At 67.1% G+C, this 112,982-nt stretch carries 95 protein-coding genes (2 of these 95 running past the window's edge); 43 read left to right on the forward strand and 52 right to left on the reverse strand.

Going from position 1 to position 112,982, the window contains the following annotated elements; all coding sequences use genetic code 11:
- The 19 genes from arnD to argF all read right to left on the reverse strand — a co-directional run.
- Window positions 1–658: the 5' portion of a 4-deoxy-4-formamido-L-arabinose-phosphoundecaprenol deformylase gene (gene arnD, locus FHW81_RS03685; RefSeq protein WP_106120620.1), read on the reverse strand. The gene continues 230 nt to the left of window position 1, outside the view; only the first 658 of its 888 coding nucleotides appear in the window; it begins with the start codon at window positions 656–658; the stop codon falls past the left edge of the window.
- The gene (gene arnA, locus FHW81_RS03690) at window positions 655–2,643 is read right to left on the reverse strand and encodes a bifunctional UDP-4-amino-4-deoxy-L-arabinose formyltransferase/UDP-glucuronic acid oxidase ArnA (RefSeq protein WP_003112879.1); all 1,989 of its coding nucleotides are present in this window, start codon (window positions 2,641–2,643) and stop codon (window positions 655–657) included. Before arnA ends, arnD begins: the two co-directional genes overlap by 4 nt.
- Complete coding sequence (gene arnC / locus FHW81_RS03695; protein ID WP_003112880.1) at window positions 2,640–3,659, reverse strand: undecaprenyl-phosphate 4-deoxy-4-formamido-L-arabinose transferase; 1,020 nt, start codon at window positions 3,657–3,659, stop codon at window positions 2,640–2,642. The genes arnA and arnC overlap by 4 nt, the downstream gene beginning before the upstream one ends.
- Complete coding sequence (gene arnB, locus FHW81_RS03700; protein WP_003119540.1) at window positions 3,656–4,804, reverse strand: UDP-4-amino-4-deoxy-L-arabinose aminotransferase; 1,149 nt, start codon at window positions 4,802–4,804, stop codon at window positions 3,656–3,658. Before arnB ends, arnC begins: the two co-directional genes overlap by 4 nt.
- A gap of 385 nt (window positions 4,805–5,189) precedes the next feature.
- A complete protein-coding gene (locus tag FHW81_RS03705; RefSeq protein ID WP_003092113.1) occupies window positions 5,190–6,635 on the reverse strand; it encodes a mannose-1-phosphate guanylyltransferase/mannose-6-phosphate isomerase in 1,446 nt (481 codons plus the stop codon).
- A 196-nt stretch (window positions 6,636–6,831) separates the two neighbouring features.
- Complete coding sequence (gene algF / locus FHW81_RS03710; RefSeq protein ID WP_003092112.1) at window positions 6,832–7,482, reverse strand: alginate O-acetyltransferase AlgF; 651 nt, start codon at window positions 7,480–7,482, stop codon at window positions 6,832–6,834.
- Window positions 7,483–7,554: 72 nt separating this feature from the next.
- The gene (gene algJ, locus FHW81_RS03715; protein WP_003092111.1) at window positions 7,555–8,730 is read right to left on the reverse strand and encodes an alginate O-acetyltransferase; all 1,176 of its coding nucleotides are present in this window, start codon (window positions 8,728–8,730) and stop codon (window positions 7,555–7,557) included.
- Window positions 8,731–8,744: 14 nt separating this feature from the next.
- Window positions 8,745–10,307 carry an MBOAT family O-acyltransferase gene (locus tag FHW81_RS03720; protein ID WP_003159522.1) on the reverse strand — a complete coding sequence of 521 codons (1,563 nt, stop codon included), beginning with the start codon at window positions 10,305–10,307 and terminating at the stop codon, window positions 8,745–8,747.
- Window positions 10,308–10,548: 241 nt separating this feature from the next.
- Window positions 10,549–11,652, reverse strand: a complete 1,104-nt coding sequence (algL, locus tag FHW81_RS03725) for an alginate biosynthesis protein AlgL (RefSeq protein WP_003453578.1) — start codon at window positions 11,650–11,652, stop codon at window positions 10,549–10,551.
- Window positions 11,653–11,655: 3 nt separating this feature from the next.
- Window positions 11,656–13,080 (reverse strand): alginate biosynthesis protein AlgX, encoded by a 1,425-nt coding sequence (algX, locus tag FHW81_RS03730; protein WP_003092107.1) that lies wholly within the window; start codon window positions 13,078–13,080, stop codon window positions 11,656–11,658.
- A gap of 12 nt (window positions 13,081–13,092) precedes the next feature.
- Complete coding sequence (algG, locus tag FHW81_RS03735) at window positions 13,093–14,724, reverse strand: mannuronan 5-epimerase AlgG (protein ID WP_003110465.1); 1,632 nt, start codon at window positions 14,722–14,724, stop codon at window positions 13,093–13,095.
- Between the two features lie 20 nt (window positions 14,725–14,744).
- Complete coding sequence (gene algE, locus FHW81_RS03740; RefSeq protein WP_003110464.1) at window positions 14,745–16,217, reverse strand: outer membrane porin AlgE; 1,473 nt, start codon at window positions 16,215–16,217, stop codon at window positions 14,745–14,747.
- Window positions 16,214–17,641 (reverse strand): alginate biosynthesis TPR repeat lipoprotein AlgK, encoded by a 1,428-nt coding sequence (gene algK, locus FHW81_RS03745; protein ID WP_033987624.1) that lies wholly within the window; start codon window positions 17,639–17,641, stop codon window positions 16,214–16,216. The genes algE and algK overlap by 4 nt, the downstream gene beginning before the upstream one ends.
- A 13-nt stretch (window positions 17,642–17,654) precedes the next feature.
- Complete coding sequence (gene alg44 / locus FHW81_RS03750) at window positions 17,655–18,824, reverse strand: alginate biosynthesis protein Alg44 (RefSeq protein ID WP_003092101.1); 1,170 nt, start codon at window positions 18,822–18,824, stop codon at window positions 17,655–17,657.
- 82 nt (window positions 18,825–18,906) lie between these two features.
- Complete coding sequence (alg8, locus tag FHW81_RS03755; protein ID WP_003119545.1) at window positions 18,907–20,391, reverse strand: mannuronan synthase; 1,485 nt, start codon at window positions 20,389–20,391, stop codon at window positions 18,907–18,909.
- A gap of 139 nt (window positions 20,392–20,530) precedes the next feature.
- The gene (gene algD, locus FHW81_RS03760) at window positions 20,531–21,841 is read right to left on the reverse strand and encodes a GDP-mannose 6-dehydrogenase (protein ID WP_003110461.1); all 1,311 of its coding nucleotides are present in this window, start codon (window positions 21,839–21,841) and stop codon (window positions 20,531–20,533) included.
- Window positions 21,842–22,742: 901 nt separating this feature from the next.
- Window positions 22,743–23,522, reverse strand: a complete 780-nt coding sequence (gene yaaA / locus FHW81_RS03765) for a peroxide stress protein YaaA (protein ID WP_003092094.1) — start codon at window positions 23,520–23,522, stop codon at window positions 22,743–22,745.
- Between the two features lie 106 nt (window positions 23,523–23,628).
- The gene (locus FHW81_RS03770) at window positions 23,629–24,711 is read right to left on the reverse strand and encodes an ABC transporter ATP-binding protein (RefSeq protein ID WP_003092092.1); all 1,083 of its coding nucleotides are present in this window, start codon (window positions 24,709–24,711) and stop codon (window positions 23,629–23,631) included.
- A gap of 4 nt (window positions 24,712–24,715) precedes the next feature.
- Window positions 24,716–25,633: an ornithine carbamoyltransferase gene (argF, locus tag FHW81_RS03775; RefSeq protein ID WP_003092090.1), complete on the reverse strand. Its 918-nt coding sequence runs from the start codon at window positions 25,631–25,633 to the stop codon at window positions 24,716–24,718.
- A 314-nt stretch (window positions 25,634–25,947) separates the two neighbouring features.
- Between argF and FHW81_RS03780 the strand changes: the two genes are divergently transcribed.
- Window positions 25,948–26,379 (forward strand): hypothetical protein, encoded by a 432-nt coding sequence (locus tag FHW81_RS03780; RefSeq protein WP_003104261.1) that lies wholly within the window; start codon window positions 25,948–25,950, stop codon window positions 26,377–26,379.
- Between the two features lie 393 nt (window positions 26,380–26,772).
- Here the strand turns inward: FHW81_RS03780 and FHW81_RS03785 are convergent, their stop codons facing one another.
- Complete coding sequence (locus FHW81_RS03785) at window positions 26,773–29,760, reverse strand: autotransporter domain-containing protein (protein WP_003159527.1); 2,988 nt, start codon at window positions 29,758–29,760, stop codon at window positions 26,773–26,775.
- A gap of 298 nt (window positions 29,761–30,058) precedes the next feature.
- Between FHW81_RS03785 and FHW81_RS03790 the strand changes: the two genes are divergently transcribed.
- The 3 genes from FHW81_RS03790 to FHW81_RS03800 all read left to right on the forward strand — a co-directional run bounded on the left by FHW81_RS03790 (window position 30,059) and on the right by FHW81_RS03800 (window position 33,840).
- Entirely contained in the window at window positions 30,059–32,167 is a 2,109-nt protein-coding gene (locus FHW81_RS03790; RefSeq protein WP_003159528.1) for a molybdopterin oxidoreductase family protein, read from the forward strand.
- A gap of 112 nt (window positions 32,168–32,279) precedes the next feature.
- Window positions 32,280–32,606, forward strand: coding sequence for a Grx4 family monothiol glutaredoxin (grxD, locus tag FHW81_RS03795; RefSeq protein ID WP_003092082.1), 327 nt, complete (start codon window positions 32,280–32,282; stop codon window positions 32,604–32,606).
- 82 nt (window positions 32,607–32,688) lie between these two features.
- Window positions 32,689–33,840, forward strand: a complete 1,152-nt coding sequence (locus FHW81_RS03800) for an MFS transporter (protein WP_015649282.1) — start codon at window positions 32,689–32,691, stop codon at window positions 33,838–33,840.
- Between the two features lie 66 nt (window positions 33,841–33,906).
- Here FHW81_RS03800 and bfrB read toward each other — a convergent pair whose 3' ends face one another.
- Window positions 33,907–34,383, reverse strand: coding sequence for a bacterioferritin BfrB (gene bfrB / locus FHW81_RS03805; RefSeq protein ID WP_003092078.1), 477 nt, complete (start codon window positions 34,381–34,383; stop codon window positions 33,907–33,909).
- Between the two features lie 209 nt (window positions 34,384–34,592).
- Window positions 34,593–34,814: a bacterioferritin-associated ferredoxin gene (locus FHW81_RS03810; RefSeq protein WP_003092075.1), complete on the reverse strand. Its 222-nt coding sequence runs from the start codon at window positions 34,812–34,814 to the stop codon at window positions 34,593–34,595.
- 259 nt (window positions 34,815–35,073) lie between these two features.
- On the opposite strand from FHW81_RS03810, the gene FHW81_RS03815 reads away from it, so the two are divergent.
- Window positions 35,074–35,676, forward strand: coding sequence for a peroxiredoxin (locus FHW81_RS03815; protein ID WP_003092073.1), 603 nt, complete (start codon window positions 35,074–35,076; stop codon window positions 35,674–35,676).
- A gap of 178 nt (window positions 35,677–35,854) precedes the next feature.
- On the opposite strand, the gene rnt is transcribed toward FHW81_RS03815, so the two are convergent.
- Window positions 35,855–36,529, reverse strand: coding sequence for a ribonuclease T (rnt, locus tag FHW81_RS03820; RefSeq protein ID WP_003092070.1), 675 nt, complete (start codon window positions 36,527–36,529; stop codon window positions 35,855–35,857).
- On the reverse strand, window positions 36,526–37,572 hold the full coding sequence (gene pyrC, locus FHW81_RS03825) for a dihydroorotase (RefSeq protein WP_014602630.1): 1,047 nt from the start codon (window positions 37,570–37,572) through the stop codon (window positions 36,526–36,528). The genes rnt and pyrC overlap by 4 nt, the downstream gene beginning before the upstream one ends.
- Before the next feature lie 132 nt (window positions 37,573–37,704).
- Here pyrC and motY point away from each other — a divergent pair, with 132 nt between their 5' ends.
- Together motY and FHW81_RS03835 are read left to right on the forward strand one after the other, a co-directional pair.
- A complete protein-coding gene (motY, locus tag FHW81_RS03830; RefSeq protein WP_016253100.1) occupies window positions 37,705–38,670 on the forward strand; it encodes a flagellar protein MotY in 966 nt (321 codons plus the stop codon).
- A gap of 117 nt (window positions 38,671–38,787) precedes the next feature.
- Window positions 38,788–40,005 carry an argininosuccinate synthase gene (locus tag FHW81_RS03835; protein WP_003092065.1) on the forward strand — a complete coding sequence of 406 codons (1,218 nt, stop codon included), beginning with the start codon at window positions 38,788–38,790 and terminating at the stop codon, window positions 40,003–40,005.
- Between the two features lie 91 nt (window positions 40,006–40,096).
- Here the strand turns inward: FHW81_RS03835 and gloA are convergent, their stop codons facing one another.
- Window positions 40,097–40,483: a lactoylglutathione lyase gene (gloA, locus tag FHW81_RS03840; protein WP_003110007.1), complete on the reverse strand. Its 387-nt coding sequence runs from the start codon at window positions 40,481–40,483 to the stop codon at window positions 40,097–40,099.
- A gap of 376 nt (window positions 40,484–40,859) precedes the next feature.
- Between gloA and mexP the strand changes: the two genes are divergently transcribed.
- From mexP to FHW81_RS03890, 10 genes are all read left to right on the forward strand, one after another.
- Window positions 40,860–42,017, forward strand: a complete 1,158-nt coding sequence (gene mexP, locus FHW81_RS03845) for a multidrug efflux RND transporter periplasmic adaptor subunit MexP (protein WP_003117521.1) — start codon at window positions 40,860–40,862, stop codon at window positions 42,015–42,017.
- Window positions 42,014–45,175 (forward strand): multidrug efflux RND transporter permease subunit MexQ, encoded by a 3,162-nt coding sequence (mexQ, locus tag FHW81_RS03850; RefSeq protein ID WP_003453571.1) that lies wholly within the window; start codon window positions 42,014–42,016, stop codon window positions 45,173–45,175. Before mexP ends, mexQ begins: the two co-directional genes overlap by 4 nt.
- Window positions 45,172–46,647, forward strand: coding sequence for a multidrug efflux transporter outer membrane subunit OpmE (gene opmE, locus FHW81_RS03855; RefSeq protein ID WP_003162728.1), 1,476 nt, complete (start codon window positions 45,172–45,174; stop codon window positions 46,645–46,647). Before mexQ ends, opmE begins: the two co-directional genes overlap by 4 nt.
- Window positions 46,648–47,244: 597 nt before the next feature.
- A complete protein-coding gene (locus FHW81_RS03860; protein ID WP_003453567.1) occupies window positions 47,245–47,439 on the forward strand; it encodes a heavy-metal-associated domain-containing protein in 195 nt (64 codons plus the stop codon).
- A 228-nt stretch (window positions 47,440–47,667) separates the two neighbouring features.
- Complete coding sequence (locus FHW81_RS03865) at window positions 47,668–47,949, forward strand: hypothetical protein (RefSeq protein ID WP_161789441.1); 282 nt, start codon at window positions 47,668–47,670, stop codon at window positions 47,947–47,949.
- Window positions 47,840–48,877, forward strand: a complete 1,038-nt coding sequence (locus FHW81_RS03870) for an HOASN domain-containing protein (protein ID WP_003119554.1) — start codon at window positions 47,840–47,842, stop codon at window positions 48,875–48,877. Before FHW81_RS03865 ends, FHW81_RS03870 begins: the two co-directional genes overlap by 110 nt.
- 32 nt (window positions 48,878–48,909) lie before the next feature.
- A complete protein-coding gene (locus FHW81_RS03875; RefSeq protein ID WP_023090408.1) occupies window positions 48,910–49,896 on the forward strand; it encodes an HOASN domain-containing protein in 987 nt (328 codons plus the stop codon).
- Window positions 49,897–49,926: 30 nt separating this feature from the next.
- A complete protein-coding gene (gene purB / locus FHW81_RS03880; RefSeq protein WP_023091110.1) occupies window positions 49,927–51,360 on the forward strand; it encodes an adenylosuccinate lyase in 1,434 nt (477 codons plus the stop codon).
- The gene (locus FHW81_RS03885) at window positions 51,360–52,811 is read left to right on the forward strand and encodes a class-II fumarase/aspartase family protein (protein ID WP_012613756.1); all 1,452 of its coding nucleotides are present in this window, start codon (window positions 51,360–51,362) and stop codon (window positions 52,809–52,811) included. Before purB ends, FHW81_RS03885 begins: the two co-directional genes overlap by 1 nt.
- 49 nt (window positions 52,812–52,860) lie before the next feature.
- Window positions 52,861–53,934, forward strand: a complete 1,074-nt coding sequence (locus FHW81_RS03890) for a class I SAM-dependent methyltransferase (protein ID WP_003092054.1) — start codon at window positions 52,861–52,863, stop codon at window positions 53,932–53,934.
- A gap of 198 nt (window positions 53,935–54,132) precedes the next feature.
- On the opposite strand, the gene FHW81_RS03895 is transcribed toward FHW81_RS03890, so the two are convergent.
- The 12 genes from FHW81_RS03895 to metG all read right to left on the reverse strand — a co-directional run bounded on the left by FHW81_RS03895 (window position 54,133) and on the right by metG (window position 65,674).
- Window positions 54,133–54,312, reverse strand: coding sequence for a PA3496 family putative envelope integrity protein (locus FHW81_RS03895; protein WP_003092052.1), 180 nt, complete (start codon window positions 54,310–54,312; stop codon window positions 54,133–54,135).
- 108 nt (window positions 54,313–54,420) lie between these two features.
- Complete coding sequence (gene nth, locus FHW81_RS03900; RefSeq protein ID WP_003092050.1) at window positions 54,421–55,059, reverse strand: endonuclease III; 639 nt, start codon at window positions 55,057–55,059, stop codon at window positions 54,421–54,423.
- Entirely contained in the window at window positions 55,056–55,772 is a 717-nt protein-coding gene (locus FHW81_RS03905; RefSeq protein ID WP_023091111.1) for an electron transport complex subunit E, read from the reverse strand. The genes nth and FHW81_RS03905 overlap by 4 nt, the downstream gene beginning before the upstream one ends.
- Window positions 55,765–56,409 carry an electron transport complex subunit RsxG gene (rsxG, locus tag FHW81_RS03910; protein ID WP_003092047.1) on the reverse strand — a complete coding sequence of 215 codons (645 nt, stop codon included), beginning with the start codon at window positions 56,407–56,409 and terminating at the stop codon, window positions 55,765–55,767. The genes FHW81_RS03905 and rsxG overlap by 8 nt, the downstream gene beginning before the upstream one ends.
- A complete protein-coding gene (locus FHW81_RS03915; RefSeq protein WP_003092045.1) occupies window positions 56,409–57,443 on the reverse strand; it encodes an RnfABCDGE type electron transport complex subunit D in 1,035 nt (344 codons plus the stop codon). Before FHW81_RS03915 ends, rsxG begins: the two co-directional genes overlap by 1 nt.
- 2 nt (window positions 57,444–57,445) lie before the next feature.
- Window positions 57,446–59,770: an electron transport complex subunit RsxC gene (gene rsxC / locus FHW81_RS03920; RefSeq protein WP_009876886.1), complete on the reverse strand. Its 2,325-nt coding sequence runs from the start codon at window positions 59,768–59,770 to the stop codon at window positions 57,446–57,448.
- 5 nt (window positions 59,771–59,775) lie between these two features.
- Entirely contained in the window at window positions 59,776–60,342 is a 567-nt protein-coding gene (rsxB, locus tag FHW81_RS03925) for an electron transport complex subunit RsxB (protein ID WP_003103780.1), read from the reverse strand.
- The gene (rsxA, locus tag FHW81_RS03930) at window positions 60,339–60,923 is read right to left on the reverse strand and encodes an electron transport complex subunit RsxA (protein ID WP_003092041.1); all 585 of its coding nucleotides are present in this window, start codon (window positions 60,921–60,923) and stop codon (window positions 60,339–60,341) included. Before rsxA ends, rsxB begins: the two co-directional genes overlap by 4 nt.
- A 136-nt stretch (window positions 60,924–61,059) precedes the next feature.
- A complete protein-coding gene (gene tsi3, locus FHW81_RS03935; RefSeq protein WP_003103778.1) occupies window positions 61,060–61,497 on the reverse strand; it encodes a T6SS effector muramidase immunity protein Tsi3 in 438 nt (145 codons plus the stop codon).
- The gene (gene tse3 / locus FHW81_RS03940) at window positions 61,494–62,720 is read right to left on the reverse strand and encodes a type VI secretion system effector muramidase Tse3 (protein ID WP_003092026.1); all 1,227 of its coding nucleotides are present in this window, start codon (window positions 62,718–62,720) and stop codon (window positions 61,494–61,496) included. Before tse3 ends, tsi3 begins: the two co-directional genes overlap by 4 nt.
- 86 nt (window positions 62,721–62,806) lie before the next feature.
- The gene (locus FHW81_RS03945) at window positions 62,807–63,607 is read right to left on the reverse strand and encodes a DUF4349 domain-containing protein (RefSeq protein WP_003117530.1); all 801 of its coding nucleotides are present in this window, start codon (window positions 63,605–63,607) and stop codon (window positions 62,807–62,809) included.
- 33 nt (window positions 63,608–63,640) lie between these two features.
- Window positions 63,641–65,674, reverse strand: coding sequence for a methionine--tRNA ligase (metG, locus tag FHW81_RS03950; protein WP_003159539.1), 2,034 nt, complete (start codon window positions 65,672–65,674; stop codon window positions 63,641–63,643).
- Window positions 65,675–65,804: 130 nt separating this feature from the next.
- Between metG and apbC the strand changes: the two genes are divergently transcribed.
- The 9 genes from apbC to rarD all read left to right on the forward strand — a co-directional run bounded on the left by apbC (window position 65,805) and on the right by rarD (window position 74,669).
- Window positions 65,805–66,899, forward strand: coding sequence for an iron-sulfur cluster carrier protein ApbC (gene apbC, locus FHW81_RS03955; RefSeq protein ID WP_003092020.1), 1,095 nt, complete (start codon window positions 65,805–65,807; stop codon window positions 66,897–66,899).
- 100 nt (window positions 66,900–66,999) lie between these two features.
- Window positions 67,000–67,566: a dCTP deaminase gene (gene dcd, locus FHW81_RS03960; protein ID WP_003092017.1), complete on the forward strand. Its 567-nt coding sequence runs from the start codon at window positions 67,000–67,002 to the stop codon at window positions 67,564–67,566.
- A gap of 423 nt (window positions 67,567–67,989) precedes the next feature.
- Window positions 67,990–68,877, forward strand: coding sequence for a 3-(3-hydroxydecanoyloxy)decanoate synthase (rhlA, locus tag FHW81_RS03965; protein WP_060774190.1), 888 nt, complete (start codon window positions 67,990–67,992; stop codon window positions 68,875–68,877).
- Between the two features lie 65 nt (window positions 68,878–68,942).
- Entirely contained in the window at window positions 68,943–70,223 is a 1,281-nt protein-coding gene (locus tag FHW81_RS03970) for a glycosyltransferase (protein WP_003453539.1), read from the forward strand.
- Between the two features lie 124 nt (window positions 70,224–70,347).
- On the forward strand, window positions 70,348–71,073 hold the full coding sequence (gene rhlR / locus FHW81_RS03975; protein ID WP_003119559.1) for a transcriptional regulator RhlR: 726 nt from the start codon (window positions 70,348–70,350) through the stop codon (window positions 71,071–71,073).
- Window positions 71,074–71,252: 179 nt separating this feature from the next.
- Window positions 71,253–71,858 carry an acyl-homoserine-lactone synthase gene (gene rhlI, locus FHW81_RS03980; RefSeq protein WP_003111059.1) on the forward strand — a complete coding sequence of 202 codons (606 nt, stop codon included), beginning with the start codon at window positions 71,253–71,255 and terminating at the stop codon, window positions 71,856–71,858.
- A 154-nt stretch (window positions 71,859–72,012) separates the two neighbouring features.
- Window positions 72,013–72,819, forward strand: coding sequence for a cyclohexadienyl dehydratase (gene pheC, locus FHW81_RS03985; protein ID WP_015649271.1), 807 nt, complete (start codon window positions 72,013–72,015; stop codon window positions 72,817–72,819).
- A 93-nt stretch (window positions 72,820–72,912) separates the two neighbouring features.
- The gene (locus FHW81_RS03990; protein WP_003092000.1) at window positions 72,913–73,773 is read left to right on the forward strand and encodes a carboxylate/amino acid/amine transporter; all 861 of its coding nucleotides are present in this window, start codon (window positions 72,913–72,915) and stop codon (window positions 73,771–73,773) included.
- A complete protein-coding gene (gene rarD / locus FHW81_RS03995) occupies window positions 73,770–74,669 on the forward strand; it encodes an EamA family transporter RarD (protein WP_003103767.1) in 900 nt (299 codons plus the stop codon). The genes FHW81_RS03990 and rarD overlap by 4 nt, the downstream gene beginning before the upstream one ends.
- A 20-nt stretch (window positions 74,670–74,689) precedes the next feature.
- Here the strand turns inward: rarD and FHW81_RS04000 are convergent, their stop codons facing one another.
- Entirely contained in the window at window positions 74,690–75,286 is a 597-nt protein-coding gene (locus FHW81_RS04000) for a C40 family peptidase (protein ID WP_003103763.1), read from the reverse strand.
- Window positions 75,287–75,742: 456 nt separating this feature from the next.
- Between FHW81_RS04000 and FHW81_RS04005 the strand changes: the two genes are divergently transcribed.
- Window positions 75,743–77,437 carry an NAD-dependent malic enzyme gene (locus tag FHW81_RS04005; protein ID WP_003103761.1) on the forward strand — a complete coding sequence of 565 codons (1,695 nt, stop codon included), beginning with the start codon at window positions 75,743–75,745 and terminating at the stop codon, window positions 77,435–77,437.
- Window positions 77,438–77,557: 120 nt separating this feature from the next.
- Here FHW81_RS04005 and FHW81_RS04010 read toward each other — a convergent pair whose 3' ends face one another.
- The 4 genes from FHW81_RS04010 to FHW81_RS04025 form a co-directional block, all read right to left on the reverse strand.
- Window positions 77,558–78,016 (reverse strand): NUDIX hydrolase, encoded by a 459-nt coding sequence (locus tag FHW81_RS04010; protein WP_003113894.1) that lies wholly within the window; start codon window positions 78,014–78,016, stop codon window positions 77,558–77,560.
- Window positions 78,013–78,555, reverse strand: a complete 543-nt coding sequence (locus FHW81_RS04015) for a dihydrofolate reductase family protein (protein ID WP_003119560.1) — start codon at window positions 78,553–78,555, stop codon at window positions 78,013–78,015. The genes FHW81_RS04010 and FHW81_RS04015 overlap by 4 nt, the downstream gene beginning before the upstream one ends.
- Window positions 78,556–78,574: 19 nt before the next feature.
- Complete coding sequence (locus FHW81_RS04020) at window positions 78,575–79,903, reverse strand: mechanosensitive ion channel family protein (protein ID WP_003103754.1); 1,329 nt, start codon at window positions 79,901–79,903, stop codon at window positions 78,575–78,577.
- Window positions 79,904–80,070: 167 nt separating this feature from the next.
- Window positions 80,071–81,438, reverse strand: a complete 1,368-nt coding sequence (locus tag FHW81_RS04025; protein WP_003113893.1) for an MFS transporter — start codon at window positions 81,436–81,438, stop codon at window positions 80,071–80,073.
- Window positions 81,439–81,623: 185 nt separating this feature from the next.
- On the opposite strand from FHW81_RS04025, the gene FHW81_RS04030 reads away from it, so the two are divergent.
- Complete coding sequence (locus FHW81_RS04030) at window positions 81,624–82,964, forward strand: DEAD/DEAH box helicase (protein WP_003122185.1); 1,341 nt, start codon at window positions 81,624–81,626, stop codon at window positions 82,962–82,964.
- Between the two features lie 121 nt (window positions 82,965–83,085).
- Here FHW81_RS04030 and FHW81_RS04035 read toward each other — a convergent pair whose 3' ends face one another.
- The gene (locus FHW81_RS04035) at window positions 83,086–84,801 is read right to left on the reverse strand and encodes an MFS transporter (protein ID WP_003103747.1); all 1,716 of its coding nucleotides are present in this window, start codon (window positions 84,799–84,801) and stop codon (window positions 83,086–83,088) included.
- Between the two features lie 216 nt (window positions 84,802–85,017).
- Between FHW81_RS04035 and FHW81_RS04040 the strand changes: the two genes are divergently transcribed.
- The gene (locus FHW81_RS04040; RefSeq protein WP_023091114.1) at window positions 85,018–86,343 is read left to right on the forward strand and encodes a hypothetical protein; all 1,326 of its coding nucleotides are present in this window, start codon (window positions 85,018–85,020) and stop codon (window positions 86,341–86,343) included.
- 817 nt (window positions 86,344–87,160) lie between these two features.
- Here the strand turns inward: FHW81_RS04040 and FHW81_RS04045 are convergent.
- From FHW81_RS04045 to FHW81_RS04065, 5 genes are all read right to left on the reverse strand, one after another.
- Window positions 87,161–87,391, reverse strand: coding sequence for a YheU family protein (locus tag FHW81_RS04045; protein ID WP_003091959.1), 231 nt, complete (start codon window positions 87,389–87,391; stop codon window positions 87,161–87,163).
- A 51-nt stretch (window positions 87,392–87,442) separates the two neighbouring features.
- A complete protein-coding gene (locus FHW81_RS04050; RefSeq protein WP_004351210.1) occupies window positions 87,443–90,199 on the reverse strand; it encodes a hybrid sensor histidine kinase/response regulator in 2,757 nt (918 codons plus the stop codon).
- Between the two features lie 136 nt (window positions 90,200–90,335).
- The gene (locus FHW81_RS04055; RefSeq protein WP_003091951.1) at window positions 90,336–91,532 is read right to left on the reverse strand and encodes an osmoprotectant NAGGN system M42 family peptidase; all 1,197 of its coding nucleotides are present in this window, start codon (window positions 91,530–91,532) and stop codon (window positions 90,336–90,338) included.
- Window positions 91,529–93,286, reverse strand: a complete 1,758-nt coding sequence (ngg, locus tag FHW81_RS04060; protein WP_023091115.1) for an N-acetylglutaminylglutamine synthetase — start codon at window positions 93,284–93,286, stop codon at window positions 91,529–91,531. Before ngg ends, FHW81_RS04055 begins: the two co-directional genes overlap by 4 nt.
- A 40-nt stretch (window positions 93,287–93,326) precedes the next feature.
- Window positions 93,327–95,096 (reverse strand): N-acetylglutaminylglutamine amidotransferase, encoded by a 1,770-nt coding sequence (locus FHW81_RS04065; RefSeq protein ID WP_023091116.1) that lies wholly within the window; start codon window positions 95,094–95,096, stop codon window positions 93,327–93,329.
- Window positions 95,097–95,238: 142 nt separating this feature from the next.
- On the opposite strand from FHW81_RS04065, the gene FHW81_RS04070 reads away from it, so the two are divergent.
- Window positions 95,239–95,712, forward strand: coding sequence for a MarR family winged helix-turn-helix transcriptional regulator (locus FHW81_RS04070; protein WP_003091943.1), 474 nt, complete (start codon window positions 95,239–95,241; stop codon window positions 95,710–95,712).
- 154 nt (window positions 95,713–95,866) lie between these two features.
- Here FHW81_RS04070 and FHW81_RS04075 read toward each other — a convergent pair whose 3' ends face one another.
- Window positions 95,867–96,619: a sulfite exporter TauE/SafE family protein gene (locus tag FHW81_RS04075; RefSeq protein ID WP_003117537.1), complete on the reverse strand. Its 753-nt coding sequence runs from the start codon at window positions 96,617–96,619 to the stop codon at window positions 95,867–95,869.
- 100 nt (window positions 96,620–96,719) lie between these two features.
- On the reverse strand, window positions 96,720–98,684 hold the full coding sequence (gene mnmC, locus FHW81_RS04080; RefSeq protein ID WP_023085996.1) for a bifunctional tRNA (5-methylaminomethyl-2-thiouridine)(34)-methyltransferase MnmD/FAD-dependent 5-carboxymethylaminomethyl-2-thiouridine(34) oxidoreductase MnmC: 1,965 nt from the start codon (window positions 98,682–98,684) through the stop codon (window positions 96,720–96,722).
- Here mnmC and FHW81_RS04085 point away from each other — a divergent pair.
- The 4 genes from FHW81_RS04085 to FHW81_RS04100 all read left to right on the forward strand — a co-directional run bounded on the left by FHW81_RS04085 (window position 98,683) and on the right by FHW81_RS04100 (window position 102,449).
- Window positions 98,683–98,802 (forward strand): hypothetical protein, encoded by a 120-nt coding sequence (locus tag FHW81_RS04085; RefSeq protein WP_003091936.1) that lies wholly within the window; start codon window positions 98,683–98,685, stop codon window positions 98,800–98,802. The genes mnmC and FHW81_RS04085 overlap by 2 nt on opposite strands.
- A 25-nt stretch (window positions 98,803–98,827) precedes the next feature.
- On the forward strand, window positions 98,828–100,318 hold the full coding sequence (pap, locus tag FHW81_RS04090) for a polyphosphate:AMP phosphotransferase (protein ID WP_003102298.1): 1,491 nt from the start codon (window positions 98,828–98,830) through the stop codon (window positions 100,316–100,318).
- 152 nt (window positions 100,319–100,470) lie between these two features.
- On the forward strand, window positions 100,471–101,655 hold the full coding sequence (locus tag FHW81_RS04095) for a thiolase family protein (RefSeq protein WP_003102299.1): 1,185 nt from the start codon (window positions 100,471–100,473) through the stop codon (window positions 101,653–101,655).
- A gap of 128 nt (window positions 101,656–101,783) precedes the next feature.
- Window positions 101,784–102,449 (forward strand): YceH family protein, encoded by a 666-nt coding sequence (locus FHW81_RS04100; protein ID WP_003091932.1) that lies wholly within the window; start codon window positions 101,784–101,786, stop codon window positions 102,447–102,449.
- 223 nt (window positions 102,450–102,672) lie between these two features.
- On the opposite strand, the gene FHW81_RS04105 is transcribed toward FHW81_RS04100, so the two are convergent.
- Window positions 102,673–104,244: a malate:quinone oxidoreductase gene (locus FHW81_RS04105; RefSeq protein WP_003102300.1), complete on the reverse strand. Its 1,572-nt coding sequence runs from the start codon at window positions 104,242–104,244 to the stop codon at window positions 102,673–102,675.
- 202 nt (window positions 104,245–104,446) lie between these two features.
- Window positions 104,447–104,656, reverse strand: a complete 210-nt coding sequence (locus FHW81_RS04110) for a DUF6316 family protein (RefSeq protein WP_003102301.1) — start codon at window positions 104,654–104,656, stop codon at window positions 104,447–104,449.
- Window positions 104,657–104,861: 205 nt separating this feature from the next.
- On the opposite strand from FHW81_RS04110, the gene FHW81_RS04115 reads away from it, so the two are divergent.
- The 9 genes from FHW81_RS04115 to ssuB all read left to right on the forward strand — a co-directional run.
- Window positions 104,862–105,500, forward strand: a complete 639-nt coding sequence (locus tag FHW81_RS04115) for a peroxiredoxin (RefSeq protein ID WP_003114495.1) — start codon at window positions 104,862–104,864, stop codon at window positions 105,498–105,500.
- A 250-nt stretch (window positions 105,501–105,750) separates the two neighbouring features.
- Entirely contained in the window at window positions 105,751–106,752 is a 1,002-nt protein-coding gene (locus FHW81_RS04120; RefSeq protein ID WP_003117540.1) for an aliphatic sulfonate ABC transporter substrate-binding protein, read from the forward strand.
- A 3-nt stretch (window positions 106,753–106,755) separates the two neighbouring features.
- Window positions 106,756–107,580: an ABC transporter permease gene (locus FHW81_RS04125; protein WP_003102304.1), complete on the forward strand. Its 825-nt coding sequence runs from the start codon at window positions 106,756–106,758 to the stop codon at window positions 107,578–107,580.
- Window positions 107,577–108,326: an ABC transporter ATP-binding protein gene (locus tag FHW81_RS04130; protein WP_003091922.1), complete on the forward strand. Its 750-nt coding sequence runs from the start codon at window positions 107,577–107,579 to the stop codon at window positions 108,324–108,326. The genes FHW81_RS04125 and FHW81_RS04130 overlap by 4 nt, the downstream gene beginning before the upstream one ends.
- A gap of 154 nt (window positions 108,327–108,480) precedes the next feature.
- On the forward strand, window positions 108,481–109,074 hold the full coding sequence (gene ssuE, locus FHW81_RS04135) for an NADPH-dependent FMN reductase (protein ID WP_003091915.1): 594 nt from the start codon (window positions 108,481–108,483) through the stop codon (window positions 109,072–109,074).
- 118 nt (window positions 109,075–109,192) lie between these two features.
- Window positions 109,193–110,164 carry a sulfonate ABC transporter substrate-binding protein gene (locus tag FHW81_RS04140; RefSeq protein ID WP_003091913.1) on the forward strand — a complete coding sequence of 324 codons (972 nt, stop codon included), beginning with the start codon at window positions 109,193–109,195 and terminating at the stop codon, window positions 110,162–110,164.
- A 77-nt stretch (window positions 110,165–110,241) separates the two neighbouring features.
- Window positions 110,242–111,390 carry an FMNH2-dependent alkanesulfonate monooxygenase gene (gene ssuD, locus FHW81_RS04145; RefSeq protein WP_003091910.1) on the forward strand — a complete coding sequence of 383 codons (1,149 nt, stop codon included), beginning with the start codon at window positions 110,242–110,244 and terminating at the stop codon, window positions 111,388–111,390.
- Between the two features lie 20 nt (window positions 111,391–111,410).
- Entirely contained in the window at window positions 111,411–112,199 is a 789-nt protein-coding gene (gene ssuC / locus FHW81_RS04150) for an aliphatic sulfonate ABC transporter permease SsuC (RefSeq protein ID WP_003102309.1), read from the forward strand.
- Window positions 112,196–112,982, forward strand: the 5' portion of a protein-coding gene (gene ssuB, locus FHW81_RS04155; protein WP_003102311.1) for an aliphatic sulfonates ABC transporter ATP-binding protein. 38 nt of this gene lie beyond the right edge of the window; only the first 787 of its 825 coding nucleotides appear in the window; its start codon is at window positions 112,196–112,198; the stop codon falls past the right edge of the window. Before ssuC ends, ssuB begins: the two co-directional genes overlap by 4 nt.

A 112,982-nucleotide genomic window follows, 5' to 3' on the forward strand; every position in this document is an offset into this window, starting at 1 on the left:
CCAGGATGAAGTCGTTGTAGGCCTCGCGCGGCAGGCTGGGACCGACCACCTCGTCGAAGGTCGGCAGGTTCACCGGCACCTGCGGGATGCCGGGGCTGCCGTCGGCCAGGCGCGGGCGGAACGCGCCGCGTCCGCGGCAGTCGCTGTTGTAGCGGAAGCCGAAGGGCTGCTTGGCCTCGACCACCCGGCCGTCGGCGCGCCAACCGGCGGCGGCGGAACAACGCACCGGCTGGCCGAGGATGTCCGCCAGGCAATCGCTGCCGCGGCGGATCTGCTCGCCGAGCTGCTGCACGCTCCAGACGCCGGCGTGGGTCTGCCAGGCATGGTGGTCCCAGGCGTGCAGGCCGACCTCGTGGCCGGCGGCCTGGGTCCGCCGCATCAGCGGGCCGAGTTCGCGGCCGATCGGCTTGCCCGGCCAGGCGGTGCCGGCCAGCAGGATGTCCCAGCCATACAGGCTGGCGGCGCGCGAGCGGAGCATCTTCCAGAGGAACGCCGGGCGCGCCAGGCGCCAGAGGTGGCGGCCCATGTTGTCCGGGCCGACGCTGAAGAAGAAGGTCGCCTTCAGCCCGGCTTCGTCGAGCAGGTCGAGCAGCCGCGGCACCCCGTCGCGGGTGCCGCGGAAGGTGTCGACGTCGATGCGCAGGCCGGCCTGGATCACGCCTGTGCCTCGCGCTCGCGGAGCGCTTCGTGGAGGAAGAAGTCGAGGGTCTTGCCGATGGTCTCGCGCAGTTCGATGGTGGGCTGCCAGTCGAGCAGGCGCCGGGCGTTGTCGATGCTCGGCTTGCGGTGGGCCACGTCCTGGTAGCCGTCGCCGTAGAAGCTGCGGCTCTCCACCTCGCGGAAGCCGGCGAAGGGCGGGAACTGCGCGCGCAGCGGGTGGGCCTCGAACTGGCGCAGCAGTTCCTCGCCGAGCTGGCGGATGCTCGCCTCGTTGTCCGGGTTGCCGATGTTGACGATCTGCCCGTCGCAGCGGCCGTCGCGGTTGTCGATGATCCGCGCGAGGGCCTCGATGCCGTCGTCGACGTCGGTGAAGCAGCGCTTCTGCGCGCCGCCGTCGACCAGGCGGATCGGCGTGCCTTCGACCAGGTGCAGGATGAGCTGGGTGATCGCCCGCGAGCTGCCGATCCGCGCCGAATCCAGGCGGTCCAGGCGCGGGCCCATCCAGTTGAACGGACGGAACAGGGTGAAGCGCAGGCCCTGCTGGCCGTAGGCCCAGATCACCCGGTCGAGCAACTGCTTGGACACCGAGTAGATCCAGCGCTGCTTGTTGATCGGCCCGACCACCAGGTTCGAGCGGTCTTCGTCGAAGTCCGGGTCCTGGCACATGCCGTAGACCTCGGAGGTGGAAGGGAACACCACGCGTTTGCCGTATTTCACGCAGTAGCGGACGATCCGCAGGTTTTCCTCGAAGTCCAGTTCGAACACCCGCAGCGGGTTGCGCGTGTACTCGATGGGCGTGGCGATGGCCACCAGCGGCAGGATCACGTCGCATTTCTTCACATGGTATTCGAGCCACTCCGAATGGATGCCGATGTCGCCTTCGACGAAGTGGAAATGCGGGTCGGCCTTGAGCCGTTCGATGGCGTCGGAGCCGATGTCCATGCCGTGGACCTCGTAGCGACCGTCGCGCAGCAGGCGTTCGGACAGGTGGTTGCCGATGAAGCCGTTGACCCCGAGGATCAGCACCCGCGTGCGGCGCTGCGGACTGCATGCCGCGCCACGCAGGCGCGCGCCCTCGACCAGGCCCAGCTCGGTGGCCAGTTGCGTGCCGGCCAGGTACAGGCCGCGCTCGCCGCGCTGGCCGAAGCGCAGCACCAGCGAGTCCTCGCCGCAGGCGATCCGCAGCGGGTCGCAGGACAGTACGCTGCCCGGCTCGCGGCCGTGGTTGCCGGCGACCACCTCGGCGCTCCAGACGATCAGCTTCTGTTCGCCGACCTGGCAGAAGGCGCCAGGGTAGGGCTGGGTCACCGCGCGCACCAGGTCGTACAACTGCCGTGCCGGCCTGTGCCAGTCGAGCAGGCCGTCCGCCGGGGTGCGCCGGCCGAAGTGGCTGGCCTGGCTCTCGTCCTGCTCGACTTCCGGCAGCACGCCGAGGGCGAGCAGCGGCAGGCTGTCGCGCAGCAGGGCGCCGGCGGCCTTGCGCAGCTTGCCGTGCAGGCTCAGGGCGGTGTCCTCGGGGTCGATGGCGACGGCCTGCTGGGCGAGGATCGGCCCGGCGTCGGCGCGCTCGATCATGCGATGCAGGGTCACCCCGGTCTGCGTTTCGCCGTTGACCAGCACCCAGTTCGCCGGGGCGCGTCCGCGGTAGCGCGGCAGCAGCGAACCGTGCAGGTTGTAGGCGCCGCGTGCGGCGCAGGCGAGCAGCTCGGCGCCGAGCAGGCGGCGGTAGTAGAAGGAGAACAGGAAGTCCGGGCGCAGTTGGCGGATGCGCTCCAGCCACAGCGGATGGTTCACGTCCTCGGGCGCGTGCAGCGGAATGCCGCGCTCGGCGCAGAGGCGTGCGACCGAGGCGTAGAAGGTGTTTTCCCGTGGGTCGTCGGCATGGGTGAAGACGGCGGCGATCTCGTAGCCGGCATTGAGCAGGGCTTCGATACCGGTGCAACCGATGTCGTGGTAGGCGAAGACGACGGCTTTCGAGGTCATGGCGTGGAAGGCTCGCTGGATGAAGAGGTGAAACCGGCCCGCTGCAGGGCCGAGGGAAGCGCGGAGGGCGTTGCGCGGACCACGCGCTCGATGAAGAAGCGCGGCCGCGCGCGCACGTCGCTGTACATGCGCCCGAGGTACTCGCCGAGCAGGCCCATGCCGAGCAACTGCACGCCGCTGAACATGAACAGCACGGCGAACAGCACGAACAGGCCGTTGCCGGCCCAGGCGGCGCCGAAGGCCAGGCGCAGCACGAGGAGGAACAGGGCGAAGAGGAAGCCGGCCAGGGCCATGCCGCCGCCGACCAGGCTGAGCAGGCGCAGCGGCGTGGTGGTCATGCAGGTGACTAGGTCGAACATCAGGTTGAGCAGGCGCATCGCGCTGTATTTCGATTCGCCGTGGGCGCGCTCGGCGTGGGCGACGCGGATCTCGCAGGTATGCCGGGCGAAGCCGTTGGCCAGGATCGGGATGAAGGTACTGCGTTCGCGGCAGGCCAGCATCGCTTCGACGATGCTGCGCCGGTAGGCGCGCAGCATGCAGCCGTAGTCGTGCATGGCGACCCCGGTGGAGCGCTGCACCGCCAGGTTCACCAGGCGCGAAGGCCAGCGCCGCCAGGCCGAGTCCTGGCGCTCGGCGCGGATGCTGCCGACCACGTCATAGCCCTGCGCGGCGCGCTCCACCAGGCGCGGGATTTCCTCCGGCGGGTTCTGCAGGTCGGCATCGAGGGTGATCACCAGGTCGCCACGGGACTGTTCGAAGCCGGCGAGGATCGCCGCGTGCTGGCCGTAGTTGCGGTTGAGGATCACCGCCACCACGGCGCTGCCGTCGCGTTCGGCGGCGGCCTGCAAGAGTTCCGCGGAGCGGTCGCGGCTGCCGTCGTCGACCAGCACGATCTCGAAGGCGCGGCCCAGCTCCAGGCAGGCGGCCTCGGTGCGGCGCAGCAGTTCGGGCAGGCTGGCTTCCTCGTTGTAGACCGGGATCACCACCGAGACCAGGTCGATCGGATAGGGCTTCATCGACGTTTCTCCAGGATCTCCTCGATGGCGCGGGCGACGCGCTCGATGTCGTCGTCGCGCATGTCGGGGAACAGCGGGATGGAGCACAGGCGGGCCGAGTTCCACTCGCTGTTGGGCAGGCTCAGGCGCGGCTGGCGCTGGCGGTAGTAGTGGTGCAGGTGACTGGCGATGAAATGGATGCCGCTACCGATGCCGCGCGCCTTCAGGGCTTCCATGAAGGCGTCGCGGCCCAGGCCGCAGGCCTCGGCGTCGATGCGCAGGATGAACAGGTGCCAGGCGTGGCGCTGCTTGTGCGCGGGCAGGCCGAGCGGCGCCAGCGGCAGGCCGGCGAGGCGCTCCAGGTAGCGTTCGGCGAGGGCCTGGCGGCGCGCGTTGAGCGCGTCCAGGCGCTTGAGCTGGACCAGCGCGAGGGCGGCGTTGAGGTCGGCCAGGTTGTATTTGAAACCGGGCTCGATCACTTCCGCCTGCGGCTTGCGTCCATGGCTCAGGCGGTCGTAGGCATCGACCCCGAGGCCGTGGAACTTGAGGCGGCGGACCCGTTCGGCGAGGGCACTGTCGTCGCTGACGAACATCGCGCCTTCGGCGCAGGTCAGGTTCTTGATCGCGTGGAAGGAAAAGATCGCCGTGCCGCGGGAGCCTACCGGGCGCCCGCGGTATTCGCTGCCGACCGCGTGGGCGGCGTCCTCGACCAGGGCGATGCCGTGGCGCCCGGCGACCGTGCGCAGGCCTTCGAGATCCAGGGTGGAGCCGGCGTAGTGAACCGGCACGATGGCGCGGGTGCGCGGGCCGATGGCGGCTTCCACTGCCTGCGCCGAACACATCAGGGTGTCGCGGTCGACGTCGACGAACACCGGGGTGGCGCCGAGCAGGGTGATGACGTTGGCGGTGGAGACCCAGGTCAGCGACGGCGTGATCACTTCGTCGCCGGGGCCGATGCCCAGCGCCAGCAGGGTGACGTGCAGGGCGCCGGTGGCCGAGGATAGCGCCACCGCGTGGCGGCAGCCGAGGCGTTCGGCGAAGCGCTGTTCGAGCTCCTGGTTCTTCGGCCCGGTGGTGATCCAGCCGGAACGCAGGACCTGCTCCACGGCGGCGATTTCGTCCTCGCCGATGCTTGGCCGGGAGAATGGCAGAAAGTCCAGTGACATGTAATGAAGCCTCGGTACTGGGAGGGCGGTACGAAGAGGTTATTTATATGTCGCTGAATGCTGCCTGAACGTTTGTTAAGACTCGCTTAACAACGGCTGAATGAAGACTGAACGAACTCGAAGAAACTGGAGGATAAAGCCGGAAGCCGCGTTTTCAGAGGCTTGCAGGGTTGGTTGGAATGGATCTCGGGTGTTTTCTGAGTGGCTTTATTAATAACTCGAGTCCTGTTTCTTTAAGGGTTCATTAATACTTGATGTCCGCTCCCCGTGAATATTCCGGAAACTTCATGGAAACATGGGGAGGGCCAGGGAAAGTCAATCCCGTGGGTTGTCGGAAAAAAACAACCCCTGGCGGATCGCTCCGCCAGGGGGCCGGGTCGACGCTTCAGCGGCTGCCGGCGACCACTTGCAGGGCCGGTTCTGCGGTGCGCCCGTAGACGTCTTCCAGGCGCTCGATGTCGTCCTCGCCGAGGTAGCTGCCGGACTGCACCTCGATGATCTCCAGCGGGATCTTGCCGGGGTTGGCCAGGCGGTGCACGGAGGCGATCGGGATGTAGGTCGACTGGTTCTCGGTGAGCAGGAAGGTCTTGTCGTCGCAGGTCACCTGGGCGGTCCCGGAAACCACGATCCAGTGCTCGGCGCGGTGGTGGTGCATCTGCAGCGAGAGGCGCGCGCCGGGCTTCACGGTGATGTGCTTGACCTGGAAGCGGCCGCCCATGTCCACCGAGTCGTAGGAGCCCCACGGACGGTAGACCTCGCAGTGGTTCTGGGTCTCGCTGCGGCCCTGGGCGTCGAGGTCCTTGACCACGTGCTTGACGTCCTGCACCCGGTCCTTGTGGGCGATCATCATGGCGTCCTTGGTTTCCACTACCACGATGTCCTCCAGGCCGATCACCGAGACCAGCTTGCCGTTGCCGTGCACCAGGCAGTTGTGGCTGTCGTGGACCAGCACGTCGCCCTTGGTGACGTTGCCGTTGGCGTCCTTGGCGTGCACGTCCCAGATCGACGACCAGCTGCCGACGTCGTTCCAGCCGGCGGACAGCGGCACCACGCAGGCGCGCGAGGTCTTCTCCATCACCGCGTAGTCGATGGAGTTGTCCGGGCAGCATTCGAAGGTGGCGGCGTCGATGTTCACCAGGTCGCCGTCGTGCTGGCTGCGCTCCAGGGCCAGCAGGCAGGTGTCGTAGATGTCGGCGTCGTGCTTCTTCAGTTCTTCCAGGTAGCGGCTGGCGCGGAACAGGAACATGCCGCTGTTCCAGTAGTAGCCGCCGGCGGCGACGAACTCGCGGGCGCGGGCTTCGTCGGGTTTCTCGACGAAGCTCTGCACCCGGCTGACGCCTTCCGGCAGTTGCGCATCGGCGCTCGCGCGGATGTAGCCGTAACCGGTCTCGGGGCGGCTGGCGGGAATGCCGAAGAGCACCATCTCGCCCTTTTCGGCGGCGTTGGTGGCCAGCGCCAGGGCCTGCTGGAAGGCGCGCTGGTCCTCGATCACGTGGTCGGCGGGAAGGATCAGCAGCAGTTCGTCGCGGCCTTCGGCGACCAGTTTCATCGCGGCGATGGCCACCGCCGGCGCCGTGTTGCGGCCGAAGGGTTCGAGCAGGATCGCCTGGCTCGCCAGGTTCTGCGCCTCCAGCTGTTCCTGGACGATGAAGCGGTGCTCCTTGTTGCACACCAGCAGCGGCGCCTGCATGCCGTCGAAGGCCAGGCGCTTGATGGTCTGCTGGAACAGGGTGTCGTCGCCGGTAAGGGCGAGGAACTGCTTGGGGTACTGCTTGCGGGAAAGAGGCCAGAGTCGCGAGCCGCTGCCACCGGAAAGGATTACTGGGATCATGTTGTTTCTCCTTGAAGCGATGCGTCTGTCTAGGGATCCCGCCGCGCGGCGGGATATCTCGTTACCGGGCTCCACGGAGCCCCGGGTGACCTCTCCAGTGCGCTCCTTCTGCGGGAGCGCTGACGGTTGGTGCGCCGGTGTCGGGCCGGTCTTGTTGTGTGGAATGCCGGGAGGGGCGAGCCCCTCCCGGTCGGTCTCAGTCCGCCTTCACCGGGCGCTTGACCCAGACCGGCGCGAGCTTGCCGCCGCTGCCGGTGACGTACAGGCAGACCACCTCGCCGCGGGCCAGGGTGACCGGCTTCAGGTCGCTGACCTTCTTGCTGCCGTCGAACAGCGCCAGGTTCACCTTCACCGGGTTGATCTCGCGGTCGCCGTGGCTTTGCGGGCCGACGTCCTTGACCACGTCGGTCTTGCCGTCGGCGGTCTTCAGGGTCAGCTTCGAGCCGCTGAGGTTCTGCACCCGCACCAGCGCCTTCTGCTTGTTCTTGAACGGCGGCTCGGCCACCAGCTGCGGCTTGCCGCCGGGCTGGCTGACCAGGGTGTAGTAGCTGTCCGGGTCGAGCTTGACCGGCAGGCTCTGCTGGCCGACCTGGGCGGTGTAGCTGCCGGGGGGGAGGAACTTGAAGTCGCTGGAACCGAGCGGCGCGACGTCGTTCAGGCTGGTGCTGCCGACCGACACGTCGAGTTCGCTGTTGCCGGCGTTGTAGGCGCGGACGAAGGCCGAGCCCTTGGGTGCCTGGGGCCCGTACAGGGCGCCCTCGTCGGCCTGCGCGGCGAATGCGGCGACGCCGAGGGAAAGTGCGCAGGCCAGGCGGGTCCAGGTGTGGCGGCGGGTCATCGGGTTCATGGGTATTCCTCCGTTGCTTCTTCTTCAGCGGGGCGCTCGGCCCCGTGGGTAAACAGCCTTGGCTGTGTTCGTTCAATCGTTGCGGCTGGCGGCCAGGCGCTCGTCGCGGCCGCCGCTGGCCTTCAGCTGGGCGACCCAGTCGGCGTCGAACTGGCTGAGGTCGCTGGCCATCGGCAGGTAGCGCTCGGGAAACTCCCAGACCAGCAGTTGCGGCGGGTCCTTGCGGAAGCCTTCGTCCTGCAGCAGTTCCAGCATCGGTTCGAGGGGGCCCTTGCCTTCCTTCGCGTAATTGATCAGGTCGGCGGACAGCGCCTGTTTCAGCGCGCCCTCGAAGTTCCACCTGGGGTTGGCGCTGTAGCTGGTGCCGACCAGCGCCAGGCGCGGTTGCTGGCTATCGCCGAAGAGGTCGTCGCCCGCGCCGGACTGCTGGCCGCCCGGCAGTGCCGGCGCGGCTTCGGTGGTGCGTTGCTGCAACTGCTCCGGACGCGGCAGCAGTTCGTCGAACAGCGGGTCCAGCGGCAGGAAGCTGAGCAGGTCGCCCTTGTGCGTGCGTTCTTCGCCGACGCGGGTGACGAAGTTCTGCGCCGGCACATCCAGCAGGTGCGTCTCGCGGATCTCCGCGCCGAGGCGCTGGGCCACGGTTTCCGCGCCGAGCGGCGACCAGTGGGTGTCGGTGCGCAGGAACACCGCGCCGTTGTCCTTGGCCTGGCGCAGGCTGCCGAGCAGGTCGGGACTGTCGATGCCGGCGGCGCGGGCGCGGGCCAGGAAGTCCTGGTAGAGGCTGTCGTGCAGCGCGGCCGGCTGCTCGCGGCCGATGTGCTCGGGATACAGGCGGGCCTTGGCCGGGATCACCGCGAGCACCAGCTTGACGCCGCGCCGGTTCAGCTCCCGCTGCACGCCGCGTACCAGTGCCCAGTTGTCTTCCAGTTGCTGGCCGCTCGGTGCCGGCTTGAACTCTTCGTCGGTGAACAGCCAGCCGTCCTTGCCGATCACCACGCCGGGGCGGCCTTCGTGGAACAGCGTGTAGTCGAGTGCGGCCCAGAGGTTGGTGCCCAGGCGCTTGATCGGGAATTCCTTGTCGTAGTGGGCTTCGAAGGCGTGCGCCAGCTTGCCGTTGAGCAGTGGCGTATCGGCCGCGGCGGAGAAGCCCGGCACGCTCTTCAGCGACCATCCGGCGAGCCCCAGCAGCAGCCCGCCGAAGGCGGCGATATAGGCGTATTGCAGGGGGCGGGAAATGCTCTGTGTCATGGCGTGGGCCTCGCTCAGAACTGGAAGTAGAGGAATGGCGAGTAGCTCTGCGCGGAGAGCTTCAGCACCGAGGCGGCGAACAGCAGGAGCAGCGCCAGGCGGGTGGCCAGGACGGGCAACTGGCTGAGCCAGCTCGGCTGGTAGACCAGCGCGCCGCTCGGCGAGTAGGCGATCGCCGCCGGGTCGCCGGCGGCCTCGCGCGGGGCACGCGGCTGGGCACTGGCCGGGCCGTCGGCGGCCACTTCGTCGCTGTTCGCCGCGGCCTTGGGCGCCTTGGTCTGCAATGGCTGGTTGTAGAACTGGCGCAGGCCGAAGAACGCCAGCACCAGGTAGGCCAGGACCAGGGTGCCGACCTGCAGGCCGGTGAGGTTGGCGCGGTTCAGTTCGGAGAGCTGCCAGGTGCCGAAGCTGAACATGGCTTCGTACATGCGCCAGGCGACCTGCAGGTTCTCGGCGCGGAAGATCACCCAGCCGATCACCACCAGGAGGAAGGTGAACGCCCACTTCAACGGGTTGAGCACGCGCGGCGCGGCGTTCACTCCGAGGGCCCGCTCGATCGCCAGCCACATGCCGTGCCAGGCGCCCCAGATGATGTAGGTGAAGTTGGCGCCGTGCCACAGGCCGCCGAGGAGCATGGTCAGGAACAGGTTGCGGTAGGTCTGGAAGGTGCTGCCGCGGTTGCCGCCCAGGCTGATGTAGAGGTAGTCGCGCAGCCAGGTCGACAGGCTGATGTGCCAGCGCCGCCAGAACTCGGTGATCGACTGGCTGATGTAGGGCTGGTTGAAGTTCTCCATGAAGCGGAAGCCCATCATCAGGCCGAGGCCGATGGCCATGTCGCTGTAGCCGGAGAAGTCGAAGTAGAGCTGCGCGGTGTAGGCCAGGGCGCCGAGCCAGGCGTCGCCGGTGGTCGGGTTCTGCAGGGCGAAGCAGTGGTCGGCGAGGGCGGCCAGGGTGTCGGCGATGAACACCTTCTTGACGAAGCCCTGCATGAAGCGGGTGCAGCCTTCGGCGAACTTGTCGACGGTGTGGGTGCGGTGGTTGAACTGGTCGACCAGGTCCTTGAAGCGCAGCACCGGGCCGGCGATCAGGTGCGGGAAGATCGCGACGAAGGCGGCGAAGTCGATCAGGTTGTGGGTCGCCGGGGTATCGCCGCGGTAGACGTCGATGATGTAGCTGATCGACTCGAAGGTGTAGAAGGAGATGCCGATCGGCAGCAGGATGTGGGTCAGCACGAACGGCTGCATGCCGAACGAGGTGATGATCTCGTTGAGGCTGTCGACGCCGAAGTTGGCGTACTTGAAGTACCCGAGCACGCAGAGGTCGACCACCACGCCGAGGATCAGCCAGCGTTGCGCGGCCCTGGTGCGTACGCCGGCGGCGCCGATGCGCAGGCCGATCCAGTAGTTGAAGACGGTGACCCCGGCGAACAGCAGGAGGAAGTCCACCCGCCACCAGGCGTAGAACACGTAGCTGGCGATCAGCAGCAGCAGGTTCCGGTAACGTTCGCCGCTCAGGTAGTACAGGCCGAGAAAGACCGGCAGGAACAGGAACAGGAACACGTTTGAAGAAAAGACCATGCCGTCTCTCTCTCTAGAGCGTCAACCATTCAGGTCGGCCCTGCCTTTCCGCGCCCTGGAGCGCTCGAGGAAAGGCGGGACGACCCGCCGTTTTCCTCCCCGTGGTGTTGCCTAAGGTGTTGCGCCCGCCCGCGTCTGTCGCGCATGGGTCGGGGTGTGGCGCCTGGTGGGACGCCTGGTCGGCGAGCGGGGTAGAGGGGCGCGTGGCCCCCGGCCTGTGCGCCCGCTTCCCGCCACGCCCTCAACTTCCCCCTTCGCGGCTGAACACCCGCGTCACTTCGCCGCCGAGGCGGAAACTGTTGAACGGCTCGCGGTCCTTCTTCGCCTCGAGCATCTTCGGCTCGCAGCGGTAGAGGGCGCAGTAGGGCTCCAGCCAGGCGTACTTGTTGTCGACCTTGAGGTCGGTCATGTCCTGGTCCTCGCCGGTCTTCTCCTCGAAGGTTTCCTCGTCGTCGACTCCCTTCATCACCCGCTCGGCCAGGCGCTGCAGGGCGCCGTGGTTCTCCTGGCGCAGGTCGACGCCGTTGACCTGGGCGAACGCGGCGATCATCGCCAGCGGTGGCAGCGCATAGTTGTGGTAGGCGAGGGCGCGCTGGCGGCGCTTGAGTTCGTTGGGCAGGAAGCCCTGCTCGTCGACCTGGTTGGCGGCGACCTTGAACTCGCTCACCGCCCAGTCGAAGAGGTCGCGGCGGTTGGTCACCACCGCGGTGGACATCACCGACCAGGCCGCCCAGTAGGAATGGTTGTTGATCTTCTTCAGCGGCAGGCCGCTCCAGTCGCGGACTACCTGGGTGCCGAGCCGGGCGAACCAGTCCTCGATTTCCCGGCTCTGCTCGGCGTGGGCCGCGAGCGGCCGCGAGCTGGAGAACTTCAGGCGCATGTAGGCGCCGGAGAGGCTGCCCAGCGCCCATTTGCGCATGGACTTGCCGGTGTGGTTGAAGTCGTCGCTCTGCAAGGCGCCGGCGCGGGCCCAGGCGCTCATCCAGTTCAGTGCGCAGGCCAGGTCGCCGTCGCGGCCGCTGCGCATGTACTGGGTGACCAGCTTGGTGGCGCCGCGCTCCATGTCGGTGATGTCCTTGATCTGCGAGCGGAAGGTCTTCTCCGCCTTGACGTTGAGGGTCGCCCGCGCCGAATCGGAGCCTTCGTACTTGCTGGTGAAGACCAGGCTGCCGGTATACGGCGGCGGCACCGCGGGGCAGCTGCCGGCGTTGCCCTTGCGCTCGCCGACCGCCGCGTAGTAGCCGGGCGGGGGTACCAGGTCGGCGGCCTGGCTGACCTGGCTGGCGAGCAATGCCGCGGCGAGGGCACCGGGCAGGGCGATACGGATCAGGTGGGACGTTTTCATCGTTTACCTCCCGGCCACCGACTGGCTGGCCTTGGCGGGCGCCGCCTGGCAGATGCTGGCCTGGACCTCCAGGCCCTGGGGCATGTCCTCCGGCGCTTCGATTTCCAGGGAAAGGAACTGCTGGTCGGCCCAGTCGCTGTCGTTGCGCAGTTGGAAGACGTAGCGGCCGCCGGTATCGACGGCTTTCGACTGCTCGATCTTCAACTGCTCGCGGCGGCCGTTCATGTACCAGATGGTGTTCTTCAACTCGTGTACCGAAGGGTCGCTGTAGGTCACGTCGGCGACGTAGCTGCCGCTACGGATCGGTAGCGCGGCGCTGTTCAGCAGCACCTCGTTGCGGCCCTGGCGCAGCTTGACCTTGCGGCTGAGTACGGTCTTCCGGCCGGAGCAGCCGTTGTCCACCAGCGGCATGGCCTGGCGGTAGAAGCTCTTCTGCGCCATGTCGTAGTGGGTGGCGAATTCCCAGATGAGGATCTTCGGCGGGTTCTTGTGGAATTCCTCGCTGGTCATGTACGCCAGCAGCGAACTGTCGAAGCCGCCGCCGGACACCGCGTTGTTGAGGATGTCGGCGCCGCTGAACTCCTCCAGGAAGCCGGCGAAGTTGTAGGCCGGGCCGCTGTTGGAGGTGCCGACCAGGGCGATCTGCGGGTTGCCGCCGTCGCCGAACAGGTCGCCGCTGTCGCTGGCGCCCACCGGCTCGGTCTCGAAGCGGTCGACGTACTGGGTGGCGTAGCTGTTGCCGCAGAGTTGCGCGGCGGCCTTGTGGAAGGTGCCGAGCTTGGACAGCAGGCCGACGCGCTTGCTTTCGAACTGCTTCTTCGGGATCTCCTCGAAGCCGGGCACCTGCTTCAGCGTCTCGGCCACGATCTTCGCGCTGCGCCGGGCGCCATGGGGAGTCCAGTGGTGGTCGCCCTTGAAGTAGTAGGCGTGCTCCTCCTTCTCGTCGAACAGCGGCGAGAAGTCCGGGGTCCAGATGCCGGCCTGGCGGAAGCGGGCGATGGTCGCCAGGTAGTTCTTCTTCGCCAGCTCGTAGTCGAAGCCGGCCTTTTCCGCCGGGCTGAGCTTCTCGCGGTTCACCAGGCCGCGGGTCGGCTGGTAGACCACCACCAGCTCGATGCCCTTGCGCTTGAGTTCGTCGCGCAGTGCGCGGAGTTCGCGCCAGCCTTCGGCGCTGGTGCCGAAGTCGGTACGCAGGTCGTAGGTGGTGCGGAACAGCCAGTCGTCCTGGGCCTGCACCAGGTGGGTGAAGAAGCCCAGGTACTTGGTGTTGTAGCGCGAGTCGTCGGCGGCGGCCGGGCACAGGTTGCCGGCCGGCAGCGCCTGGTAGCTCGGCGCCGCGCCGGGGTCGGCGGCCAGGGCTGCCTGGGCCAGGCAGAGGCCGGCGGCCAGGGCGCTCAGGCGGAACAGTCGGGAAGTGCGGGTTTTCATGCGTCTGGGTCCTCAGTCCTGGAGTTCGGCCTGGCTTTCCACGGGGTCGATCAGCACCGCCTTGTCCTGGCGCACCAGCAGGTCGAGGATCTGGTCCTGCTTCTCGCCGAGAACGCCGGGCAGGCTGATGCCGGAGGATTTGGTCGGGGCGAGCATCGCCACCCGGTACAGTTCGAGGCTCAGCGGCGAATCCACCGAGAGCGGGCCGGAGCCGTTGCCGGCGAGCTTGCCGCCGACCACGATCAGCGAGACCTTGGTGTCGAATGGGTCGAGGGCGATGTTGCGGTCGGTGTTGGTGAGGTCCTTGATGTGGCCGTACACGCCGATCAGCTGGTTGCCCGCCGCGAGGTTCTCGTAGAGGCGGATGTTCACACTGTTGCGCACGCGGATGCCGTGGCGGCGGTTGGCCAGGACCTGGTTGCCCCAGAGCAGGTTGTCGCCGCTCTCGTAGAGGGTGATGCCGTCGGAATGGTTGCGATAGACCTCGTTGTAGGCCACCAGGTTGCCCTCGCTGTTACGGTCGAGGACGATCCCGGAAAGCTTGTTCTCGTAGCTGCGGTTGTTGAAGATGAAGCTGTCGTTGACTTCCCGCGAGACGATGATGCCGTGCTTCTTCCTGGTCCCGTGGACGGTGTTGTCGGCGATGATCAGGCGGTGCGAACGGTCGTGCGGGTCGATGCCGTAGACGATGTTGTCGCGGTAGGTGTTGCCCTTCACCACCAGGTCGTCGGCCTCGTAGCAATAGAAGCCGTACCAGCTGTCGACGATGGTCGAGTCGATCACCCAGCCCTTGGGGCGCGGGCGCTTCATCTGCTTGTCCATGCCCGGGCTGTACTGCGAGATGGAGATGCCGTAGGCCTTGGAGGCGTTGTAGCCGAAGCTGGTGAAGGTGCTGTTGCTCAGGTACACCTCGGCGCCGCCCCAGGAGATCAGGAACGGACGGAACTCGTTGGGCGTCTTGAACCAGGCCGGCTCCTTCTTCGATTCGCTCCAGCCGGTGACCTTGCTGTCGCGGACGAACAGCATGCCGTCGTTGACCAGGAACGCGCCGCGCTCCTGGGACAGGCGCAGTTCCTTGACCTGCTTGTCGATGTCGAGGGTCGCGCCCTGGCTGACCACGATCGGCAGGCGGGCGACGAACACCCCCGGCTCGACCTGTTCCAGCGCGCTGGCGGGAAGCTTGCCGGCGAGCTGGGCGAGGTTCACGTAGCCGCCTTCGATGAAGATCGCCTGGGGCATCTGGCGCTGGCGCTTGACCCATTCGGCGAGGCGGTTGCTGCCACCGGTGAACTCCTTCAGTGGCTGCTGCTGGACCATCCGCTGCACGCTGGCGCGGCCACCCGGCTTGCGCACGATCTTGGCTTCCACCGCGGCGGCGGTGTAGCCGGAGAGGTCGGGCAGTTTCGGCGGGTCCAGGTGCAACGGTTCGGCCGGCGCGGTGGTCACCGTGTAGTTGCCGGTTTCCTTCAGGCCCTGGGTCAGGCCCGGCTCGTTGCCGGCCTGCGCCGGGACCGGCTGCGGTTTCTCCACCGGCTGCGCCGCCCACGCCTGGCCGTGCAGCAGCACCGCGCCGAGCACTGCCGCGGCCAGCGGGCGCAGGCGCGGGAGCCGGCGGCGGGGGATCGAAAGGGAAATGTCGGGCATGTCCGGTTTCCTCGCGGGGCTCAGAAGCGCCAGATGAAGTCGACGAAGGCGCGGTGCATGGTCGAGTCGGTGCCCGGCCCGTAGGCGTCGCCCGGCTTGAACAGGCCGCCGCGGAAGCGGATCAGCGCCGAGGGCTCGTCGACGTACTGGCTCATCGAGGCCGGCAGCAGGCCTTGCTTGAAGTACTTGGTCACCACCAGGTCGAGTTCCTGGCCGATGTCCTTCTCGCCCGGTTGCAGGGCGGCGTTGATGCCGCTGGTACCGATGTCGGAGTCGTCGTCGACGCGCCAGAACTTGTGGTAGACCAGGCTCGCGTCGTAGTCCTCGCGCAGTTGCCAGGAGCCGAACAGGGTGGCTGCCTGGAGGTTGCTCAGTTCGCCGCGGAAGGCTTCGCCGAAGCGGTGCACGCGCGAGCGGGTGCCGGTGAAGTTGGAGCGATTGCTCTCCAGCCCGGTCTGCTGGAACTGCTCCTCGCCGTCCTTGCCACCGCCGCTGCCGCGGGCGTAGCCGACGCCGGCCTTCCATTGCTCGTCGATGTTCCAGCGCAGGCCGAGGTCGACGCCGAAGGCATTGACGTCGCCGCTCTGCTTGCCGGTGGCGATGCGCCGGTCGTCGACCGTGGTGGTGGTCAGGTTGTCGCGGTCGCCGGTCAGCCAGGTGGCGCTGGCCCAGTAGTTCAGCGGCATGCTCGAACGATAGTTGTAGGCATCGCCGGTAGCCTCGATGCCGAGCCAGGTGAGCTGGCCGGTATAGGTCTTGTCGAGGTTGTCGACTTCCTCGCCGGGGCGGCGCAGGTGGCCGCTGTCGTCGGCGTGGTGGATGCGCACGCCGATGCGGTGGTGCGGCGCCCACTGGGTGGAGATGTCGCCGAACACATGGGTGCGGTCCTTGTCCTCCGGAGCCAGTTCGTCGAGGTCGGTGCGGTATTCGCTGAAACGCTGGGCGACCCCGGCGTGGGCGTTGAGCAGGGTGGTCTCGAAGCTCCAGTTCAGCGCCTCGATGTTGGTGTCCTGCCACTGGCCGCTGTCTTCCCGCAGGCGCTGGCGGCCGAAGCGCAGGTGCTCGCCGGGGTAGGCGGTGAGGCCGGCGTAGTCGACCCAGAATTCGCGTGCGGCGAGGTAGCTCTTGTCCGGCTCGCGACCGTCGTTGCGGCTGTTGTTGCCGTCGTCGGTGTCCGATTGCAGGGTGTCGGTCTCGATGGTGTCGGTGGCGGCCACCGCCTGGCCCATGAAGTAGGCGCTCCAGTCGCCCCACTGGCCGAAGGCCCAGGGCCGCAGGTCGATACCGATGTCGTTGAGGGTGCCGCCGGGAGCGGTGCCGAGGTCGCGATCGTTTTCCGATTCGCCGGTGATCTTCACGTCCAGGCCGAAGTTCTTCGGTGCCTCGCCGCTGCCGGCGGCGAACGCCGGCGCGCCGAGCAGCAGGGCGATGGCCAGGGACAGGGCGCGCGGCGCGAAGGACGGCCGCGGGTTGACGGAACGGGAGCTGTTCATAGGCTTTCTGGCTCTTCTTCGTTGATCGGCGAGTCCTGGCTCTGCAGCAGGCTGACGGTGGCCTGCCAGTTGTTGCCGCGGCTCTGTTGTTCGCGCTTGAGCAATTGCTGCGCCTGGCTGCGTTCGGCCGGCGGCAGTTGCGCTTCGATCTGCCCGAGCAGGTCGCTGGCCTGCGGTACCTGCTGCTGCACGGCGAGCTGGCCGAAGACGTAGGCGTTGACCCGGTTCGGCTGGATGCCGCGGCCCTGCGACCAGAGCTGGGCCAGGGCCATGTCGGCGCTGGCCTGGCCGGCGCGGGCGGCGAGGATCAGGTGGTCGACGGCCTTCTGCGGATAGACCTTGCCGAGGAAGCCGCGGCGGTAGATCTGCCCCAGGTAGTAGTTGGCCTGGGGTTCGCTGGCGGCGGCCTTGAGCAGGTGCCGCTCGGCCTTGCGCGGGTCCTGCGGCGCCCACTTGCCGTCGTAGTAGAGGCGCCCGAGGAGCAGTTCGGCGCGTGGCTGGGCGGCGTCCTGGGCGTTCTTCAGGTAGCCGAGCATCTTTTCCAGGTCGCCCTGGTCGGGATAGTCGTAGAGCAGCTTGGCCAGGCTGACCCAGGCCGCGGGGTAGCTCGGCGCGATCTCTTCCAGCAGCGCCTGGGCGGTCTGCGGGTCGGGCTGGCCGAGTTCGCCGTCGGCGAGCACCCCGGCCACCGAGTCGACCCGCTCGCCGGGCACCCGGCCGGCCTTGTAGGCGGCGCGCAGCTGTTCGAGCAGGTCCTTCTGCTTTTCCGCGTTGCCCTGCATCTGGTAGACCGTGGCCAGTTCGTACCAGCACACATCCATGCGCCGCAGCCAGCGCTGGCAGACCTGCTCGATCTCGCCCAGGTGCTGGGCGTAGGTGCCCTGGGTGCGGTAGAGAATGATCTGCGCCAGGTCGGCCTGCGGCAGTCCGCGCGCGCGCCACTGGTCGATGCGCTGCTGCGGGTCGATTTCCGGCCAGGACTGCGGGTACTGCAGGTAGAGCACGATGAGCGGCACCAGGGCACTGTCCTCGCCCTGTTCGAAGGCCTGGCTGAGCAGGCGCTCGGCCTCGCGATGCTCGGCGTCGCTGGCGCCGGGCTTGGCCGCCAGCCACTTGCCAAGGCGCGCGCGGGCCCGCGGCGAGGTCTGCGCGGCCTCGCGGTAGAGCTTTTCGGCCTTGGCCTGCTGGGCGCTGTCGCCGCTGGCGACCTGCATGTCGGCGAGGCCGACCTGGGCGTCGGCGTAACCCATCGCGGCCAGGGCCTGGTAGTTGCTCTGGGCGGTGGCGAGGTCGCCGCGCTCCAGGGCCTCCTGGGCCAGGCGCTGGTCGGGCAGTCCGGCGCAGCCGGCGGCCAGGGCGATGGCCGAGGCCAGCAGCAGGTGCCGGGACGCCAGGGGCAGGGGAGGGAGGATGGGCATCTTCATGGTCGGGTACCGGTCAGCGAGCGGTGGCCAGGGTCACGGCCTTGTTCAGCAGGGTGCGGCCGGGCAGGCCGCCGATGCTGACCTCGGCCGGGCGGCCGGCGTACTGGGCGTCGAGCGGCTGGTCGGGCTGGATCTGCACGCGGATTTCCGAGGACAGGTCGCCGTCCACCGGCGCGGTGTTGACGATGCGGCCGCTGCGGTTGACGCCGTCGCCGGCGACCTGGAAGTTCACCCGGGTGCCCGGCGCCAGCTCGGCGGCGTTGCGGTAGGGGAAGCGCGCCTCGATGCTGGCCACGCTGTCGCGCGGCGCGAGGGTGAAGATCACCTGGCCCTTGTTGGCGTATTGCCCGTCGGCTACCAGTTGCTGGACCACGCGGCAGTCGCAGGGGCTGGTCAGGGTCCCTTTCATCTGGTGGCCGAAGAGCTTCTCGATGTTGCCCGGGTTGAGCTGCTCCTCGGTCAGGTTGCCCTTGAGCATGTCCAGCAGGTTGGCCGAGAAGGTAGCGATCGGCGCGCCTTTGGCGACTTCCGCGTTGGGCCCGAGAAGGCTCTGCACGGTGCCCTCGCGGGGCATGGTGATCTGCTGGTTGGGGACGCTGACCACGCCGGAATCGGCATGGGTGACGAAGTACAGGTTGTACATCTGGTTGAGGATGAAGGCGAAGGCGCCGACTCCGACGACGAAGATCGCGGTGCTCAGGGTCACCGCCCGGACCCGGCCGAAGAAGCCCATCCCGCCGTTGCCGCCGCCCTGCTTGCGGGCCTTGGTGAAGTTCTCGCGCTGGAGGGTATTGAGCATGTCGCCGACGCCGATCACCTCGCCGGCCAGGTAGGAGGTGATCAGGTAGCGCAGGGCCGCCACCTCGCGCGGCTTGAGGTTCTGGAACTCGCAGCCGACGCGGCGGCTGGCGGGGTCCACCGAGCGCACCTGGAACTCCACTTCGAGGGAAAAGCTGATGCTGTCGACCTGGAACAGCAGCTTGCCCTTGTACAGGTCGCCGGGCTGGATCGGCGCGCCGCTCGCGGTGAAGGCGAAGCCGCCGGCGGAGAGATCCAGCAGGCGTGCGTCGACGCCTTCGCGGTTGGCGCCGATGTAGCGGATGCGCGCCGGCAGCTTGACCCGGGCGAACTGGCGCTGGGCTTCGGATTCGTGCACGACGTTGACGTTGACGGCTGTATTCATGGTGTCGGGTCCTGTTCGGTCCAATCTGGGTCGATTTGCGCGCGGGCCGCGGCCCTGGCGTTGTCCGTAGTCGATTCGGTGGTCATACGATGGTCAGCAGCACGGCGACGAAGATGCTGGCGGCAGAGAAGGTCATGGCCCGCGACGACCAGGCGTTGAACCAGCGCTGGAAGCTGGCCAGGCCGCGCTCCAGCTTGGTCGGCTGGCGGGTCCAGGACTGCCGGTCGAGGCGGAAGAACACGTAGATCTTCACCAGCGCGCCGACGATCTGGTTGTAATAGAGGATCAGCGGATAGGCCGGGCCGATGCGGTGCCCGGAGAGCGAGAGGAGCAGGGTCAGCACCAGGCGGGTGAGACCGATCCAGAGCAGGTACACCAGCAGGAAGGCGATGCTGTACTTGAGGCTGGCGAGGATCGCCACCACCAGGCCGAGCAGGCTGGTCCACATCGAGACGCGCTGGTCGAACAGCACCAGCATGGTGAACCAGCCCAGGCGCCGCGCGCCGAGCTTGAGCGCGCGCGAGTTCTGCCGCAGGTTGTTGCCGTACCAGCGGTACATCAGCTTGCGACTGGCCTTGATGAAGCTCTTCTCCGGCGGGTGCTCGACCGTGTTGATCGCCGCGTCGGGCACGTAGAAGGTGTCGTAGCCCAGGCGCATCAGGCTGAACCAGCTGGACTTGTCGTCGCCGGTGAGGAACTTGAAGCGACCCAGGCGCCAGTGCTCCAGGTGGTCGTTCTCGACGTCGGTGATGAACTCGGGGTTGGTCACCACCCGGGCGCGGAACACCGACATCCGTCCGGTCATGGTCAGCACGCGCTTGGACAGGGCCATCGAGCACATGTTGATGTGGCGCTGGGCGAAGCGCAGCTTGTGCCACTCGCTCATCACGTAGCCGCCCTGCACTTCGCAGAATTCATTGGTGGTGAGGCCGCCGACGTTGGGGAAGAGCTTGAACCAGGGCACGGTCTTCTTCACCACGCCGTGGTCGAGCACGGTGTCGCCGTCGATCACCGCGACCACCGCGTCGTCGTCCGGCAGGTGCCGGGAAATCGCGCGGAAGCCATAGGCCAGGCCGTCGCGCTTGCCGGTGCCGGGAATCCGCACGAAGTCGAGGCTGACCCGGTCCGGCGGGTTCATCTTCTCCCACAGAGAACGGACCAGGACCTCGTCGGACATCTCGACGATGGAGCAGACCACGGTGGTCGGGTAGCCGCTGTCGATGGCTTCGCGGATCACCGAGCGATAGACCATGGCAGTGGTCAGGGCGTCGATGCGGAAACTGGTGACCATCAGGAACACGTGCGACGGGTCGGCCGCGCTGCCCAACTGGCGCACGCGCCGGCGGTAGTACGGGTAGACCACGTGGAGGAACAGCATGCCGCGCAGGAAGTGCACGCCGCCCATGGAGTAGCGCCAGATGCCGACGGCGCCGATAAGCAGGATGAAATCCTTGGAGTCGGCGTCGAACACGGTCTTCGGCACTGCCAGCGCGAGCACCATCAGCAGGCTGAGGAACACCAGCCAGCCGGTGGCTTCGGCGAGGCCACGTTTGTAAGTTTCCATCATCAGTTCCATCGGGCTGGGGACCTTGGCCTCGACGCCGGCGTGCGCTTGTTGTTGTTATGGCGCACGCCGCGGAGACGGCCTTCGGTCCGAGGGCGATAAAGAGGTTCTTTACCGGCTCACGGGGCCAGGGGGCGGCCCGCTACCAGCAGATGCCCTCGGCCTGGGCAGTGGTGGTGTGCGGCATGAAGCCCACCAGGTCGACCAGCTTCTTGCCGCTCGGGGTCTTGTTCACCAGGTCGACGAACAGCTCGTCGCCATTGCCCAGCACCAGCACATCGGAACTCGCCACCACTTCGTCGAGGTCGGAGACCAGCAGTGAGGAGACGTGCGGGATCTTCGACTCGATGTATTCCTTGTTGGCCCCGTGGACACGCGCGTATTCGACGTTGCGGTCGAAGATGCGCAACTCGTAGCCCTTGCCGATGAGCATCTCGGCCAGCTCCACCAGCGGGCTTTCGCGCAAATCGTCGGTGCCGGCCTTGAACGACAGGCCGAGCAGGCCGACCTTGCGGGTGTCGTGGCTGGTGATGAGATCGAAGGCCTTCTGCACCTGGTTGGAGTTGCTGCGCATCAACGAACCGAGCATCGGGTGCTCGACGTCCAGCTGGCTGGCGCGATAGGTGAGGGCGCGTACATCCTTGGGCAGGCAGGAGCCGCCGAAGGCGAAGCCGGGACGCATGTAGTAGCGCGACAGGTTGAGCTTGTGGTCCTGGCAGATCACGTCCATCACCTCGCGGCCGTCGACGCCGACCGCCTTGGCGATGTTGCCGATCTCGTTGGCGAAGGTGACCTTGGCGGCGTGCCAGACGTTGCAGGTGTACTTGATCATCTCGGCGACCTCGACGGTCTTGCGGATGATCGGCGCGTCCAGCTCGCGGTAGATTTCCTCGAGAAGGTCGCCGGTCTGCTTGTCCAGTTCGCCGATCACGGTCATCGGCGGGAAGTCGTAGTCCTTGATCGCGGTGCTCTCGCGGAGGAATTCGGGGTTGGTGCCGACGCCGAAGTCGACCCCGGCCTTCTTGCCCGAGCAGTCCTCGATCAGCGGGATCACCACGTTGTTGACGGTGCCCGGCAGTACGGTGCTGCGCACCACCACGGTGTGGCGTTCGGACTTCTCGCGGATGGCGAAGCCGATCTCGCGGCAGACGGTCTCGATGTAGCCCAGGTCCAGGTCGCCGTTCTTCTTGCTCGGCGTGCCGACGCAGATGAACGATACGTCGGAGTCCAGCACGGCCTTCTTGAAGTCGGTGGTGCCCGACAGCCGTCCGGTCTGCCGGCCTTGCTGCAACAACGCTTCCAGGCCCGGTTCGACGATGGGCGACTTGCCCTGGTTGATCAGGTCGATCTTGGTGCTGGAGACATCCACACCAATGACTTCATGACCGCGTGCCGACAGGCAGCCAGCACATACTGCACCGACATAGCCCAAACCAAAGATGCTGATTCGCATCGCATTCACCTCGATTGTTTGTCGCGCCGTTAATGAGGTGGCCGTATGGCCACTTCCCTATCTGGCGAGCCGTTACTACGAGCCCCGATCCAGAGCCCTTGATCCGCCTTCAGGCAGTTTCGAATAGAGTGCTTAGTTGTTCGGCACTCTAATAGGGCAAGTTATAAGTTCATGCCCTTTAATGTTTCAGGTGGGTTTCAATAACGGTGCATAACCCGACCTTGGATGCTTCGTTTTAGTTCGGTCCATAGAATTCAAGTTTCTAAAGGCCTTTAATTTCAACAGGTTGAGTTTGTCCCTCGGAGCGGAGTCCGATTATTCGAGACGGTTTCAAGTTGCTCTGCCCATAACTATCGATAGGCATCGCGGTGATAGGATGTTTTCTCTGCGAGGGAAGTTCCGGCCGTTTGTCCCGCTCGCGAAATATTTGGAAATATCCGTTTGATATCACTTGATACCAACTTGATGGCCTTTCCGTTAAATGCCTGCCAATGGCCACTAGTTGCAGAATGCATGGCGGCTGAAAGTTCCGCGTCACCGGAATGAAACAGAAGCCGCTTTTACCGCCTTAAGCAAACCTTAAGGATTCCTTAATCTTCGACCCATGCACTTTGCAATCGTAATTTGCATGTAATGGCGGGAGGCTGGTAATGGCCAATGGATTACGCCGGAGATGGCATTTCCGCCTTGAATTGGGGAAAAGTCTGTGGGCTGGGCGTGAAAAAATGTGATGCAGTTCCGCATGACTTGCAGACGAACGGTTGAGTAGGCCTATTCGCCACAAGGGCTTTTCCGGGGAGAAAGGCGACGCAGCAGGGGTGTCGGAGGGACGAACGGTAGCGCCAGGAGGCGTCGGCGTGCCGAAAGAGGAGCGACCCGCCAGGACGGCGGGCCGGGGAGATCAGTCTTGCGGGGCGTCCCTGAGGAATACCAGCTGATCCGGGCCGGATTGCTCGGCGCTGAAGTAATAGCCGTGGGCATTGAAGTCCTTCAGCCCGGCCGGGTCGCGCAGGCGCTCGCGGATCACGTAGCGAGCCATCATGCCGCGAGCCTTCTTGGCGTAGAAGCTGATGATCTTGTACTGGCCGTTCTTCAGGTCCTTGAACTCGGTGTCGATGACCCGCGCTTGCAGCGCCTTGCGCTTCACCGCGCCGAAGTACTCGTTGGAGGCCAGGTTGAGCAGCACGTCGTCGCCCTGGGCGGCCAGCGCTTCGTTCAGCCACTGGCTGATACGCTCGCCCCAGAAGGCGTAGAGATCCTTGCCACGGGCGTTGGCCAGGCGGGTGCCCATTTCCAGTCGATAGGGCTGCATGAGGTCGAGCGGGCGCAGCACGCCGTAGAGACCGGAGAGCATGCGCAGGTGATCCTGGGCGAAGGCGAAATCGTCCTCGCCGAAGTCTTCCGCGTTGAGGCCGGTGTAGACATCGCCCTTGAAGGCGAGCAACGCCTGCTTGGCGTTCTCCGGGGTGAACTCCGGATGCCAGCTGGCGTAGCGAGCGGCATTCAGGCCGGCGAGCTTGTCGGAAAGCTTCATCAGTTCGCTGATCTGCAGTGGCGTGAGCTGGCGCAGTTGCTGGATCAGTTCCTGGGCGTGGTCCAGGTATTGCGGCTGGGTGAAGCGGTGGGTGACCGGCGGGGTCTCGTAGTCCAGGGTCTTGGCGGGGGAAATCACCATCAGCATCGTTCAGGCTCCTCGAATCGTCGGGCGATTGTAGGGGCTGGAGACGTCCGGCTCCACCTATGCGGTCGATAGGGAAAGGCGCCGCCGACCGAACGGCGCCGAGGTATCAGGCCTGGACGGGAGCGAGGTGCGCGGCGACGCTGCCCCGGGCGGCGAACACCACCAGGTGGTCGGCGGCGACGCGGATACCGACGTCATCGCCCGGCTGGTGGTCGGCATGGCTGGGGAAGATCGATTCCAGCTGGGTACCGGTGGGCAATTGCAGGCGGTACAGGGTGGCGGCGCCGAGGAAGGTCTTGCCGACGATCCGCGCCTTCAGCTCGCCCTGCGGCGCGTGCACCAGGTCGTCCGGGCGCAGCAGGACGTCTACCGCGCTGCCGGAAGGCAGGCTGTAGGCGCGATTGCCGCGGATCACGCCGAGTTCGGTCTGCACCGTATCGGGGCTGAGCAACTGGCCGCGAATGAAGTAGCCCTGGCCGACGAAGCTGGCGACGAAGGGCGTCAGCGGCTCGTGGTAGAGGTTGTAGGGGGTGTCCCACTGTTCCAGGTGACCTTCCTTGAACACGCCGATGTGGTCGCAGACGGCGAAGGCTTCTTCCTGGTCGTGGGTCACCAGGATCGCGCTGGTGCCGCGTGCCTTGAGGATCTCGCGAACCTCCTGGCTGAGGCTGCGGCGCAGTTCCACGTCGAGGTTGGAGAAGGGTTCGTCGAGCAGCAGCAACAGCGGTTCGGGCGCCAGCGCGCGGGCCAGGGCCACCCGTTGTTGCTGGCCGCCGGAGAGTTCGTGGGGGTGGCGCGCGGCGAGGTGGTCGAGCTTGACCAGCTCCAGAAGCTCGCGCACCAGGCGCTCGCGTTGTGGATGCTTGCGGATGCCGAAGCCGACATTGTCGGCCACGCTGAGATGGGGGAACAGCGCGTAGTCCTGGAACACCATGCCGATCCGGCGTTTCTCCGGCGCCAGGGTGAAGCCGGGACGCGAGATGACTTCGCCGCCCAGCTCGATCTGCCCGGCCAGCACCGGTTCGAAGCCGGCGATGGCGCGCAGGGTGGTGGTCTTGCCGCATCCCGAAGGACCCAGCAGGCAGCCGATGTCTCCGGCATTGAGGTGCAGGTCGAGGTCCTGCACCACTTTCTGCGAGGCGTAGCCGCAGGCGAGATCTTTCAGGTTCAGCAGCAGGTCGTGGCTCATGGGCTCAGGCGTAATGGGCGTGTTCGATCAGCAATTCGAGGAGGGCCTTCTGCGCGTGCAGACGGTTCTCTGCCTGGTCCCAGGCTACCGAGCGCGGGTCGTCCAGCAACTCTTCGCTGATTTCCTCGCCGCGGTGGGCCGGCAGGCAGTGCATGAATAGTACATCGTCGGCGGCCCCATCGAGCAACGCGGCGTTCACCTGGTAGGGACGGAACAGGGCGATGCGCGCGGCGGCTTCGTCTTCCTGGCCCATCGAGGCCCACACGTCGGTGCTCACCAGGTGCGCGCCGGCCACCGCCTCGCGCGGGTCGCGGACGACGCGCAGGCGGTCGCCGGCAAGGGCGACGAACTCGGCCTTCGGCTCGTAGCCCTCGGGGCAGGCCACGCGCAGCTGGAAGTCGAACTTCAGCGCCGCTTCTATATAGCTGTTGCACATGTTGTTGCCGTCGCCGATCCAGGCCACGGTCTTGCCCTGGATGCTGCCGCGGTGCTCGTGGAAGGTCTGCATGTCGGCGAGCAACTGGCAGGGGTGCAGGTCGTCGGACAGGCCGTTGATCACCGGCACCTTCGAGTGCGCGGCGAATTCCGTCAGGGTGGCGTGGGCGAAGGTACGGATCATCACGCCGTCGAGCATCCGCGACATGACCCGGGCGCTGTCGCCGATCGGCTCGCCGCGGCCGAGCTGGGTGTCGCGCGGGGAGAGGAAGATCGCCTGGCCGCCGAGCTGGATCATCCCGGCTTCGAAGGACAGGCGGGTACGGGTCGAAGCCTTCTCGAAGACCATGCCCAGGACCCGGCTCTTCAGCGGCTCGTAGAGCACGCCTCGGTTGCGCAGGTCCTTCAGCTCGCTGCCGCGGCGGATCAGACCGATCAGCTCTTCGGGGCTGTAATCCATAAACGAGAGAAAGTGCCGTACGCTCATCGCTGACTACCTTTTATTTTTACTGCTGGCCGAGGCACTGGCCGGCTTTCGCGAGAGAAAACGGGACTGGACCTGCGGCGGGACCGCAACGTGCGGGAAAATAGGGGAAGGCGCGATCTTATAAGGAAATGTCGCGGAAACACAAGGAGGGGCTTGGAAGGCGCGGGTTACGGGGTTTTTCCCGGGTCTTCGCCGTTGTCCCGCCGCCAAAGTCCCGCCTCGTCGATCTATCGGTTGGGCGGGGCGACGCTTTATGCTGTGCGCGCCCGAATGCCTTCATGGAGGAGGCGGGTTTCGGACCAGGGAGGTCGAACATGCACACGGGAGAAACACTCGCCGCCGCGCCGCCGGCACGGCCATTGCGCCAATCGCGGCTGGGCGGCCTGTCGCTGTTCCTCGCCCTGGCCGGGGTCGCCATCGCGCTGGCGGTGATGGCGCTGGCGCTCGGCGAGCGGATCGACCTCAGCGACGAGAACCATCTGCTCGGCCTGTTCGCCGCCTTGCTGGCGGTCTTCGCGGTATCGACCTGCGGCCTGGTGCTGGGCCTGGCCGGCCTGCTCAGGCGCAGCCGCAAGCGTCACCTGGCCCTGGCCGGCATCGTCCTCAACCTGTCGTGCCTGCTCTGGGGCTGGCATGCGCTGAGCACGGCGGCGGCCGCGATCCTGATGGTCCTGGGGCAAACCGGGTTGTCGTTCCTCAGCGCCCTGGCGGTGCTGTTCGGCATGATCTTCTTCCGCCAGGCCTGACCCGTTCCGCGACTGTGCGCAGGCAGCCTGGGCGCCCGCGGTTCGGCCGCTCGTTCATCGGATTGCCGGATTGCAGCCATTCGTCGCGGATTTGCAGGGGGAGGGGCTCAGCCGGGGAAGGAGGGTGCGAGAGGAGCAAAAGGTGAGCCCCGGAGGTGCGGATCTCCGGGGCTCGTGCGGCACGGTGGTGCGGGCACCGGGTCGCGATCAGCGCTGGAAGGGATAGTACAGCGCTGGATGGACAGTATAGCGCTATGCATTTCGCATGAATCCTTTAGTTAGGTCTTTTTCTCATATTTGCAGCGGTTTCGTGACCGAGGGCAATGAAGTGGCTTTTTCCCCTTGCCGCCCGCCGGAACCCATCCAACGGCTGGCATGCCCTCGTAACCGAAGTCAGAAACGCCAGTCGACGGCCAGTCCGACGCCATGGTCCTTCTCGCGGCTGCCCAGCAGGCCGTTGTAGCCCAGCCGCACGCTCACTTCGCGATTCACCGCGAGGCTGGCGTCGACGCCGAGCAGCGCGGCGTCGCGGGACAGGGCCACGCTTTCCACGCTGAATGGCTGGCTGCCGCTGGCGAACGCCAGGTGCCGTTGCGGGGTGGTGTCGCTCAGGTTGTGGCGCCAGCCGAGGGTGCCGGAGAGCGCCAGGCGGCGTCCGGCATCCAGCTCGAAATGCCGTTTCGCGCGCAGGCCCAGGGTGGTGAAGGCGGCGTCCAGGTTGTCGTCGCCACCCTCCAGGGCCGCGGCGCTACCGCGTTCGCGGAAGTCATCGCTGGCGACGTGCACGTAGGCCAGCCCGGCGAAGGGTTCCAGCTCCAGGCTGCGCCAACCCAGCGCGTAGGCGGCCTCGGCGAACAACTGGCTGCTCTGTGCGTCGAGCTTGGCCTTCTGCTTGCCGGCCACGGCGCCGTATTGCAGGTCGCGCTTGACCTCGGCGCGGTGCCAGGTGTGCGCCGCGCCCAGGCTCAGGCGCCATTGCTGCAATTGCCGGCCGAGGTAGGCGCCGAGGTGGTAGCTGTCGATGCTGGCGGAGGATTGCAGGCTGCTGTCCATGTTCAGCGAGCTGTTGCTGTAGCCGGCCACCAGGCCGAGGCGCGTGTCGCTGGCGACCTGGCTGTCGACGCCGAGCAGGAAGCCGCCGACCGAATGCCGGTAGCCTTCGCTGCCGTGGCTGCCATCGGCACTCTTGCCCCAGGAGCCGAGCGCCTTGAACCAGCCTTCGGGAGCCTCCCCGCCGGCCTCGCCGTCGCTGGCCTGGCGCAGGCGTTCGCCGACGCTGTCGCGCAGATAGCGGCTGTCGTTGAGCAACAGGCCGGCGAGCGCCGGGTAGATTTCCCCGGACAATTGCTGGAAGGCCCGTTGGGCGGTTGCGGCGTTTTCCGACAGGAGCAGGCTTTCGTAGACCGGGTTGCCGGCGCCGAGCGTTTCCACGGCCCCAGCGACCGCCGCCTGGTTGGGCGTCTGCGCGACGCTGGCGAGGGTCGTGCCGTTGCGTCCGATATCCAGGCGGATGGCGTTGGCCGCGTAGTCCAGGGTGCCGCCGAGGAACAGGTAGTTCGGCAATACCGCGTCGAAGCGCCCGTCGATGCCGCCGGCGGCGTCGAGGATGTCGTAGCGGCGGCCGACCAGGCTCTCGACCTGGGACTGGCTGAGCAGGTCGGGGCTGTTTTCCATGGCCAGGGTGACGTTGCCGCCCGCGATGCTCGCCTTGCCGCTGGCGACGATCCGGTCGCTGGCGCTTTCCGAAAGCTCCACCGCGTAGGTCGAGCCGGATTCGAAGCGCAGGTCCCCGGCGACCTCCAGGGTGCCGATGGAGTTGCCCGCGGCCACCGTGCCGCCGGAGCGCGCCAGCAGGCCGCCGATCCTGCCGCTGCCGCCGAGGGTGCCGCCGGCATTGACTTCGACGGCGGACAGCAGCGAACCGTCGACGCTGAGCAGCCCGCCATCGACCAGGGTCGGCCCGCGATAGGTGCTGTCGCCGCTCAGGACCAGGCTGCCGGCACCGGCCTTGACCAGGCTGCCCTGGTACTGGCGCTGGGCGGCGGCCTGGTCGCGGGCCATGCCGATGGCATAGTCGGTGCGTTCCTGCTGGCTGGCACCGGCCGGCAAGCCGTTTTCCCAGCCCTTGTCCTTCAGCGTCCGCTGCCAGGCCGCGTGCTCGGCGGCGTCCTCGGCCTGGCGCTGGAGCAGGGCGCTATCGGAAATCGGGTTGCTCCATTCGTCGCGCAGGCCGGCCGGGAGGTTGGCCTCGAAGCGGCCGAGCAATTGTCCAGGCCCATGCATCGCCCGACCGAGATCCGGCACGCCCCAGCCGACGGTGTCGGTGGGGGCGCCGGTCGGCGTGCCGTCGAGCTGGGTGGCGGTGGTCAGCAGAACCTGCAGCGCCTGCTCGTTGTTCAGGTACGGATAGCGCTGCATGACCAGGGCCAGCGCGCCGGTGGCGTGGGGCGCGGCCATCGAGGTACCGGACTTGTTGGCGTAGCCGCCGCCGGGCATGGTGCTGTTGATCAGGCGGCCGGGCGTGGTGATGCACCAGTACTTGGCGATGCCGCAGCGGTTGTAGCGCTGGCCGTTCTGTTGGTCGAGGCCGGACACGGCCAGCCAGTGGCCTTCCAGGTCCGGCTGGAAGTAGGGCAGGGCGGAGCGCACGCTGGCGTTGGCGTAGCCGCTGTTGCCGGCGCTGAAGACGTTGATCACGCCCTGGCGGGAGACGCCGGCGGCGGCGTCCAGCCAGGTGGAGCGCCCGTAGTGCTGGGCATAGGCGGCGTGCAGGCCGTCGAGGGTCTCGTAGCTGACGTCCTTGGGCTGGCTGCCCCAACTGTTGTTGATCGCCCGCACCCCGGCGTCGGCCAGCGCCTGGTAGGCGGCCTTGAAATAGTTCGGGTCGGGCGTCGGGCCGAACAGGAAGCTGTCGTTCTGGTTGGTGTTGGCGACATATACCTGTGCCGCGTAGGCCACCCCGTGCATGCCGACGCCGTCGCGCGAGGCGCCGAGGGTGCCGCCGACGTGGGTACCGTGGGAGTCGTTGTTGCCGTTCATCGCGCCGCTGACGCTGAACGGCGTGCCGTCGACATAGGTGCCGCTGGCCGTCACCGGCTGGTAGCGCGAGGCGGGAGTATCCGGATGGCTCGGGTCGAAACCGGAGTCCATCTCGCCGATCTTCACGCCCTGGCCGTCGATGCCGGCGGCATAGGCCTGGTCGGCCCGCATCCGTTCCAGGCCCCAGTCCTGCTGGTATTCGGCGGAGCGCCAACTGGCCGGATCGCCGGGCCGACCGGCTTCGACATAGGCGGCCGTGGCCGGCTGTGCGATCCAGGCGCCCAGCAGCAGGGCGGCTGACAACGAGGTGGGGCGAGGGCGGAAGGAGTGGTCGTCGGTCATGCGGTCTCCACGCTTTATTGGTCTTGTCGGACAGGGGTGGACTCGAAGAGACAAGGTTTAGCACCGGCTTTCGCCGCGCCGGAATTCCCAGGTGGATAGTTGACAGCCGGACAAACGGCACGCCTCCCCTCTACCGCGCCCATCGGCCAGCCTGATGCCTGGCGATTCAGCCGACTGACGCTGCTGGCGCGGCGGCGGAAGGCGCCGCATAGTGCCGATTCGACGACTAGACCGGTCGTCTGGTCCTCGCGTACGCGCCGGGCCGCGACGGCCGGCGACGACAATGAAGAGGCGAGCCATGAGCAAGACCCTCCACTACCGTGCGTGCCATCTCTGCGAGGCCATCTGCGGGCTCGCCATCGAGACCGAGAGCGACGAGGGCGGCGTGCCGCGGATCCGCTCGATCAAGGGCGACCCGCAGGACAGCTTCAGCCGCGGCCATGTCTGTCCCAAGGCGGTGGCCCTGCAGGACATCCAGGACGACCCCGACCGCCTGCGCCAGCCGTTGCGCCGGGTCGGCAGCGAGTGGCAGCCGATCGGCTGGGACGAGGCCTTCGCGCTGGTGGCCAGCCGCCTCGGCGAGATCCGCGAGCGCCATGGCAACGATGCGGTGGCGGTCTACCAGGGCAATCCGAGCGTGCACAACTACGGCCTGATGACCCATAGCAACTACTTCCTCGGCCTGCTGAAAACGCGCAACCGCTTCTCCGCGACTTCCGTCGACCAGTTGCCGCATCACCTGGTCAGCCAGCAGATGTACGGCCATGGTTTGTTGATCCCGATCCCCGACATCGACCACACCGACTTCATGCTGGTGCTCGGCGGCAACCCGCTGGCGTCCAACGGGAGCATCATGACCGTGCCGGACGTGGAGAAGCGCCTGAAGGCGCTGAAGGCACGCGGCGGCCGGTTGGTGGTGGTCGATCCCCGGCGCAGCGAGACCGCGGCTATCTCCGACCGGCACCTGTTCATTCGTCCCGGCCAGGATGCGGCGCTGTTGCTCGGGATACTCAACACCCTGTTCGAGGAGAACCTCGGTCGCCCCACGCCGCTGCCGGTCGACGGGCTGGAGCGGGTGCGCGAGGCGGTCGCGGCCTTCGACGCCGAGTCCATGAGCGCGCGCTGTGGCGTGCCGGCCGAAAGCATTCGCCAACTGGCGCGGGATTTCGCCGCCGCCGAACGGGCGGTCTGCTATGGCCGGATGGGCGTTTCCACCCAGGCCTTCGGCACGCTCTGCCAGTGGCTGGTGCAACTGATCAACCTGGTCACCGGCAACCTCGACCGGGTCGGTGGCGCGCTGTGCACCTCGCCGGCCCTGGACCTGGTGGCGAGTACCTCGGGTGGCCACTTCGGCCGTTGGCGCAGCCGCGTCTCGGGGCTGCCGGAATATGGCGGCGAACTGCCGGTGGCGGCATTGGCGGAAGAAATCCTCGGTGAAGGCGAGGGGCAGGTGCGCGCGCTGGTCACGGTAGCCGGCAACCCGGTGCTGTCCACGCCCAACGGGAGGCGGCTCGAACAGGCCCTGGACGGCCTGGAGTTCATGCTCAGCATCGACCTCTACATCAACGAGACGACCCGCTACGCCGATCTCATCCTGCCGCCCACCGCGCCGCTGGAGCACGATCACTACGACACCACCTTCAACGTCTTCGCCGTGCGTAACGTGACCCGTTTCAACGAGGCCGTGCTGCCGCGTCCCGAGGGTGCGCTGCACGACTGGGAGATCTTCGTCGGCCTGGCGCGGGCCTTCGCCGCGCGCAACGGCCTGGAGCTGAAACCGACCCTGGAGCCGCAGCAGATGATCGACCTCGGCCTGCGCGCTGGCGCCTACGGCGACCGTTCCGAGCACAGGCTGAGCCTGGCCACTCTGCGCGAACATCCCCACGGCATCGACCTCGGGCCGCTGCGGCCGAACCTGGCGCCGCGCCTGAAGACCGCCGACCAGCGCATCCAGGCCGCGCCGCCGCTGTTCGTCGACGACCTGCAACGCTTCGCCGCACAGCCGCTGCCTGCGTCCGACCAGTTGTTGCTGATCGGACGACGCCACGTGCGCAGCAACAATTCCTGGATGCACAACTACCATCGCCTGGTGAAGGGCAAGCCGCGTCACCAGTTGCTGATGCACCCGCGGGACCTGGAGGGTCGCGGCCTGGTCGACGGGCAACGGGTGCGGGTGCGCTCGCGGGTCGGCAGCGTGGAGGTGGAGGTGGCGGCGAGCAGCGAGATGATGCCCGGGGTGGTCAGCCTGCCGCACGGCTGGGGCCACGCGCGGCCCGGCGTGCAACTGGCGATCGCCCGCGCCCAGGCCGGCGTCAGCGCCAACGACCTGACCGACGAGCGTCATCTCGACCTGCTGTCGGGTAACGCCGCGCTCAACGGCCTGCCGGTGGAGGTGGAAGCGGCCTGAGCGGGTCGACGGAACGCGAGAGTAAAGCCGAGCGTCGCGCTAGGCTTTCCGATACAATACCGGTCATTATTTGCCGAGTTACCGTGTCGAAACGTTCCTGTTGAGGTAAGCCATGGACATCATCGAAACCATTAAAGAGCAGATCGCCAACAACCCCATCCTGCTGTACATGAAGGGTTCGCCGAACGCCCCGCAGTGCGGTTTCTCCTCGCGCGCGGCCCAGGTGCTGATGGCCTGTGGCGAGAAGTTCGCCTACGTCGACATCCTGCAGAACCCGGAAATCCGCGCCAACCTGCCGAAGTACGCGAACTGGCCGACCTTCCCGCAGCTGTGGGTCAATGGCGAACTGGTCGGCGGCAGCGACATCCTCGCCGAGATGTTCGAGAAGGGCGAACTGCAGACCCTGGTCAAGGACGCGGCGGCCAAAGCCAACGCCTGATCCGCGCATCCGATGAAGAGCCCCGCCTTGTGCGGGGTTTCTTTTTTGTCCGGAGAAACCAGCAAGGAAACCGGGAGCCTCCATGTCGGAAGTCAATCCTCGCCAGGGTCGCCTGGCTTGCATCTATTTCTTCGCCATGGCCGGGCTGGTCATCGGCAACCTGATGGGACGCATCCCGGCGCTCAAGGAGCAGACCCAGCTGGACGAGCGCGCGCTCGGCCAGGCCCTGCTCGGCGTCGGGGTCGGCGCGCTCACGGCGTTCCCGTTGAGCGGTTTCCTGGTCCAGCGCATCGGCAGCCGCAGCGTAGTGATCGGCGGTTGCCTGATCATGCTGCTGGTGTTTCCGCTGCTCGGCCTGAGCCAGGGCTGGTGGCAACTGGCGTTGGCCTTCTACGTGCTGGGCGTGAGCTTCGCCGGGATGGACGTGGCGATGAACATCCAGGCGGTGGATGTCGAGCGCCTGCTCGGCAAGCCCTGCATGTCCATGCTGCATGGCATGTACAGCCTCGGTTGCCTGGTCGGTGCGTTGAGCGCCGCGGCCCTGGCCGGACTGACGCCGTTCTGGCACTTCCTCATTCTCTCCGCACTCGGCCTGCTGAGCCTGCCATTCTTCGTACGCGCGTTGCTTCCGCCGGACCCGAGCAAGGCGGGCGCGCGCAAGGGCGGCGGCTTCACCTTGCCGCCGCGAGCCTTGCTCGGCCTGGGCCTGCTGATTCTCTGCGCGTTCGTTTCCGAGGGCGGCGTGGCTGACTGGAGCGCGCTGTTCCTGCACAGCGTTCTGGATGCTTCCGAGCGGGTGGCGGCGCTGGGCTTCGCGGCGTTTTCCGCGGCGATGGTGGTGGGGCGGCTGTTCGGCGACCGCCTGCGCGGACGCATCGACGATGCGCCGTTGCTGCGCGGCCTGGGTTCGCTGGCCACGCTGGGCATGCTGGTGGCGCTGTTCAGCCCCTGGCCGGCGCTGAGCATCGCCGGTTTCGGGGTGGTTGGCCTGGGACTGTCGGTGATGGTGCCGATCGTGATCAGCGCTGCTGGCAACCAGCCGGGCATCGATCCGGTGATCGGGGTCGCCGCCGTCTCTACCGTGGGGTATGGCGGACTGCTGATGGGACCGCCGCTGATCGGCCTGCTGGCCCACGAGATCGGCCTGCGCTGGGCATTGCTGGTACTGGTCGGTCTTTGCCTGTTGCTGGCCCTGCGCGCCGATCTGGTCCGGCGCAGGCCGCGCAGCGCCTGAGGCTTTCTGGCGGCAAGAAAAAAGCGCCGGCGGGGCAGGCCGCCGGCGCTTCGTCGTGGTTCCCGATCAGTCGTCTTCGTGCATGTGCGACTGCAGGTAGTTCTCCAGGCCGACTTTCTGGATCAGGCCCAGTTGGGTTTCCAAGTAGTCGATGTGCTCTTCTTCCGACTCCAGGATGTCCTTCAGCAGGTCGCGGCTGACATAGTCGTGCACCTGCTCGCAATGCACGATGGCTTCGCGCAGGTCCTTGGTCGCCTTCAGCTCCAGGTTCAGGTCGCACTGCAGCATTTCCTGGGTGTTCTCGCCGATCAGCAGCTTGCCGAGGTCCTGCAGGTTGGGCAGGCCTTCGAGGAAGAGGATGCGCTCGATGAGCTTGTCGGCATGCTTCATCTCGTCGATCGACTCGTGGTACTCGTGGGCGCCGAGGCGCTTCAGGCCCCAGTCGTTCCACATGCGCGAGTGGAGGAAGTACTGGTTGATCGCGATCAGCTCGTTGCCGAGGATCTTGTTGAGGTGCTGGATGACTTTCTTGTCGCCTTTCATGCCGAATCCTGCCGTCGTAGTGGGTGTGATTCGCCAAGTTTGGCCGCGACGAAGCAGGGTGTCAAACCTAAGTTATTGAAATATAAGGGAAAAAGAATATGAATACGAATGTTTTCTTTCCGCGTTCTGCCGCTAAGTCATTGAATTGAAGGCATAAAAAAACCGGGCGCCAGGCCCGGTTCTTCTGAAAGAGGGATAAAAAATATTTTTCAGGCAGCGACGAACGCCGTAGTCCCGAACGCCGGTACCGGCTGGGCACTCTGCAGGTCGTTGAGGGTTTCGCGTACCACCTGCTTGGCCAGGCATGCGCACTTGCCGCACTGGGTACCGACGCCGGTGGCTTCGCGAACCTCACGATAGCTGCAGCAGCCTTCGTAGATGGCATCGCGGATCTGGTTGTCGGTAACACCTTGGCAGAGGCAGACGTACATGGCGATCTGGCTACTGGGAAGTTGAGTTGGAAAAGATACTAATAATAATGAGAATGATTGTCAAAGTTCCCTGGAGCGTTTTAGTCGGGTTTTTTTCGCCCCCCGACAAATGGCTTTGTCGGACAAAGACTTAGCGCCGGCTGGGGCGGGGTGTATGATGGTTGTTTCCCGGGGAACGGCGCCCCTGCCATCGAGGCTTCACGAGGAGCCGGCAGGCTGCGGTGCCGTCCTTCAACCTTCCGCTTAAAGGAGACATGGAATGAGCGTACTCGTAGGTAAGAAAGCGCCTGACTTCAACGTTGCCGCGGTACTGGGCAATGGCGAGATCGTCGAGAGCTTCACCCTGTCCGAGGCCATCAAGGGCAAGTACGGCCTGGTGTTCTTCTATCCGCTGGACTTCACCTTCGTCTGCCCGTCCGAGCTGATCGCCCTGGACCACCGCATCCCGGAATTCCAGGCGCGCAACGTCGAGGTGATCGGCGTTTCCATCGACTCCCACTTCACCCACAACGCCTGGCGCAACACCCCGGTGGACAAGGGCGGCATCGGCGCCGTCAAGTACACCCTGGCGGCCGACACCAAGCACGAGATCGCCAAGGCCTATGACGTCGAGTCCGACGGCGGCGTGGCCTTCCGTGGCGCGTTCCTGATCGACAAGGAAGGCGTTGTGCGCTCGCAGATCGTCAACGACCTGCCGCTGGGCCGCAACATGGACGAGCTGCTGCGTCTGGTCGATGCCCTGCAGTTCCATGAGGAGCACGGCGAAGTCTGCCCGGCCAACTGGAAGAAGGGCGACAAGGGCATGACCGCATCGCCCGAAGGCGTGGCCAAGTACCTGGCCGAGAACGCCAGCAAGCTGTAAGAAGAGCCTGCTTCGCGCGTTGGAAAAAGCCCCGCTTCGGCGGGGCTTTTTCATGGGTTCGCGGGGGCCGGCAGCCCCATCCCAGGTCACGCGCCTCGCTCCGAAGAGGGGGAGATTGCCTGACCGGTCGCGTAGGACGGATAACGTCCTGGCGTTATCCGCCTAAGTGGGCCGAGGCTCAGTCGTCGTCATCCATCCAGCCGCCCATTTCCTTCCAGCGGTTGACGATGCCGCAGAACAGCTCGGCGGTCTTCTCGGTGTCGTAGCGTGCCGAGTGCGCCTCGCGGTTGTCGAACTCCATGCCGGCGGCCTGGCAGGCCTTGGCCAGGACCGTCTGGCCGTAGGCGAGGCCAGCCAGGGTGGCGGTGTCGAAGCTGGAGAAGGGATGGAACGGATTGCGCTTGATCCCGGTACGCGCCACGGCGGCATTGAGGAAACCGAGGTCGAAGCTGCTGTTGTGGCCGACCAGGATCGCCCGCTTGCAGCCATTGGCCTTCAGCGCCTTGCGGATGCCGCGGAAGATCTCGGTGAGTGCCGCTTCCTCCTGCACCGCCATGCGCAGCGGGTGGTCAAGCTTGATGCCGGTGAATTCCAGCGCGGCCGGCTCGATGTTGGCGCCTTCGAAGGGCTCGATGCGGAAGAAGTAGGTGTGTTCCGGGAACAGGAAGCCTTTCTCGTCCATGCCGACAGTGGTCGCGGCGATTTCCAGCAGCGCGTCGGTGGCCGAGTTGAAGCCGCCGGTCTCGACGTCCACCACTACCGGCAGGTAGCCGCGGAAGCGGCGCGCCATCGGATGGCGCGGGCCGCTGGGGAGGCTGCCGTCGAATTCGTCGTCGAAGTTGTCTTCGCTCATGCCCCGGCCTCCAGCAGTTTCCAGCGGAGTGTCTCGCCGGCGCGCAGCGGCACCACGTCGAAGTCGCCGAAGGGGAGGCTGGCGGGCGCCTGCCATTCCTCGCGGACCAGGGTGATCCGGTCGGTGTTGCGCGGCAGGCCATAGAAGTCCGGGCCGTGCAGGCTGGCGAAGCCTTCCAGCTTGTCCAGCGCATTGCGCTGTTCGAAGGCCTCGGCATACAGCTCGATGGCGGCGTAGGCGCTGTAGCAGCCGGCGCAACCGCAGGCGGCTTCCTTGGCGTGGCGGGCGTGCGGCGCCGAGTCGGTGCCGAGGAAGAATTTCGGATTGCCGCTCACCGCGGCGTCCAGCAGGGCTTCCTGGTGGGTGTTGCGCTTGAGGATCGGCAGGCAATAGAAGTGCGGACGGATACCGCCGACCAGCATGTGGTTGCGGTTGTACAGCAGGTGATGGGCGGTAATGGTCGCGCCGACGTTGGCCGGGGCTTCCCGGACGAACTGGGCGGCGTCGCCGGTGGTGATGTGCTCGAAGACCACCTTCAGGGTCGGGAAGCGCTCGACCACCCGGCGCAGGTGCTCGTCGATGAACTGCTTCTCACGATCGAATACGTCGACCTCGGCGCGGGTCACCTCGCCATGCACCAGCAGCGGCATGCCGACCTCGGCCATCGCCTCGAGCGCTTCGAAGATATTGTCGATGCGGGTCACGCCAGAGTCCGAGTTGGTGGTGGCGCCTGCCGGATAGAGCTTGGCGGCATGCACGAAGCCGCTGGCCTTGGCGGTACGGACTTCCTCGGCGCTGGTGCGGTCGGTGAGGTACAGCACCATCAGCGGCTCGAAGCGGCTGGCGGCGGGGCGGGCGGCGAGGATGCGCTGCCGGTAGGCGTCGGCTTCGGCGGCGTTGCGCACCGGCGGCACCAGGTTCGGCATGACGATGGCGCGGCCGAAGGTGCGGGCGGCGTCGCCGACGGTATTGGCCAGCGCGGCACCGTCACGCAGGTGAATGTGCCAGTCGTCGGGGCGCAGGAGGGTGAGACGGTCGGACATGGGGCTTCCAGGACGGGATTTCGTGGGGGGAAATGCTACCGGAAAAGGGGGGGCGGGGCACTCGCTATCAAGTTTTGTCCGGGCCGTCCGATACATCCTTCGTATTTGGACGCTTTCCCGGAGCCCGCCGTCGTGCAGCCGCGCCTTCTTCTATTGCCTTTCCTGCTCAGCAGCCTGCCGGCGCTGGCGGTGACCTTCCAGACGCGGCTGGAGAGCGTCGAGTGGAAGGTCGAAGGCGACCAGTTCGAATGCCGCCTGTCGCAGCCGGTGGCGAATTTCGGAGTCGGCGAGTTCGTCCGGCGTGCCGGCGAGCAGGCGACCTTCCGCCTGAAGCCCGAGGCCCAGTGGCTGGGGCGCGGGTCGGCGACCCTGCTGGCTGCCGCGCCGCCCTGGCGACCAGGGCAGGGCGACATCGACCTTGGCCAGGTCAGCATCGGTAGCGGCGAGGTGCCGTTCAACAGCAGCCAGCAACAGGCCGGTCGGTTGCTCACCGGCCTGCTCGAGGGGCGCAGCCCGCTGGTCCGCCATCGCACCTGGCAGGGCGATCGCCTGGAGGTGCGCCTGCTGCCGGCGCGCTTCGCCAGCGTCTACAGCCAGTACCAGGCCTGCATCGCCAAGCTGCTGCCGGTGAACTTCGACCAGGTCAAGCTGGCCCAGGTCGGCTTCCCCGACGGCGGCACGGCGCTGAACGACGTGGCGCGAGCCAAGCTGGACATCATCCTGCAACTGCTCAAGGCCGATCCGAGCATCAACCGGATCGAACTCGACGGGCACTCCGACAACAGCGGCAACCGCCTGACCAACCGCGACCTGTCGCGCCGCCGCGCGCTGGCGGTGCAGGAGTACCTGAAGAGCAACGGGGTGCCGGAAAGCCAGATCAACGTGCGCTTCTACGGCGAGCGCTACCCGCTGGTGGCCAACAACAGCGCCGCCAACCGTGCGCGCAACCGCCGGGTCACCGTGCACCTGTCGCGCGAGGCGGTGGTCGAGCCGGCGACGGAAGCGCCGAAGGCCGAGGACAAGCCGGCGCCGCCCGCGGCAGAACCTGCCGCACCGAAGCCTCCGGCCGCCTCGCTTCAGGGAAAACCCACGGTTTGAGTCGCGCAAACGATAGAATCTGTCGCTTTTGCGTCTAAAGCTGTCGCCCCTCTGTAATTTCCCGAATGCCCTGCGTAGAATTGTCGCTTTTCGTGACGACCCCCGTGGAGTGATGGCATGGCGGATGTGAAGAAGGTAGTCCTGGCGTATTCCGGCGGCCTGGATACCTCGGTAATTCTGAAGTGGTTGCAAGATACCTATAACTGCGAAGTGGTGACCTTCACCGCCGACCTCGGCCAGGGCGAGGAAGTCGAACCGGCTCGCGCCAAGGCCCGCGCGATGGGCGTCAAGGAAATCTACATCGACGACCTGCGCGAAGAATTCGTCCGCGACTTCGTCTACCCGATGTTCCGCGCCAACACCGTCTACGAAGGCGAGTACCTGCTGGGCACCTCCATCGCTCGTCCGCTGATCGCCAAGCGCCTGATCGAGATCGCCAACGAGACCGGCGCCGACGCCATCTCCCACGGCGCCACCGGCAAGGGCAACGACCAGGTCCGCTTCGAGCTGGGCGCCTACGCGCTGAAGCCCGGCGTCAAGGTGATCGCGCCCTGGCGCGAGTGGGACCTGCTGTCCCGCGAGAAGCTGATGGACTATGCCGAGAAGCACGGCATCCCGATCGAGCGCCACGGCAAGAAGAAGTCGCCGTACTCGATGGACGCCAACCTCCTGCATATCTCCTACGAAGGCGGCGTGCTGGAAGATACCTGGACCGAGCACGAAGAAGACATGTGGAAGTGGACCGCTTCCCCGGAAAACGCGCCGGACACCCCGACCTACATCGAGCTGACCTACCGCAAGGGCGACATCGTCGCCATCGACGGCAAGGACATGACCCCGGCCGAGGTGCTCACCGAGCTGAACCGCGTCGGCGGGATCAACGGCATCGGCCGCCTCGACATCGTCGAGAACCGCTATGTCGGCATGAAGTCCCGTGGCTGCTACGAGACCCCCGGCGGCACCATCATGCTCAAGGCCCACCGCGCCATCGAGTCGATCACCCTGGACCGCGAAGTGGCCCACCTGAAAGACGAGCTGATGCCCAAGTACGCCAGCCTGATCTACACCGGCTACTGGTGGAGCCCGGAGCGCCTGATGCTGCAGCAGATGATCGACGCCTCGCAGGTCAACGTGAACGGCGTAGTGCGCCTGAAGCTGTACAAGGGCAACGTCGTGGTGGTGGGCCGCAAGTCCGACGACTCGCTGTTCGACGCCAACATCGCGACCTTCGAGGAAGACGGCGGCGCCTACAACCAGGCCGATGCCGCGGGCTTCATCAAGCTCAACGCGCTGCGCATGCGCATCGCCGCGAACAAGGGCCGCACGCTGTCCTGACCGACGCGCGCCGCCTGCGATGGAACGAAGAACCCCGGCCATGAGCCGGGGTTCTTCGTTCCGGATTGCTGAAAGCGATAGCCGGGGCCGTTCAGGAAGACTTCTGGATCAGTTCGATCTTGTAGCCGTCCGGGTCGGTCACGAAGGCGATCACGGTGGTACCGTGCTTCATCGGCCCGGCTTCGCGGGTGACCTGGCCGCCGTTGTTGCGGATGTCGTCGCAGGCCTGGTAGGCGTCGTCGACCTCGATGGCGATATGGCCGTAGCCGGTGCCGATCTCGTAGGCATCCACGCCCCAGTTGTGGGTAAGCTCGATCACCGCGGAATCCGCCTCGTTGCCATAGCCGACGAAGGCGAGGGTGAACTGGCCGTCGGGATAGTCGTTCTTCCTGAGCAGGGTCATGCCTAGCACCCGGGTATAGAAATCGATCGAGCGATCGATGTTTCCGACCCGGATCATGGTATGGAGAATGCGCATTTTCATTGCCTCGAGCTTCACGGTCAAAGGCGGATTTTACCATGTGGCCGGCAACCGGCTGCGAGATCGGGATCGTCCCCGTCCCGGCGACCGGCCCTTTGCCGGACTTCCCTTCCTACGGGGCGTTTCGCCTCTTCCCTGGGCCGGCCGTCGATAGCCGGTCGGCCTGCCTCCGCCACCCTCCCGAGCTGCCCGCTGCGTCTCCGAGCGTGCCAGGCGTCCCGCCCCCGGTGACCGGCCGAAAGCTCGCTGCGCCTTCGCCATGAGGTCGGAAAAAAGGGGGGTTGACCTTGCCAAGGTGTCAAGGTTGATAACCGGCCACGGAAGCGGTTTCGTCCAGCCAGGCCACGCAGGCTCAGACCAGGAAGGCACAACAATGAATCTCAGACACTTCATCCGCATCACCGCGACGCTAGGTGTCGCGGCCCTTATCGCTGGCTGCGGGGAATCGGCGCCGCCGGGGGCGGCGAGCGCCCCGCCAAGCGTTCCCGTCGCCGAGGTGGTGGTTCGCCCGGTGACACCCTACGCCGAGTTCACCGGCTCGCTGACCGCTGTCGAGCAGGTAGAACTGCGGCCGCGCGTCGCCGGCTACATCCAGGACGTTACGGTGCCGGAAGGCCGCCTGGTAGAGAAGGGCCAGCAACTGTTCCTCATCGACCCGCGCGTGTTCAAGGCGGCGCAGGATGCCGCCAGGGCACGCCTGCGCGAGGCCGAGGCCGCGGCGTTGCTGGCGCGCACCGAACACGAGCGAGCCGAGCTGCTGTATGCGCGGAAGGTCGTCGCCCGGGAGCGGCTCGACAGCGCCATCGCCTCGCGCAATGCCAGCAAGGCCCAGGTCGATGCGGCCAGGGCCGCCCTCGACGCGGCGCAACTGGATCTCGGCTTCACGCGGGTGACGGCACCGATCGGCGGGCGTGTCGGGCATATCCAGGTCACCGAGGGCAACTACGTCACCAATGGCGTCACCGCGCTGACCAGCATCGTTTCGGTCGATCCGCTGTACGTGTACTTCGATGTCGACGAGCGCACCTACCTGCAGGCCCTGGCGCCGACCCGCGGCAGGGAAGGCGAGCAGGCCCCCAGGGTCAAGGTGGCGCTGCTCACCGACGAGTCCTATGGACGAAGCAGTCGCCTCGATTTCCTCGCCAATGCCGCCGACCGCGGGACCGGCACGGTCCGGGTTCGGGCGGTGGTCGACAACCCGGACGGGCAACTGACGCCGGGGCTGTTCGCCAAGGTCAGGCTGGAGACCGGCAAGCCTCGCGAGCAGGTGCTGGTCGCCGACCATTCCATCGGCACCGACCAGGGCCGGCGCTATGTGCTGGTCGTCGACGAAGGCAACAAGACCCAGTACCGGCCGGTGGAACTCGGGCCGATGGTCGACGGCCTGCGGGTCGTCCGCCAGGGCCTGCAGCCGGGCGAGCGCATCGTCGTCAAGGGCCTGGTGCGGCCGGACATGCAGATCACGCCGCTCCTTGCGGAAATCGATGGCACGCCCGTCGACCTGTCGAAGACCGTGGGGGCCGCACAATGACATTCCCACGCTTCTTCATCGATAGACCGATCTTCGCCATCGTTCTTTCGGTGCTGATGATGATCGGAGGCATCGTTTCGTTCTTCCAGTTGCCGCTGAGCGAATACCCGGCGGTGACGCCGCCGACCGTGCAGGTGACCACCGCCTATCCCGGCGCCAACCCCGACGTGATCGCGCAGACGGTGGCGACGCCGCTGGAGCAGGCGATCACCGGGGTCGAGGGGATGCTGTACATGTCCTCGCAGTCGGCCACCGACGGGCGAATGATCCTGACCATCACCTTCGACCAGCACATCGATCCCGACATGGCCCAGATCCAGGTGCAGAACCGGGTCTCGCGGGTGCTCTCGCGCCTGCCCGACGAGGTGCAGCGGCAGGGCGTGGTCACCCAGAAGACCTCGCCGGACATCCTCATGGTGGTGCACCTGCTGTCGCCGGAGCAACGCTACGACCCGCTGTACATCTCGAACTACGCCTACCTCCAGGTGCGCGACGAACTGCTTCGCCTGCCGGGGATCAGCGATGTGGTGGTGTGGGGCGCCGGCGAGTACAGCATGCGCCTGTGGCTCGACCCCGACCTGATCGCCGCGCGCGGGCTGACGGCGGGCGAGGTGATCGCCGCGGTACGCGAACAGAACGTCCAGGTGGCGGCCGGCGCCGTCGGCCAGGCGCCGGACTCCACCGCGGCCTTCCAGGTCACGGTGAATACCCTCGGGCGGCTGAGCGACGAAGAGCAGTTCGGCGACATCATCGTCCGCACCGGCGCCGACGGCCAGGTGACGCGCCTGCGCGACGTCGCGCGGATCGAGATGGGCGGCGATGCCTATGCGCTGCGCAGCCTGCTGGACGGCGAGCCGGCGGTGGCCTTGCAGATCATCCAGAGCCCCGGAGCCAACGCGCTGGATACCGCCGAAGCGGTGCGTGCCACCGTGGCGAGGCTCGAAGGCAACTTCCCGGCCGGCCTGAGCGCGCGCATCGCCTACGACCCGACGGTGTTCGTCCGCGCTTCGTTGCAGACCGTGGCCACCACCCTGCTGGAGGCGATCCTGCTGGTCGTGGTGGTGGTGGTGCTGTTCCTGCGTAGCTGGCGTGCTTCGCTGATTCCGCTGATGGCCGTGCCGGTCTCGCTGGTCGGCACCTTCGCCGTCATGCACCTGATGGGTTTCTCGCTGAATACCCTGTCGTTGTTCGGCCTGGTGTTGTCGATCGGCATCGTCGTCGATGACGCCATCGTGGTGGTGGAAAACGTCGAGCGCCACATCGAGAACGGCGAGCCGCCGCTCCAGGCCGCGCGGCGTGCGATGGACGAGGTCACCGGGCCGATCATGGCGATCACCTCGGTGCTGGCGGCGGTGTTCATCCCCACGGCCTTTCTCAGTGGCCTGCAGGGCGAGTTCTATCGTCAGTTCGCCCTGACCATCGCCATCTCCACCATCCTGTCGGCGCTCAACTCGCTGACCCTCAGCCCGGCCCTGGCGGGCCTGCTGTTGCGTCCGCGGCCGGCCGGAGGTGCGGTGGCGGGGCGCTTCCAGCGACTGCTCCAGGCCCTCGGCCGACCGTTGCGAAATGCCCCCGAGGCCTACGGCAACGCGGTGCGCAAGGTGGTGCGGGTGAGCGGCCTGGCCCTGGTGGTGTATGGGGGCCTGCTTGGCCTGACCTGGGTCGGTTTCCAGGCGGTGCCGCCGGGCTTCGTGCCGATGCAGGACAAGTACTATCTGGTCGGCATCGCCCAGTTGCCGAACGGAGCGTCGCTGGAGCGTACCGATGCGGTGGTCAGGCAGATGTCCCGGATCGGCCTCGACGAGCCGGGGGTGGAGAGCGTCGTGGCCTTTCCGGGCCTGTCGGTGAACGGTTTCGTCAACGTGCCGAACGCCGCGGTCATGTTCTTCATGCTCGATCCGTTCGAATCGCGCACCTCCGCCGATCTCGGCGCGCTGGCCATCGCCGGGCGCCTGCAAGCCAGGTTCGCCAGCATTCCCGACGGCTTCCTCGGGGTCTTCCCGCCGCCGCCGGTACCGGGGCTGGGAACCATCGGCGGCTTCAAGATGCAGGTCGAGGATCGCGGCGGCGCCGGGCTGGAAGCCCTGGCCAGGCAGACCCAGGTGCTGATGATGAAGGCCACTGAGTCCGGCCAGCTCGGGGGCTTGATGACCAGCTTCGATATCAATGCCCCGCAGCTCGAGGTGGTGGTCGACCGCACCAAGGTGAAGAGCCAGGGCGTTCGCCTGGCCGATGTGTTCGAGGCATTGCAGGTCTACCTCGGCTCGCTGTACATCAACGACTTCAACCGCTTCGGTCGCACCTACAAGGTCACTGCCCAGGCCGATGCGCCGCACCGCATGCAGGCCGAAGCCATCGGGCGCCTGCAGGTACGCAATGCCGCCGGGGCGATGTTGCCGCTGTCCTCGTTCGTCACCGTGACGCCCAGCTCCGGTCCCGACCGGGTGATCCACTACAACGGCTATCCGTCGGCGGATATCAGCGGCGGCGCGCTTCCCGGCGTCAGTTCGGGACAGGCGGTGGCGTTGATGGAGCGCCTGGCCGGCGAAGTGCTGCCCGAGGGCATGACCTTCGAATGGACCGACCTGACCTACCAGCAGAAGCTGGCCGGCAACAGCGCGCTGTTCATCTTCCCGCTGTGCGTGCTGCTGGCCTACCTGATCCTCGCCGCGCAGTACAACAGCTGGCTGTTGCCGCTGGCGGTCCTGCTGATCGTGCCGATGTGCCTGCTCAGCGCGATCGCCGGGGTGTGGCTGGTGGGCGGCGACAACAACGTGTTCGTCCAGATCGGGCTGGTGGTGCTGGTAGGCCTGGCGGCGAAGAACGCGATCCTGATCGTCGAGTTCGCCCGCACGCTGGAGGCCGAGGGCGCCCGTGCGCTGGAGGCGGTGGTCGAGGCTTGCCGCCTGCGCCTGCGGCCGATCCTGATGACCTCGCTGGCGTTCATCGCCGGCGTGGTGCCGTTGGTCATGGCCAGCGGCGCCGGAGCGGAAATGCGCCAGGCGATGGGCGTCGCGGTATTCGCCGGGATGCTCGGGGTGACGCTGTTCGGCCTGTTCCTCACGCCGGTGTTCTACGTACTGGTACGGGCACTGGCGGCGCACCTGGAGCGACGCGCCGGCGGCAGCCTGGCGCATCTGGAGGGAGGCCGTCCATGAAGCCATACCTGCGGTCTTCGTTGAGCGCGCTGATCCTGCTGGGCGGCTGTGCCGCGGTGGGGCCCGACTATGCGCCGCCGAGCGCGTCCGCACCGGCCAGCTTCGGCGCGATGCCGGCGGGTATCGATGGCGGTGGCGTGGAGATCGAGTGGTGGCGCGGGTTCGACGAGCCAGCCCTGGAGTCTCTGATCCAGCGGGCGCTCGCGGCGAACCTCGACATCGCCCTTGCCGGCGCGCGCCTGGACGAAGCGAAGGCGCTGCTGCGCGAGAACCGCGAAGAGTTCCTGCCGCGCGGAGGCCCGGCGTTCGATTACCAGGCCCGGCGGCGCGGCGAGGTGGAAACACCGGCCGGCCAGCAGCGCGACATCGAGACCTATCGCGGCGCGCTGGATGCTTCCTGGGAAATCGACCTGTTCGGCCGGGTGCGGCGCTCGGTGGAGGCCGCCGAGGCGCAGGCGGGCTCGCGCGAGGCCCTGCTGCGCAACGTGCAGGCGAGCGTCGCGGCTACGGTTGCCATGACCTGGTTCCAGCTACAGGGCATCGAGGCCGAACTTGCGGTGGTCCATGACATCGCCGGCAACCAGCGCGACAGCCTGGAGATGGTCGAACGCCTGGTCAGCGCCGGCTCCGCCCACGAGTTCGACCGGTTGCGCGCCGAAGCGTTATTGCACAACGTCGAGGCGGCCGTGCCCGACCTCGAACGGCGCCGCGCCGCCACCCGCAATGCACTGGCCGTTCTCCTCGCGGAAGCCCCGCAGGCCTTCAGCCCGCCGGTCGCCCGTGCCTCCGGGGAAAGGCTGACGCTCCGCACCCTCGGGGTCGGCGACCCGGCGGGACTGCTGGCGCGTCGCGCCGACATCGCCGCGGCCGAACGCAACCTGGCGGCCGCGACCGCACGTATCGGCGTCGAGACCGCGGGGCTGTATCCGCAGGTCGAGGTACGCGGCTCGATCGGCCTGGTCGCCGGCAATCTCGATGCTTTGGACGAGAGTGGTACGTCCTTCAACGTCCTGAACCCGGTGATTCGCTGGGCGTTACTCGACCGCGGTCGCGTGCGGGCGCGGATCGCCGCCAGCGAGGCCCGTGCGCAGGAGGCATTGATCCTCTACGACCGGACGGTGCTGCGCGCCCTGCAGGAGACCGATGATGCCTTCAACGGCTATGGCGCTGCCGCTGACAGGCTCCGCCTGCGCCTGCTCGAGGCGACGGCCAATCGCGAGGCGGCGCGCCTGGCCCGGGAACGCTTCGTCCAGGGGGACGGCGAGTACCTGGACGTGCTCGAGGCGGAACGCTCGGACTACCTCAGCCGGCGCGCATTGAGCATCGCGCGCACCGAGCAGCGCCTTGCCGTCGTGGGTATCTACAAGGCGCTGGGTGGTGGCTGGGAAGCCTGCGCGGGGGCGCGGCGCTGTGGCGTGGCTACCGACGATACCTCTCCAGGCGTGGCACGGCAGCGCGACAGTCGCTCCTGATCAGCCGCCGGCGGTTTCCGGCCGCCGGCCTTCGCTCGACTGCCTAGGTCGAGGGCCGTGCGGCGCGTCCTCCGGTTATTTGGCGAACCCCGGGAGTACGGATTGCCTGGCGCGGATCGCTCGTCCCTGTCCGCCTTATCGATAAGTCGGTTCCGAACTCTTTTTCGGTAGTTCATTCAGATGGATGAGTGAAGAGGGCAGATGGAAAGTATCTGCTCGGGACTTCAATGTTCAGAAGAGTGGGGAAGTATTACTTTCTCATTGTTCTTCAGGTACGTTCCGGCTGCCCGCCGTTTCTTATTGAACGAGGTCACTCTTGTGCCTCTGCGCTCGCGCCGCACGGAGACGTCGAATACATATCGTCGAGAGGTTCTTCAGTGGTGAGTGGAGCTGGCTGACGCGGTATCTCGGTTGCCTGGCGGAGTTGTTCTATATGTTCGTTCTTGGCTTTGCCCGTTGTTTGAAGTTTGCGGAATAACATCTGGAACTATTCATATGAATTTTTGAAAGTTTGGTTTACCTGAGAGATTTATGAGTTGACCTTGTCACGATGGCAGGACTCATGGTTCGCAGGAGTCAACAAACCAGGAGGTTGCGATGTTTTCTTTCCATATTCCGAACATGACCTGCGGCGGTTGTGCCAAGACTGTCACCCGTATCCTGCACGGCGTCGATCCCCAGGCGCGCGTAGAGACCGATCCCCCTCGGCGCGAGGCTAGGGTCGAGAGCACTCTGGACAAGCACGCATTCCTCGAGGCGTTGAGCGACGCCGGTTATCCGGAGGGCCGTTGAGTGCATGGGCATGACGCAGGCGTAGGGTCGGATAGTAGCGTTTCGCCCAGTGCCGGCAATAGGAAAATGATTTTCATTGAAGTCTGCGCGCCATATGCCATCAATGGCGCTTGGCTATTGTGGAAAGAACGCTTTGGAATTTGTAAATCAATATTTCAGTCGGCCGCGAGGTGACAGTTATGTGAACGGAAAGAGGCGCTGACAGGAAACCCTAAAAGTTATTCTCCGATGGATTCGCAGGCCTTTAGCTCGGGGTTTTTCGCAGCGCATCCAGTGTTATCGAAGAGCACCTTTCGGCGAACTCCTTTGTCCGCCGAGAAGGCCGCTGCATTGCTTGACCTTGCCACCGTGGCAAGCTTTACGGTCGCCCCGCACAACAACAAAAACAAGGGTGATCCAAATGACTTCAAATCCGTTACAGCAATGCTGCAGTTCTTCCTCCGATATGAATATCCGTTCCCAGCGGACAATGTCGGAACCTGCCCGAAATGCATCGGCTCTCCTGGCTGAAGCCTTGAAACCCGGTGCCTCCCTGGACCAGATCACGCTCGCGCTCGAGGCGATTCTCGCGGTCACGGCCAAAGGCCTGGGCGGCGATGCTTCGGCTTACGCGCAGTACCAGGCGTTGCTCCTGGAACTGCACGTAGGCAGCGATCCGCATACGGAGCCGACCCGCCGCTGGATGGCGAGCCAGGTCTACCTGGTCGAGGATCGTTTCGCTCCCGAGCCGGCCGGTTTCAGCGCCGTCCCGGTGGAGGAGTTCCGCAAGAAGGTCGACGCCGAGATCGAGGCGCGCAGCCGGGTGCGCCATCCCATGTCGGTCCACCTGTTCCAGGGCACGCCGCCGGTCGAGGACGTGCGCTTCTTCCTGGAACACCATTGGGTCCGTTCCTACAACTTCTACAGCCTCCTGGCGGAGCTGGCCTTCCGCTTCGAAAACATCGAGGACGCCTCGGTGTTCTACCGCAACCTCTACGGCGAGGCCGGGGCGGAGACGCCGGAGCGCTCGCACCCCGCGTTGCTGTCCCACCTGATGACCTACTTCGACATTCCGCTGCGCATCGATTTCCCGGCGCTGCATCCGCTGGAGAAGGCCTACCTCAACAACCGTATCCGTTGCGTGCGGCACACCGATGTCGCCTGGGGCCTTGCGCTCCTGTACGCGGTCGAGTCGGTGAGCTGCGTCAACCACCGGCGCATCTACGAACTCCTGCAGCGCCTGGGCGTGCCCGAGCAACCCAGCGAGTTCCATCGCCTGCACGGCACCCAGGACGAGATCGATACCGAGGAGATGTGGGCGCTGATCGCCAAGTTCGCGCCGAGCGAAGACTTCCAGCGCAAGTTCATGCAGTCGCTGGCGCGCCACTTCGAAATCAACCGGGCCTACTTCGACCTGCTCTGGGAGCAGATGCAGGCGAATTCCCTGGCCATGGCCTGATGCCTATCCAGAACAAGAACAAGGAGTACAGGATGAATACCCGCAATTTTTCCCTGCCGCAGTTGCAGAACCTGCCCATCGATGAAGCACGCATCGTTGCCGATGCGCTGGCCGTCCACGCTACTTCCCGCCAGATCGATAGCGCCGCGAGCAAGCTGGCCGCGCTGGCCGAGGCAGGGCTCAAGGGCGACCGCCAGGCCTATGCCGCGTACCAGCAGTTGCTCTACGTCCTTTCGTTGAGCGACGACGTGGCGACCGCCCAGACCCGGCGCTGGCTGGCCCGGGCGATCTATCGCGTCGAAGAGCGTTTCATGCCCGCCGCCGATCTTTCCAGGGCGCTGTCCGAGGAGGATTTCCAGAAGCGTCTCGAACAGGAAATCGCCGCGCAGTCCCGCGAGCGGCACCCGATGTCGCAGTACGTGTTCTCCGGCTCGGCCTCCCGCGCGCAGCTCCAGGTGTTCCTCCGTCACCAGTGGTTCCGCACCTTCCGCCTGTACCGCGATGCGGCCGACCTGTTGGTCAACCTGACCGATGTGGACGAGGCCGCGGCGCTGGCGCGCTACCTCTATGGCGAGTTGGGCGAGGAAGACGAAAAGGGTTCGCATCCGCGCCTGCTGGCCAAGCTGCTCGAAGCCATCGACCTGGAGGCGGACTTCCAGGCCGTGTCGACGATGCCCGAGGAAATCGCCTACCTGAACAATCGCGCCCGTGCCTTCCGGCATGCCGAGGTCGGTTGGGGGCTGGCGGTGTTCTACATCACCGAACTGGTCGTGCCGGGGAACCACGAAAAGCTCTATCGGGCCCTGCTCCAGGCCGGCCTGAGCGAGGACCAGGCGGAGTACTACAAGGTCCACATCAGCCTCGTACCGCCGCGGGCCAAGCGCGAATGGCAACTCATCGCGCGGCGGATTCCGGACGTGCAGTTCCAGAATGCGTTCCTGACCTCGCTATCGCAGCACTTCCGTGTGGAAAGGGCCTATTACGACGCGATCTGGGAAGAGATGCAGAGCGTCAAGTGACTTCCACCGGGACAAAGCGAGCACTCGAAAATGCCAAGTCACATTACGGAATCCCGTATACACGGGGGCGCCTACTCGTCCCCGGCATTCGCCGCGATCTTTTCCGATACCAACCAGGTGCGGAGGTGGCTGGATGTCGAGCGAGCCTTGGCGGCGACCCAGGCCGAGATGGGCATCATCCCCCACGAGGCGGCGCGGGAGATCGACCGCGCCGCCCAGGTGGAGCGCTTCGACCTCACCCAACTGGGCCGCGAAAGCCTGGAGACAGGGCACCTGCTGGTGCCTACCATCCGCGCCCTGGCGAGGTCGTGCGAGGGTAGCTGGGGGGAGTACGTGCACTATGGCGTGACCACCCAGGACATCCTAGACACCGGGCTGATGCTGCAGGTCAAGGAAGCCTGGGGCCATACGCTCGGGCTCCTGCACTCGATCCGTGGCCATCTGCTGGCGCTCGCCCTGCGCCACCAGCACACGCCGATGGTTGCACGCACCCACGGGCAGCAGGCGCTGCCCACGACCTTCGGCTACAAGGTCGCCGTCTGGGTGGATGAAATCGACCGTCACCTGGCGCGCTTCGACGAGGCGCGCGAACGCGTCCTGGTCGGCAACCTGACCGGTGCCGTGGGAACCCTGGCGTCGTTCGGCGCCCAGGGCTTCGAGCTACAGCGGCGAACCCTGGCCAGGCTTGGTCTCGGCGCGCCGTCGACCAGTTGGCACAGCGCCCGGGACCGGGTGCTGGAGGTTGCCGGGTTGCTGGTCCAGGTGTCGGTGACGCTGGGCCGGGTGGCGAACGAGATCTACCACTTGCAGCGCAGCGAAATCGATGAGGTACGCGAGGGCAGCCGGCCGGGACAGGTGGGCAGCAGCACCATGCCGCACAAGCGGAACCCGTCGTCGGTCGACCTGGTCAGCGCGCTGTCGCGGCTGGTGCGGGCACAGATGGTGGCGCTCACCGATGCCGCGTTCCAGTTGCACGAGCGCGACGGCACCGCCTGGCGCATCGAGTGGGCGGCGTTGCCGGAGCTGTTCGTCTACGCCGGCGCCTTGCTGACCCGCATGGAGTCGGTGCTGGCCGAGGGGCTCGAGGTGCGCGAGGAACGCATGCGCGCCAACCTCGACCTGCTGGGTGGGCTGATCCTGTCGGAGCGGGTCATGCTCGCGCTGGCGGGGCAGTTCGGCAAGCAGACCGCCCACGAACTGCTCCATGAGATAACCCAGGCCTCCCAGCGGCAGGGCGTTCCGTTCCGCGAGGCGCTGCTCGGGCAGCCAAGGTTGCGCGGCTGTTTCAGCGCCGAGGCGCTCGAAGAACTGCTCGACCCCGTCGGCTACGTCGGCCTCGCCGCCGAGATGGTCGACCTGGTCGCCGGCAAACCACGAACCGGCGCGTCGGGCGACAGGCCCGAAGGCGCCGCCTCTTCCCAAGGAAATCCCGGTCAGTCCCAGTACGTGATGGAGGATAGGTGATGGATGCTGAATCGCTGGAAATGCTTGCCCGTTCCTCGTGCACCGCGCATCCGCAGAGCTTCGGCGGCGCACCGGCCGAGTCGTCCTGCAAGCACGAACACAGTCACATCGTTGACTCTAAAACCCATGGCGGCGGCTACGCCGGCCCGGTGAGCCGCCGGATCTTCTGTAGCCACTGCCGCCTGCAACGCTGGCTCGACGTGGAGGCGGCGCTGGCGCTGGCGCAGGCCGATGTCGGCGTCATTCCGCCCGAGGCGGCGCTGGAGATCGCGAAGGCCGCCAGGCTTTCGGCCGTCGACCTGCAGCAGATCGCCGAGGGTGTGGCCAGCACCGGGCATTCGCTGATGCCCCTGCTGGGCGCGCTGCAAAGGAACTGCAGCCCCAGCGCGCGCGAGTACGTGCATTTCGGCGCGACCACGCAGGATATCCAGGACACCGCGCAGTCCCTGGAAATGCGCGATGTGCTGGATGAAACGGAGCGGGCGCTGGACATCCTCCTGGACCGGCTCTCGGTGCTGGCGAGCGGGACCCGCAATGCGCTGATGGTTGCCAGGACCCACTCGATCCCGGCGTTGCCGACCACCTTCGGGCTGAAGGTGGCCGGCTGGATCGACGAGTTGCTGCGTCACCGCGAACGCCTGGGCGAGGCGCGCAAGCGGATCCTGGTGGTGCAACTGTTCGGCGGCGTGGGCACGATGGCCGCCTTCGGCGACGAGGCCATGCTCCTGCTCGAAAGCTTCGCGCGGCGGCTGTCGCTGGACGTGCCGCTGGCGGGTTGGCACGTGTCCCGCGACCGGGTTACCGAGTTCGTCAGCACCCTGGCCATGGTCACCGCGTCCCTGGCGCGGATCGCCGACGAGATCCGCACCCTGAACCGCTGGGAGATCGGCGAGCTGGAGGTGGGCTGGACGCAGCAGCAGATCGGTAGCAGCACCATGCCCCACAAGCGCAATCCGGAAGGCTGCGAGCAGGTCGTGGTGCTGGCCCGGCTGGCCAAGGCCCAGGTCCTGCTCGCGTTGGACGCCATGATCCTCGAGCACGAGCGGGACTACCGCGGCACGCGCCTGGAATGGTGTGCGGTGGCGGACGTTTCCCACTATGCGCTGATGGCGCTGTCGCTGCTGACCGACACCATCGACGGGCTCACGGTCCACGACGAGACCATGGCGCGGACGGCGAATGCATACAGCGATGCGATCTGTACCGAGGCGTTCGTCTTCGAGATGGCCAAGCAACTGGGCAAGAGCAGCGCTTACGAAATCATCTTCGAGATCACCCAGGCCTGCCAGCGCAAGCGGATTCCGATGCGCCAGGCGCTCGAGTCGGATCCGCGGGTGGGCGCCGTCATGCCGAAGGAAACCCTGGCCAGGCTGTTCGAGCCGCGGACCCATCTCGGCATGGCCGGGACCATCGTCGACAAGGTGCTGGACAAGGTCGCCAGCCACCACTGAATCACCCGCCGCCAGAGGCGGCGGTACTGCATATCAACGGAGAACAAGAATGACAAAGGCTAACGAGATCGAAACCGCGAAGGTCAAGCAGTTTTCAGCACGGATCATGGAGGACTACGGCAATACCCTGCGCGGCGCGATGCTCTACATCGGCGACCGCCTGGGGCTGTTCAAGGCGCTCGCCCATGGCCAATGGGTGACCCTGGAAGAGCTGGCGCAGCAGACCGGCTACACCACCCGCTACCTGCGCGAATGGCTGGGCAGCATGGTCACCGGCAACTACCTGGCCTACGATCCGCAGAGCAGGAGCTATCGGTTGCCGGCCGAGTTCGTCCCGGTGCTCGCCGACGAGGACTCGCCTTATTTCGCCGGCGGGATCATCCAGTTGAGCGTGCCCTTCGTGAGCATGGCGCCGAAGATCATCGAGGCCTTCCGCTGCGGCGGCGGTTGCCCCGAGGAATCCTTCCCGCTGGAAACCTGGGAAGGCATGGAGCGCATGACCATGCCCTGGTACAAGCACTTCCTCGTGCAGCACTGGATTCCTTCGCTGGATGGCGTCAAGGAAAAGCTCCAGGCGGGTGGCAGCGTGCTCGATTTCGGCTGCGGCAGCGGGCTGGCCGCGATCATGATGGCCAAGGCGTTCCCCGAAGCCCAGGTCTATGGCTGTGACTTCCACGCGCCGTCCATCGAACGCGCGCGGGCGAACGCCGAGGCCGCGGGGGTCGGCGACCGGGTGCGCTTCGAGGTCAGCGATTCCGATGCGCTGGCGGGCAAGAAGTTCGACTTCGTCACGACCTTCGTGGTCATCCACGACGCGACCGACCCGCAGCAGATGATGAAGGACCTGCGCGAGTCGACCGCCGACGATGGGACCTACCTGATGGTGGAACTCAACCTGTCGCAGGAACTGCACGAGAACATGAACCTGTTCGGTCGCGTGATGTACCCGCAGAGCACGCTGTATTGCATGACCTGTTCGCTGTCCCACGGCGGCGAGGGCCTCGGCGCCTTCATGGGCGAGGACCGCGCGCGGCAGATGGCCGAGGCCGCCGGCTTCAGTCGCTTCCGCAAGGTGCCTTCGGAGTGGCCGCCGCTGCCGGCGCTGTTCGAACTGCGACCCTGACGGCGTTATCCGGGACGGCCGGGACGGCGACCGTCGGATAGCGGTTGCCGTGGCCGCCGCCCGGCGCGTGCCGGCTGGGCATGGCGGTCTCGGCTCGATCGCACCGGTGTTCAGGCCCGCTTCGGCGGGCTTTTCATGGCCCCCGGAAAAACGAAGCCCCGCCAATTGCGGGGCTTGCTTGCGGTGTGGGCGGCGCTCTCACAGGTCGAAGTCGTAGTCCGACAACTGGCGCTGCAGGCGGCGTTCTTCCAGCAGGTTGTCGATGATGCGACGCTTGGTCAGGTTGGTCTTGGCCACCTCGACGCTGGTTTCCTCGCCGTCATCCTCTTCAACGCCGGCTTCGTCGTCGATCTCGAGTTCTTCTTTGGCTTTTGCCATGACATTCACTCCAACTTATGGGGTGGTAATGGCGCACCTTATAGCGACAAAGCCGTGGCTGGTAAAAAAGATTTTTTCAATCGTAAAGATAGGATTTCGAATAGTTGATCAATCGTCTGAAGTCTTGTGCTTGTATTCGCACAGGTCCTCGATCCGGCAGCTTCCGCATTGCGGCTTGCGCGCCTTGCAGACGTAGCGGCCATGCAGGATCAGCCAGTGGTGGGCATCGAGCAGGTACTCGCGCGGCACGAACTTCAGCAGTTTCTTCTCCACTTCCAGAACGTTCTTTCCCGGTGCTATGCCGGTGCGGTTGGCGACGCGGAAGATATGCGTGTCCACCGCCATGGCCAGTTGCCGGAAGGCGGTATTGAGCACCACGTTGGCGGTCTTGCGGCCAACCCCGGGCAGGGCTTCGAGGTCCTCGCGGTTGTCGGGGACCTGGCCGCCGTGCTTTTCGATGAGGATGCGGCAGGTTTCGATGACGTTCTTCGCCTTGCTGTTGTAGAGGCCGATGGTCTTGATGTACTCCGACAGCCCCTCGACGCCGAGGGCGTGGATCGCCTCGGGGGTGTTGGCCACCGGATAGAGGCGGGCGGTGGCCTTGTTCACCCCGACGTCGGTGGCCTGGGCGGAGAGGATCACCGCGATGAGCAGTTCGAAGGGGGTGGTGTAGGCCAGTTCGGTCCTTGGCTCGGGGTTGTCTTCGTGCAGTCGGCGGAAGATCTCCGCGCGCTTGGCGGCATTCATTCAATCACTCCGGTGACGCGGACGCGCTGGCGCTGGGTGGCGGGTACGTCGCCCGCCTGCACCTTGGCGCGTTCCGCCAGGCTTTCATCGATACGGTTCTTCAGGGCGATCAGCAGGCCGAGCATGATGAACGCGCCCGGCGGCAGGATCGCCAGCAGGAAGCCCTGGTACTGCGGGAACGGCTGGATCTTCCAGTCCGCCGCCGCCGGGCCGAACAGCAAGTGCATGTCGGCCAGCAGGGTACCCTGGCCGAGCAGCTCGCGCAGGCCGCCGAGGACCAGCAGGACCAGGGCGAAGCCGAGGCCCATCAGCAGTCCGTCGAAGCTGGCGCGCAGCACGCCGTTCTTCGCCGCGAAGGCCTCGGCGCGACCGAGGATCAGGCAGTTGGTGGTGATCAGCGGGATGAAGATGCCGAGGACCTGGTACAGCTCGTAGGTCCAGGCCTGCATCAGCAGTTCGATGCAGGTGGTCAGCACGGCGATGATCATGACGAACGCCGGTAGCCGGATCGCCTCGCTCACCGCGCCGCGCACCAACGATACCGCGGCATTGGAGCAGGCCAGCACGAGCATGGTGGCCAGGCCCAGGCCGAGGGCGTTGACCGTCGAGTTGCTGGTGCCCAGCAGCGGGCACAGGCCGAGCAACTGGACCAGGCCCGGGTTGTTGCGCCACAGGCCGTTGCGGGCGATCTCGCGGAAATCTTGTTCACTCATGTCCGGCAGCCTCTTCGGGGGCGAGCAGGCGTTCGCGGTTGGCGTCGAAGTAGCGCAGCGCCTTGTGCACGGCGCGGACCACGGCGCGCGGGGTGACGGTGGCGCCGGCGAACTGGTCGAACGTACCGCCGTCCTTCTTCACCGCCCAGCCGGCGTCCGCCGGATCGCCCAGGCTCTTGCCGTCGAAACCGTGCACCCAGGGACTCTTGGCCAGTTCGATGCGGTCGCCGAGGCCGGGGGTTTCCTTGTGCGCGACGACCCGCACGCCGAGCAGCCGGCCCTGGGCGGTGACCCCGACCAGTAGCTGGATGGCGCCGCTGTAGCCATCCGGCGCGCTGGCCTGGAGGATGACTGCGCTGGCCTGGCCGTGCAGGCGGGCGACATAGGCCGGACGCGGCGCATCCAGGCCGAGCAGCTTCGGCGCGAAGGTTGGCACCTGGCTGTCCAGCGGATGGTTGTCGTAGCTGCCCGGCGGCAGCAGTTCCAGCAGGGCGCGGCCGCGCGCCTCGCGCTGGGCTTCGGCGATGCGCGCCTCTGTGAATTGCTGCACCAGGGCCACCAGGCCCACCCCGACCAGAGCGAAGAGCCCGAGCAGGAGGGCGTTGCGCAGCATCGAGCGGCGAGTCGCGGCGTCCATCAGTCGCCTGCCTTGAAGCCGCGCTCGGCCTTGCGATGGCCGTAGGTGCGCGGCCGGGTGTAGTAGTCGATGGTCGGCGCCGCCAGGTTCATCAGCAGCACGGCGAACGCCACGCCATCGGGATAGCCGCCCCAGGCGCGGATGACGTAGGTGAGGACGCCGACGCCGAGGCCGAAGACCAGCCGCCCGCGATTGCTGGTGGCGCCGGACACCGGGTCGGTGACGATGAAGAAGGCGCCGAGCATGGTCGCCCCGCTGAACAGATGGAACAGTGGCGAGCCATGGGAATCGGAGCCGGAACCATTCCAGAACAGCAGGCTCATGGCGAACAGGCCGGCGAGCATGCCCAGCGGCGCGTGCCAGGTGAACAGCCGGCGCCAGAGCAGGAACAGGCCGCCGAGGAGGAACGCCAGGTTGACCCACTCGCTGCCGGCGCTACCGAGGTGGCCGAAGGCCGGGTTGCCGGCGAACAGCTCATCGACGGTCAGGCTGCGGTCGGTCTTCAGCACGTCGAGGGCGGTGGCGTGGGCCCAGGCGTCCGGCCGGGTAGCGAGGCCGAGGAATTCGCGGAGGCTGTCGGGCAGGCCGAGGGCGCTGTCCGGCGAGGGCCAGCGGGTCATTTCCAGGGGAAACGAGACCAGCGCCACGACGTAGCCGAGCATCGCCGGGTTGAACGGGTTCTGTCCGAGGCCGCCGTACAGGTGCTTGCCGAATACCAGGGCGAAGAAGGTCGCCACCAGGGTCAGCCACCAGGGGGCGTAGGGCGGCAGGGCGACTGCCAGCAACAGGGCGGTGACCAGCGCGCTGCCGTCCTTGAGGAACACCCCCGGCGGACGTTTGCGCAGGGCCAGCATGGCGGCTTCGCAGGCCAGCGCGACGAGGCTGGCCCAGGCCAGGTTGAGCAGGGTGCCCGGGCCGTACAGCCAGGTCAGCGTCAGCAGGCCGGGGACGCAGGCGCCGAGCACCAGGCGCATGATCGCCGGGGTACGGTTGGAGCCGCGGGCGTGGGGCGAGGTGGGGCGGGGCAGGGCCATGGTCACTCCGTGCCGTGTTCGGTCAGGGCGCGCTCGGCGGCGCTCAGGCGCGCGCGGGCGGCGGCGAGTGCGGCGGCGTCGGCGTTCGCCAGGCGTTCGAGCTTCTTCAGGGCGGCGCGGGCGTAGGCCAGCTCGGTCTTCAGCTCGCGGGTGCGCGGGTCGACCGGGCGCTTGTCGATCCGCACCAGCTCCGGCGCCGGCTTGCCGCAGGCGTCCTCGGCGGCATGCAGGTCGCGCTCGGCGGCTTGCAGCTCGCCGCGCAGGCGTTCCAGCTCGCTGTCCATCACCCCGGCCTGCTCGGCCTTCTTCAAGGCCGCGCGCTTGCCGACCAGGGCGATCTTCGCCCGCTTCAGCGCCGCCTGGCCGTCGTCGCCGGGCGCCGCGGGCTTCGGCGCGTGACGCTCGAGGCGGGCCAGGGTGGCTTCGCAACGCTCGACCTCGGCGCGCAGTTCGTCGAGGGTCGCCCGCTGCTCGGCGCCGGGCGCTTCGCCGAAGGCCTTTTCCGAGCGCTTGAGCTGGGCGCGGGCCATGGCGGCCTGGGCCTTGGCCTTCTTCAGTTCGGCTTCGTCGTCGAGCGCGGCAGGCGGTGCGCTGGGTAGGTCGCGCGGCAGGCTGGCTTCGGCATCGGCCAGGGCCTTGTCGGCGGCCTCGGCGGCGGCGCGCAGTTCCGCGACCAGGCCATGCTGTTCCGGGGTGTCGTGGCTGAGCAACTGTTTCTCGGCCTTCTTCAGGGCCACCCGCGCCATGCTCGCTTCGATCTTCAGCCGTTTCAGCCGTTCGCTGCCGCTACCGGCCTGCTTGCGCGCCCTGGCCCGCTCGATCGCCGCCTGCACCGGGTCGACCGCCGTGGCGGGGGCGGCTTCCTCGCGCTCGGCCTGGGCGGCGCGCGCCAGCGCGGCCTTCTCCGCGCGTTGGGCGCGTTCTGCGGCCCGGCGCTCCTCGTCGCGGCGCAGGCGAGCCTGGCGTTGCTCGAAACGCTCACGGGATTGTTCGGCCTTCAGCAGCTTCTGCCGCTGCTCGCGGATCTCCGCCTTGGACGCGCGGTAGTACTGCACCAGGGGAATGCTCGACGGGCAGACGTAGGCGCAGGCGCCGCATTCGATGCAATCGAACAGGTTGTGGGCGAGCAATTGCTCGTGCTCGTCGCCCAGGGCGAAGAAATGCAGTTGTTGTGGCAGCAGGCTGACGGGGCAGACCTGGGCGCAGTCGCCGCAGCGGATACAGGGCATGGCCGGCACTGGTTCCGGCAGCTCCGTGGCATCGCCGGCGAGCAGGCAGTTGCAGGTCTTGATCAGCGGCACCGAGAGATCGGGCAGGGCGAAGCCCATCATCGGCCCGCCCATCAGCACGCGTTCCAGGCGTCCCTCGGCGAGGCCGGCGAACGCCAGCAACTCGTGTACCGGCGTACCGATCAGCGCCTCGACGTTCATCGGCCGCTCCAGGGCGCCGCCGGCGAGGGTAGTGATCCGCGAGATCAGCGGCCGACCGAGGACGACGGCATCGTGCACGGCGGCCAGGGTGCCGACGTTCTGGCACAGGATGCCGATGTCCGCCGGCAGGCCGTCCGCCGGGACTTCCCTGCCGGTGAGCAACTGGATCAGCTGGCGCTCGCCGCCCGAGGGATAGCGGGTCGGCAGGGCGACGATGCGATAGGGCCGTTCACCGAGGGCGGCGCCGAGGGCGGCGATGGCTTCCGGTTTGTCGTCCTCGATGCCGACCAGCACCTCTTCGGGGCACAGGATCTGCACCAGGATATCGATGCCGCCCAGCACCTGCGTGGCGCGCTCGCGCATGAGCAGGTCGTCGGCGCTGATGTAGGGCTCGCATTCGGCGCCGTTCACCACCAGCGTATGGATCTTTTCCGCCGGGCGCGCGGCGAGCTTGGCCGCGGTGGGGAAGCCGGCGCCGCCGAGACCGCCGATGCCGGCCGCGCGGATGCGTTCGAGCAACGCCAGCGGACTTTCGGCGCGGAAGTCCGGGCAGGGATGCAGCTCGGTCCAGCGCTCCAGGCCGTCGCTGGCGATGACGATGGCCGGCGCGGGAAGACCGGAGGCATGCGGATAGGGGTGTGCTCCGATCGCCACCACGGTACCCGAGGTCGGGGCATGCAGCGCGGCGCTGACGGTGCCGTCCGGGAGGGCGATGGTCTGGCCCTTGAGTACGGCCTGGCCGACTTCCACGCAAGGTCGCGCCGGCGCGCCGATGTGCTGGCCGAGCGGCACGATGTAGCGCTGCGCCAGCGGCGCCTGCTGGATCGGCAGGGCGGTGGAGCGCTCCTTGTTGGCCGGCAGGCAGAGGCCGCCGGGGAAGGCGTGCAGGGCGCTCATGCCGCTCATGCCGCTCGCTCCCGGTCGCTGGCGATCAGTCGCGGCGACGGCTGGGGCCACTTCCAGTGGCGCACGTCGTCCGGTATCTCGCGCATCTCGATGCAGTCCACCGGACAGGGCTCCAGGCACAGGTCGCAACCGGTGCATTCGTCGGCGATCACCGTGTGCATCAACCGTGCGGCGCCGACGATGGCGTCCACCGGGCAGGCCTGGATGCACTTGGTGCAGCCGATGCATTCGGCCTCGCGGATGTAGGCTACCCGCGGCGGGGTTTCCTCGGCGGCGTCGAGCGGCTCGGGCTCCAGGTCGAGCAGGTCGGCGAGGGCGCGGATGGTCGCTTCGCCGCCCGGCGGGCACTTGTTGATCTTGTCGCCGGCGGCGATCGCCTCGGCGTAGGGCTTGCAGCCGGGGTAGCCACACTGGCCGCACTGGGTCTGCGGCAACAGGGCGTTGACCTGCTCGGCGACCGGATCGCCCTGGACGCGGAAGCGCACCGCCGCATAGCCGAGCAGCGCACCGCCGGCCAGGCAGATCGGCAGCAGCGCGCCGATCGCCAGGAACACGCCGTTCATGGCCGGACCAACCCGCTGAAGCCCATGAACGCCAGCGACATCAGGCCGGCGGTGATCATGCCGATGGCCGCGCCGCGGAACGGCGCCGGCACGTCGGCGATGGCGATGCGCTCGCGCAGGGCGGCGAACAGCACCAGCACCAGGGAAAAGCCCAGCCCGGCGCCGAAGCCCTGGGTAGTGGCCTGGAGGAAGCCGTATTCAGCCTTGTTGGCGTTGAGCAGGGCGACGCCGAGGACGATGCAATTGGTGGTGATCAGCGGCAGGAAGATGCCGAGCACCCGGTACAGCAGCGGGCTGGTCTTCTTCACCAGCATCTCGGTGAACTGCACCACCACCGCGATCACCAGGATGAAGCCGATGGTGCGCAGGTACTCCAGGTCCAGCGGGCGCAGCACGTAGCGTTGCAGGATATGGCTGCACATCGCCGCCAGGGTCAGGACGAAGGTGGTGGCGAGGGACAGGCCGATGGCCGTCTCGATCTTCCGCGACACGCCCATGAACGGGCACAGGCCGAGGAACTGCACCAGGACAAAGTTGTTGACCAGGATGGCGCTGACCAGGATCAGGGCGAGTTCAGTCATACGCGAAGCATTCGTTGCAGGGCCGGGGCCGTCGGGGGAAATCCCTTATTATCGGGTGGGATTGCCCTGCAAGGCTAGCGCAAACACGTACGAAAGACCGGGAGACGGACTGCCGTTGCGTCTCCCGGGGGCGCGCTCACTGCAACCTGGCCCGCTCCAGCAGCGCCCAGGCCAGGGCGAAGGTCGGTTCGCCATCCTCGCTCTGCTCGCTGGCGCTGACCACGATCCACCGCGCGCCCGCCGGCTTGGCTGCCCACAGGCGGTATTCGCTGCCTGCGGAGCCGCCGTCGTCTTCCTCTACCTTGTAGCGCGCCTCGCCGTCGCCCAGGCGCCTGCTCGCCAGGTCGAGCGGGGGCGGCGCGTCCTGGCGCTGGACCTCCAGTTGGCGTGGGTTGCGCAGCTTGCCGCCTTCGTCGAAGCGGAAGCCCTCGGCGCTGCGCCGCGCGTCGAAGCCGACGGGGCGCTCCACCACCAGGCCGTTCGGGTGGGTCAGGGTCTTGTCGAAGTCCACCCCGGACTCCGCGGTGCAGGCCAGCAGGGCGAGGCTGGCGAGAATCAGGGCGACTGTCTTCATGGGAACCTCATTCCAGGGTCGAGGAAGGTGGCGTAGGCATCGTCGACGAACATCGGCCAGCCCGGCGACAGGTTGTCGTCCCAGGGCCGCGAGGTGTATTCCGAGGCCAGCGCGCGGACATTGTCCCGCGGCCAGTTGCGCGGATTGCCGGCGTAGGCGCGGAGATCGATGGAGGGAAATGCGCCGCGGGTCTTCGGCAACTTGCGCAGGTCCTGTTGCGACGCGAGGTTGGCGACGTAGCGGATGTAACGGGCGGTGGCGAAGATGTTGAATTCGTCGGAAGCCAGCAGGGTGGCGACCGCCTTGCGCGACAGGCCGCGGCGCACCGGCTGGCCGAGCAGGTCGGTGAACAGCTCGTACTTGATCGCGGTGGAGACCACCACCTGGCCGAGGCCGATGGAGGTGTTGGCGCTCTTGATGCTGACTGCCGCCTGATAGTCCTTGGCGTCTTCGTCGCGGGTCTGGTCACGCTGCTCGGCGAGGATGATCGCGCCGATCAGTTGCGGCGTCAGGTCGTACTTGCGCGCGGCCGCGGACATGACCTTGGCCCGCGACGGCGGGTTGCCCGGATAGGCGTCGGGGAACAGCGTGCTGATCGGCTGGCCGACCAGCGTCTGTGCCTGGTTCAGCTTGTCTTGCGGCGAAAGCTGGCTCAGGTAGGCGCCCAGGTCGCCGAGCGGGTTGCTGTACTTGGTGACGGTCGCCGGGTCCTTGTTGAGCAGCTTGAGCTGGTCGCCGAAGGCAATGGACGGCAGGTCGGTCGGATTGACGCCGGTGGCGCCGACCCCGCTGAACGGACCCTGGATCGCCTGGCTGGCCACCCCGGTGGCGCCGGCCGCGGCGAAGCCCAGGCGGCCAGCGGCGTCGGCGAGGTCGGCGCAGATGTCGAAGAAGGTGATGGTGGGGAAGTAGATCCAGTTGTCGGTCTGGGTGCCCAGGGGATTGTTGATCAGGCTGCGGATCAAGGCATTGCGTGCCTGGTAGCGCTGCATGGTGGTGCGCCCGGCGATGCTGGCGATCAGCGAGCGCGCCAGTTCCGGCGGGCCCACCCGCTGGAACAGCTTGATCAGCGAGCCGCTCTTGTCGAGTGCGGCGATGGTCGCATCGGGCACGTTGTCGTTGCGGATCGCGGCGATCACCCGGCGGGCTTCCTGGCGGGTCACCTGCCAGTCGTCCCAGCTATAGGAAATCAGTGACTCGATCAGGTCGCTGGTGGCGGTCATCGGTCTTCCTCCTTGTGAGTTGCCAGGCCCGTCAGGCGGTCCTGGGCGAAAGAGCGGACCCTCCCGGTCCGCCCGTATGCCTGGGCTCAGCGCGCCTCGTTCTTGCCGGGCCGCCGCAGCCAGCGCCACAGGCCGCGCAGCAACAGGCCCAGCGGCAGCAGCACGACGAGGAACGGCAGGCTGTAGGCGAAGAACTTCATTGCGGCGATGGTGCCATCGACAAGGTCGTCGAGCAGTTGCCCGGCGGCCGTGGCGAGCTGGCCGAGGCGGCTGTCCGGCTGCGCCTCGCTGCTGAAGCTCAGGGTCAGCAGGTTGGTAGCGATGCGCCGCTGCTGCTGGGCGCCGGCCTGGGCGTTGTCGGCCAGTTGGGCTTCCACCGCGGCGATTTCCTTGGCCAGGGCCAGCAGGTCGCCGACGCTCATGTCCTTGCGCCCCTGGTATTGCTGCAGGGTCTGGTACTCGCGTTGCAGGCGCTCGCGTTGCTGGCGGGTGTCGGCGACCGCCTGGGCCAGGTCCTCGGCGCGGGTCTGCCGGCTTTCCAGCGTGCCGCCCTCGGCAGCGGCCGCGACCAGCTTCTCCACGCCGTCCGGGACGATGCGCACGGTGAGTTCGGCGTAATGGCCGATACCGCCGCGTTGTTCGATGGCGAGCACGTCGCACTGGCCGAAGCGCTCGCTGTTGCAGGCGTCGCGGCTGGCGGCGAGTTGCGCGTCGATACGCGCGGCGGGAAGGCGGATGCCGACGCGGTGTTCGTAGGCGAGGGCGGTGCCGGGTTTGCCCGTCTCGCCCTGGAAACCGGCATTGCCGGAGACGCTTTCGGCGTGTTCGGCGGAGCATCCGTAGAGCGCCGCCAGCAGGACGCCGGCGGCAAGCTTCCATGCGTTCATTCTATCGAGCCCTCCGTGGCTTCGTGGTCTGCGTTACTTGACGCGCTGGCCCGGCTTGGCGCCGCTGTCCGGACTCAGCAGGTAGATCTCCTCGCCACCCGGGCCGGCGGCCAGGACCATGCCCTCGGACACCCCGAACTTCATCTTGCGCGGCGCCAGGTTGGCCACATAGAGCGTCAGGCGGCCTTCCAGGGCACTCGGGTCGGGATATGCGCTCTTGATCCCGGAGAACACGTTACGCTTCGCGTCGCCGATGTCCAGCGACAGGCGCAGCAGCTTGTCGGCGCCTTCGACGAATTCGCACTTCTCGATCAGGGCGATGCGCAGGTCGACCGCGGCGAAAGCGTCGAAGTCGATCTCCGCGGCGATGGGTTCCTTGACCAGCTCGCCATTGCCGGCGGGTTGGGATGCGGCGGCGAGGTCTTCCTTGGAGGCTTCGATCATGGCTTCTACTTTCGCGGGCTCGATACGGGTCATCAGGGGCTGGAACGGGTTCAACTGGTGGTTGGCCAGCAGGGTCTGGTGGTCGGCCCAGGTCAGCGGGGCGACGTTGAGGAAGGCTTCGGCGGCGGCGGCCAGCTTCGGCAGCACCGGCTTGAGGAAGATCACCAACTGGCGGAACAGGTTGATGCCCAGGCCGCAGACGGCCTGGACCTTGTCCTGCTGGCCTTCCTGCTTGGCCAGCGCCCAGGGCGCCTGTTCGGCGATCCAGGCGTTGGCGCGGTCGGCGAGGGCCATGATCTCGCGCATGGCGCGATTGAAGTCGCGGGCCTCATAGGCCTCGGCGATGCCCGGGGCGGCCTCGCGGAAGGCGGCGAGCAGCTCCGGCGCCGGATCGGCGCCGACCAGCACGCCGGCGTTGCCCTTGTGGATGAAGCCGGCGCAGCGGCTGGCGATGTTGACGACCTTGCCGACCAGGTCGGAGTTGACCTTCTGCACGAAGTCCTCGAGGTTCAGGTCGAGGTCCTCGACGCCGCGGCCGAGCTTGGACGCGTAGTAGTAGCGCAGGTATTCCGGGTCCAGGTGGTCGAGGTAGGTGCGCGCCTTGACGAAGGTGCCGCGCGACTTGGACATCTTCTGGCCGTTCACGGTCAGGTAGCCGTGCACGTTCAGCGCGGTGGGCTTGCGGTAGCCGGCGCCTTCGAGCATGGCCGGCCAGAACAGCGCGTGGAAGTTGACGATGTCCTTGCCGATGAAGTGGTACAGCTCGGCACTGGAGTCCTTGCCCCAGAACGCGTCGAAGTCCAGCTCGGGACGCCGCGCGCAGAGGTTCTTGAAGCTGGCCATGTAGCCGATCGGCGCGTCCAGCCAGACGTAGAAGTACTTGCCGGGAGCGTCGGGAATCTCGAAGCCGAAGTACGGCGCGTCACGCGAGATGTCCCACTGCTGGAGGCCGCTGTCCAGCCATTCGGCGAGCTTGTTGGCCACCGACTCCTGAAGGGCGCCGCTGCGGGTCCATTGCTTGAGCATGGCCTCGAAGTCCGGCAGTTTGAAGAAGTAGTGCAGCGATTCCTTGAGCACCGGGGTGGCGCCGGAGATCGCCGATTTCGGGTCCTTCAGTTCGGTCGGGGCGTAGGTCGCGCCGCAGGCCTCGCAGTTGTCGCCGTACTGGTCGGCGGTGCCGCACTTCGGGCAGGTGCCCTTGATGAAGCGGTCGGCGAGGAACATCTGCTTTTCCGGGTCGAAGTACTGGGTCACCGGGCGGGTGTCGATGTGCCCGGCGTCGCGCAGTTTCAGGTAGATCGCGCTGGACAGCTCGCGGTTCTCTTCCGAGTGGGTCGAGTGGTAGTTGTCGAAGTCCACCAGGAAGTCGGCGAAGTCGCCCATGTGCTCGGCGCGCACGGCGTCGATCAGTTGCTCGGAGGTGATGCCCTCGCGCTCGGCGCGGAGCATGATCGCCGAACCGTGGGCGTCGTCGGCGCAGACGTAGACGGCCTGGTTGCCACGCATCTTCTGGAAGCGCACCCACATGTCCGTCTGGATGTACTCCAGCATGTGTCCCAGGTGAATGGAACCGTTGGCGTAGGGGAGGGCGCTGGTAACGAGGATCTTGCGTGGTTCGGACATGGGTTCGGCTTATCGGCTGAGAGCTAAACGGATCGGTCACTATAAAGAAGCGGCGGTTTTTTTTCATCCGCGCGCCACTCGGGTAGGATGACCGGCATCGATTCCCCGCTTAACCCTCAGGAAATCCCCCATGTCCGCTATCACTCGCCAAACGGTGGAAGCCACCCTCCGCCAGTACCAGGACCCCTATCTGAACCAGGACCCCGTCAGCGCCGGCTGCCTGCGCGAGGTGGAGATCCAGGGCGACCGCGTGCGGGTGCGCCTGGAACTGGGGTACGCCGCCGGGCTGTTCAGGAACGGCCTGGCGCAAACCCTGCAAATGGCCCTGGAGGCGCTCGACGGCGTCGCTCGCGCCGAGGTCCGGGTCGACTGCGTGATCCAGCCGCACAAGGCACAGCCGCAGGTCGAGGTGATGGGCAACGTGAAGAACATCGTCGCGGTGGCTTCCGGCAAGGGCGGCGTCGGCAAGTCCACCACCGCCGCCAACCTGGCCCTGGCCTTGGCCCGCGAGGGTGCGCGGGTGGGCATCCTCGACGCGGACATCTACGGACCCAGCCAGGGCATCATGTTCGGCCTGCCGGAAGGCACCCGGCCGAAGGTCCGTGAGCAGAAGTGGTTCGAGCCCCTGGAGGCGCACGGGGTGCAGGTGATGTCGATGGCCTTCCTCACCGACGACAGCACGCCGGTGGTCTGGCGCGGGCCGATGGTCTCCGGTGCCCTGATCCAACTGATCACCCAGACCGCCTGGGACAACCTCGACTACCTGGTGGTGGACATGCCGCCGGGCACCGGCGACATCCAGCTGACCCTGGCGCAGAAGGTGCCGGTGGCCGGCGCGGTGATCGTCACCACCCCGCAGGACCTGGCGCTGCTCGACGCGAAGAAGGGCGTGGAGATGTTCCGCAAGGTGAACATCCCGGTGCTCGGCGTGGTGGAGAACATGGCGGTGCATATCTGCTCCAACTGCGGCCATGCCGAGCACCTGTTCGGCGAGGGCGGCGGCGAGAAGCTGGCGGCGCAGTTCGGCGTCGAGCTGCTGGCGTCCATGCCGCTGTCGATCGCCATCCGCACCCAGGCCGACAGCGGCCGGCCGACGGTGATCGCCGATCCGGAAAGCCAACTGGCGATGCTCTACCAGGAAATCGCCCGCCATGTCGGCGCGCGCATCGTTCTCAGCGAGCGGGCCAGCGTCGGCCTGCCGAACATCAGCATCAGCGACGACTGAGGCGATCGGGCAGCCGTCGGCGACGGCTGCCTTTGCCCTGGGGCGGCGGCCCCGGTAAGATTCGCGATCATTTTTCGCAGCTTTCGACAGGACACCCTCCATGACCATCAAATCGGACAAGTGGATTCGCCGCATGGCTCAGGAGCACGGCATGATCGAGCCGTTCGTCGAGCGCCAGGTGCGCGGCGCGGACGACAGCCGGGTGATTTCCTACGGGGTGTCCAGCTACGGCTACGACGTGCGCTGCGCCGCCGAGTTCAAGGTGTTCACCAACATCCATTCGGCGGTGGTCGATCCGAAGAACTTCGACGAGAAAAGCTTCGTCGACATCAACAGCGACGTCTGCATCATCCCGCCGAACTCCTTCGCCCTGGCGCGCACCGTCGAGTACTTCCGCATCCCGCGCGACGTCCTGACCATCTGCCTGGGCAAGAGCACCTACGCGCGTTGCGGCATCATCGTCAACGTCACCCCGCTGGAGCCGGAGTGGGAAGGCCATGTGACCCTCGAGTTCTCCAATACCACCAACCTGCCGGCGAAGATCTACGCCAATGAAGGCGTGGCGCAGATGCTCTTCCTGCAATCCGACGAGGCCTGCGAAGTGTCCTATAAGGACCGTGGCGGCAAATACCAGGGCCAGCGCGGCGTGACCCTGCCAAAAGCCTGACGCCAGAGCGTTTCGACACCGGAAACCGGGCCTGGCGCCCGGTTTTTTCATGCCTTTTCCGCCAACCCCTCGCTGTTCCCCGCCGGCCGCTCTGGCACGCCTTATCGCGGGCGGGCAGGGGCTTATGCGCAGGCGGCCGCCCGTCCTGTGAAATCTGGCAGTTACCGTTAGCTTTCGAATTGGCTAAAAAGTGTTCATCGGCTACGCGTGAACACGGACGCCAATCGTTTGCGCAGGCCGATCTGCAAGACCCACACAAGCCCCTCGCCTGAAGGGGTACGCATCCGCCGTGGCTGGTCCGCGCGGATGGCCGCTGAGTTACTTGTCTGCCGTTCGAACAATAAGAACGAACTCTACGTAATGCCGGGATACCCGTGGCAGCGATAGCTGTTTGCCTGTTCGAAAATTTTTGGGAGGTGTGAAATGCGGCGCGAAAGTCTGTTGGTATCGGTTTGCAAGGACCTGCGGGTACATGTCGAGCGCGTTGGGCAGGATCCCGGGCGCAGCACGGTGATGCTGGTCAACGGCGCGATGGCGACCACCGCCTCGTTCGCCCGGACCTGCAAGTGCCTGGCCGAACATTTCAACGTGGTGCTGTTCGACCTGCCCTTCGCCGGGCAGTCGCGTCAGCACAACCCGCAGCGCGGGTTGATCACCAAGGACGACGAGGTGGAAATCCTCCTGGCGCTGATCGAGCGCTTCGAGGTCAATCACCTGGTCTCCGCGTCCTGGGGCGGTATCTCCACGCTGCTGGCGCTGTCGCGCAATCCGCGCGGCATCCGCAGCTCGGTGGTGATGGCATTCGCCCCTGGACTGAACCAGGCGATGCTCGACTACGTCGGGCGGGCGCAGGCGCTGATCGAGCTGGACGACAAGTCGGCGATCGGCCATCTGCTCAACGAGACCGTCGGCAAATACCTGCCGCCGCGCCTGAAAGCCAGCAACCATCAGCACATGGCTTCGCTGGCCACCGGCGAATACGAGCAGGCGCGCTTTCACATCGACCAGGTGCTGGCGCTCAACGATCGGGGCTACCTGGCTTGCCTGGAGCGGATCCAGAGCCACGTGCATTTCATCAACGGCAGCTGGGACGAATACACCACCGCCGAGGACGCCCGCCAGTTCCGCGACTACCTGCCGCACTGCAGTTTCTCGCGGGTGGAGGGCACCGGGCATTTCCTCGACCTGGAGTCCAAGCTGGCCGCGGTACGCGTGCACCGCGCCCTGCTCGAGCACCTGCTGAAGCAACCGGAGCCGCAGCGGGCGGAACGCGCGGCGGGATTCCACGAGATGGCCATCGGCTACGCCTGAACCCTTGACCTGCGAAGACCCGGCCTGGCCGGGCTTTGCGGTTGCATAACGCACGGAGTAGCCCCATGCACGCCATCCTCATCGCCATCGGCTCGGCCGGCGACGTATTTCCCTTCATCGGCTTGGCCCGGACCCTGAAATTGCGCGGGCACCGCGTGAGCCTCTGCACCATCCCGGTGTTTCGCGACGCGGTGGAGCAGCACGGCATCGCGTTCGTCCCGCTGAGCGACGAACTGACCTACCGCCGGACCATGGGCGATCCGCGCCTGTGGGACCCCAAGACGTCCTTCGGCGTGCTCTGGCAAGCCATCGCCGGGATGATCGAGCCGGTCTACGAGTACGTCTCGGCGCAGCGCCATGACGACATCGTGGTGGTCGGCTCGCTCTGGGCGCTGGGCGCACGCATCGCTCACGAGAAGTACGGGATTCCCTACCTGTCCACGCAGGTCTCGCCATCGACCTTGCTGTCGGCGCACCTGCCGCCGGTACACCCCAAGTTCAACGTGCCCGAGCAGATGCCGCTGGCGATGCGCAAGCTGCTCTGGCGCTGCATCGAGCGCTTCAAGCTGGATCGCACCTGCGCGCCGGAGATCAACGCGGTGCGCCGCAAGGTCGGCCTGGAAACGCCGGTGAAGCGCATCTTCACCCAATGGATGCATTCGCCGCAGGGCGTGGTCTGCCTGTTCCCGGCCTGGTTCGCGCCACCCCAGCAGGATTGGCCGCAACCCCTGCACATGACCGGCTTCCCGCTGTTCGACGGCAGTATCCCGGGAACCCCGCTCGACGACGAACTGCAACGCTTTCTCGATCAGGGCAACCGGCCGCTGGTGTTCACCCAGGGCTCGACCGAACACCTGCAGGGCGACTTCTACGCCATGGCCCTGCGCGCGCTGGAACGCCTCGGCGCGCGTGGGATCTTCCTCACCGGCGCCGGCCAGGAACCGCTGCGCGGCTTGCCGAACCACGTGCTGCAGCGCGCCTACGCGCCACTGGGAGCCTTGCTGCCATCGTGCGCCGGGCTGGTCCATCCGGGCGGTATCGGCGCCATGAGCCTGGCCTTGGCGGCGGGGGTGCCGCAGGTGCTGCTGCCCTGCGCCCACGACCAGTTCGACAATGCCGAACGGCTGGTCCGGCTCGGCTGCGGGATGCGCCTGGGCGTGCCGTTGCGCGAGCAGGAGTTGCGCGGGGCGCTGTGGCGCTTGCTCGAGGACCCGGCCATGGCGGCGGCCTGTCGGCGTTTCATGGAATTGTCACAACCGCACAGTATCGCTTGCGGTAAAGCGGCCCAGGTGGTCGAACGTTGTCATAGGGAGGGGGATGCGCGATGGCTGAAGGCTGCGTCCTGAACGGTGCTGGCATAACAGATAGGGTTGCCATGATTTTGCCGTATCGGCAAGGCTGCGCGCTTGACAGCGTCATACCCCGGGCCAATTCTGCTGTGATGCATTTTATCGATCAGGGCTTACTGCAATGAGGAATGACGGAGGCTTTTTGCTGTGGTGGGACGGTTTGCGTAGCGAGATGCAGCCGATCCACGACAGCCAGGGCGTGTTCGCCGTCCTGGAAAAGGAAGTGCGGCGCCTGGGCTTCGATTACTACGCCTATGGCGTGCGCCATACGATTCCCTTCACCCGGCCGAAGACCGAGGTCCATGGCACCTATCCCAAGGCCTGGCTGGAGCGATACCAGATGCAGAACTACGGGGCCGTGGATCCGGCGATCCTCAACGGCCTGCGCTCCTCGGAAATGGTAGTCTGGAGCGACAGCCTGTTCGACCAGAGCCGGATGCTCTGGAACGAGGCTCGCGATTGGGGCCTCTGTGTCGGCGCGACCTTGCCGATCCGCGCGCCGAACAATTTGCTCAGCGTGCTTTCCGTGGCGCGCGACCAGCAGAATATCTCCAGCTTCGAGCGCGAGGAAATACGCCTGCGGCTGCGTTGCATGATCGAGTTGCTGACCCAGAAGCTGACCGATCTGGAGCATCCGATGCTGATGTCCAACCCGGTCTGCCTGAGCCATCGCGAACGCGAGATCCTGCAATGGACCGCCGACGGCAAGAGCTCCGGGGAAATCGCCATCATCCTGAGCATCTCCGAGAGCACGGTGAACTTCCACCACAAGAACATCCAGAAGAAGTTCGACGCGCCGAACAAGACGCTGGCTGCCGCCTACGCCGCGGCGCTGGGCCTCATCTGATGCTTAGGGCGCGCCGGCTGGCGCGCCCTACCAGATCTGGCAGGTTGCCTGCCGTTCATCCTCCTTTAGTCTTCCCCCTCATGTGTGTGCTGGTATGTCCTCCGACTGAGAGGGCCCAGGAGTATCAGGGTAGGGATGCCGCCTTTTTTTCTCGGCCGGCACGACACGGGGACTTGGTCATGATCGAATTGCTCTCTGAATCGCTGGAAGGGCTTTCCGCCGCCATGATCGCCGAGCTGGGACGCTACCGGCATCAGGTCTTCATCGAGAAGCTGGGCTGGGACGTGGTCTCCACCTCCAGGGTCCGCGACCAGGAGTTCGACCAGTTCGACCATCCGCAAACCCGCTACATCGTCGCCATGGGCCGCCAGGGTATCTGCGGTTGTGCCCGCCTGTTGCCGACGACCGACGCCTACCTGCTCAAGGAAGTCTTCGCCTACCTGTGCAGCGAAACCCCGCCCAGCGATCCGTCGGTATGGGAGCTTTCGCGCTACGCCGCCAGCGCGGCGGACGATCCGCAACTGGCGATGAAGATATTCTGGTCCAGCCTGCAATGCGCCTGGTACCTGGGCGCCAGTTCGGTGGTGGCGGTGACCACCACGGCCATGGAGCGCTATTTCGTTCGCAACGGCGTGATCCTCCAGCGCCTCGGCCCGCCGCAGAAGGTCAAGGGCGAGACGCTGGTCGCGATCAGCTTCCCGGCCTACCAGGAGCGCGGCCTGGAGATGCTGCTGCGCTACCACCCGGAATGGCTGCAGGGCGTACCGCTGTCGATGGCGGTGTGAGGTCGTCAGCCATTTCGCGCACTTTTTTCCGCTTCTCCTGCCGCATGCTCGGCCCGCGCCCCGGCGTCATCGGGCGTTCCCCTGCATTCCGGGATTTGGCCGCGGCTGCCGACTTGCGTAGTCTCTCTGCGGTCCGCCATCCCGAGGAGTCGCCATGCCGAAGTCATTCCGCCATCTCGTCCAGGCCCTGGCCTGCCTTGCGCTGCTGGCCAGCGCCAGCCTCCAGGCGCAGGAGAGCCGCCTCGACCGCATCCTCGAAAGCGGCGTGCTGCGCGTCGCCACCACTGGCGACTACAAGCCCTTCAGCTACCGCACGGAAGAGGGCGGTTACGCCGGTTTCGACGTGGACATGGCGCAGCGCCTGGCCGAGAGCCTGGGGGCCAAGCTGGTAGTGGTGCCGACCAGTTGGCCGAACCTGATGCGCGATTTCGCCGACGACCGCTTCGACATCGCCATGAGCGGCATCTCGATCAACCTGGAGCGCCAGCGCCAGGCGTATTTCTCGATTCCCTACCTGCGCGACGGCAAGACGCCGATCACCCTCTGTAGCGAAGAAGCGCGTTTCCAGACCCTGGAGCAGATCGACCAGCCGGGCGTGACGGCCATCGTCAACCCCGGCGGCACCAACGAGAAGTTCGCCCGGGTGAACCTGAAGAAGGCCCGGATCCTGGTGCATCCGGACAACGTGACGATCTTCCAGCAGATCGTCGACGGCAAGGCCGACCTGATGATGACCGACGCCATCGAGGCCCGCCTCCAGTCGCGTCTGCACCCGGAACTCTGCGCCGTGCATCCGCAGCAACCCTTCGACTTCGCCGAGAAGGCCTACCTGCTGCCGCGCGACGAGGCCTTCAAGCGCTACGTCGACCAGTGGCTGCACATCGCCGAGCAGAGCGGCTTGTTGCGCCAGCGCATGGAGCACTGGCTCGAATACCGCTGGCCCACCGCGCACGGCAAGTAATACAGGGCCGGCGAGGGTGGCCGCGGGCCCGCGCGGCCTTCCTTGGCGGCGGCAAAAACGTTATGGTCGGCGCCCCATCCTGGTGCCTGGTCCATGCGTTATCTACTGTTCGTCACCGTCCTCTGGGCGTTCTCCTTCAACCTGATCGGCGAGTACCTCGCCGGCCAGGTCGACAGCTACTTCGCCGTGCTTACCCGGGTCCTTCTCGCTGGCCTGGTGTTTCTCCCGCTGACCCGCTGGCGCGGCGTCGAACCGCGTTTCGTCGGCGGGGTGATGCTGGTCGGCGCGCTGCAGTTCGGCATCACCTACGTCTGCCTGTACCTGAGCTTCAACGTGCTGACGGTGCCCGAGGTGCTGCTGTTCACCGTGCTGACGCCGGTCCACGTGGCCCTGTTCGATGACCTGCTCAACCGCCGCTTCAACTTCTGGGCCCTGGCCGCCGCGCTGGTGGCGGTGCTGGGCGCGGCGATCATCCGCTACGACGGGATCACCGGCGAGTTCCTCCAGGGCTTCCTGCTGCTGCAACTGGCCAACGCCACCTTCGCCGCCGGCCAGGTGCTGTACAAGCGCCTGGTGCGCAAGTACCCGTCCGAGCTGCCGCAGCGCCAGCGCTTCGGTTATTTCTTCGTTGGCGCGCTGCTGGTGGCGTTGCCTGCCTGGCTGCTGTTCGGCGATCCGCAGCGCCTGCCGGCCGGCGAGCTGCAATGGGGCGTACTGGTATGGATGGGGCTGCTGGCCACCGCCCTCGGCCAGTTCTGGTGGAACAAGGGCGCCACCGAGGTGGACGCCGGTACCCTGGCGGTGATGAACAACCTGCACGTGCCGGTCGGGTTGCTGCTCAACCTGCTGATCTGGAACCAGCACGCCGACCTGCCGCGCCTGGCCCTGGGCGGCGCGGTGATCGTCGCTTCGCTGTGGGTCAACCGGCTCGGCCGGCGCGAGGTGCGTGCATGAGGATTTCCGGACAGGGCGTGCTGCTGTCGCTGGCCGCCTCGGTGCTGTTCGTTACCCTGCCGGGCTACGTCCACCTGCTGGAGCCGCTGGACAGCCTGCAGGTGGTGGCGCATCGGGTGGTCTGGTCGATCCCGATGGTATTCCTGCTGGTCGTCGCCACCCGCCAGTGGCCGACCCTGCGCGCCGCCTGGTGCCGGCTGTTCGCCGAGCCCTGGCTGCTGGCCTGCTTCCCGCTGACCGCGGCGATGATGCTGCTGCAATGGGGCATCTTCATCTGGGCGCCGTTGGCCGGGAAAACCCTTGAACTGTCGCTGGGCTACTTCCTCCTGCCGCTGGCGATGGTGCTGGTGGGGCGGGTGTTCTACGGCGAGCGCCTGACGCCGCTGCAGGCTATCGCCGTGGCCTGCGCGCTGGCCGGGGTGCTCCACGAGTTCTGGCTGACCCGCGCGTTCTCCTGGGTCTCCCTGGTCACCGCGCTGGGCTATCCCCCGTACTTCATGCTGCGGCGCAGGATGGGCGTGGACGCGCTGTCCGGGTTCGTCTTCGAGATGCTCTTCCTGCTGCCGCTGGCGTTGGCCGCGCTGTACTGGCTGGGCGACGAGAGCCAGGCCTTCCGCGAGGCGCCGCGCCTGTGGCTGCTGCTGCCGATGCTGGGGCTGATCAGCGCGCTGGCCTTCGGCGCGATGATGGCTTCCAGCCGGCTGCTGCCGATGGGGCTGTTCGGGATTCTCAGCTACGTCGAACCGGTGCTGCTGTTCCTGGTGGCGGTACTGTTCCTCGGCGAGGCGTTCCGTCCCGAGCAGCTATGGACCTACGCGCCGATCTGGCTGGCGGTGCTGTTGACCGGCTGGGACAGCGCGCGCCTGCTGAGGAAACAGGCGCGGCGGGGCATCTGAGCGAGCCGCAGGCGCCGGAATCAGCGCTTGCGGGTGCTTTCGACCTGGGCGAGGGTGGTCGGCAGGATGCGCTTGCCGGCCAGGTAGTGGCGTTTCCAGTAGCTGCTGTTGAGGTCGGAGACGCGGACCTTCTTGCCGCGCCGCGGCGCATGCACGAAGCGGTCGTTGCCGACGTAGATGCCGACGTGGTCGACGCTGCGGCTGCGGATCCGGAAGAACACCAGGTCGCCCGGTTGCAGCTTGCCGCGGGAGACCTTGTTGTTGTCCATGTTGTAGATGGCGCGGGCGGTCCGCGGCAGGTCGACGTCATCGACGTCCTGGAACACATAGTTGACCAGGCCGCTGCAATCGAAGCCTTTCTTCGGCGTGGTGCCGCCCCAGCGGTAGGGGGTGCCGATCATGCTGAAGGCGCGGTCGGTGACTTCGGAAGCGGCGGCCGCGACCACCGAGCGGTTGGCGGACTGGCGGGTGCTGACGACCCGGCTGGGCGACAGGGTGGAATTCTTCGACGGCTTGAAGGTGTGGGTGACCTGGTTGGAAGCCAGGCTGGGCGTCGAGAGGGCGGCCAGAAGGGCCGCGAAGCCTACAGACAGGCATGTCAAAAAGGGTGAACGCATTTCGGCATGTCTTCGCGTGCGTGAATAACGGTCCAGGCTTCCGCTGGTTCGTGGTTACTCTCTGTTCATCGGAGTGTCTTCTGGGTGACCGGAACGAGCCCTCCTGACTCTTCCGACCAGGCCGTCAAACGAAACGGCCAACTGCTTCCGGGCCTGGATGCATTCAGGTTGTCCCGGCGATAACGGGCTTAACGAAGGAAAATCGGGGACTCATCGGCGTTCCCAGCGTATTCCCCTACGAAAGCGGCGGCTATTGTGACCTATTTTGACGCCAGCCTTCTGACCATTCGTCGAATGATCGGTTCCGGATGTGACGCGCCGGTTTCGCCGTGCAAGTGGCGATACTTGCGGGTCCGGCAATGACCTGTTGTTCGCCGTGGCCTTGGAAAGCCTCTGCGCCGGGGGTATGTTCGTGGTCCCCGTACCCGAGTGAAGCCCGTAGAAGCGAGTCCAGATATGACCGAAACAGCCAAGCGTCCCTTGTACGTTCCCCATGCCGGCCCATCGCTGCTGGAGATGCCGCTGCTGAACAAAGGCAGCGCGTTCAGTACCCAGGAACGCATCGATTTCAACCTGCAGGGCCTGCTGCCGCACAACATCGAGACCATCGAGGAGCAGACCGAGCGCGCCTACAGCCAGTACAACCTGTGCAACACCGATCTGGACCGCCACATCTTCCTGCGCTCGATCCAGGACAACAACGAGACCCTGTTCTTCCGCCTGCTCGAGGAGCACCTGGAAGAAATGATGCCGATCATCTACACCCCCACGGTCGGCCAGGCCTGCCAGGAGTTCTCGAAGATCTACCGGACCCACCGCGGCCTGTTCATCTCCTACCCGGACCGCGAGCGGATCGACGACATCCTGCGCAGCGCCACCAAGAACAACGTGAAGATCGTGGTGGTCACCGACAGCGAGCGGATCCTCGGCCTGGGCGACCAGGGCATCGGCGGGATGGGCATCCCGATCGGCAAGCTGTCCCTGTACACCGCCTGCGGCGGTATCAGCCCGGCCTACACCCTGCCGGTGGTGCTGGACGTCGGCACCAACAACCCGGACCTGCTCAACGACCCGATGTACATGGGCTGGCGCCACGAGCGGGTGAGCGGGGCGCAGTACGAGGAGTTCGTCGACCTGTTCATCCAGGCGATCAAGCGCCGCTGGCCCAACGTCCTGCTGCAATTCGAGGACTTCGCCCAGACCAATGCCATGCCGTTGCTGGAGCGCTACAAGGACGAGCTGTGCTGCTTCAACGACGACATCCAGGGCACCGCCGCGGTGGCCGTGGGCACCCTGCTGGCGGCTTGCAAGGCCAAGGGCGAGAAGCTCAGCGAGCAGACCGTGACCTTCGTCGGCGCCGGCTCCGCCGGTTGCGGCATCGCCGAACAGATCATCGCCGCCATGCAACTGGAGGGCCTGGACGAGGCCCAGGCGCGTCGGCGCATCTTCATGGTCGACCGCTGGGGCCTGCTCACCGACGACATGAGCAACCTGCTCGACTTCCAGCACCGCCTGGCGCAGAAGCGCGCCGATCTCGGTGCCTGGGGCGGCCAGCAGGGCGACGACCTGGCGTTGCTGGAAGTGATCCGCAATGCCCGGCCGACGGTGCTGATCGGCGTCTCCGGGCAGCGCGGGCTGTTTTCCGAAGAGGTCATCCGTGAGCTGCACAGCCATTGCAAGCAGCCGCTGGTGATGCCGCTGTCCAACCCGACCTCGCGGGTCGAGGCGACTCCGCAGGAAATCCTCAACTGGACCGACGGCCAGGCGCTGGTCGCCACCGGTAGCCCGTTCCAACCGGTGCAGGTGGGCGACAAGCGGATTCCCATCGCCCAGTGCAACAACGCCTATATCTTCCCCGGCATCGGCCTGGGGGTGATCGCCGCGCGGGCCAACCGGGTCACCGAAGGCATGCTGATGGCCGCGGCCAACGCCCTGGCCAACTGCTCGCCGATCGTTACCCAGGGCGAGGGCGCCGTGTTGCCGGCGCTGGGCGACATCCGCGAGGTCAGCAAGCGCATCGCCGTCGCCGTGGCCAAGCAGGCCCAGGCCGAGGGCAAGGCCCTGCATACCAGCGACGAGGTACTGAACGACGCCATCGAGGCGAACTTCTGGTTCCCGCGCTACCGTGCCTACCGCCGGACTTCGTTCTGAGGCTCTGCCGCAGGCTGCGCACGGGGGAGAGGCGTTAACCGCCGATATTCCGCGCGATCGGTGCGAGAACGCGAAAAGGCCACCCCGAGGTGGCCTTTTTCGTTGACGGTAGCGCTAGCGCTAGCGCACATGATCGGGGCGCGTCCGGTGTTCGGCCTGGGTTTCCGGGTTTTCCGCCGCGCGCCGCGCCAGGGCCGGCAGGACATGATCGCGCAGCAGCGGCGCGAGATTGTCCGGCTGCGCTTGGCCGGGGACCAGCCAGGCCAGTTCCTCCAGCTCCGCCTGCGCACAGACGGCGTGGGGCAGGCGGGCGACGTAGATATCGGCATCGACGCGGGTGTTCGCCTCGTTGGCCGCCGGCGCCTGGAAGCTGCCGAGGTGCTCGAAGGTCGAGGCGCCCATCGGCAGGCGCAGTTCCTCCAGCAGTTCGCGCTGTAGCGCGGCGAGGGGCGTTTCGCCCGGCTCGCGCTTGCCGCCCGGGAGCATGAAGGCCTGGGTGCCGCGCTTGCGCACCAGCAACAGGTTGCCCTGGTCGTCGAACAGGCAGGCGGCGGAAATGCTCAGCAGGTTGTCGGTCATTGCGGGTCGTCCTCGGCGATCACCTGGTAGCGCATCTGTACGATGCCGCTGTTGTAGCCATGTTGTTCCAGCAGTTGCAGGCGCCGCTCGCGGCCGCCGGCGAACAGCGGGATGCCGGCGCCGAGCAGCTGCGGAATGACGCTGACGATCACCTCGTCGAGCAGCCCGGCCGCCAGGCAACTACCGGCGAGGCTGCCGCCGCCGGCCAGCCAGACCCGCCGGCAGCCCTGTTCGCCGAGGCGTGCGAGGCCTTCCTGGGGCGTGCCATGGCGCAACTCGACGCCTTCCACCGCGCTCTCCCGGGGATTGCGGGTGAGCACCTGGCAGGGCTTGCCCGGATACGGCCAGTCGCCGAAGCCGCGCACGATATCGTAGGTGCCGCGGCCCATCAGCAGCCCGTCGATGCCCTGGTAGAAGCCGTTGTAGCCATGGTCGTTGCCGCCCTCGGCGAAACGGTCGAGCCAGTCGACGCTACCGTCGGGACGGGCGATGAAGCCGTCCAGGCTGGTGGCGACGTAGTAGATCAGGTGCGGTTTCATGGACGGCGCTCCCCTCGCTTCAGACAGTGGCTTCGTCGCTGCGGCTCGGTGCGGCCAACGCCTCGAACGAACGGGCCTCGGCGTCACGCCCTTCGAGCATGCCCTGCAGCCCCTGGCGCAGGTCCTGGCCGCTGGGCTGCTGGTAGGCGCCGAGGCCGAACTCCGGCATCACCGCCAGCAGGTAGTCGAACACGTCGCCCTGGATGCGCTCGTAGTCGACCCAGGCGGTGGTGCGGGTGAAGCAGTATATCTCCAGCGGGATGCCCTGGGCGGTCGGCTGCAACTGGCGGACCATGCAGGTCATGTGCGGATGGATGTCCGGATGGTTCTGCAGGTAGGCGAGGGCGTAGGCGCGGAACGTACCGATGTTGGTCAGCCGGCGGCGGTTGGCGGCCAGCGGGGCGACCCCGCCGTTGGCGGCATTCCACTCCTGCAACTCGGTCTGCTTGCGGGCCATGTATTCGGTGAGCAGGCGCACCTGGCTCAGGCGCCGCTCTTCCTTCTCGTCGAGGAAACGCACCTGGCTGGAGTCGACGTAGATCGCCCGCTTGATCCGCCGTCCGCCGGACTGCTGCATGCCGCGCCAGTTCTTGAACGACTCCGACATCAGGCGCCAGGTCGGCACCGAGACGATGGTCTTGTCGAAGTTCTGCACCTTCACGGTGTACAGGGTGATGTCCACCACGTCGCCGTCGGCGCCGACCTGCGGCATCTCGATCCAGTCGCCGACTCGCAGCATGTCGTTGCTGGTGAGCTGCACGCTGGCGACGAAGGACATCAGGGTGTCCTTGTAGACCAGCAGGAGGACCGCCGACATCGCGCCGAGGCCGGACAGCAGCAGGAGCGGCGAGCGGTCGATGATGATCGAGACGATGATGATCGCGCCGAACACGAACACGGCGATCTTCGCCAGTTGCACGTAGCCCTTGATCGAGCGGGTGCGGGCGTGCTCGGTACGCGCGTAGATGTCCAGCAGGGCATTCAGCAGCGCTGTGAGGGCGAGGATCAGGAACAGCACGGTGAAGGCCAGTGCCAGGTTGCCGAGGAAGTGCGCGGCCTTGTCCGGCATCTCCGGGATCCATGGCAGGCCGAATTGCACCAGCAGCGAGGGCGTGGTCTGCGCCAGGCGCTGGAACACCTTGTTGCGGATCAGGTCGCCGAGCCAGTGCAGCGCGGGCTGGCGGGCGAGCAGGTTGGCGGCGTAGAGGACGATGTAGCGGGCCACCCGGCCGAGGATCAGGGCGCCCACCAGCAGCAGGCCGAAGGCCAGGCCGGCGTGCAGGATAGGGTGTTGGTCGAGCGCCGACCAGTACCCGGAGAGCTGGTCGAGAAGGGATGTGGAGTCCATGGACAGGCGACTTCCTTTGTTGCGGGCGGGGGGGACGGGCCGGCCCCGCGGTTGAACGGAGATCCCGACGCGGGGGCCGGGAACGCACAAAGGAACCAAGAGTGCCCCATCGGGCGCCGGATCGCATCCCCGACGTGTCTACAAAGGTTTTCCGCCGACGCGCGGGCTCAGCCGGCAAGCTCCTCCAGGGTGCGCCCGCGGGTCTCGATGCCGAAGGCCCAGACCACCAGGGCGGCGACGCCGAAACAGAGGGCGCCGAGGGTGAACACCCCGCCCTGGCCGGTGAGCGGCAGGACCAGCCCGGTGACCAGCGGGCCGAGCAGCGAGCCGATCCGCCCGACCGCCGAGGCGAAGCCCGAGCCGGTGGCGCGCGCGGAGGTCGGATAGAGTTCCGGCGTATAGGTGTAGAGCACCGCCCACATGCCGAACAGGAAGAACTGCATGGCCAGGCCGAAGCCGATCAGCAGCGCCAGGCTGCCGCCGAACACCGCGGTCTGGCCGTAGGCGTAGGCCATCGCGCCGCCGCCGAGGAGCATCAGCACGCAGCTCGGCTTGCGGCCCCAGCTTTCCACCAGCCAGGCCGCGCAGAGGAAGCCGGGTATCCCGGCCAGCGAGATCAGCACCGTGTAGTACACCGACTGGGTGACGGCGAAGCCGGATTGCTGGAGCAGCGCGCTGAGCCAGGAGGTCAGGCCGTAGAAACCGAGCAGGGCGAAGAACCACAGGCCCCAGACGGTCAGGGTGCGGCGCCGGTAGGCTGGCGACCAGAGTTCGGCGAAGGCGCTGAAGAAGCCCGGACGGCTGCGTTCCCGCTGCGGCTGGCGCAGCGGCGGCGGCAGCTCGGTCAGGCCCAGCGAACGCATCACCCGTGCTTCTATGTCGCGCAATACCCGGTCCGCCTGTTCGCGCCGGCCGGCCTGCTCCAGCCAGCGCGGCGACTCGGGAATCAGGAAGCGGATGGCGAGGACGAACACCGCCGGCAGCGCCAGCACCAGGAAAATGCTGCGCCAGCCGGTCAGCGGCAGCAGGAAGTAGGACAGGCAGCCGGCAGCGACGAAGCCCAGCGGCCAGAAGCCGTCCATCAGCGCAATGTACTTGCCGCGGCGGCTGGCCGGGATCATCTCCGACAGCAGCGACTGGGCGATGGGAAACTCCATCCCCATGCCGATCCCCAGCAATACCCGGTAGAAGGTCAGGCTGTCGAGGTCGCCGGCGGTGGAGCACAGGTAGCTGGCCAGGCCCCAGAGCACGATGCTGGCCTGGAATACCGGCTTGCGCCCGAAGCGGTCGGCGAGCATGCCCGACAGGGCCGCGCCGATCACCATGCCGAAGAAGCTCGAGCTGGCCAGCAGCCCGGCCTGCGCCGAGTCGAGCCCGAACTCGGCTTTGATCGAGCCGAGCAGGAAGGTCATCATCGCCAGGTCCATCGAGTCGAAGAAGAACGCCAGCGCGATGATCACGAAGACCAGTCGGTGATATGGACTCAGCGGCAGCCGTTCGAGGCGTTCGGCGGCGGATGCGGGCGCGTCGGGCATGACCTGGTTCCTCTGGGCGGCGGGCGTCGAACGAGTCTGCGATCGCCGCCCGCGCCGTGCTTGCCTGGCGGCGACCCGGCGTCGAGCCGATTGCGACGCCGGCACTGGCCGTCGTGCCGCGCGAATAAAGCCTGCGCGCCGGCGCGGCAACCGTTAGGCTATGCACCTGTCCATTTTCACGTGCAATGCCGAGGTCTCCCTTGTTCAGCCAATTTCCCCTCCACGAACGCCTGCTGAAGGCACTGGAAAGCCTGTCCTTCAGCGAGCCGACGCCGGTCCAGGCCGCGGCCATTCCCAAGGCGCTGGAGGGGCACGACCTGCGGGTCACGGCGCAGACCGGCAGCGGCAAGACCGCGGCCTTCCTGCTGCCGCTGCTGCACCGCCTGCTGGCCGAGGACAAGCCGCGCTCCCTGGCGCGCGCGCTGATCCTCCTGCCGACCCGCGAGCTGGCCCAGCAGACCCTCAAGGAAGTCGAGCGCTTCGCCCAGTTCACCTTCATCAAGGCCTGCCTGATCACTGGTGGCGAGGACTTCAAGGTGCAGGGCGCGCGCCTGCGCAAGAACCCGGAGATCATCATCGGCACCCCCGGCCGCCTGCTCGAGCAGCGCAACGCCGGCAACCTGCCGTTGCAGGACATCGAGGTGCTGGTGCTGGACGAGGCCGACCGCATGCTCGACATGGGCTTCGCCGACGACGTGCTGGCCCTGGCCAATGCCTGCCCGGCCGAGCGCCAGACCCTGCTGTTCTCCGCCACCCACAGCGGCGCCGGGTTGAACAAGGTGATCGCCGAGGTGCTGCGCGAGCCGCAAGTGCTGCGCCTGAACCAGGTCGGCGAGCTGAACGAGAATGTCCGCCAGCAGGTCATCACCGCCGACGACGTGGCGCACAAGGAACAGTTGCTGCAATGGCTGCTGAGCAACGAGACCTACACCAAGGCCATCGTCTTCACCAATACCCGGGTCTCCGCCGATCGCCTGACCGGGCGGCTGATCGCCAACCAGCACAAGGTCTTCGTCCTGCATGGCGAGAAGGACCAGAAGGACCGCAAGCTGGCCATCGAGCGCCTGAAGCAGGGCGCGGTGAAGATCCTCGTCGCCACCGACGTCGCCGCACGCGGCCTGGACGTCGAAGGCCTGGACCTGGTGATCAACTTTGACATGCCGCGCAGCGGCGACGAGTACGTGCACCGCATCGGCCGGACCGGTCGCGCCGGCGCCGAGGGCCTGGCGATCTCGCTGATCTGCCATGGCGACTGGAACCTGATGTCGAGCGTCGAACGCTACCTCAAGCAGAACTTCGAACGACGCAACATCAAGGAACTGAAGGCCGCCTACCAGGGGCCGAAGAAACTCAAGGCGTCGGGCAAGGCCGCCGGCAGCAAGAAGAAAAAGCAGGACAGGAAGGGCGCCGCCGCCAAGCCTGCGGCCAAGCGCAAGCCCGCCGCGCGGCCGAAGGCCGGGCCGTCGGCGGTGGTCAGCGCCGACGGCATGGCGCCGCTCAAGCGCAAGAAGCCGACGGCGGAGTGATCGCGCGCCGCCGACCGCTTCGGAGGGCGGATAACCGTTTGCGGTTATCCGCCGCGCCGGCGTTGGATGGCGGATAACGCCGCTGGCGCTGTCCGCCCCGGGGGACTGCCTGGCCCCGTTCTCAGCTCCCCGCCGTCGCGCCCGCCTCGTCGTTGGCCGGCGGCGTGGCGCTCTTCACCAGCGGCGTATCGTAGCTGCTGGCCTCGTAGCTCACGCAATGGCGGATCTGCGGCGGACCGTCGCCGGCATGCAGGGCGGTGACGTTGTCGATGACGATCTTGTCGGCCAGGGTCATGCGGTCGAGCATGCGCAGGTGCTGGATCCAGTTGTCCACCAGGAACAGTTCCTGCCAGACCTCCGGGTTGCTCACGTCGCGGAACAGCGACCAGCGCTCCGCGCCGTTGCGCAGGCGCAGGCGGCGCAGCGGCTGGGCGGCGCGAACGAAGTCGCGGGTGCGCTCGGCGGGAATCCGGTATTCGATGGAGACCAGCACCATGCCCCGCCGCGTGTTGAAGACGAAGCTCGGCTGCCCGGGCATGCTCGCCGGCGCGCGGGAAATACTGGCGGCGTCCATTTCCGGCAGGCGCGAGTTGTACAGGAGGATCACCGAGGCCAGCAGCAGGCAGCCGGCGGCCAGCAGCGCGCCGTGCACGGTCATGGTCTCGGCGAGATGGCCCCAGAGGAACGAACCCAGCGCCAGGCCACCGTACAGCGCGGTCTGGTACAGCGCCAGGGCGCGCGCCTTGATCCAGTCGGGGACGAGGATCTGCACCGCCGAGTTGTAGGTGGCGAGGGCGCCGATCCAGCAGCCGCCACCGAGGATCAGCACCGGGAACAGGACCCAGAGGTTGTCCACCAGGCCGAGGGTCAGCAGGATCAGCGCCAGGGTGAAGCCGGCCAGGCTGATCAGCCGGCTGCTGCCGATCCGCTGGCGCAGGCGCGAGACCTGGGTGCTGCCGAGGATCGCGCCGAGGCCGAGGGCGCCGAGCATGTAGCCGTAGATCGCCGCGTCGCCGTCCGGGTTGCGGTGCGCCAGCAGCGGCAGCAGGGCCCAGACCGCGCTGGCGGAGAGGCCGAAGGCGAAGGAGCGCATCATCACCAGGCGGGTGACGGTTGAGTACTGGGTGAAGCGCAGCGCCGCGGTGACGCCTTCGAGGATGCCTTCCGGCGGCAGGCTGCGCTTGGGCACGTCGCGCCGCCACTGCCAGATCGCCCAGATCAGGGCCATGTAGCAGAAGCTGTTGAACAGGAACACCCAGGCCGGTCCCACCGCGCTCAGCAACAGGCCGCCGAGGGCCGGGCCGGCGGCGCGGGCGACGTTGTAGTTGACGCTGTTGAGCAGCACCGCGTCGCTGACCATGCGCGCCGGCACCTGCTCGTTGACCGCCGCCTGCCAGGCCGGGATGGTCACCGAGCCGCCGAGGGAGATCCAGAGGATGGAGATGATCAGCAGCACCGGGTCGAGGTAGCCGAGGAAGGCCAGCAGGGTGGCGAACATCGCTCCGGTCATCTCGAAGCTGAGCCCCCAGAGCATGATCTTGCGCCGGTCGTGGTTGTCGGCGATGACCCCGGAGAGGATCGACAGCAGCACCAGCGGCAGTGCCGCGGCGACCTGGATCATCGCCACCATCAGCGGGCTGGCGTGGGCGTCGGTGACCACCCAGGCGGCGGCCACCGACTGGGCCCAGGTGCCGAGGTTGGCGAACAGGTTGCAGATCCAGATGATGCGGAAGGCCTGGATCGAGAACGGCGCCCAGGTGCCGGTGCGTTCTGGCTTGGCCGCTTGGCCTTCGGGTTTGAGGGGCAGGTCGTGCTTGGGCGAAACGGACTGGAGCATCAGATGGGTGCCTTGTATCAGCGTGCCTGATGTCGGGAAAGTCTAGCCGCCTGGCGCCTGGGCGCCATTGATGGCGGTCATGGGGCCGGCCCGGCGTGGATAGACATTGGTCCGATGGCGCTATCGGAGAGTTCCGATGTCCAGGCAGGACAGTGCCCTGGGTGTCCCGCATTGGTAGGCTTGCCGGCACCGAGTCGAGACAAGAGCGAAAAGCCGATGAAGTTGCTGTTGCGTTGCCTGCTGCTGGGGGCGTGGGTCGTCTCGCCGAGCCTGTGGGCCTGGTCCAACCATACGGTGGGCAGCTACCTGGCATTGCGCGAGCTGGCGGCCATCCGCGAGGCGCCGGAAGTCGAGGTGGAGTCGCTGGAGGCGTTCCTCGCCGCCGAGCGCGGTGGACTGGCCGCCCTGCTGGACGAGCAGGAAGCCTACGCCCGAGCACATATCGGCAACTACCCGGCGCGTCCGGCCGCCCTGCGCTTCGCTGCCGAGGGCGAGGCCGGCGACTTGCGTCAGGCGTTCCTCGCGGCGCTGCGGGTCAACCCGGAGATCCGCCTGGCGCTGGCGCTCCAGCCGCTTCCCGGGCAGGACCAGCCGCAGCGCCCGCACCTCAAGCCACAGGAGGTGCTGGTGTTCCAGAACCTCTCGCCGTGGACCGCCTGGCGTTTCATCCGCCTGGAGCCCGGCGAGCGAGTCGCGCCCCTGGCAGTGCTGGCCACCGCCGCCGACGAACCGGACTACGGCCACGACATCAACCTGTTCAGCGACAACCCCGGCGAAGCCGGCCAGCGCTACGGCTTCGGCACCCAGCCATTCGGCGACCCGCGCTTCGAGTTCAGCTCCCAGGCGCCGTTCCACATGGGCTTCTATCACGAGGCGGCGGTGATCTACAGCGGCGCGCCGTTCCTCGCCCGGGCCTGGCCGGAATGGCGTGCCTACCAGTACTTCGGCCTGTCCCGCTTCGCCTTCGCCAACGGTCATCCCTACTGGGGCTACCGGTTCCTTGGCTGGGGCATGCACTACATCCAGGACATCACCCAGCCCTACCACTCCACGCCGCTGCCCGGTGCCAGCCTGGCGGCGATGCTACAGATGGAGGGCAAGGCATTGCTCGGCTACCCGGAGGAAAAGCAGGCGGCCATCGAGCGTGTCGCGAACCGCCATACCGCGGTGGAGAAATACCAGTTCGACTGGCTGCGCCAACTGCTCCGCGACGGCCGCCCGCAGCCGATGCTCGACGCCTACGCCGACACCCGCCGCGACGGTGCCTATCCGGCCTATTCGCCGACCTACTTGCGCGACGTGGTGGCCGCCGAGTCGAACGCCCACGCCGCGGCCTTCGACGCCGCCATCGGCGAATGGCTGGCCGCCCGCCCGGCCTCCGCCGCGCAGGACTTCAGCGAGAGCAACCAGCCACGCCCCGAGGCCCACGACAATGCGGTGCTGAACGCGCAACTGATCGAGCTGATCGGGCATTTCGGCGCGCATAGCCGGAACATCACCAGGGCGGCGTTGGAGACGGAGGAGGGTGGGGCGAAGGAGTGAGGGGGCGGCGGATAAGCGGCGGATAACCGCGAGCGGTTATTCGCCCTGCAGAGCGGGGGCGCTGTCCGGCGTTTCCGGGGCGTGTAGGGCGAATAACGCCACGGGCGTTATCCGCCGATGTCGCGGATAAGCGGCGGATAACCGCGAGCGGTTATTCGCCCTACGGAGCGGGGACGCTGTCCGGCGTTTCCGGGGTGTGCAGGGCGAATAACGCCATGGGCGATATCCGCCGATGTCGCGGATAAGCGGCGGATAACCGCGAGCGGTTATTCGCCCTACGGAGCGGGGGCACTGTCCGGCGTTTCCGGGGCGTGTAGGGCGAATAACGCCATGGGCGTTATCCGCCGATGTCGCGGATGAGCGGCGGATGACCGCGAGCGGTTATTCGCCCTACGGAGCGGGGACGCTGTCCGGCGTTTCCGGGGTGTGTAGGGCGAATAACGCCATGGGCGTTATCCGCCGATGTCGCGGATGAGTGGCGGATAACCGCGAGCGGTTATTCGCCCTACGGAGCTGGGGCGCAGTCCGGCTTTTTCGGGGTGTGTAGGGCGAATAACGCCATGGGCGTTATCCGCCGATGTCGCGGCTAAGCGGCGGATGACCGCGAGCGGTTATTCGCCCTATGGAGCGGGGGCGCAGTCCGGCGTTTCCGGGGCGTGTAGGGCGAATAACGCCATGGGCGTTATCCGCCGATGTCGCGGATGAGCGGCGGATGACCGCGAGCGGCTATTCGCCCTGCGGAGCGGGGGCGCTGTCCGGCGTTTCCGGGGTGTGCAGGGCGGCGAACCCGCCCCGCCAGGCGGGGCGATGCCGCGACTCAGTCGCGCAACAGCTCCGCAGGCACCTCGCTGCGCAACATCAACTGGCACTGCTGGCTCTCCGGGTCGAACAGGATCACCGCCTCGCCCCGCCGCAAGGCATGCCGGGCGCGTTCTACACGCACGTCCAGCGGGGTCTCGTCGCCATTGTCGGTGCCTTCGCGGGTGACGAAGTCTTCCAGCAGGTTGTTCAGGGTGTCGGCTTCGAGCAGGTCGTGGGGGATCAGCATTGGCGGTACTCCGGGATGGCGGCGAATGCTAGCGCGACGCATCGCGCACTGTCATGCCTGTCGCGAGGGCTGGCCGAGCAGGCGTTCGAGGGTGGCATAGAGTTCCGCCCGGTCCACCGGCTTGCCGAGGTAGGCGTCCATGCCAGCCTCGATTCCGGCCCGGCGGTGTTCGTCGAGGATGTGCGCGGTCAGGGCGACGATCGGTACGCGCGGCCAGCCCTGGGCACGCTCCTCCCGGCGGATCAGGCGGGTCGCCTCGAAGCCGTCCATTTCCGGCATCTCGCCATCCATCAGGATCAACTGGATGCCGTTCGGATCGCGCAGGTACTCGTCCAGCGCGAGCCGTCCGTTGCCGGCCAGGCGCACCGCGTAGCCGCGCTTGGCGAGGAAGCCGCGCACCACCAGCTGGTTCACCGGGTTGTCCTCGGCGACCAGGATGCATGGGGCGTCCGGGCGTTCGTCCGGGGCCGCCTCGCTGCTCCGCCCTGGCTGTCGGCGCCGCTCCCGGTACAGTTCCAGCAGGGCTTCGCGCAGGGCCTTCACCGCCACCGGCTGGGCCAGGGCCAGCAGGCGCAGGCCTTCGTGCGGCGGCAGGTCCTGGCAGTGCTGCGGCGGGCATAGCAGGAGGATGCGCTGGCCTTGCTCCAGTTGCGCATAGAGGGTGTCCAGCCAGATCGACGGCGGCCCCGGCCAGGGCGCCGCCAGGACCAGCAGGGGCGGTGCGCTGAAGTCCTCCAGGTAGGCGTTCAGCCGTCTCGGCTGCAGGCAGCGTTCGACCCGCAGTCCCCAACGCTCCAGCAATGCCTGCAGGCAGTCCAGGGTCAGGTTGTCCTCGCTGGCCAGCAGGGCCGGGCGGTGTTGCAGCAGTTGCGCCAGTTCGTCCGCTTCGCCGGCGTCGAGGGCGGGGCTGAGCGGCAGGTCGACGCTGAACCGGGTGCCCTTGCCCGGCTCGCTGCTCACCTCGATGCGCCCGCCCATCATCTGCACCAGCTCGCGGCTGATCGCCAGGCCCAGGCCGCTGCCGCCGTAGCGGCGGGTGGTGCTGGAGTCGGCCTGGGAGAAGGATTCGAACAGGGTCTTCTGCGCCTGGGCGGATATCCCGATGCCGCTGTCGCTGACGCTGTACAGCAGGCGCTCGTGTCCGCCCTCGTCGAAGCGCCGCTGCACGCGCACGGCGACATGGCCTTCGGCGGTGAACTTGAGGGCATTGCTGAGCAGGTTCATCAGTACCTGGCGCAACCGCGTCGGGTCGCCATTGAGGCGGCGCGGCACGCCCCTGTCCAGGCCGAGATGCAGGCGCAGGCGTTTTTCCACGGCCTGGGCGCTGAACAGCGCCAGGGTGTCGGAGAGCAGTTCCTCCAGGTCGAAGTCGATGCGCTCCAGGTGCAGCTTGCCGGACTCGATGCGAGCGTAGTCGAGGATATCGTTGATCACCGACATCAGCGCGCTGCCGGAGCTGGCGATGGTCTCCACGTAGGCCGCCTGGCCGCGGTCCAGCGGGGTGTCGCGGAGCAGTTGCAGCATGCCCAGCACGCCGTTCAGCGGGGTGCGAATCTCATGGCTCATCTTCGCCAGGAAGCGGCTCTTCGCCTCGTTCTCCACCCGCGCCTGCTCGGCCGCCTGGCGCGAGCGGAAGCCTTCCTCCTTGAGCGCATTGATGCGGTCGGCGAGGCCGATGGACAGGGTCACCAGTTCCACGGTCATGCCGATCTTGACCACGCTGCTGCCGAACAGGCCGAACAGTTCGAAGCCCAGCGAGGCGGCGGTGGTGACCAGGAACGACAGCAGCAGCGCGCCCCAGGCCAGGATGTAGTAGAGGCCGTAGCGCAGGCCCTGGCGCCAGACGTGGACGCCGGCCAGCAGCAGGCTGAGGGAGACCAGCATCACCGTCAGGCTGGCGAGGACGTTCCAGGCGCGCAGCCCCACCAGCGGCTCGCTGGCCAACAGGACCACGCAGGCCAGCAGCAGGCCGCGGAGGAAGCGGTCGAGGCGCGGGAAGTCGCGGCGGGTGTAGAGGTAGCCGCGGCTGAACTGGATCGACACCAGGCAGCTCAGGTACATCAGCAGGTAGATGCCGGCCGACTCCAGCGCCACGTGTCCGGGCAGCAGCTTGAACAGCAGGCCGTCGAAGCTGGCGGAAAACAGGCCGAGGCTGAGGTTGTACAGCAGGTACCAGGCGTAGGTGGCCTCGCGCAGCGAGACGAAGAGGAACAGGTTGTAGCAGAACAACCCGAACAGCACCCCGTAGAAGGCCCCGTTGAAGCCCATCAGGGTTTCCTGGCTGGCCGCGCTGGCCGCGTAGGTGCTGAAGTACAGCGGCACGTAGACGGTGCTGGTGCTCTGCACGCGCAGCAGCAGGGTGCTCTCGCCGGGCGGCAGTCGCAGCGGGAACCAGAAGTTGCGCACCTGCACCGGGCGCTGGGAGAAGGCGAACAGGTCGCCGCTCTCCTGCTGTTCGATGCGCCCATCGGCGGTCAGCAGGTAGACCTTGAGGTCGTCCAGCAGCGGGTAGTTGATCTCCAGGAAACCGGCCAGGTCGGTGCCGTTGCGGTTGTCCAGGCGCACCCTGAACCACCAGGCCGCGGCGTTCTTGCCGAAGTTCGCGTGGTCGCCGCGCAGGGCGGCGAAGGCCTGCGCCGGCAAGGCGAGGATGTCGCCCAGGCGCGCCTTGCCGCCGGCGTCGCGGTAGTACTCGGCGTATGCGCCCAGGGACAGGCGCAGGTCCTCTCCGTCCAGCGGCGCGGGCGGCTGCGCCCGGGCCGGCAGCGCGCAGCAGAGCAACAGCAGGACCAGGCAGAGTCGGGACATGCAACTACTCCATGGACACGAGTCGGCACGCATGATGCTACGGAGGAAACGAGACAGGCGAGGGAACCTGCCATCAGCCTAGCAGTTGGCTGGAGAGGAGGGCGGCCTCCCCGGGGGCGGGGAGGCCGGCGCGGGTTCAGTCCTTGTCGCTGTTGTTGCTGCTGTCGAGCACTTCGTCCACCGGCGGGACGTGGGTGCAGCTTTCCATGTGCACCGGATGCTCGAGCTGCTTGTTGAAGCGTTCCAGCGAGGTTTCCCGGGGCTTGGCGTCGCTGGCGAAGACCGGCGGGCTGAGGATGTAGGCGGTGAGCAGCCGGCTCAGCGCGGCGAGGCTGTCGATGTGCGTGCGCTCGTAGCCGTGGGTGGCGTCGCAGCCGAACGCCAGCAGCGCGGCGCGGGTGTCGTGGCCGGCGGCGATCGCCGACTGCGCGTCGCTGTGGTAGTAGCGGAACAGGTCGCGGCGCAGGGCGATGTCGTGGCGCTCGCCGAGCCGCAGCAGGTGCCGCGACAGATGGAAGTCGTAGGGCCCGCCGGAGTCCTGCATGGCCACGCTGACGCTGTGCTCGTTGGAATTCTGGCCTTCGGCCACCGGGGCGATGTCGATGCCGACGAACTCGCTGACGTCCCAGGGCAGGGCGCCGGCGGCGCCGGAGCCGACTTCCTCGGTGATGGTGAACAGCGGGTGGCAGTCGATCGGCGGCTCCTGGCCGCTTTCCTTGACCGCCTTCAGCGCCGCCAGCAGCGCCGCGACCCCGGCCTTGTCGTCCAGGTGGCGGGCGCTGATATGGCCGCTCTCGGTGAACTCCGGCAGCGGATCGAAGGCCACGTAGTCACCCACCGAGATGCCCAGGCTCTCGCTGTCGGCGCGACTGGCGGTATAGGCGTCGAGACGCAGCTCGATGTTGTCCCAACTGATCTTCAGGTTGTCCACCTCGGTATTGAAGGCGTGGCCCGAAGCCAGCAGCGGCAGCACGCTGCCACGGAACACGCCCTGTTCGGTGAACACCGTGACCCGGCTACCCTCGGCGAAGCGGCTCGACCAGCAGCCTACCGGGGCCAGGCCGAGGCGGCCGTTGGGCTTGATCTCGCGGACCAGCGCGCCGATCGTGTCGAGGTGCGCGGAAACCGCCCGGTCGGGGGTATTCAGGCGGCCCTGGAGGGTCGCCCGGATGGTTCCCCGGCGAGTCATCTCGAAGGGCACGCCAAGTTCGTCGAGCTGCTCGGCGACATAGCGCACGATGGTATCGGTGAAGCCGGTGGGGCTGGGGATGGCGAGCATCTCCAGCAGCACCCGTTGCAGGTAGTTGAGGTCCGGTTGTGGCAGAGGGGTCATGAAGGCACCTCGCGGCTGAGGGGGAAGAGAAGATCGACGAAGCGTTCGGCGGTCGGCTGCGGCTCGTGGTTGGCCAGGCCGGCGCGCTCGTTGGCTTCGATGATCACGTAGTCGGGCTGGTCGGCGGCCTCGACCAGGAAGTCCAGGCCCACCACCGGTATTTCCAGGGCCCGCGCGGCCTGGATCGCGGCCTCGCGGAGGGCCGGATGGAGGGCGTCGGTGACGTCCTCGAGGATGCCGCCGGTGTGCAGGTTGGCGGTGCGCCGCACGGCCAGGTGTTCGCCGCTGGGCAACACGTCGTCGTAGCCATAGCCGGCGGCCCGCAGGGTGCGCTCGGTCTCGTGGTCGAGCGGGATGCGGCTTTCCCCGCCGGTGGCGGCCTGGCGCCGGCGGCTCTGCGCCTCGATCAGCTCGCGGATGCTGTGCCGGCCGTCGCCGATCACCGCGGCGGGACGACGGATGGCGGCGGCCACCACCTCGTAGCCAATCACCAGCACGCGCAGGTCGTGGCCGGCGTGGTAGCTCTCCAGCAGCACGCGCGAATCGAAATGGCGGGCGGCCTCGATGGCCTCCTCGACCTCTTCCGCGGTGCGCAGGTCCACCGCCACGCCCTGGCCCTGCTCGCCGTCCACCGGCTTGACCACCAGCGAACCGTGCTCGGCGAGGAACGCGGCGTTTTCTTCCGCGCTGCCGGCCAGGCGCTGCTGTGGCTGGCGCAGGCCGGCGTGCTGCAGGGCGCGGTGGGTGAGGACCTTGTCCTGGCAGAGGGTCATGCTTACCGCCGTGGTCAGGTCGGAGAGCGATTCACGGCAGCGGATCTGCCGGCCGCCCTGGGTCAGGGTGAACAGGCCGCCCTCGGCGTCGTCGACGCGCACCTCGATGCCGCGCCGGTGGGCTTCGTTGACGATGATCCGGGCGTAGGGGTTGAGGTCTTCCTCCGGGCCGGGGCCGAGGAACAGCGACTGGTTGATGCCGTTCTTGCGCTTGATGGTGAAGGTCGCCAGTTCGCGGAAGCCGAGCTTGCGGTAGAGCGCCTTGGCCTGCTGGTTGTTGTGCAGCACCGAGAGGTCGAGGTAAGCCAGTTCGCGGCTCATGAAGTGCTCGACCAGGTGCCGTACCAGCGCCTCGCCGACGCCCGGCCGGCTGCATTGCGGGTCCACCGCCAGGCACCAGAGGCTGGAGCCGCCCTCCGGATCCTGGAACGCCTTGGCGTGGTTGAGGCCCATCACCGTGCCTACCGCGACGCCAGTGTCGGCGTCCTCGGCCAGCCAGTAGATCGGCCCGCCCTGGTGTCGCGGGCTGAGGCGCTCGGTCTGCACCGGAAGCATGCCGCGCGCCAGGTACAGGCGGTTGATCGCCGCCCAGTCCTCCTCGGTATGCACCCGGCGGATGCGGAAACCGCGTGGCGGACGGCGCGCCGGGCGGTAGTCGGTGAACCACAGGCGCAGGGTATCCGAGGGATCGAGGAAGAGCTGCTGCGGGGCGTGGGCCAGGACCTGCTGCGGCGCCGCCACGTAGAGCGCGATGTCGCGTTCGCCGGGGGCTTCCTGCAACAGGTCGCGGGCCAATTCCTCGGCGTCCGGGTAGGTCTGCCCGATCAGCAGGCGGCCCCAGCCGCAGTGGATGCTCAGCGGTTTCTCGGTGGGCTCGCTGTGATCTTCGGCGAGACGCGCCTGGAGGCGTTCGTAGGTGGGCGCCTGGATACGTTGCAGGCGCTGGTTGTGCGGGTGAGGCAGATGCAAGTGGCCTTTCATGATCGCTCCTGGTTCGGGCCCCTGCGTTGGGGGCCCATTTTCAAAGTCCCTGTTCGCTGAGCCAGAGGTTGAGGGCGGCCAGCTGCCACAGCTTGGAGCCGCGCAGCGGTGTGAGGTCGCCGTCCGGATCGCTCAGCAGGCGATCGAATATCGCCGGCTGGAACAGGCCGCGGTCCTGGCTCGGGTCGAGCAGCAGTTCGCGTACCCATTCGCGGGTGCGGCCCTGCAAGTGCTTGAGGCCGGGCACCGGGAAGTAGCCCTTGGGCCGGTCGATGACTTCGCTGGGAATCACCTTGCGCGCGGCACCCTTGAGCACCTGCTTGCCGCCGTCGCCGAGCTTGAAGCGGGCGGGAATGCGCGCCGACAGCTCGGCCAGGCGGTAGTCGAGGAACGGCACGCGGGCTTCCAGGCCCCAGGCCATGGTCATGTTGTCGACCCGCTTGACCGGGTCGTCGACCAGCATGATCGTGCTATCCAGGCGCAGCGCCTTGTCCACCGCGGCCTCGGCGCCGGGGCTGGCGAAGTGGTCGCGGACGAAGCGCCCGGCGACGTCCTCGACGCGGAAGCGCTCGCCGACGGTGGCCAGGTATTCCTCGTGGTCGCGGTCGAAGAACGCCGCGCGGTACGCGGCGAAGGCGTCGTCGGCGCCATCCACCTTCGGATACCAGTGGTAGCCGGCGAACAGCTCGTCGGCGCCCTGGCCGCTCTGCACCACCTTGCAGTGCTTCGAGACTTCCCGCGCGAGCAAGTAGAAGGCGATGCAGTCGTGGCTGACCATCGGCTCGCTCATGGCGCGGAAGGCCGCCGGCAACTGCTCGATCACTTCGTGCTCGCCGATGCGCAGGCGATGGTGGCGGGTGTGATAGCGCTCGGCGATCAGGTCGGAATACTGGAACTCGTCGCCGCGCTCGCCGCCGGCATCCTCGAAGCCGATGGAGAAGGTCAGCAGGTTGTCCACCCCGGCTTCGTGCAGCAGGCCCACCAGCAGGCTCGAATCGACCCCGCCGGAGAGCAGCACGCCGACCTCGCGGGCGGCGCGCTGGCGGATCGCCACCGCTTCGCGGAGGCCGTCGAGGACGCGCTCCTGCCAGTCGTCGAGCGTCAGCTCGCGCTCGTCCGGGCGTGGGCCGTAGTCCAGCGTCCACCAGGTGCGCTGCTCGCAGCTGCCGTCGAGGTCGACGCTCATCCAGGTCGCCGGCGGCAGCTTCTTCACGCCCTCCAGCAAGGTGTGCGGGGCGGGAACCACGGCGTGGAAGTTGAGGTAGAAATTCAGCGCCTGCGGATCGAGGTCGCTGGCGATGTCGCCGCCCTTGAGCAGGGCCGGCAGGCTCGAGGCGAAGCGTAGGCGCGAGCGGTCGAGGCTGTAGTAGAGCGGCTTGATGCCGAGTCGGTCACGGGCCAGGAACAGCCGCTGGCGATCGCGCTCCCAGACGGCGAAGGCGAACATCCCATTGAGCCGGGGCAATAAATCGGCGCCCCAGGCATGGTACCCCTTCAAGAGAACTTCGGTGTCGCCGCCGGAGAAGAACCGATAGCCAAGGCTTTCCAGTTCGCCACGCAGTTCGGGGTAGTTGTAGATGGCGCCATTGAACACCATGGCCAGGCCGAGATCGGGATCGATCATCGGTTGGCCGGAAGCTTCCGCCAGGTCCATGATCTTCAGCCGTCGATGTCCGAGGGCGATCGGATCCTGGGCGTGGAAGCCCCAGGCGTCGGGGCCGCGAGGGGCCAGGTGGTGGGTGATGCGTTCGACCGCTGCGAGGTCGGCTGCCTGGTTGTCGAAACGAAACTCTCCTGATATGCCGCACATATTCCTTACCGGTTCTCCGTTGGGGAAGTGGGTTGCGTACCCCTTCCGGGTACATGACTTACCTAACAGAGGACCGTTACAGTTGGAAGGAGTTCTATACGAATTTTCCGGGCCTATCAGGACCCTTAACGAAGAATTTATTATGGTTGAAAGTAATAAGACCGCTGCCGATACCTATTCGCTCGCTATTTTCCGCGCCATCCGCCGTCTCCAGCAGGCCGCCGAAATCCACTCCAAGCGTCTCAGCCGATACGGTGGCCTGACCCCGCTGCAATTGCTGATCCTGCATGTCCTGGCGGTGGAGGGAGAACTGACCGCGACGCAACTGGCCAAGCTGGTCAGCCTGTCCCAGGCATCGCTCTCCGGCGTGCTCGACCGCCTCGAAGGACGCGGCCTGCTCTATCGTCGGCGCGACGAACAGGACCGGCGCAAGTCCTGGCTGCACCTCGACCCGGCCGGCCACGAAGCCCTGGCGGAGGCGCCGCCGCTATTGCCGGAGTACGTCATCGAGCGCTTCGCCGCGTTGCCCGAGTGGGAGCGCCACGGCCTGCTGGCCGCGCTGCTGCGCGCGGCCGACCTGTTCGGCTTGCCGGAAGAGGACGTCGAAGAAGAGTGAGGGCGCCAGGTTCGCTACGAAAGACAGTCGCGTCGGCGGTCTTTACCTGGCGAACCTGCCGATGCCTGGTGGACAAGCGCGTTGTACGCCATGGCGTGACCTTCGCGTAGGGCGCATAACGCCGCTTCCCCGGTGCCCCGGCCGCCGAGGAAAGCTACCCGCCGTAGAGCTTCTGCGCCGCCAGGGAGAAGCTCACCGCCACCAGCATCAGCGCGAACAGGCGTTGCAGGGTCGGGCCGCCGAGGCGCTGCGCCAGCAGGTTGCCGCCGAGCACGCCGACCGCGCCGCCGGCGGCGAGGCCGCCGAGCAGCGGCAGCGGCGGGTGGGCGCCGGTCAGGTAGATCAGGAAGCCGCCGCCGGAGACCAGCGCGATCACCGCCATCGAGGTGGCGGTGGCGGCCATCATCGACAGCGGGGTGAACCAGAGTAGCCCCGGCACCACCAGGAAGCCGCCGCCCACGCCCATCAATCCCGACAGCAAGCCGACCGCCAGGCCGATGCCGAGCAGCGGCAGGCTCCGTGCCTGGTCGCTGGCCTCGCGTTTCATCCCGGCGCCGCGCCACATGCGCCAGGCCGACCAGAGCACCAGCAGGCAGAAGGCGACGATCAGCACGCCTTCCGGGACGAAGCGGCCGAGCCATTGGCCGACGGCGTTACTCGGCAGGCCGGCCAGCGCCAGGACCAGCACCGGCCGCCAGGCCACCTGGCCCTGGCGCGCGCGCGGAATGGCGCCAATCAGCGCCGACAGGGCGACCGCGCCGAGGCTCACGCCGATGGCGTCGCGCAGCGGCAGGTGCAGGCTGAGCAGCAGGGGCAGGGCGACCAGCGAGCCGCCGGCGCCGGTGAGGCCGAGCAGCAGGCCGAGAACGGCGCCGATGCCCAGGGATTCGAAGAGCAGTACATCCATCGTCGATCAACTATTTCCGCGGGTGAGCCAGCCGGTGGTCCGGTATGGCCTGCGCGTGCGGCAGGCCCGAAGGGTAGCGCAAATCGGTGCGCCCGGGGCTTCAGCCGCGCTGCCCGCGCACCAGGTCGCGCAGCAGGAAGCGGTTCGGGTGGCAGGCCTCGGCCACCGCGCGCGGCAGCGGCAGCGGCTCGCCGCAGATCCACGCCGCCAGCAGTTCGCCGGACAGCGGCGCGCTGATCAGCCCGCGCGAGCCGTGGCCGCTGTTCAGGTACAGGCCTGGCAGCCAGGGGCAGGCACGCTCCGGCACCTGGCGGGCGTCGCGGGCGAGCACCGCGTAGACCTCGTCGAAGGCCGCGCGCTCGGCCAGCGGGCCTACCAGGGGCAGGTAGTCGGGGCTGGTGCAGCGGAATGCCGCGCGGCCTTCCAGGCGCTCCAGCGGCAGGTCGTCGGCGCCCAGGCGCTGCAACAGGTCGGGGGATATTTCCCGCAGCAGTTCGAGGTTGCCCTGGTGTTCGGCGAGGGTCGGCGCCAGGTCTTCGCTCTTGAAGTCGAAGCTGGCGCCGAGGGTGTGTTCGTCGCCACGCGGCGGTGCGACGTAGCCCTCGGCGCAGACCACGGTGCGCAGCGCCCGGCTTTGCGGGGTGGCCGGCAGGCGGGTGACCTGCCCGCGAATGCGCTTCAGCGGCAGCTCGGCGGCGGGCGGGAAGTCGCGGATGTCGGCGGCGGTGGCGAGGATCGCGAGTGGCGCGCGGGCCAGGCATTCGTCGCCGGCGTAGGCGCACCAGTCGTCGCCCTCGCGGCGCAAGCGTACTGCCCGGCCGCTCAGCAGGGTGATCCCGGGGGTGGCGGCCAGGGCCTGGCACAGCGCGGGCGGATGGACCCAGCCGGCTTCGGGATAGAACAGGCCGCCGGCGGGCAGGGCGACGCCGGCGAGGCGCTCGGCCTGCTCGCGCTCCAGGCCGTGCAGCAGGTCGGCGGGGAAGGCTGCGGCCAGTTGCGCCTGGCGTTGCGCTTCCTTGGCGTCGAAGGCCAGTTGCAGTACGCCGCAGGCGTCCCAGTCGTGGCCGCGCCGCAGGCGTTCGAGCAGCCGGCGGGTATGGCCGAAGCCGCTGAGCACCAGGCGCGACAGCGGCGTGCCGTGGGCCGAGAGTTTCAGGTAGAGCACGCCCTGGGGGTTGCCCGAGGCTTCCCGGGCGAGGCCGGGATGGCGTTCGATCAGGGTCACCTGCCAGCCGCGCGCGGCGAGGCTGGCGGCGCTGGCGCAGCCGGCCAGGCCGCCGCCGACCACCAGTGCCGCGCGGCGCCCGGCGTGGGGCGCGGGGCGTGCGTACCAGGGCTTGCCGGCGTTCGCCGGCGGCCCCTGGTAGGTGCCGCTGAGCATCTCGCGCTTCTGTCCGTAGCCCGGTACCCGTTGCATGGCGAAACCGGCCTCGATCAGCCCTCGGCGAACGAAACCGGCGCTGGTGAAGGTGCCCAGGGTCGCCTGCGGCGCCGACAGTCGCGCCAGTTCGGCGAACAGTACGGGCGACCACATGTCCGGGTTCTTCGCCGGGGCGAAGCCATCGAGGAACCAGGCGTCGACCCGCGCGTCGAGCTGCGGCAGGCACTCCAGGGCATCGCCCAGCAGCAGGGTCAGGCCGACCCTTCCGCCCGCGAACGCCAGGCGCTGGAAGCCCGGGTGCACGGCAAGGTACTGGCCCAGCAGGGCCTCGCTCCAGGGCGCCAGTTCCGGCCATAGCGCCAGGGCGCGGCGCAGGTCGGCGGCGGCGAGGGGGAATTTCTCCACGCTGACGAACTCCAGGCGCGCGCCGGCCGGCGCGACCCGCTCGAACAGCTGCCAGGCGCAGAGGAAGTTCAGTCCGGTGCCGAAGCCGGTCTCGCCGATGCACAGCACCTCGCCGTCGCCCAGCGCGGCGAAGCGCTCGGCCAGGCGGTTGGTGGCGAGGAACACATGGCGCGTCTCGTTGAGCCCGGAATGCCGGGAAAAATATACGTCGCCGAAGGCGCGGGATAGCGGCTGGCCGTTTTCGTCCCAGTCGAGCTGGGCATGCTGGAAGTCGGACATGGCAGAACCTGAAAAAGCGGATGGCGCATTTTACGGGGCTTTGCCGGCCAGCGGCGAGGCGCTGCGCGAACATGCCGCGGCGCCGCGCAGACAGCCGCACGCCGATCCGCTACCTTGAAGGACTCAGGTTAAGGGAGACCTCCATGTTCGAATCCGCGGAAGTTGGCCACAGCATCGACAAGGACACCTACGAGAAGGCCGTCATCGAGTTGCGCGAAGCGCTGCTCGAGGCGCAGTTCGAGCTCAAGCAGCAGGCGCGCTTCCCGGTGATCATCCTGATCAACGGCATCGAGGGCGCCGGTAAGGGGGAGACGGTCAAGCTCCTCAACGAGTGGATGGACCCGCGCCTGATCGAAGTGCAGAGCTTCCTCCGTCCCTCCGACGAGGAACTGGAGCGGCCGCCGCAGTGGCGCTTCTGGCGGCGCCTGCCGCCCAAGGGGCGGACCGGTATCTTCTTCGGCAACTGGTACAGCCAGATGCTCTACGCGCGGGTCGAGGGGCATATCAAGGAGGCCAAGCTGGATCAGGCCATCGATGCCGCCGAACGCTTCGAGCGCATGCTCTGCGACGAAGGCGCGCTGCTCTTCAAGTTCTGGTTCCACCTCTCCAAGAAACAGCTCAAGGAACGCCTCAAGGCGCTGGAAAAGGACCCGCAGCACAGCTGGAAGCTCAGTCCGCTGGACTGGAAGCAGAGCGAGGTCTACGACCGCTTCGTGCATTACGGCGAGCGCGTGCTGCGCCGCACCAGCCGGGACTACGCGCCCTGGTACGTGGTGGAAGGCGTGGACGAGCGCTACCGCGCCCTGACCGTCGGTCGCATCCTCCTCGAAGGGTTGCAGGCCGCGCTGGCCACCAAGGAGCGCGCCAAGCGCCAGCCGCACGCCGCGCCGCTGGTGTCGAGCCTGGACAACCGCGGCCTGCTGGACTCCCTGGACCTGGGCCAGTACCTGGACAAGGACGCCTACAAGGAGCAGCTCGCCGCCGAGCAGGCCCGCCTGGCCGGGCTGATCCGCGACAAGCGCTTCCGCCAGCATTCGCTGGTCGCGGTGTTCGAGGGCAACGACGCGGCCGGCAAGGGCGGCGCCATCCGCCGTGTCACCGACGCGCTGGACCCGCGCCAGTACCATATCGTGCCGATCGCCGCGCCGACCGAAGAGGAGCGTGCGCAGCCCTATCTCTGGCGCTTCTGGCGGCACATTCCGGCGCGTCGCCAGTTCACCATCTTCGACCGTTCCTGGTACGGCCGCGTGCTGGTGGAGCGCATCGAGGGCTTCTGCGCACCGGCCGACTGGCTACGCGCCTATGGCGAGATCAATGACTTCGAGGAGCAGCTCAGCGAGTACGGGATCATCGTGGTGAAGTTCTGGCTGGCGATCGACAAGCAGACCCAGATGGAGCGCTTCAAGGAACGCGAGAAAACCCCCTACAAGCGCTACAAGATCACCGAGGAAGACTGGCGCAACCGCGACAAGTGGGACCAGTACGTGGACGCGGTGGGCGATATGGTCGACCGTACCAGCACCGAGATCGCGCCCTGGACCCTGGTCGAAGCCAACGACAAGCGCTTCGCCCGGGTCAAGGTGCTGCGCACCATCAACGACGCCATCGAAGCGGCGTACAAGAAGGACAAGTGAGGCCCGCCGGAATGCGGCGCCGTCCTCTCCAGGGGATGGCGACGCATACGCCGGATGAATGATCGGTGCCTCGCGCGATTGCCTCGCCTTATCCTCGCTCGATCCGGCCGCTGCCCCGGCGGCCGACCGACAATAACAGCGAGGGTACCCCCATGCGTGAAGTGGTGATCGTCGACAGCGTCCGGACCGGCCTGGCCAAGTCCTTCCGCGGCAAGTTCAACCTGACCCGGCCGGACGACATGGCCGCCCACTGCGTCGACGCGCTGCTGGCGCGCAACGACCTCGACCCGCTGCTGGTGGATGACTGCATCGTTGGCGCCGGCTCCAACGAAGGCGCCCAGGGCCACAACATCGGGCGCAACGTGGCGGTGCTCTCCGGCCTCGGCATCCAGGTGCCGGGGATGACCCTCAACCGCTACTGTTCCTCCGGCCTGCAGGCGATCGCCATCGCCGCCAACCAGATCGCTTCCGGTTGCAGCGAGGTGATCGTCGCCGGCGGCGTCGAGTCGATCACCCTGACCCTGAAGAGCGTCAACACCGACCACCTGGTGAACCCGCTGCTGCAAAGGGAGGTGCCGGGCATCTACTACCCCATGGGGCAGACCGCCGAGATCGTCGCCCGTCGCTACGGCATCACCCGCGAGGCCCAGGACGCCTACGCCCTGCAGAGCCAGCAGCGGATGGCGCGAGCCCAGGCGGACGGGCTGTTCGCCGACGAGATCGTGCCGATGACCACCCGCTACGCGGTGGAGGACAAGGCCAGCGGCGAGAAGCAGGTGCTCGACGGAGTGGTCGACCGCGACGACTGCAACCGCCCGGACACCACCCTCGAAGGCCTGGCCTCGCTGAAGCCGGCGTTCGCCGAGGACGGTTCGGTCACCGCCGGCAACGCCTCGCAACTCTCCGACGGCGCCTCGATGACCCTGCTGATGAGCCTGGAGAAAGCGCTGGCGCTGGGCCTGGAGCCGAAGGCCTTCTTCCGTGGCTTCACCGTGGCCGGCTGCGAGCCGGACGAAATGGGCATCGGTCCGGTGTTCTCGGTGCCGAAGCTGCTCAAGGCGAAGGGGCTGAAGATCGCCGACGTCGATCTCTGGGAACTCAACGAAGCCTTCGCCTCGCAGTGCCTGTACTGCCGCGACCGGCTGGAGATCGACAACGAGAAGTACAACGTCAATGGCGGCTCCATCGCCATCGGCCACCCGTTCGGCATGACCGGCTCGCGCCAGGTCGGTCATCTGGTCCGCGAACTGCGCCGGCGCAACCTGCGCTACGGCGTGGTGACCATGTGCGTCGGCGGCGGCATGGGCGCCAGCGGGCTGTTCGAAGCCGTACGCTGAGCCCGTGCGCGACGGCGGGCCCCGCAGGTCGGGGCTCGCCTCATGGGTTTTATTTACATGACGCTCCGTGCCATCCCCGGCGACTCGCGCTAGGCTAGGCGCCTTTTTCCTTGCATAGGGATGTAGCGATGTCCACCGAGCCCAACTCGCCGTTCGTCGACGACCCGCTGAGCGCCGTCGATGCACGGATTCTCGGCAGCCTCGTCGAGAAGCAGGCGACCACCCCGGAAACCTATCCGCTGACCCTCAATGCCCTGGTCCTCGCCTGCAACCAGAAGACCAGCCGCGATCCGGTGATGAACCTCACGCCCGGCCAGGTCGGCCAGAGCCTGCGCCAGCTCGAGGGGCGCGGCCTGGTCCGGCTGGTGATGGGCAGCCGCGCCGACCGCTGGGAGCACACCCTGGGCAAGGGCCTGGAATTGGTGGCGCCACAGGTGGCGCTGCTCGGCCTGCTGTTCCTGCGTGGTCCGCAGACCCTCAACGAACTGCTCACCCGCAGCAACCGCCTGCACGATTTCGACGACGTCGAGCAGATCCGCCACCACCTGGAACGCCTCGCCGGCCGTGGCCTGGCCGTGCACCTGGAGCGTCGCGCCGGGCAGCGCGAGGAGCGCTACATGCACCTGCTCGGCAGCCAGGCCGACCTCGAGGCCGCCGTGGAGGCGATGGGCAGCGACCCGGAACGCGCCGCGCCGGCCGCTCTGTCGGCCGATGCGGAAGCGCGGATCGCCGAGCTGGAGACGCGCCTGGCGGCGCTGGAGGAGCGCCTGGCCAGGCTCGAAGGAGGGGCGTGATATCGGGGGAGGGCGCAATCGGTGACATGCAGGTTCCGGCGGATAACCGCGAGCGGTTGTTCGCCCTACGGCCCGCAGTGACTTTGTGGGCGGCGCTGCCTGTCGGGTAGGGCGAATAACGCCAGCGGCGTTATCCGCCGATGCGCCGCCCCGCAAGGCGAACGCCAACCCAAAAAAGCCCGGCTATTGCCGGGCTTTTTCATGCGCGCGCGTCGGTGGCCGATCAGGCCTCCGGCTGTACCGGCACGTGGATCAGTTGCAGGCGCTCGCTGCTCCAGGCACGGGTGCTGTTGGTCAGCTCGATGTCGTTGTTCAGCTTGCGCCCGTAAGACGGCACGATTTCCTTCAGGCGTGCCTGCCACTCGGGGGTAGCGACCTTGTCCTTGAAGGCCTTCTCCAGCACCGACAGCATGATCGGCGCGGCGGTCGAGGCGCCCGGCGAGGCGCCGAGCAGGGCGGCGACGGAGCCGTCCGCTGCGGTCACCACTTCGGTGCCGAATTGCAGTACGCCGCCTTTCTCGGCGTCCTTCTTGATGATCTGCACGCGCTGGCCGGCCTGCACCAGCTTCCAGTCCTCGTCGCGGGCTTCCGGGAAGTACTCGCGCAGCGAGGCCATGCGGTCGTCCTGGCTGAGCATCAGCTGGCCGATCAGGTACTGGCTGAGATCGAAGTTGTCGATGCCGGCGTTGAACATCGGGCCGATGTTGCCGCTGGTCACCGAGCCCGGCAGGTCCCACAGCGAGCCGTTCTTCAGGAACTTGGTGGAGAAAGTGGCGAACGGACCGAACAGCAGAACCGGCTTGCCGTCGATCATGCGGGTGTCGAGGTGCGGCACCGACATCGGCGGCGAACCCACCGAAGCCTTTCCGTAGACCTTGGCCAGGTGGCGCTTGACCACGTCCGGGTTGGTGGTGGCGAGGAACGAACCGCCCACCGGGAAGCCGGCGTAGCCTTCGGCCTCGGGGATGCCGGACATCTGCAGCAGCTTCAGCGCGCCGCCGCCGGCGCCGATGAAGACGAACCTGGCCTTGACGCTGGTTTCCTTGTCGCCATTGGCCAGGTCGGCCATGGTCACGGTCCAGGTGTTGTCGTCGTTGCGCTTGAGGTCGCGGACCTCATGTTGCAGGCGCAGCTTGAAGGTGTCCTTGGCCGACAGCGAGCCCACCAGTTGGCGAGTGATCTCGCCGAAGTTGACGTCGGTGCCGATCGACATGCGCGTGGCGGCGATCTTCTGCCCCGGCTCGCGGCCTTCCATCACCAGCGGCACCCACTGCTTGATCTGCTCGGGGTCTTCCGAGTACTCCATGCCGCGGAACAGCGAGCTGTGCTGCAGGGCGGCGTGGCGCTTCTTGAGGAAGGCGACGTTGTCGTCGCCCCAGACGAAGCTCATGTGCGGGACGTTGTTGATGAACGACTTCGGATCGTTCAGCACCTTGCGGTCGACCTGGTAGGCCCAGAACTGCTTGGAGATCTCGAAGTTCTCGTTGATCGCCACCGCCTTGCTGATATCCATCGAGCCGTCCGCGGCCTCGCTGGTGTAGTTCAGTTCGCAGAACGCCGAGTGACCGGTGCCCGCGTTGTTCCAGCCGTTGGAGCTTTCTTCGGCGACCTTGTCCAGGCGCTCGACCATCTCGATGGTCCAGCCTGGTTCCAGTTCGTTCAGATAGGTACCCAGGGTGGCGCTCATGATGCCGCCACCGATCAGGAGCACGTCGACCGGTTTTTCCGATTCGACGCTGTTTTTGGAGCAACCCAGCACGCTGACGCACAAAAGCATCAATAAGATTTTTTTCATGGATTTACCGCTAGAAAACGTGGAGAAGCGTGGATACGCACGACATGGCAGGTATTCACCGGGTGAATGATACTGGAACTCACCCCCGATGTGAGTGCGTTCACATGCGGTGACATTTGCCTCGGCGTTCCGCCGAGAATACCTGCCTTCCCTTTCTTGAACGTTTCAGCCGCCGGGAAATAAATTCAGCGCCTGTATCGTTTCATCGGGAACCCGGCGCGTGGATTTCCGCCGATTGGCGCATCCTGCGGATATACGCGTCGATTTCCCGCTCCGCGTCGAAACGGGTGAAATAGGGACCTTCCAGGGTCCCTTCGCGGGTGGAGAAGAAGTACTGCCCATTCACCGAACTTATGCGATCGCTGCGAAAGCGGGTGGCCGGGGTGGGATCGGTGGAACGTTTCCCCAACATGACGGCGACTCCTGGATAGCGGGCCAAGGTGTTTTCAGTGTAGGCGGGGGTTGGCCGGGCGGCAGGCCGGCGGACGAAAGGAGACGGATTTCCAGGCGAAGGGTTGGGTATTCTATTTTTTGTTATAAGAAAATCTGAATTTATTCTTTTTAACGTCAGCCGGCCTTGGGCATAGTGGGCTCCAACACGAACAAGGAGTGACCCCATGAGCCTCAGACTCGGCGACATCGCCCCCGATTTCGAACAGGACTCCAGCGAAGGGCGCATCCGCCTCCACGAGTGGCTGGGCGACAGCTGGGGCGTGCTGTTCTCCCACCCCGCCGACTTCACCCCGGTGTGCACCACCGAGCTGGGTTTCACCGCCAAGCTCAAGGACCAGTTCGCCCAGCGCGGGGTCAAGGTCCTGGCGCTGTCGGTGGATCCGGTGGAGTCGCACCTGAAGTGGATCGACGATATCAACGAGACCCAGGACACCCGGGTCAATTTCCCGATCATCGCCGACGCCGACCGCAAGGTTTCCGAACTCTACGACCTGATCCACCCGAACGCCAACGACACGCTGACCGTGCGTTCGCTGTTCATCATCGACCCGAGCAAGAAGGTGCGCCTGATCATCACCTACCCGGCGAGCACCGGGCGCAATTTCAACGAGATCCTCCGGGTGATCGATTCGCTGCAACTGACCGACGAGCACAAGGTCGCCACGCCGGCCAACTGGGAGGACGGCGACGAGGTGGTAATCGTGCCTTCGCTGAAGGACGAGGAAGAGATCAAGCGGCGTTTCCCCAAAGGCTACCGCGCGGTGAAGCCCTACCTGCGCCTGACGCCCCAGCCCAACCGCTGAGGCCGGATTCGTCCCGCCTGCATGGGCAGGCACGGCAGGCGGGACCTTTTATTCGACGGTGCGTGCCGTCATGCAACGCTGTTTAGCCACGAGCAGGGTTTTTGGCCGGTTTCGACCGGCCCTCTTTTTTATGTGCGCCAGCGCGTCGCCGCGACGCTTTTTATCCGCCATCCATTTCCGAAACCGGCTCTGACTTGCCCGCCAGACGGGGAGAAGGCTCGCTCATCCACCTCCTTCCAGGAGCAGACGCATGATCGCCGCTCTCCGTCGCTGCCGGGCCTGGCTGGCCCTGCTCGCCGTTCTTGCCGTGTTTCCCGCGGCAGAGGCCGCCGCCCCCGCTGAAATCCGTCTCGACTATGCCTACTACGCCCCCACCAGCCTGGCGCTCAGGAAGTTCGGCTGGCTGGAGAAAAGCCTGGACGGCAGCGGCACCCGGGTGCGCTGGGTGTTCAGCCAGGGCAGCAACCGTTCCCTGGAGTACCTCAACGCCGGCAGCGTCGATTTCGCCTCGACCGCCGGCCTCGCCGCGGTACTCGCGCGGGCCAACGGCAGCCCGGTACGTACCGTATACGTCGCCAGCCGCCCGGAGTGGACCGCGCTGCTGGTGCGCAAGGATTCGCCGATCCGCAGCCTCGCCGAGCTCAAGGGGCGCAAGGTGGCTGCCACCAAGGGCACCGATCCCTACCTGTTCCTGCTCCGCAGCCTGCACAGCGTGGGCCTGGACAAGAACGACCTGCGTATCGTCCACCTGCAGCATCCCGACGGCCGGGTAGCCCTGGAGAAGGGCCAGGTCGACGCCTGGGCCGGACTCGATCCGCACATGGCGGCCAGCGAGTTGCAGGCCGGCTCGCGGCTGCTCTACCGCAACCTCGGCTTCAACAGCTACGGCGTGCTCAATGTCCGCGAGGATTTCGCCGAACGCCATCCGCAACTGATCCGCCAGGTGCTGGCGGCCTACGAGCAGGCGCGCCACTGGGTGATCGGGCATCCCGACGAGGCCGCGCAACTGCTTGCCGAGGAAGCCGGCCTGCCGCTGGAAGTGGCTCGCCTGCAACTGTCGCGCACCGATTTCAGCCAGCCGCTGCCGGGCGCCGAACAGGTCGCCGCGCTCAAGGCCGCGGCGCCGATCCTGGCGGACGAGCGCCTGGTGCGGCCGGGCGTGGACGTGCAGAAGGTGGTCGACGAACTGATCGCGCCGCAGTGGGCCGCCGAGGTCATCGGCGGTGTCCCGTTGGCGCGCACGGAGCCCTGAGCCATGGTCAGCCAGAGCCTGCGACTGGCCCGGCGAGTCTCGCGCCGGGCGTGGCGACTGCGCGTGCCGGGCGCCTGGCGGGCCTGGGCCTTGCCGCTGCTGGCACTATCGTCGTGGGAGGCGCTGGTGCGCCTGGGCTGGCTGCCGGCCTACCAGATGCCGGCGCCGAGCGGCATCCTGCTGACCCTGGTGGAACTGGCTCGCGGCGAGCTGTGGGGGCATGTCGGCGCGAGCCTGGCGCGGGTCGCCGCCGGCTTCGCGATCGGCAGCGGCCTGGCCCTGGTGGTCGGTACCTGGGTCGGTCTCAGTCGTCGCGCCGAAGCCTACCTGGAGCCGAGCTTCCAGGCCCTGCGGGCGATCCCCAGCCTGGCCTGGGTGCCCCTGCTGCTGCTCTGGTTCGGCATCGACGAGACGCCGAAGATCGTCCTCATCGCCCTCGGCGCCTTCTTCCCGGTCTACCTCGCGCTGGTCGCCGGGGTACGCGGGGTCGATCGCAAGTGGGTGGAACTGGGGCGGCTCTACCGTTTGTCGCGCTTCGCCCTGGTCCGCCGCATCCTCCTTCCGGCGGCGCTGCCGAACCTGTTCACCGGCCTGCGCGGGGCGCTCAGCCTGAGCTGGATGTTCCTCGTCGCGGCGGAGCTGATCGCCGCCACCCAGGGCCTCGGCTACCTGCTCAGTGACGGTCGGGAAACCTCGCGTCCGGACCTGGTGATCGCCGCGATCCTGGTCCTGGCGGCCCTCGGCAAGCTCAGCGATGGCCTGCTCCGCTCGCTGGAGCGCCGGGCCCTGCGCTGGCGCGACAGCTTCGACGGGGAGGGCGGCGCATGAGCGGCCTGCTCGACCTGCTGGAGATTCGCAAGGCCTATGGCGATACGCGGGTGCTGGAGGGCGTGGCGCTGTCGCTGGCGCCCGGCGAGGTGGTCAGCCTGCTCGGCCCCAGTGGTTGCGGCAAGAGCACCCTGCTGCGGATCGCCGCCGGACTGGACGATGACTTCCAGGGCACTGTCGAACGCAACCCGATCCTCGGCTTCGGCCCGGACGGCGAGAACGGCCGCAGCGGCGGAATCGGCGTGGTGTTCCAGGAGCCGCGCCTGTTGCCCTGGCTGACGGTGGCGCAGAACGTCGGTTTCGCCGACGGCTGGCTGGAGGACGAGCACTGGGTCGAGCGCCTGCTCGCCGATGTCGGACTGGCCGGCTGCGGAGGATTGCTGCCCAAGCAACTGTCCGGCGGCATGGCGCAGCGCGCGGCGATCGCCCGCGGTCTCTACGGACGGCCGCAGGTGCTGTTGCTCGACGAGCCGTTCAGCGCGGTCGACGCCTTCACCCGCATGCGCCTCCAGGACCTGCTGCAGGACGTGGTGCAGAACTACGAGATCAGCGTCCTGCTGGTCACCCACGATCTCGACGAGGCGTTCTATCTCGCCGACCGCGTGCTGCTGATGGGCGGCCGTCCCGGACACATCCGCCGCGAGTTCCACGTACCGCTGGCGCGTCCCCGCGATCGCCGGGCGGTGGAGCTGGCCTACTTGCGCGGCGAGGCCCTGACCGAAATGCAGCGGGCGCACGTGCTCTGAGGCAAGACCCCGAACCGGGTTCTTATATGCTTTATGGAATAAATAAATGAATAAAAAACATTTATTGGAATATGAGGCCGCCTGTTAAGGTCTATGCAACTTGGTTAGCAAGCCAAACGAATATTCTGTTTTCCGGTTATAAGGAATCCCCCCCATGCTCGTCGTTTCCATCGCCGGAAGTCCCAGCGTACGCTCCCGCTCCGGGGTGTTGCTGGAGCGTGCCAGGGACTGGCTGAGCCGTCGCGGCGTCGAGGTGGCCAGCCACCAGGTGCTGGATTTTCCCGCCGAGGACCTGCTGCGTGCCCGCCTCGACAGTCCGCCGGTACTGGCGCTGGCCGAGCAGATCGGCCGCGCCGACGGCCTGCTGGTCGCCACCCCGGTGTACAAGGCCTCGTTTTCCGGCGCGCTGAAGGTCCTTCTCGACCTGTTGCCCGAGCGCGCCCTGGAGCACAAGGTGGTGCTGCCGTTCGCTACCGGTGGCAGCAGCGCGCACATGCTGGCCGTGGACTATGCATTGAAGCCGGTCCTGGCCGCGCTCAAGGCCCAGGAGGTACTGCATGGCGTATTCGCCGTGGACAAGCAGATCGCCTACGCCACCGAGAGCGACCCGGCGCGCCTGGAACCGGTCCTCGAGCAGCGCCTGGAAAACGCCCTGGAAACCTTCCACCTGGCCCTCTCGCGACGGCCGCAGCCGATCGACCCGCAGTTGCTCAACGAGCGCCTGGTGAACGCCCGCTGGAGCATCTGATCCGTCCGCCGCCAGCGCACGCGCGCCGCGGCCCGATTGCACAACGCACACACGACGACCTCACTGTTCCGTCAACGGCGCGGCAGGTTCGGCACCCACAACGACAAAGGAGAGCGCCATGCGCACCATCGCTTTGCGTCGTGGACTGGCGGCCCTGCTGGTGGCGGCCCTGTCCTACGGCGTTCAGGCCGACGAGAAGTCGGCCAACACCCTGCGGATCGGCTACCAGAAATACGGCACCCTGGTCCTGCTCAAGGCCCGTGGCACCCTGGAGAAACGTCTCGCCGAAGACGGCGTGAAGGTGCAATGGACCGAGTTTCCCGGCGGCCCGCAACTGCTCGAGGGACTCAATGTCGGCAGCATCGACTTCGGCGTGACCGGCGAAACCCCGCCGGTCTTCGCCCAGGCCGCCGGCGCCGACCTGCTCTACGTGGCCTACGAACCGCCGGCGCCGACCAGCGAGGCGATCCTCCTGCCGAAGGACTCGCCGATTCGGTCGGTGGCCGAGCTGAAGGGCAGGAAAGTCGCCCTGAACAAGGGCTCCAACGTGCATTACCTGTTGGTCCGCGCCCTCGAGCAGGCCGGCCTGAAGTACAGCGACATCCAACCCGTCTACCTGCCGCCGGCCGACGCCCGCGCCGCCTTCGAGCGTCACAGCGTCGACGCCTGGGTGATCTGGGACCCCTACCAGGCCGCCGCCGAGAAGCAGTTGTCCGCGCGGGTCCTGGTGGATGGTCGCGAGCTGGTCGACAACCACCAGTTCTACCTCGCCACCCGGACTTACGCGCAACGGCATCCGCAGGTGCTCGACAAGCTAGTGGACGAGATCCGCGAGGTCGGTGACTGGTCGCGGGCCAACCCGCAGCAGGTGACCGAGCAGGTCGCGCCGCTGCTCGGGCTGCCCGCCGACATCACCCTTACCGCGGTGAAGCGCCAGGGCTACGGCGCGCAGTTGATCACCCCGGCGGTGGTCGAGGCGCAGCAGAAGATCGCCGACACCTTTACCCAGCTGAAGCTGATTCCCAAACCGCTGAGCATCAAGGACGTGATCTGGACGCCACCGGCCGGCAAGGTCGCCAGCGCACCCTGAGCCCGTACCGCCCACATACCGACACGATCATCGCGCGGCTACGCCACGCCGGCGCGCTCACCCTGGAGTCAATTGCGATGAGCCTCGAGATTTTCTGGTTCCTTCCCACCCACGGCGACGGCCACTACCTGGGCACCACCCAGGGCGCCCGTGCCGTCGACCACGGCTACCTGCAGCAGATCGCCCAGGCCGCCGACCGCCTGGGCTTCGGCGGCGTACTGATCCCCACCGGACGTTCCTGCGAGGACTCCTGGCTGGTCGCCGCCTCGCTGATCCCGGTAACCCAGCGCCTGAAGTTCCTCGTCGCGCTGCGTCCCGGGATCATTTCGCCGACCGTCGCCGCGCGCCAGGCGGCGACCCTGGACCGGCTGTCCAACGGCCGCGCGCTGTTCAACCTGGTCACCGGCGGCGATCCCGACGAACTGGCTGGCGACGGCCTGCACCTGAGCCACGCCGAACGCTACGAGGCCTCGGTCGAATTCACCCGCATCTGGCGTCGCGTGCTGGAGGGCGAGACCGTCGACTACGCCGGCAAGCACATCCAGGTGAAGGGCGCCAAACTGCTCTATCCGCCGTTGCAGCAGCCGCGTCCGCCGCTGTACTTCGGCGGCTCCTCGGAGGCCGCCCAGGACCTCGCCGCCGAGCAGGTCGAGCTGTACCTGACCTGGGGCGAGCCGCCGGCGGCGGTTGCCGAGAAGATCGCCCAGGTACGCGAGAAGGCCGCCCGCCAGGGCCGCCAGGTGCGCTTCGGGATCCGCCTGCACGTGATCGTCCGCGAGACCAGCGAGGAAGCCTGGCAGGCCGCCGATCGACTGATCGCGCACCTCGACGACGACACCATCGCCCGCGCCCAGGCCTCCCTGGCGCGCTTCGACTCGGTCGGCCAGCAACGCATGGCCGCGCTGCACGGCGGTTCGCGCGACAACCTGGAAGTCAGCCCCAATCTCTGGGCCGGCGTCGGCCTGGTGCGCGGCGGCGCCGGCACCGCGCTGGTCGGCGACGGGCCGACGGTGGCGGCGCGGGTCAGGGAGTACGCCGAGCTGGGCATCGATACCTTCATCTTCTCCGGCTATCCGCACCTGGAAGAGTCCTACCGGGTCGCCGAACTGCTGTTCCCGCACCTCGACGTGCAGCGCCCGGCGCAGCCCGAGGGACGCGGCTATGTCAGCCCGTTCGGCGAGATGGTGGCCAACGATATCCTGCCCCGGCAGGCCGCGCAGAGTTGAGAGCGGTCGGAGCGAACGACATGAGCATTTCCAAACGACTGGCCGAGCGCCTGGCGCCCTGGGCGCTGCCGCTGGTCCTGCTGGCGGTGTGGCAGGCGGCGGTTGAGTTCGGCTGGCTGTCCAGCCGCATCCTCCCCGCGCCCAGCGCCGTACTCGAGGCCGGCTGGGCGCTGCTGCGCAGCGGCGAGATCTGGCAGCACCTGGCGATCAGCGGCTGGCGCGCGGCGATCGGCTTTCTCATCGGCGGCGCCATCGGCCTGGTGCTGGGCTTCGTCACCGGCCTGTCGAAGTGGGGCGAACGCTTCCTCGACAGTTCGGTGCAGATGATCCGCAACGTGCCGCACCTGGCGCTGATCCCGCTGGTGATCCTGTGGTTCGGCATCGACGAGTCGGCGAAGATTTTCCTGGTCGCCCTCGGCACGCTGTTCCCGATCTACCTGAACACCTACCACGGCATCCGCGGCATCGACCCCGGCCTGCTGGAGATGGCGCGCAGCTACGGGTTGTCCGGCTTCGCCCTGTTCCGCCAGGTGATCCTGCCCGGCGCGCTGCCGTCGATCCTGGTCGGGGTGCGCTTCGCCCTTGGCTTCATGTGGTTGACCCTGATCGTCGCCGAGACCATTTCCGCCAGCTCCGGCATCGGTTACCTGGCGATGAACGCCCGCGAGTTCCTGCAGACCGACGTGGTGGTCCTGGCGATCCTGCTCTATGCCGTCCTCGGCAAGCTCGCCGACCTCGCCGCCCGCGGTCTGGAACGCGTCTGGCTACGCTGGCACCCGGCCTACCAGGTCAAGGGAGGTGGCGCATGAATGCCCACAACGCCGCCCTTGGCGGCACTCCGCAGCGCCTCAAGCGCGGTATCCCGCTGGCCCTGCGCGGAGTGGCGCGGCGCTTCGGCGAGCGCGAGGTGCTCAAGGACATCGACCTGCTGGTTCCGGCCGGGCAGTTCGTCGCTATCGTTGGCCGCAGCGGCTGCGGCAAGAGCACCTTGCTGCGCCTGCTGGCCGGCCTCGACCAGCCCAGCCGCGGCGAGTTGCTGGCCGGCTCGGCGGCGCTGGCCGAGGCCCGCGAGGACACCCGGCTGATGTTCCAGGACTCGCGCCTGCTGCCGTGGAAGCGGGTGATCGACAACGTCGGCCTTGGCCTGCGCGGCGACTGGCGGGCGAAGGCCCTGCAGGCGCTGCGGGCGGTCGGCCTGGCCGAGCGTGCCAACGAGTGGCCGGCGGCCCTGTCCGGCGGGCAGAAGCAGCGCGTCGCGCTGGCTCGCGCGCTGATCCACGAGCCGCGCCTGCTGTTGCTCGATGAGCCGCTCGGCGCGCTCGATGCGCTGACCCGGATCGAGATGCAGCAACTGATCGAAGGACTCTGGCGCGAACACGGTTTCACCGTCCTGCTGGTCACCCACGACGTCAGCGAGGCGGTGGCGGTGGCCGACCGGGTGATCCTCATCGAGGACGGCGAGATCGGCCTCGACCTGCCGGTGGAACTGCCCCGGCCGCGCTCGCGTGGCTCGGCGCGACTGGCCGCGCTGGAAGCCGAAGTGCTCAACCGGGTGCTGGCGCAGCCGGAGCTGCCGCCGCAACCCGAGCCCG

The sequence above is a fragment of the Pseudomonas sp. RC10-4-2 genome, from assembly GCF_050433085.1.
GTDB classification, from domain to species: Bacteria; Pseudomonadota; Gammaproteobacteria; order Pseudomonadales; family Pseudomonadaceae; genus Pseudomonas; species Pseudomonas aeruginosa.

Excerpts from the sequence above, each read along its gene's own strand:
- arnA (WP_003112879.1), bottom strand. The coding sequence starts at position 2,643 with ATGACCTCGAAAGCCGTCGTCTTCGCCTACCACGACATCGGTTGCACC.
- arnC (WP_003112880.1), bottom strand. The coding sequence starts at position 3,659 with ATGAAGCCCTATCCGATCGACCTGGTCTCGGTGGTGATCCCGGTCTAC.
- arnB (WP_003119540.1), bottom strand. The coding sequence starts at position 4,804 with ATGTCACTGGACTTTCTGCCATTCTCCCGGCCAAGCATCGGCGAGGAC.
- FHW81_RS03705 (WP_003092113.1), bottom strand. The coding sequence starts at position 6,635 with ATGATCCCAGTAATCCTTTCCGGTGGCAGCGGCTCGCGACTCTGGCCT.
- algF (WP_003092112.1), bottom strand. The coding sequence starts at position 7,482 with ATGAACCCGATGACCCGCCGCCACACCTGGACCCGCCTGGCCTGCGCA.
- algJ (WP_003092111.1), bottom strand. The coding sequence starts at position 8,730 with ATGACACAGAGCATTTCCCGCCCCCTGCAATACGCCTATATCGCCGCC.
- FHW81_RS03720 (WP_003159522.1), bottom strand. The coding sequence starts at position 10,307 with ATGGTCTTTTCTTCAAACGTGTTCCTGTTCCTGTTCCTGCCGGTCTTT.
- algL (WP_003453578.1), bottom strand. The coding sequence starts at position 11,652 with ATGAAAACGTCCCACCTGATCCGTATCGCCCTGCCCGGTGCCCTCGCC.
- algX (WP_003092107.1), bottom strand. The coding sequence starts at position 13,080 with ATGAAAACCCGCACTTCCCGACTGTTCCGCCTGAGCGCCCTGGCCGCC.
- algG (WP_003110465.1), bottom strand. The coding sequence starts at position 14,724 with ATGCCCGACATTTCCCTTTCGATCCCCCGCCGCCGGCTCCCGCGCCTG.
- algE (WP_003110464.1), bottom strand. The coding sequence starts at position 16,217 with ATGAACAGCTCCCGTTCCGTCAACCCGCGGCCGTCCTTCGCGCCGCGC.
- algK (WP_033987624.1), bottom strand. The coding sequence starts at position 17,641 with ATGAAGATGCCCATCCTCCCTCCCCTGCCCCTGGCGTCCCGGCACCTG.
- alg44 (WP_003092101.1), bottom strand. The coding sequence starts at position 18,824 with ATGAATACAGCCGTCAACGTCAACGTCGTGCACGAATCCGAAGCCCAG.
- alg8 (WP_003119545.1), bottom strand. The coding sequence starts at position 20,391 with ATGATGGAAACTTACAAACGTGGCCTCGCCGAAGCCACCGGCTGGCTG.
- algD (WP_003110461.1), bottom strand. The coding sequence starts at position 21,841 with ATGCGAATCAGCATCTTTGGTTTGGGCTATGTCGGTGCAGTATGTGCT.
- yaaA (WP_003092094.1), bottom strand. The coding sequence starts at position 23,522 with ATGCTGATGGTGATTTCCCCCGCCAAGACCCTGGACTACGAGACCCCG.
- FHW81_RS03770 (WP_003092092.1), bottom strand. The coding sequence starts at position 24,711 with ATGAGCCACGACCTGCTGCTGAACCTGAAAGATCTCGCCTGCGGCTAC.
- argF (WP_003092090.1), bottom strand. The coding sequence starts at position 25,633 with ATGAGCGTACGGCACTTTCTCTCGTTTATGGATTACAGCCCCGAAGAG.
- FHW81_RS03780 (WP_003104261.1), top strand. The coding sequence starts at position 25,948 with ATGCACACGGGAGAAACACTCGCCGCCGCGCCGCCGGCACGGCCATTG.
- FHW81_RS03785 (WP_003159527.1), bottom strand. The coding sequence starts at position 29,760 with ATGACCGACGACCACTCCTTCCGCCCTCGCCCCACCTCGTTGTCAGCC.
- FHW81_RS03790 (WP_003159528.1), top strand. The coding sequence starts at position 30,059 with ATGAGCAAGACCCTCCACTACCGTGCGTGCCATCTCTGCGAGGCCATC.
- grxD (WP_003092082.1), top strand. The coding sequence starts at position 32,280 with ATGGACATCATCGAAACCATTAAAGAGCAGATCGCCAACAACCCCATC.
- FHW81_RS03800 (WP_015649282.1), top strand. The coding sequence starts at position 32,689 with ATGTCGGAAGTCAATCCTCGCCAGGGTCGCCTGGCTTGCATCTATTTC.
- bfrB (WP_003092078.1), bottom strand. The coding sequence starts at position 34,383 with ATGAAAGGCGACAAGAAAGTCATCCAGCACCTCAACAAGATCCTCGGC.
- FHW81_RS03810 (WP_003092075.1), bottom strand. The coding sequence starts at position 34,814 with ATGTACGTCTGCCTCTGCCAAGGTGTTACCGACAACCAGATCCGCGAT.
- FHW81_RS03815 (WP_003092073.1), top strand. The coding sequence starts at position 35,074 with ATGAGCGTACTCGTAGGTAAGAAAGCGCCTGACTTCAACGTTGCCGCG.
- rnt (WP_003092070.1), bottom strand. The coding sequence starts at position 36,529 with ATGAGCGAAGACAACTTCGACGACGAATTCGACGGCAGCCTCCCCAGC.
- pyrC (WP_014602630.1), bottom strand. The coding sequence starts at position 37,572 with ATGTCCGACCGTCTCACCCTCCTGCGCCCCGACGACTGGCACATTCAC.
- FHW81_RS03835 (WP_003092065.1), top strand. The coding sequence starts at position 38,788 with ATGGCGGATGTGAAGAAGGTAGTCCTGGCGTATTCCGGCGGCCTGGAT.
- gloA (WP_003110007.1), bottom strand. The coding sequence starts at position 40,483 with ATGCGCATTCTCCATACCATGATCCGGGTCGGAAACATCGATCGCTCG.
- mexP (WP_003117521.1), top strand. The coding sequence starts at position 40,860 with ATGAATCTCAGACACTTCATCCGCATCACCGCGACGCTAGGTGTCGCG.
- mexQ (WP_003453571.1), top strand. The coding sequence starts at position 42,014 with ATGACATTCCCACGCTTCTTCATCGATAGACCGATCTTCGCCATCGTT.
- opmE (WP_003162728.1), top strand. The coding sequence starts at position 45,172 with ATGAAGCCATACCTGCGGTCTTCGTTGAGCGCGCTGATCCTGCTGGGC.
- FHW81_RS03860 (WP_003453567.1), top strand. The coding sequence starts at position 47,245 with ATGTTTTCTTTCCATATTCCGAACATGACCTGCGGCGGTTGTGCCAAG.
- FHW81_RS03865 (WP_161789441.1), top strand. The coding sequence starts at position 47,668 with ATGGATTCGCAGGCCTTTAGCTCGGGGTTTTTCGCAGCGCATCCAGTG.
- FHW81_RS03870 (WP_003119554.1), top strand. The coding sequence starts at position 47,840 with ATGACTTCAAATCCGTTACAGCAATGCTGCAGTTCTTCCTCCGATATG.
- FHW81_RS03875 (WP_023090408.1), top strand. The coding sequence starts at position 48,910 with ATGAATACCCGCAATTTTTCCCTGCCGCAGTTGCAGAACCTGCCCATC.
- purB (WP_023091110.1), top strand. The coding sequence starts at position 49,927 with ATGCCAAGTCACATTACGGAATCCCGTATACACGGGGGCGCCTACTCG.
- FHW81_RS03885 (WP_012613756.1), top strand. The coding sequence starts at position 51,360 with ATGGATGCTGAATCGCTGGAAATGCTTGCCCGTTCCTCGTGCACCGCG.
- FHW81_RS03890 (WP_003092054.1), top strand. The coding sequence starts at position 52,861 with ATGACAAAGGCTAACGAGATCGAAACCGCGAAGGTCAAGCAGTTTTCA.
- FHW81_RS03895 (WP_003092052.1), bottom strand. The coding sequence starts at position 54,312 with ATGGCAAAAGCCAAAGAAGAACTCGAGATCGACGACGAAGCCGGCGTT.
- nth (WP_003092050.1), bottom strand. The coding sequence starts at position 55,059 with ATGAATGCCGCCAAGCGCGCGGAGATCTTCCGCCGACTGCACGAAGAC.
- FHW81_RS03905 (WP_023091111.1), bottom strand. The coding sequence starts at position 55,772 with ATGAGTGAACAAGATTTCCGCGAGATCGCCCGCAACGGCCTGTGGCGC.
- rsxG (WP_003092047.1), bottom strand. The coding sequence starts at position 56,409 with ATGGACGCCGCGACTCGCCGCTCGATGCTGCGCAACGCCCTCCTGCTC.
- FHW81_RS03915 (WP_003092045.1), bottom strand. The coding sequence starts at position 57,443 with ATGGCCCTGCCCCGCCCCACCTCGCCCCACGCCCGCGGCTCCAACCGT.
- rsxC (WP_009876886.1), bottom strand. The coding sequence starts at position 59,770 with ATGAGCGCCCTGCACGCCTTCCCCGGCGGCCTCTGCCTGCCGGCCAAC.
- rsxB (WP_003103780.1), bottom strand. The coding sequence starts at position 60,342 with ATGAACGGCGTGTTCCTGGCGATCGGCGCGCTGCTGCCGATCTGCCTG.
- rsxA (WP_003092041.1), bottom strand. The coding sequence starts at position 60,923 with ATGACTGAACTCGCCCTGATCCTGGTCAGCGCCATCCTGGTCAACAAC.
- tsi3 (WP_003103778.1), bottom strand. The coding sequence starts at position 61,497 with ATGAAGACAGTCGCCCTGATTCTCGCCAGCCTCGCCCTGCTGGCCTGC.
- tse3 (WP_003092026.1), bottom strand. The coding sequence starts at position 62,720 with ATGACCGCCACCAGCGACCTGATCGAGTCACTGATTTCCTATAGCTGG.
- FHW81_RS03945 (WP_003117530.1), bottom strand. The coding sequence starts at position 63,607 with ATGAACGCATGGAAGCTTGCCGCCGGCGTCCTGCTGGCGGCGCTCTAC.
- metG (WP_003159539.1), bottom strand. The coding sequence starts at position 65,674 with ATGTCCGAACCACGCAAGATCCTCGTTACCAGCGCCCTCCCCTACGCC.
- apbC (WP_003092020.1), top strand. The coding sequence starts at position 65,805 with ATGTCCGCTATCACTCGCCAAACGGTGGAAGCCACCCTCCGCCAGTAC.
- dcd (WP_003092017.1), top strand. The coding sequence starts at position 67,000 with ATGACCATCAAATCGGACAAGTGGATTCGCCGCATGGCTCAGGAGCAC.
- rhlA (WP_060774190.1), top strand. The coding sequence starts at position 67,990 with ATGCGGCGCGAAAGTCTGTTGGTATCGGTTTGCAAGGACCTGCGGGTA.
- FHW81_RS03970 (WP_003453539.1), top strand. The coding sequence starts at position 68,943 with ATGCACGCCATCCTCATCGCCATCGGCTCGGCCGGCGACGTATTTCCC.
- rhlR (WP_003119559.1), top strand. The coding sequence starts at position 70,348 with ATGAGGAATGACGGAGGCTTTTTGCTGTGGTGGGACGGTTTGCGTAGC.
- rhlI (WP_003111059.1), top strand. The coding sequence starts at position 71,253 with ATGATCGAATTGCTCTCTGAATCGCTGGAAGGGCTTTCCGCCGCCATG.
- pheC (WP_015649271.1), top strand. The coding sequence starts at position 72,013 with ATGCCGAAGTCATTCCGCCATCTCGTCCAGGCCCTGGCCTGCCTTGCG.
- FHW81_RS03990 (WP_003092000.1), top strand. The coding sequence starts at position 72,913 with ATGCGTTATCTACTGTTCGTCACCGTCCTCTGGGCGTTCTCCTTCAAC.
- rarD (WP_003103767.1), top strand. The coding sequence starts at position 73,770 with ATGAGGATTTCCGGACAGGGCGTGCTGCTGTCGCTGGCCGCCTCGGTG.
- FHW81_RS04000 (WP_003103763.1), bottom strand. The coding sequence starts at position 75,286 with ATGCGTTCACCCTTTTTGACATGCCTGTCTGTAGGCTTCGCGGCCCTT.
- FHW81_RS04005 (WP_003103761.1), top strand. The coding sequence starts at position 75,743 with ATGACCGAAACAGCCAAGCGTCCCTTGTACGTTCCCCATGCCGGCCCA.
- FHW81_RS04010 (WP_003113894.1), bottom strand. The coding sequence starts at position 78,016 with ATGACCGACAACCTGCTGAGCATTTCCGCCGCCTGCCTGTTCGACGAC.
- FHW81_RS04015 (WP_003119560.1), bottom strand. The coding sequence starts at position 78,555 with ATGAAACCGCACCTGATCTACTACGTCGCCACCAGCCTGGACGGCTTC.
- FHW81_RS04020 (WP_003103754.1), bottom strand. The coding sequence starts at position 79,903 with ATGGACTCCACATCCCTTCTCGACCAGCTCTCCGGGTACTGGTCGGCG.
- FHW81_RS04025 (WP_003113893.1), bottom strand. The coding sequence starts at position 81,438 with ATGCCCGACGCGCCCGCATCCGCCGCCGAACGCCTCGAACGGCTGCCG.
- FHW81_RS04030 (WP_003122185.1), top strand. The coding sequence starts at position 81,624 with ATGCCGAGGTCTCCCTTGTTCAGCCAATTTCCCCTCCACGAACGCCTG.
- FHW81_RS04035 (WP_003103747.1), bottom strand. The coding sequence starts at position 84,801 with ATGCTCCAGTCCGTTTCGCCCAAGCACGACCTGCCCCTCAAACCCGAA.
- FHW81_RS04040 (WP_023091114.1), top strand. The coding sequence starts at position 85,018 with ATGAAGTTGCTGTTGCGTTGCCTGCTGCTGGGGGCGTGGGTCGTCTCG.
- FHW81_RS04045 (WP_003091959.1), bottom strand. The coding sequence starts at position 87,391 with ATGCTGATCCCCCACGACCTGCTCGAAGCCGACACCCTGAACAACCTG.
- FHW81_RS04050 (WP_004351210.1), bottom strand. The coding sequence starts at position 90,199 with ATGTCCCGACTCTGCCTGGTCCTGCTGTTGCTCTGCTGCGCGCTGCCG.
- FHW81_RS04055 (WP_003091951.1), bottom strand. The coding sequence starts at position 91,532 with ATGACCCCTCTGCCACAACCGGACCTCAACTACCTGCAACGGGTGCTG.
- ngg (WP_023091115.1), bottom strand. The coding sequence starts at position 93,286 with ATGAAAGGCCACTTGCATCTGCCTCACCCGCACAACCAGCGCCTGCAA.
- FHW81_RS04065 (WP_023091116.1), bottom strand. The coding sequence starts at position 95,096 with ATGTGCGGCATATCAGGAGAGTTTCGTTTCGACAACCAGGCAGCCGAC.
- FHW81_RS04070 (WP_003091943.1), top strand. The coding sequence starts at position 95,239 with ATGGTTGAAAGTAATAAGACCGCTGCCGATACCTATTCGCTCGCTATT.
- FHW81_RS04075 (WP_003117537.1), bottom strand. The coding sequence starts at position 96,619 with ATGGATGTACTGCTCTTCGAATCCCTGGGCATCGGCGCCGTTCTCGGC.
- FHW81_RS04085 (WP_003091936.1), top strand. The coding sequence starts at position 98,683 with ATGGCAGAACCTGAAAAAGCGGATGGCGCATTTTACGGGGCTTTGCCG.
- mnmC (WP_023085996.1), bottom strand. The coding sequence starts at position 98,684 with ATGTCCGACTTCCAGCATGCCCAGCTCGACTGGGACGAAAACGGCCAG.
- pap (WP_003102298.1), top strand. The coding sequence starts at position 98,828 with ATGTTCGAATCCGCGGAAGTTGGCCACAGCATCGACAAGGACACCTAC.
- FHW81_RS04095 (WP_003102299.1), top strand. The coding sequence starts at position 100,471 with ATGCGTGAAGTGGTGATCGTCGACAGCGTCCGGACCGGCCTGGCCAAG.
- FHW81_RS04100 (WP_003091932.1), top strand. The coding sequence starts at position 101,784 with ATGTCCACCGAGCCCAACTCGCCGTTCGTCGACGACCCGCTGAGCGCC.
- FHW81_RS04105 (WP_003102300.1), bottom strand. The coding sequence starts at position 104,244 with ATGAAAAAAATCTTATTGATGCTTTTGTGCGTCAGCGTGCTGGGTTGC.
- FHW81_RS04110 (WP_003102301.1), bottom strand. The coding sequence starts at position 104,656 with ATGTTGGGGAAACGTTCCACCGATCCCACCCCGGCCACCCGCTTTCGC.
- FHW81_RS04115 (WP_003114495.1), top strand. The coding sequence starts at position 104,862 with ATGAGCCTCAGACTCGGCGACATCGCCCCCGATTTCGAACAGGACTCC.
- FHW81_RS04120 (WP_003117540.1), top strand. The coding sequence starts at position 105,751 with ATGATCGCCGCTCTCCGTCGCTGCCGGGCCTGGCTGGCCCTGCTCGCC.
- FHW81_RS04125 (WP_003102304.1), top strand. The coding sequence starts at position 106,756 with ATGGTCAGCCAGAGCCTGCGACTGGCCCGGCGAGTCTCGCGCCGGGCG.
- FHW81_RS04130 (WP_003091922.1), top strand. The coding sequence starts at position 107,577 with ATGAGCGGCCTGCTCGACCTGCTGGAGATTCGCAAGGCCTATGGCGAT.
- ssuE (WP_003091915.1), top strand. The coding sequence starts at position 108,481 with ATGCTCGTCGTTTCCATCGCCGGAAGTCCCAGCGTACGCTCCCGCTCC.
- FHW81_RS04140 (WP_003091913.1), top strand. The coding sequence starts at position 109,193 with ATGCGCACCATCGCTTTGCGTCGTGGACTGGCGGCCCTGCTGGTGGCG.
- ssuD (WP_003091910.1), top strand. The coding sequence starts at position 110,242 with ATGAGCCTCGAGATTTTCTGGTTCCTTCCCACCCACGGCGACGGCCAC.
- ssuC (WP_003102309.1), top strand. The coding sequence starts at position 111,411 with ATGAGCATTTCCAAACGACTGGCCGAGCGCCTGGCGCCCTGGGCGCTG.